The 114,080-nt window shown below is 64.4% G+C and carries 97 protein-coding genes, 1 tRNA gene, 3 pseudogenes and 1 riboswitch; of the genes and pseudogenes, 57 read left to right on the top strand and 44 right to left on the bottom strand.

What is annotated here, in order from left to right; translation table 11 throughout:
- The first annotated feature begins 240 nt into the window (after window positions 1-240).
- A complete protein-coding gene (locus NOF55_RS16665) occupies window positions 241-1,281 on the top strand; it encodes a glutamine synthetase beta-grasp domain-containing protein (RefSeq protein ID WP_306409963.1) in 1,041 nt (346 codons plus the stop codon).
- Between the two features lie 227 nt (window positions 1,282-1,508).
- Here the strand turns inward: NOF55_RS16665 and NOF55_RS16660 are convergent, their stop codons facing one another.
- Both NOF55_RS16660 and NOF55_RS16655 read right to left on the bottom strand, forming a co-directional pair.
- Window positions 1,509-3,830: a putative bifunctional diguanylate cyclase/phosphodiesterase gene (locus NOF55_RS16660; protein WP_306409964.1), complete on the bottom strand. Its 2,322-nt coding sequence runs from the start codon at window positions 3,828-3,830 to the stop codon at window positions 1,509-1,511.
- 636 nt (window positions 3,831-4,466) lie between these two features.
- Window positions 4,467-10,934 (bottom strand): type I polyketide synthase, encoded by a 6,468-nt coding sequence (locus NOF55_RS16655; protein WP_306409965.1) that lies wholly within the window; start codon window positions 10,932-10,934, stop codon window positions 4,467-4,469.
- A gap of 412 nt (window positions 10,935-11,346) precedes the next feature.
- On the opposite strand from NOF55_RS16655, the gene NOF55_RS16650 reads away from it, so the two are divergent.
- Window positions 11,347-12,546 carry a glycosyltransferase family 2 protein gene (locus NOF55_RS16650; RefSeq protein ID WP_306409966.1) on the top strand — a complete coding sequence of 400 codons (1,200 nt, stop codon included), beginning with the start codon at window positions 11,347-11,349 and terminating at the stop codon, window positions 12,544-12,546.
- Between the two features lie 9 nt (window positions 12,547-12,555).
- On the opposite strand, the gene NOF55_RS16645 is transcribed toward NOF55_RS16650, so the two are convergent.
- From NOF55_RS16645 to NOF55_RS16635, 3 genes are read right to left on the bottom strand one after another with little or no spacing between them, the layout of a single operon-like run.
- Window positions 12,556-13,542, bottom strand: coding sequence for a glycosyltransferase family 2 protein (locus NOF55_RS16645; RefSeq protein ID WP_306409967.1), 987 nt, complete (start codon window positions 13,540-13,542; stop codon window positions 12,556-12,558).
- 26 nt (window positions 13,543-13,568) lie between these two features.
- On the bottom strand, window positions 13,569-14,906 hold the full coding sequence (locus tag NOF55_RS16640; protein ID WP_306409968.1) for an oligosaccharide flippase family protein: 1,338 nt from the start codon (window positions 14,904-14,906) through the stop codon (window positions 13,569-13,571).
- Window positions 14,906-16,114: a glycosyltransferase gene (locus NOF55_RS16635; RefSeq protein ID WP_306409969.1), complete on the bottom strand. Its 1,209-nt coding sequence runs from the start codon at window positions 16,112-16,114 to the stop codon at window positions 14,906-14,908. Before NOF55_RS16635 ends, NOF55_RS16640 begins: the two co-directional genes overlap by 1 nt.
- A gap of 434 nt (window positions 16,115-16,548) precedes the next feature.
- Between NOF55_RS16635 and NOF55_RS23510 the strand changes: the two are divergent.
- The 6 genes and pseudogenes from NOF55_RS23510 to NOF55_RS16615 form a co-directional block, all read left to right on the top strand.
- Window positions 16,549-17,019: pseudogene (locus NOF55_RS23510) on the top strand (formyltransferase family protein); the annotation flags it as partial.
- 621 nt (window positions 17,020-17,640) lie between these two features.
- Window positions 17,641-18,798, top strand: a pseudogene (locus NOF55_RS23505) (AMP-binding protein); the annotation flags it as partial.
- A gap of 111 nt (window positions 18,799-18,909) precedes the next feature.
- Complete coding sequence (locus tag NOF55_RS23500; protein WP_442342033.1) at window positions 18,910-21,192, top strand: MupA/Atu3671 family FMN-dependent luciferase-like monooxygenase; 2,283 nt, start codon at window positions 18,910-18,912, stop codon at window positions 21,190-21,192.
- A 5-nt stretch (window positions 21,193-21,197) separates the two neighbouring features.
- The gene (locus NOF55_RS16625) at window positions 21,198-21,899 is read left to right on the top strand and encodes a 4'-phosphopantetheinyl transferase family protein (RefSeq protein WP_306409971.1); all 702 of its coding nucleotides are present in this window, start codon (window positions 21,198-21,200) and stop codon (window positions 21,897-21,899) included.
- Window positions 21,900-21,909: 10 nt separating this feature from the next.
- Window positions 21,910-23,181 carry a glycosyltransferase gene (locus NOF55_RS16620; protein WP_306409972.1) on the top strand — a complete coding sequence of 424 codons (1,272 nt, stop codon included), beginning with the start codon at window positions 21,910-21,912 and terminating at the stop codon, window positions 23,179-23,181.
- Window positions 23,182-24,300, top strand: a complete 1,119-nt coding sequence (locus NOF55_RS16615) for a hypothetical protein (RefSeq protein ID WP_306409973.1) — start codon at window positions 23,182-23,184, stop codon at window positions 24,298-24,300. It begins immediately after the preceding gene.
- Between the two features lie 12 nt (window positions 24,301-24,312).
- On the opposite strand, the gene NOF55_RS16610 is transcribed toward NOF55_RS16615, so the two are convergent.
- The 4 genes from NOF55_RS16610 to NOF55_RS16595 form a co-directional block, all read right to left on the bottom strand.
- Window positions 24,313-25,236 (bottom strand): glycosyltransferase family 8 protein, encoded by a 924-nt coding sequence (locus NOF55_RS16610; protein WP_306409974.1) that lies wholly within the window; start codon window positions 25,234-25,236, stop codon window positions 24,313-24,315.
- 58 nt (window positions 25,237-25,294) lie between these two features.
- The gene (locus tag NOF55_RS16605; RefSeq protein WP_306409975.1) at window positions 25,295-25,876 is read right to left on the bottom strand and encodes a class I SAM-dependent methyltransferase; all 582 of its coding nucleotides are present in this window, start codon (window positions 25,874-25,876) and stop codon (window positions 25,295-25,297) included.
- Between the two features lie 455 nt (window positions 25,877-26,331).
- On the bottom strand, window positions 26,332-26,517 hold the full coding sequence (locus NOF55_RS16600) for a hypothetical protein (protein WP_306409976.1): 186 nt from the start codon (window positions 26,515-26,517) through the stop codon (window positions 26,332-26,334).
- 79 nt (window positions 26,518-26,596) lie between these two features.
- Window positions 26,597-26,989, bottom strand: coding sequence for a hypothetical protein (locus NOF55_RS16595; protein ID WP_306409977.1), 393 nt, complete (start codon window positions 26,987-26,989; stop codon window positions 26,597-26,599).
- A gap of 661 nt (window positions 26,990-27,650) precedes the next feature.
- Between NOF55_RS16595 and NOF55_RS16590 the strand changes: the two are divergent.
- From NOF55_RS16590 to NOF55_RS16560, 6 genes and pseudogenes are all read left to right on the top strand, one after another.
- Window positions 27,651-27,905: pseudogene (locus NOF55_RS16590) on the top strand (hypothetical protein); the annotation flags it as partial.
- A gap of 300 nt (window positions 27,906-28,205) precedes the next feature.
- Window positions 28,206-28,430: a hypothetical protein gene (locus tag NOF55_RS16580; RefSeq protein ID WP_306409979.1), complete on the top strand. Its 225-nt coding sequence runs from the start codon at window positions 28,206-28,208 to the stop codon at window positions 28,428-28,430.
- A gap of 15 nt (window positions 28,431-28,445) precedes the next feature.
- Window positions 28,446-28,772: a hypothetical protein gene (locus NOF55_RS16575; RefSeq protein WP_306409980.1), complete on the top strand. Its 327-nt coding sequence runs from the start codon at window positions 28,446-28,448 to the stop codon at window positions 28,770-28,772.
- The gene (locus tag NOF55_RS16570; RefSeq protein WP_306409981.1) at window positions 28,769-29,044 is read left to right on the top strand and encodes a DUF1488 family protein; all 276 of its coding nucleotides are present in this window, start codon (window positions 28,769-28,771) and stop codon (window positions 29,042-29,044) included. The genes NOF55_RS16575 and NOF55_RS16570 overlap by 4 nt, the downstream gene beginning before the upstream one ends.
- 121 nt (window positions 29,045-29,165) lie before the next feature.
- Entirely contained in the window at window positions 29,166-29,984 is an 819-nt protein-coding gene (locus tag NOF55_RS16565; RefSeq protein WP_306409982.1) for a transglutaminase-like domain-containing protein, read from the top strand.
- A 172-nt stretch (window positions 29,985-30,156) separates the two neighbouring features.
- The gene (locus NOF55_RS16560; RefSeq protein ID WP_306409983.1) at window positions 30,157-31,014 is read left to right on the top strand and encodes a glycosyltransferase family 2 protein; all 858 of its coding nucleotides are present in this window, start codon (window positions 30,157-30,159) and stop codon (window positions 31,012-31,014) included.
- A 48-nt stretch (window positions 31,015-31,062) separates the two neighbouring features.
- On the opposite strand, the gene msrA is transcribed toward NOF55_RS16560, so the two are convergent.
- The 4 genes from msrA to NOF55_RS16540 form a co-directional block, all read right to left on the bottom strand.
- Window positions 31,063-31,788, bottom strand: a complete 726-nt coding sequence (msrA, locus tag NOF55_RS16555; protein WP_370868901.1) for a peptide-methionine (S)-S-oxide reductase MsrA — start codon at window positions 31,786-31,788, stop codon at window positions 31,063-31,065.
- Between the two features lie 10 nt (window positions 31,789-31,798).
- Window positions 31,799-33,658, bottom strand: a complete 1,860-nt coding sequence (locus tag NOF55_RS16550; RefSeq protein WP_306409984.1) for a cytochrome c biogenesis protein DipZ — start codon at window positions 33,656-33,658, stop codon at window positions 31,799-31,801.
- A 17-nt stretch (window positions 33,659-33,675) separates the two neighbouring features.
- Window positions 33,676-34,170: a peptide-methionine (R)-S-oxide reductase MsrB gene (gene msrB / locus NOF55_RS16545; RefSeq protein WP_370868902.1), complete on the bottom strand. Its 495-nt coding sequence runs from the start codon at window positions 34,168-34,170 to the stop codon at window positions 33,676-33,678.
- A gap of 420 nt (window positions 34,171-34,590) precedes the next feature.
- Entirely contained in the window at window positions 34,591-35,238 is a 648-nt protein-coding gene (locus NOF55_RS16540; RefSeq protein WP_306409985.1) for a LysE family translocator, read from the bottom strand.
- 480 nt (window positions 35,239-35,718) lie between these two features.
- Between NOF55_RS16540 and NOF55_RS16535 the strand changes: the two genes are divergently transcribed.
- The 4 genes from NOF55_RS16535 (at window position 35,719) to NOF55_RS16520 (ending at window position 39,345) form a co-directional block, all read left to right on the top strand.
- Window positions 35,719-37,059, top strand: a complete 1,341-nt coding sequence (locus NOF55_RS16535; protein WP_306409986.1) for a hypothetical protein — start codon at window positions 35,719-35,721, stop codon at window positions 37,057-37,059.
- Window positions 37,060-37,526: 467 nt separating this feature from the next.
- Window positions 37,527-37,784, top strand: coding sequence for a hypothetical protein (locus tag NOF55_RS16530; RefSeq protein ID WP_306409987.1), 258 nt, complete (start codon window positions 37,527-37,529; stop codon window positions 37,782-37,784).
- Window positions 37,784-38,056, top strand: a complete 273-nt coding sequence (locus NOF55_RS16525; protein ID WP_306409988.1) for a hypothetical protein — start codon at window positions 37,784-37,786, stop codon at window positions 38,054-38,056. The genes NOF55_RS16530 and NOF55_RS16525 overlap by 1 nt, the downstream gene beginning before the upstream one ends.
- Window positions 38,056-39,345, top strand: coding sequence for a plasmid recombination protein (locus tag NOF55_RS16520; RefSeq protein WP_306409989.1), 1,290 nt, complete (start codon window positions 38,056-38,058; stop codon window positions 39,343-39,345). Before NOF55_RS16525 ends, NOF55_RS16520 begins: the two co-directional genes overlap by 1 nt.
- A gap of 520 nt (window positions 39,346-39,865) precedes the next feature.
- On the opposite strand, the gene NOF55_RS16515 is transcribed toward NOF55_RS16520, so the two are convergent.
- Window positions 39,866-41,224, bottom strand: coding sequence for a DNA cytosine methyltransferase (locus NOF55_RS16515; RefSeq protein WP_306409990.1), 1,359 nt, complete (start codon window positions 41,222-41,224; stop codon window positions 39,866-39,868).
- Between the two features lie 176 nt (window positions 41,225-41,400).
- Between NOF55_RS16515 and NOF55_RS16510 the strand changes: the two genes are divergently transcribed.
- The gene (locus NOF55_RS16510; RefSeq protein ID WP_306409991.1) at window positions 41,401-41,985 is read left to right on the top strand and encodes a hypothetical protein; all 585 of its coding nucleotides are present in this window, start codon (window positions 41,401-41,403) and stop codon (window positions 41,983-41,985) included.
- 13 nt (window positions 41,986-41,998) lie between these two features.
- Window positions 41,999-42,325 carry a hypothetical protein gene (locus NOF55_RS16505; protein ID WP_306409992.1) on the top strand — a complete coding sequence of 109 codons (327 nt, stop codon included), beginning with the start codon at window positions 41,999-42,001 and terminating at the stop codon, window positions 42,323-42,325.
- A 24-nt stretch (window positions 42,326-42,349) separates the two neighbouring features.
- Here the strand turns inward: NOF55_RS16505 and NOF55_RS16500 are convergent, their stop codons facing one another.
- Window positions 42,350-43,159, bottom strand: coding sequence for a helix-turn-helix domain-containing protein (locus NOF55_RS16500; protein ID WP_306409993.1), 810 nt, complete (start codon window positions 43,157-43,159; stop codon window positions 42,350-42,352).
- Between the two features lie 67 nt (window positions 43,160-43,226).
- Between NOF55_RS16500 and NOF55_RS16495 the strand changes: the two genes are divergently transcribed.
- The 7 genes from NOF55_RS16495 to NOF55_RS16465 all read left to right on the top strand — a co-directional run bounded on the left by NOF55_RS16495 (window position 43,227) and on the right by NOF55_RS16465 (window position 48,569).
- The gene (locus NOF55_RS16495; protein WP_306409994.1) at window positions 43,227-43,838 is read left to right on the top strand and encodes a recombinase family protein; all 612 of its coding nucleotides are present in this window, start codon (window positions 43,227-43,229) and stop codon (window positions 43,836-43,838) included.
- 245 nt (window positions 43,839-44,083) lie between these two features.
- Window positions 44,084-45,325 (top strand): DNA (cytosine-5-)-methyltransferase, encoded by a 1,242-nt coding sequence (gene dcm / locus NOF55_RS16490; RefSeq protein ID WP_306409995.1) that lies wholly within the window; start codon window positions 44,084-44,086, stop codon window positions 45,323-45,325.
- Window positions 45,325-45,792, top strand: coding sequence for a very short patch repair endonuclease (locus NOF55_RS16485; protein ID WP_306409996.1), 468 nt, complete (start codon window positions 45,325-45,327; stop codon window positions 45,790-45,792). Before dcm ends, NOF55_RS16485 begins: the two co-directional genes overlap by 1 nt.
- Window positions 45,779-47,008 (top strand): type II restriction endonuclease, encoded by a 1,230-nt coding sequence (locus NOF55_RS16480; RefSeq protein ID WP_306409997.1) that lies wholly within the window; start codon window positions 45,779-45,781, stop codon window positions 47,006-47,008. Before NOF55_RS16485 ends, NOF55_RS16480 begins: the two co-directional genes overlap by 14 nt.
- A 378-nt stretch (window positions 47,009-47,386) precedes the next feature.
- On the top strand, window positions 47,387-47,884 hold the full coding sequence (locus tag NOF55_RS16475; protein ID WP_306409998.1) for a hypothetical protein: 498 nt from the start codon (window positions 47,387-47,389) through the stop codon (window positions 47,882-47,884).
- The gene (locus tag NOF55_RS16470) at window positions 47,881-48,165 is read left to right on the top strand and encodes a hypothetical protein (protein WP_306409999.1); all 285 of its coding nucleotides are present in this window, start codon (window positions 47,881-47,883) and stop codon (window positions 48,163-48,165) included. Before NOF55_RS16475 ends, NOF55_RS16470 begins: the two co-directional genes overlap by 4 nt.
- Window positions 48,162-48,569, top strand: a complete 408-nt coding sequence (locus NOF55_RS16465) for an Ig domain-containing protein (RefSeq protein WP_306410000.1) — start codon at window positions 48,162-48,164, stop codon at window positions 48,567-48,569. The genes NOF55_RS16470 and NOF55_RS16465 overlap by 4 nt, the downstream gene beginning before the upstream one ends.
- Window positions 48,570-48,660: 91 nt before the next feature.
- Here NOF55_RS16465 and NOF55_RS16460 read toward each other — a convergent pair whose 3' ends face one another.
- From NOF55_RS16460 to NOF55_RS16435, 6 genes are all read right to left on the bottom strand, one after another.
- Window positions 48,661-48,921 carry a hypothetical protein gene (locus tag NOF55_RS16460; RefSeq protein WP_306410001.1) on the bottom strand — a complete coding sequence of 87 codons (261 nt, stop codon included), beginning with the start codon at window positions 48,919-48,921 and terminating at the stop codon, window positions 48,661-48,663.
- Between the two features lies 1 nt (window position 48,922).
- On the bottom strand, window positions 48,923-49,213 hold the full coding sequence (locus NOF55_RS16455; RefSeq protein WP_306410002.1) for a hypothetical protein: 291 nt from the start codon (window positions 49,211-49,213) through the stop codon (window positions 48,923-48,925).
- A 55-nt stretch (window positions 49,214-49,268) separates the two neighbouring features.
- The gene (locus NOF55_RS16450; protein WP_306410003.1) at window positions 49,269-49,985 is read right to left on the bottom strand and encodes a hypothetical protein; all 717 of its coding nucleotides are present in this window, start codon (window positions 49,983-49,985) and stop codon (window positions 49,269-49,271) included.
- Window positions 49,982-50,221, bottom strand: a complete 240-nt coding sequence (locus NOF55_RS16445) for a hypothetical protein (protein ID WP_306410004.1) — start codon at window positions 50,219-50,221, stop codon at window positions 49,982-49,984. Before NOF55_RS16445 ends, NOF55_RS16450 begins: the two co-directional genes overlap by 4 nt.
- 545 nt (window positions 50,222-50,766) lie before the next feature.
- A complete protein-coding gene (locus NOF55_RS16440; protein ID WP_306410005.1) occupies window positions 50,767-52,512 on the bottom strand; it encodes a site-specific integrase in 1,746 nt (581 codons plus the stop codon).
- Window positions 52,513-52,602: 90 nt separating this feature from the next.
- A tRNA-Gln gene (locus NOF55_RS16435) sits at window positions 52,603-52,676 on the bottom strand.
- Between the two features lie 219 nt (window positions 52,677-52,895).
- Between NOF55_RS16435 and NOF55_RS16430 the strand changes: the two genes are divergently transcribed.
- Together NOF55_RS16430 and NOF55_RS16425 are read left to right on the top strand one after the other, a co-directional pair.
- Window positions 52,896-54,521 (top strand): Ppx/GppA phosphatase family protein, encoded by a 1,626-nt coding sequence (locus NOF55_RS16430; RefSeq protein ID WP_306410006.1) that lies wholly within the window; start codon window positions 52,896-52,898, stop codon window positions 54,519-54,521.
- 5 nt (window positions 54,522-54,526) lie between these two features.
- Window positions 54,527-55,252, top strand: coding sequence for an RlmE family RNA methyltransferase (locus NOF55_RS16425; protein WP_306410007.1), 726 nt, complete (start codon window positions 54,527-54,529; stop codon window positions 55,250-55,252).
- A gap of 9 nt (window positions 55,253-55,261) precedes the next feature.
- On the opposite strand, the gene NOF55_RS16420 is transcribed toward NOF55_RS16425, so the two are convergent.
- A complete protein-coding gene (locus NOF55_RS16420) occupies window positions 55,262-56,650 on the bottom strand; it encodes a DHA2 family efflux MFS transporter permease subunit (protein WP_306410008.1) in 1,389 nt (462 codons plus the stop codon).
- A gap of 217 nt (window positions 56,651-56,867) precedes the next feature.
- Between NOF55_RS16420 and NOF55_RS16415 the strand changes: the two genes are divergently transcribed.
- From NOF55_RS16415 to adhP, 4 genes are all read left to right on the top strand, one after another.
- Complete coding sequence (locus NOF55_RS16415; RefSeq protein WP_306410009.1) at window positions 56,868-57,863, top strand: MBL fold metallo-hydrolase; 996 nt, start codon at window positions 56,868-56,870, stop codon at window positions 57,861-57,863.
- Between the two features lie 254 nt (window positions 57,864-58,117).
- On the top strand, window positions 58,118-59,620 hold the full coding sequence (guaB, locus tag NOF55_RS16410) for an IMP dehydrogenase (RefSeq protein WP_306410010.1): 1,503 nt from the start codon (window positions 58,118-58,120) through the stop codon (window positions 59,618-59,620).
- Between the two features lie 17 nt (window positions 59,621-59,637).
- Window positions 59,638-60,180, top strand: a complete 543-nt coding sequence (locus NOF55_RS16405) for a hypothetical protein (RefSeq protein ID WP_306410011.1) — start codon at window positions 59,638-59,640, stop codon at window positions 60,178-60,180.
- 195 nt (window positions 60,181-60,375) lie between these two features.
- Window positions 60,376-61,404 carry an alcohol dehydrogenase AdhP gene (adhP, locus tag NOF55_RS16400; RefSeq protein WP_306410012.1) on the top strand — a complete coding sequence of 343 codons (1,029 nt, stop codon included), beginning with the start codon at window positions 60,376-60,378 and terminating at the stop codon, window positions 61,402-61,404.
- 174 nt (window positions 61,405-61,578) lie between these two features.
- Here adhP and NOF55_RS16395 read toward each other — a convergent pair whose 3' ends face one another.
- Entirely contained in the window at window positions 61,579-62,538 is a 960-nt protein-coding gene (locus NOF55_RS16395; protein ID WP_306410013.1) for a LysR substrate-binding domain-containing protein, read from the bottom strand.
- A gap of 142 nt (window positions 62,539-62,680) precedes the next feature.
- Here NOF55_RS16395 and NOF55_RS16390 point away from each other — a divergent pair, with 142 nt between their 5' ends.
- Together NOF55_RS16390 and NOF55_RS16385 are read left to right on the top strand one after the other, a co-directional pair.
- Window positions 62,681-62,992, top strand: a complete 312-nt coding sequence (locus NOF55_RS16390; RefSeq protein ID WP_306410014.1) for a YjiS-like domain-containing protein — start codon at window positions 62,681-62,683, stop codon at window positions 62,990-62,992.
- A 119-nt stretch (window positions 62,993-63,111) separates the two neighbouring features.
- Window positions 63,112-63,192, top strand: a riboswitch (ZMP/ZTP riboswitch).
- A gap of 24 nt (window positions 63,193-63,216) precedes the next feature.
- Entirely contained in the window at window positions 63,217-64,515 is a 1,299-nt protein-coding gene (locus tag NOF55_RS16385) for a bifunctional folylpolyglutamate synthase/dihydrofolate synthase (protein ID WP_306410015.1), read from the top strand.
- Between the two features lie 180 nt (window positions 64,516-64,695).
- Here the strand turns inward: NOF55_RS16385 and NOF55_RS16380 are convergent, their stop codons facing one another.
- The 5 genes from NOF55_RS16380 to NOF55_RS16360 all read right to left on the bottom strand — a co-directional run bounded on the left by NOF55_RS16380 (window position 64,696) and on the right by NOF55_RS16360 (window position 70,169).
- Complete coding sequence (locus NOF55_RS16380; protein WP_306410016.1) at window positions 64,696-66,063, bottom strand: glutamate--cysteine ligase; 1,368 nt, start codon at window positions 66,061-66,063, stop codon at window positions 64,696-64,698.
- A 184-nt stretch (window positions 66,064-66,247) separates the two neighbouring features.
- The gene (locus NOF55_RS16375) at window positions 66,248-66,985 is read right to left on the bottom strand and encodes a 16S rRNA (uracil(1498)-N(3))-methyltransferase (protein WP_306410017.1); all 738 of its coding nucleotides are present in this window, start codon (window positions 66,983-66,985) and stop codon (window positions 66,248-66,250) included.
- An 11-nt stretch (window positions 66,986-66,996) separates the two neighbouring features.
- Complete coding sequence (locus tag NOF55_RS16370; RefSeq protein ID WP_306410018.1) at window positions 66,997-68,490, bottom strand: inorganic phosphate transporter; 1,494 nt, start codon at window positions 68,488-68,490, stop codon at window positions 66,997-66,999.
- Window positions 68,491-68,656: 166 nt separating this feature from the next.
- Window positions 68,657-69,130: an NUDIX hydrolase gene (locus NOF55_RS16365; protein ID WP_306410019.1), complete on the bottom strand. Its 474-nt coding sequence runs from the start codon at window positions 69,128-69,130 to the stop codon at window positions 68,657-68,659.
- Window positions 69,131-69,272: 142 nt separating this feature from the next.
- Window positions 69,273-70,169, bottom strand: a complete 897-nt coding sequence (locus tag NOF55_RS16360; RefSeq protein ID WP_306410020.1) for a LysR family transcriptional regulator — start codon at window positions 70,167-70,169, stop codon at window positions 69,273-69,275.
- Window positions 70,170-70,428: 259 nt separating this feature from the next.
- Here NOF55_RS16360 and NOF55_RS16355 point away from each other — a divergent pair, with 259 nt between their 5' ends.
- The 3 genes from NOF55_RS16355 to glcF all read left to right on the top strand — a co-directional run bounded on the left by NOF55_RS16355 (window position 70,429) and on the right by glcF (window position 74,609).
- Complete coding sequence (locus NOF55_RS16355; protein WP_306410021.1) at window positions 70,429-71,868, top strand: FAD-linked oxidase C-terminal domain-containing protein; 1,440 nt, start codon at window positions 70,429-70,431, stop codon at window positions 71,866-71,868.
- On the top strand, window positions 71,865-73,073 hold the full coding sequence (locus NOF55_RS16350; RefSeq protein ID WP_370868906.1) for an FAD-binding protein: 1,209 nt from the start codon (window positions 71,865-71,867) through the stop codon (window positions 73,071-73,073). Before NOF55_RS16355 ends, NOF55_RS16350 begins: the two co-directional genes overlap by 4 nt.
- Before the next feature lie 207 nt (window positions 73,074-73,280).
- The gene (gene glcF, locus NOF55_RS16345) at window positions 73,281-74,609 is read left to right on the top strand and encodes a glycolate oxidase subunit GlcF (protein ID WP_306410023.1); all 1,329 of its coding nucleotides are present in this window, start codon (window positions 73,281-73,283) and stop codon (window positions 74,607-74,609) included.
- Window positions 74,610-74,839: 230 nt separating this feature from the next.
- Here the strand turns inward: glcF and NOF55_RS16340 are convergent, their stop codons facing one another.
- Together NOF55_RS16340 and NOF55_RS16335 are read right to left on the bottom strand one after the other, a co-directional pair.
- Window positions 74,840-75,532 carry a L,D-transpeptidase gene (locus tag NOF55_RS16340; RefSeq protein ID WP_370868908.1) on the bottom strand — a complete coding sequence of 231 codons (693 nt, stop codon included), beginning with the start codon at window positions 75,530-75,532 and terminating at the stop codon, window positions 74,840-74,842.
- 152 nt (window positions 75,533-75,684) lie between these two features.
- Window positions 75,685-76,503 (bottom strand): L,D-transpeptidase, encoded by an 819-nt coding sequence (locus NOF55_RS16335; protein WP_306410025.1) that lies wholly within the window; start codon window positions 76,501-76,503, stop codon window positions 75,685-75,687.
- Between the two features lie 201 nt (window positions 76,504-76,704).
- On the opposite strand from NOF55_RS16335, the gene NOF55_RS16330 reads away from it, so the two are divergent.
- Complete coding sequence (locus tag NOF55_RS16330) at window positions 76,705-77,346, top strand: DNA-3-methyladenine glycosylase I (RefSeq protein ID WP_306410026.1); 642 nt, start codon at window positions 76,705-76,707, stop codon at window positions 77,344-77,346.
- Between the two features lies 1 nt (window position 77,347).
- Here NOF55_RS16330 and NOF55_RS16325 read toward each other — a convergent pair whose 3' ends face one another.
- From NOF55_RS16325 to NOF55_RS16310, 4 genes are all read right to left on the bottom strand, one after another.
- On the bottom strand, window positions 77,348-78,082 hold the full coding sequence (locus NOF55_RS16325) for an HAD family hydrolase (protein ID WP_306410027.1): 735 nt from the start codon (window positions 78,080-78,082) through the stop codon (window positions 77,348-77,350).
- A 79-nt stretch (window positions 78,083-78,161) separates the two neighbouring features.
- The gene (gene copM, locus NOF55_RS16320) at window positions 78,162-78,518 is read right to left on the bottom strand and encodes a CopM family metallochaperone (RefSeq protein WP_306410028.1); all 357 of its coding nucleotides are present in this window, start codon (window positions 78,516-78,518) and stop codon (window positions 78,162-78,164) included.
- A 72-nt stretch (window positions 78,519-78,590) separates the two neighbouring features.
- Window positions 78,591-78,956: a hypothetical protein gene (locus NOF55_RS16315; protein ID WP_306410029.1), complete on the bottom strand. Its 366-nt coding sequence runs from the start codon at window positions 78,954-78,956 to the stop codon at window positions 78,591-78,593.
- Between the two features lie 51 nt (window positions 78,957-79,007).
- Entirely contained in the window at window positions 79,008-79,763 is a 756-nt protein-coding gene (locus NOF55_RS16310) for a hypothetical protein (RefSeq protein WP_306410030.1), read from the bottom strand.
- Between the two features lie 225 nt (window positions 79,764-79,988).
- Here NOF55_RS16310 and hisS point away from each other — a divergent pair, with 225 nt between their 5' ends.
- From hisS to hisG, 3 genes are all read left to right on the top strand, one after another.
- Window positions 79,989-81,506, top strand: a complete 1,518-nt coding sequence (gene hisS, locus NOF55_RS16305) for a histidine--tRNA ligase (protein WP_306410031.1) — start codon at window positions 79,989-79,991, stop codon at window positions 81,504-81,506.
- 178 nt (window positions 81,507-81,684) lie between these two features.
- A complete protein-coding gene (locus NOF55_RS16300) occupies window positions 81,685-82,806 on the top strand; it encodes an ATP phosphoribosyltransferase regulatory subunit (protein WP_306410032.1) in 1,122 nt (373 codons plus the stop codon).
- Complete coding sequence (hisG, locus tag NOF55_RS16295) at window positions 82,803-83,495, top strand: ATP phosphoribosyltransferase (RefSeq protein ID WP_306410033.1); 693 nt, start codon at window positions 82,803-82,805, stop codon at window positions 83,493-83,495. The genes NOF55_RS16300 and hisG overlap by 4 nt, the downstream gene beginning before the upstream one ends.
- A 237-nt stretch (window positions 83,496-83,732) precedes the next feature.
- Here the strand turns inward: hisG and NOF55_RS16290 are convergent, their stop codons facing one another.
- Window positions 83,733-84,164, bottom strand: coding sequence for a DoxX family protein (locus NOF55_RS16290; RefSeq protein WP_306410034.1), 432 nt, complete (start codon window positions 84,162-84,164; stop codon window positions 83,733-83,735).
- 411 nt (window positions 84,165-84,575) lie between these two features.
- Here NOF55_RS16290 and NOF55_RS16285 point away from each other — a divergent pair, with 411 nt between their 5' ends.
- Entirely contained in the window at window positions 84,576-85,592 is a 1,017-nt protein-coding gene (locus NOF55_RS16285) for a TIGR04086 family membrane protein (protein WP_306410035.1), read from the top strand.
- Window positions 85,593-85,677: 85 nt separating this feature from the next.
- On the opposite strand, the gene NOF55_RS16280 is transcribed toward NOF55_RS16285, so the two are convergent.
- The 3 genes from NOF55_RS16280 to groES all read right to left on the bottom strand — a co-directional run bounded on the left by NOF55_RS16280 (window position 85,678) and on the right by groES (window position 88,609).
- Window positions 85,678-86,457, bottom strand: coding sequence for an alpha/beta fold hydrolase (locus NOF55_RS16280; RefSeq protein ID WP_306410036.1), 780 nt, complete (start codon window positions 86,455-86,457; stop codon window positions 85,678-85,680).
- Window positions 86,458-86,601: 144 nt separating this feature from the next.
- Entirely contained in the window at window positions 86,602-88,236 is a 1,635-nt protein-coding gene (gene groL, locus NOF55_RS16275) for a chaperonin GroEL (RefSeq protein ID WP_306410037.1), read from the bottom strand.
- 76 nt (window positions 88,237-88,312) lie between these two features.
- Window positions 88,313-88,609 (bottom strand): co-chaperone GroES, encoded by a 297-nt coding sequence (groES, locus tag NOF55_RS16270; protein ID WP_306410038.1) that lies wholly within the window; start codon window positions 88,607-88,609, stop codon window positions 88,313-88,315.
- A 298-nt stretch (window positions 88,610-88,907) separates the two neighbouring features.
- Between groES and NOF55_RS16265 the strand changes: the two genes are divergently transcribed.
- The 5 genes from NOF55_RS16265 to NOF55_RS16245 all read left to right on the top strand — a co-directional run bounded on the left by NOF55_RS16265 (window position 88,908) and on the right by NOF55_RS16245 (window position 96,012).
- Window positions 88,908-89,756: a TIGR01459 family HAD-type hydrolase gene (locus NOF55_RS16265; RefSeq protein WP_306410039.1), complete on the top strand. Its 849-nt coding sequence runs from the start codon at window positions 88,908-88,910 to the stop codon at window positions 89,754-89,756.
- Window positions 89,757-89,766: 10 nt separating this feature from the next.
- Window positions 89,767-90,747, top strand: coding sequence for a bifunctional riboflavin kinase/FAD synthetase (locus NOF55_RS16260; protein ID WP_306410040.1), 981 nt, complete (start codon window positions 89,767-89,769; stop codon window positions 90,745-90,747).
- Window positions 90,748-90,872: 125 nt separating this feature from the next.
- Window positions 90,873-92,081 carry a GGDEF domain-containing protein gene (locus tag NOF55_RS16255; protein ID WP_306410041.1) on the top strand — a complete coding sequence of 403 codons (1,209 nt, stop codon included), beginning with the start codon at window positions 90,873-90,875 and terminating at the stop codon, window positions 92,079-92,081.
- 261 nt (window positions 92,082-92,342) lie between these two features.
- The gene (ileS, locus tag NOF55_RS16250) at window positions 92,343-95,234 is read left to right on the top strand and encodes an isoleucine--tRNA ligase (protein ID WP_306410042.1); all 2,892 of its coding nucleotides are present in this window, start codon (window positions 92,343-92,345) and stop codon (window positions 95,232-95,234) included.
- A 145-nt stretch (window positions 95,235-95,379) separates the two neighbouring features.
- Window positions 95,380-96,012 carry a hypothetical protein gene (locus tag NOF55_RS16245; RefSeq protein ID WP_306410043.1) on the top strand — a complete coding sequence of 211 codons (633 nt, stop codon included), beginning with the start codon at window positions 95,380-95,382 and terminating at the stop codon, window positions 96,010-96,012.
- Window positions 96,013-96,037: 25 nt separating this feature from the next.
- Here the strand turns inward: NOF55_RS16245 and NOF55_RS16240 are convergent, their stop codons facing one another.
- Window positions 96,038-96,487 carry a nucleoside deaminase gene (locus NOF55_RS16240; RefSeq protein WP_306410044.1) on the bottom strand — a complete coding sequence of 150 codons (450 nt, stop codon included), beginning with the start codon at window positions 96,485-96,487 and terminating at the stop codon, window positions 96,038-96,040.
- Between the two features lie 135 nt (window positions 96,488-96,622).
- On the opposite strand from NOF55_RS16240, the gene NOF55_RS16235 reads away from it, so the two are divergent.
- The 8 genes from NOF55_RS16235 to lpxK all read left to right on the top strand — a co-directional run bounded on the left by NOF55_RS16235 (window position 96,623) and on the right by lpxK (window position 104,952).
- Window positions 96,623-98,338, top strand: a complete 1,716-nt coding sequence (locus NOF55_RS16235) for a pseudouridine synthase (RefSeq protein WP_306410045.1) — start codon at window positions 96,623-96,625, stop codon at window positions 98,336-98,338.
- 6 nt (window positions 98,339-98,344) lie between these two features.
- Window positions 98,345-98,905, top strand: a complete 561-nt coding sequence (rsmD, locus tag NOF55_RS16230; RefSeq protein WP_306410047.1) for a 16S rRNA (guanine(966)-N(2))-methyltransferase RsmD — start codon at window positions 98,345-98,347, stop codon at window positions 98,903-98,905.
- A gap of 15 nt (window positions 98,906-98,920) precedes the next feature.
- The gene (locus NOF55_RS16225) at window positions 98,921-99,790 is read left to right on the top strand and encodes a patatin-like phospholipase family protein (protein ID WP_306410048.1); all 870 of its coding nucleotides are present in this window, start codon (window positions 98,921-98,923) and stop codon (window positions 99,788-99,790) included.
- Between the two features lie 110 nt (window positions 99,791-99,900).
- Entirely contained in the window at window positions 99,901-101,247 is a 1,347-nt protein-coding gene (locus tag NOF55_RS16220) for a TldD/PmbA family protein (protein WP_306410049.1), read from the top strand.
- A gap of 11 nt (window positions 101,248-101,258) precedes the next feature.
- Window positions 101,259-102,068 (top strand): 3'(2'),5'-bisphosphate nucleotidase CysQ, encoded by an 810-nt coding sequence (locus NOF55_RS16215; RefSeq protein ID WP_306410050.1) that lies wholly within the window; start codon window positions 101,259-101,261, stop codon window positions 102,066-102,068.
- A gap of 60 nt (window positions 102,069-102,128) precedes the next feature.
- A complete protein-coding gene (locus tag NOF55_RS16210) occupies window positions 102,129-102,365 on the top strand; it encodes a DUF4170 domain-containing protein (RefSeq protein ID WP_306410051.1) in 237 nt (78 codons plus the stop codon).
- Window positions 102,366-102,551: 186 nt separating this feature from the next.
- A complete protein-coding gene (waaA, locus tag NOF55_RS16205) occupies window positions 102,552-103,871 on the top strand; it encodes a lipid IV(A) 3-deoxy-D-manno-octulosonic acid transferase (protein ID WP_306410052.1) in 1,320 nt (439 codons plus the stop codon).
- 52 nt (window positions 103,872-103,923) lie between these two features.
- A complete protein-coding gene (gene lpxK / locus NOF55_RS16200; protein ID WP_306410053.1) occupies window positions 103,924-104,952 on the top strand; it encodes a tetraacyldisaccharide 4'-kinase in 1,029 nt (342 codons plus the stop codon).
- Window positions 104,953-104,983: 31 nt separating this feature from the next.
- Here the strand turns inward: lpxK and NOF55_RS16195 are convergent, their stop codons facing one another.
- Window positions 104,984-105,211: a DUF2093 domain-containing protein gene (locus tag NOF55_RS16195; RefSeq protein ID WP_306410054.1), complete on the bottom strand. Its 228-nt coding sequence runs from the start codon at window positions 105,209-105,211 to the stop codon at window positions 104,984-104,986.
- 87 nt (window positions 105,212-105,298) lie between these two features.
- Window positions 105,299-107,107, bottom strand: coding sequence for a DNA mismatch repair endonuclease MutL (gene mutL / locus NOF55_RS16190; protein ID WP_306410055.1), 1,809 nt, complete (start codon window positions 107,105-107,107; stop codon window positions 105,299-105,301).
- Between the two features lie 381 nt (window positions 107,108-107,488).
- On the opposite strand from mutL, the gene NOF55_RS16185 reads away from it, so the two are divergent.
- Window positions 107,489-109,105, top strand: a complete 1,617-nt coding sequence (locus tag NOF55_RS16185) for a response regulator (protein ID WP_306410056.1) — start codon at window positions 107,489-107,491, stop codon at window positions 109,103-109,105.
- A 27-nt stretch (window positions 109,106-109,132) separates the two neighbouring features.
- Here NOF55_RS16185 and NOF55_RS16180 read toward each other — a convergent pair whose 3' ends face one another.
- From NOF55_RS16180 to NOF55_RS16170, 3 genes are all read right to left on the bottom strand, one after another.
- Window positions 109,133-111,037 carry a potassium transporter Kup gene (locus tag NOF55_RS16180; RefSeq protein WP_306410057.1) on the bottom strand — a complete coding sequence of 635 codons (1,905 nt, stop codon included), beginning with the start codon at window positions 111,035-111,037 and terminating at the stop codon, window positions 109,133-109,135.
- Window positions 111,038-111,376: 339 nt separating this feature from the next.
- Window positions 111,377-112,510: an iron-sulfur cluster carrier protein ApbC gene (apbC, locus tag NOF55_RS16175; RefSeq protein WP_306410058.1), complete on the bottom strand. Its 1,134-nt coding sequence runs from the start codon at window positions 112,508-112,510 to the stop codon at window positions 111,377-111,379.
- Between the two features lie 419 nt (window positions 112,511-112,929).
- The gene (locus NOF55_RS16170; RefSeq protein WP_306410059.1) at window positions 112,930-113,640 is read right to left on the bottom strand and encodes a LuxR family transcriptional regulator; all 711 of its coding nucleotides are present in this window, start codon (window positions 113,638-113,640) and stop codon (window positions 112,930-112,932) included.
- Window positions 113,641-114,080 lie beyond the last annotated feature (440 nt).

Here is a 114,080-nt window from a genome sequence, read left to right as displayed (position 1 = left end):
TTTGCCTGATTATGTAAGGGCGTTGGCTACATTTTGTGCATTTATGTGCAAATGAAACGCGCGAGCCGGCATCCGGTTCCCTTGGCGCCGTTTCGAGCCCTTTGAAATAAAGGACTTGGACACTTTCTGACCGCGCGGCTCCCAGTCTGGCACGCGGCGTGCATGGTAGCGAGCGACCTTCATCCGCCGCCTTGTCGGTATAGCAAGGGCCTTGCAACGTTACGTAGTGAGAGATTCGCAATGACCAAATTTAAGCTCGAGTATATCTGGCTCGATGGCTACAAGCCTGTCCCGAACCTCCGCGGCAAGACTCAGATCAAGGAATTTGAGTCTTTCCCGACGCTGGAGCAGCTGCCGCTCTGGGGTTTCGACGGTTCCTCGACCGAGCAGGCCGAAGGCCGCAGCTCCGACTGCGTTCTGAAGCCGGTTGCCGTCTTCCCCGATCCGGCCCGCACCAACGGCGTTCTGGTCATGTGTGAAGTCATGATGCCCGATGGCAAGACGCCGCACCCGTCCAACAGCCGCGCCACCATCCTCGACGATCCCGACACCTGGTTCGGCTTCGAGCAGGAATATTTCTTCTACAAGGACGGCCGTCCGCTCGGCTTCCCGGAGCAGGGCTTCCCCGCTCCGCAGGGTCCGTACTACACGGGCGTCGGCTACAAGAACGTCGGCAGCATCGCGCGCCAGATCGTTGAAGAGCATCTGGACCTGTGCCTCGCCGCCGGCATCAACCACGAAGGCATCAACGCCGAAGTGGCCAAGGGCCAGTGGGAATTCCAGGTCTTCGGCAAGGGCTCCAAGAAGGCCGCCGACGAAATCTGGATTGCCCGCTACCTGCTGACCCGCCTGACGGAAAAGTACGGCATCGATATCGAATGGCACTGCAAGCCGCTCGGCGACACCGACTGGAACGGTTCCGGCATGCACTGCAACTTCTCGACCAAGTTCATGCGCGAAGTGGGCGGAAAGCCCTATTTCGAAGCGCTGATGGCACAGTTCGCGAAGAATATCGACGATCACATCGCCGTCTACGGCCCGGACAACCACATGCGCCTGACGGGCAAGCACGAAACGGCTCCGTGGAACAAGTTCTCCTACGGTGTGGCCGACCGTGGCGCCTCGATCCGCGTGCCGCATTCCTTCGTGAACAACGATTACAAGGGCTATCTCGAAGACCGCCGCCCGAACTCCCAGGGCGACCCCTACCAGATCGCCTCGCAGATCCTGAAGACGATCTCGGAAGTCCCGGCCGAAAACTTCGCGACGGCCGCCGCCTGATCAGGCCGGATCCTTCGGTACGAACCGATGAACCTCCCCGTCGAAAGGCGGGGAGGTTTTCTCGTTCGGTGCCCTTGAGAGCATCTTATCTTGAATCCGGTGTTCCAGCTGATCGAAAGGTGCTCTGGAGCAACTCCAGGAAAAGTGTAACGCGGTTTTCCATGCGGAAATGCATAAAAACAAATAATGGGAGCATTTCAGCGTTTCCATGAAAAAGATGAAATGCCCTAACGGGACGAGGCGCGTTCGTCCCGCAGCGCGGCGTTCAGCCTTTCGATCAGCGGCGCGTCCCGCTCGCTCGGCATCGGGCGGCTGAAGAAATAGCCCTGAACCTCGCTGCACCCTTCCTCCCGCACGCGGTCGAGATGCGCTTGCGTTTCGACACCCTCGGCGACGGTGGTGACGCCGAGCCGCTTGCCGAGTTCGGCGATGGCCCGGACGACGGCGGCGCAATCGGGCCGGTCGACGGCGTCCCTCACGAAAGAGCCGTCGATCTTGATCTTGTCGAAGGGGAAGGCCCGCAGATGGGCGAGGGAGGAATAGCCGGTGCCGAAATCGTCCAGCGCGACCCTGACGCCCATGTCGCGTATGCGCCGCAGGTCGCCGATGGCGTCCGCTTCCTCGGTGAGCAGGGCGGTTTCCGTCACCTCGATTTCCAGCCGGCCGGGCTCCAGGCCGGATTCGACCAGTGCCGCAAGCACGGCGGGCGCCAGCGTGCCCTTGCCCAGCTGTCCGGCCGAGACGTTGACGGCGACGCGGGCGCCGTCGCGCCATGTGGCGGCCTCGCGGCAGGCGCTTTGCAGCACGAATCCCCCGAGCCGGTCAATCAGGCCGCATTGCTCGGCCACGGGCACGAATTCGCCGGGCGAAATCCATCCGCGCTGCGGATGATGCCAGCGCACCAGGGCCTCGCGGGCGGTGGTCTTGCCGGTGTGGATATCGACGATGGGCTGGTAAAAGACGAACAGGCCGTCGTTTCCGTCGAGTGCGCCGCGCAGTTTCGCCTCCAGCCGCACCCGCTCGTGAATGCGGCATTCCATGTCATGCTGGAAGAGCCGCAGCGTTCCCTTGCCTGCCGCCTTGGCCGAATAGAGGGCGATATCGGCGCGCGAGAGCAGCGTTTCGGCGTCGTCTCCATGTTCCGGCGCGAGGGAGAGGCCGATGGAGACGCCGATCTGCGCCTGCCAGTCGTTTTCGAGGTGGTAGGGCGCGCTGAGCGCGCCGATGATCGCGTTGCCGAGCGTCACGGCCTGATCGGGGTCTTCATAGGGGGCCACCACGGCGAATTCGTCGCCGCCCAGCCGCGAGATGCTCATGGACGGCCCGGTGCAGATCGCCTGCAACCGTTCGGCAACCTGCTTCAGCAGCATGTCGCCGGCGCGGTGTCCCCGCGTGTCGTTGACGAGCTTGAAGCCGTCGAGATCGAGGAACAGGAGGCCGATCCGGCCTTCGGGTGCCGCAAGCCGCGCCGCCAGTTGCTCCTGGAAGGTGTTGCGGTTGGCAAGCCCGGTCAGCGTGTCGTAATGGGCGAGCTGGAGGATGCGGTTTTCCGCCTCGATTTCCTTGGTGACGAGCGCCCAGGTCAGCATCGGGCCGATATAGCTGCCGTCATTGTCGCGGACGGCGGAGACTTTCAGGTCGAGCACTTCCGGCCCGAGCTTGATCCGGGCATTGTGCGGCAGGTTGGCGGGATCGGCGAGGATGCCGCGCTGATGCTCCGGGTGCCTGTGGAAGATGTCGATGCACGTGCCGAGCAGGTCGTCCGCCTTCAGGGGCAGGAGATGCTCGATGTTCCGGATGAGCTGTTTCGAGGTCTCGTTGGCATAATTGATCTTCAGCGTGTCCGGCTCGACCGTCATGACCGCGACCGGCATGTCGTCGATCATGTGCAGCAGCCGGCTTTGCTCCCGCTCCTTGCGGAGGGATTCGGTCCGGGCATTTACCATGCGGGTGAAGTCGCGGTAATTGATCCCGAGAATGACCAGCATGCCGGCGGAGACGAGGATGATGTTGACGGCGGTCGCCATGAAGACCGCGTGGCCGGTGAGGGCGAAGAAGGTGACGAACGCGCCGTTGACGATGACGGCGACGATCATGGCGGCCGAGCGCAGGTGCATCAGGCAGAAGATGCAGGTGATGACCGTGATCGCCATGTAGAAGGCGACATGCGACTGCGCATAGGCGTTGCCATAGGGAAACAGCAGGAACGACCACAGGGTGAAGCTGATTGCGATGCCCGGCGCGAGACGATTGGTGCGCCGCAGGGCGCCGGCGGCAATTTCGGCGGTCGGCTCGATGTGTCGCGATTTCCACCAGCGTCGGATCCTCAGGGCCGAGACGAGCGTGAACAGCAGCGGAATGCCGATGGTCAGCCAGACCGGCGCGCCCTCGTCCATATGGGTGATGGCCAGCGCCCATGTGCTCAGCATGAGGATGAGATACATCATCGGCATCTGCCGCGAGAATGCGCGGTACTGGGCCTTCAGAAGTTCCGGATTGTCGGTCGGAACCGAGAAGAACCGGGCGATGGGGCGGATGATGTCTCTCATGATGCCTGTTCCTTCTCCGGCTTCATTGCGTCGGGCCCGGGGATGACGTCTGTTGCGGCGGCGGTGGGCGGCCGGTGGTTCTCGAGCCGGATGGCGGCGGGAGCAACGCGGACAGTCGGTTTCAGCCGCGCCATGCCTATGAACCGGAGACGCAAGATGGGACGGTCGGAGAAAGCCATCTATAATTGTAATTTAAAGAAGTGCCCGATATGATTGTTGTCATGTGAGGAACGCTTTGCCGAGGGAACGGGATGTGCCGGAGCGGCACGCCGCCGGACGATATCGCCCGGCCCACGGCATCATGACGTGGCGATCCGGTTGCATTCGTCAGCCGCCGCGCCATCCCCGTCGTCCGGCGGGAAATGGGGCGGCCATGCGCCCGGATCAGGATCGTATATTAGGTGGAAAAGTTAAAAAAATGCCGCTTATCGCCCGGAATCCGCCGGTTTTGCGGGAAGGCCGGTCGCAAAAACCGTTCGACGGGGCCATGAGCGGGGCATCGCCGAAGCAGGGATACCGTTTTCCGTATAATTACAACTATTGATGGAAATTCTATCCGGCAACACCGCCGGGCGCATCGTTGGGCAGGGGAGGCCGCCGCTTCCGCGCGGCGCCTCCGGTTTCGTGCGAAAACGCCTATTCGGCGGCAAGCGTCGTCGGCGGCAGCGAGAAGCTTGCTTCGGCCTCGGCCAGATGCTGGCGAATCCGCGCCGACATGACGCGCACATTCGGATTGAGCACCATAGAGTCGTGATCGCCGGGAACCTCGAGGACGGTGAGGTTCGGGACGTAGGGAGACCAGCCGTTGTCGTAGCGCACGAGGTTGCGTCCCTCCTGCAACTGCCGCCCGCCGGTGATCCTGTAGAGCACCTTCATTTTCGGACGCAGCAGCAGGACATGTCCGCCGTAGGGCTTGACCTCGTAGCGGTCCAGCGCGCGCAGGAAGGCCGCATGGATGCGCTCGTTGTGGAAATCGACCGCCTTCGGCTGTGCCTGGAGCGATTTCGATTCCTGGTAATGCGCCCACTCGCGCCGGTTCTTGAGCCACTTGGCGATGAAGGCCCCGCGGTCGCGCCTCACATCCTGGGCCTTCATCAAGAGGCGGTCCACGACCGTCAGGTGGTTGGGGCCTGGCAAGGGGGTGTCGAGCATCACCACCAGAGCCACCTCCTCGCCGGCCGCTTCGAGCTGAAGCGCCATTTCGTAGGCGACCAGGCCGCCGCCGGAAAAGCCGCCGAGGAAATAGGGTCCGTGCGGCTGGACGGCGCGAATTTCGGCAAGGTAATCCCGCGCCATCTCCGGGAACGTCTCATGCGGCTCCTGCCCGCCGTAAAGGCCGCGCGCTTGCAGGCAATAGACGGGCCGGTCGCTGCCGAGTTGCAGGGACAGGTGGCGCAGGTTCAGCACGTTGCCGAACATGCCCGCGCACAGGAAGAGGGGCGTGGCGTGGCCGCCCTGTCCCTCGTTCATCGGCACGAGGTGCGTCGGCACGGCCGTGGCGCCTGCCTGCCCGTGCTGCGCATCGGTTTCCGGCGCCGGTGCGCTTTCCGCCGAGATGAGTTCGGCGCATTGGGCAATCGTCGGCGCCCTGAACAGCACCGATATCGGCAGGTCGACCGAAAAGGTCTGGTGGATCATGCGGAACAGGCGCACGGCGATCAGCGAATGCCCGCCGATGTCGAAGAAGCTGTCGTGAACGCCGATGCGCTCGACACCCAGAAGCTCCGTCCAGTATCCCGCGAGCGTGCGCTCTATGTCGGTGCGCGGCGCGACGTAGTCGCTGTCGAGATCCGGGCGCTCGAACACCTGCGATTGCGCGGCCGTATCCTTCTCCACGCGGTTCGCCCGTTCGCGCAGCCGGTCGAGCGGCATGGTGGAAACGATCGGCTGCGGCTGGCCGGTCGCCAGCGCGCGCGACAGGGCCTCGAAGCCTTCCGACGGCAGGATGCCCTGCCGGACCTGCGCCGCCAGCTCGGCAGCGGCCGGCGATGCGGCGGCGTCCGCCCGCCGGCCCACCCGCCCGGTCTGTGCGGCCGGGCTCGCGAAACTGACATTGTCCGCCAGCCGCTTGATCGTGAAACGCTCCACCTCCAGAACGACGGTGCCGTCCGGCCGTGCGATCGTGACGTCGAAGGCCGCATAGCCGTCGTCCGCATTGCCGATTTCGGACAGCCGGACGTGGCTGAGAACCTCCGAAGGCAGCGTGTCATGGACGCGGATGCTGCCATAGGACACCGGCGCCCACAGCACGCCGGAGCGGTCGTATCCCGCGATCAGCTCCATCGCGTAGCCGGTCGCAATATCGAGAAGACCCGGATGCAGGCGCGTTCCCGCCTCGATGTCGGCGGCAAAGGCAGCCGGAAGGGCGAGTCTTGCCAGAGCGTCGCCGTTTCCGAGCGATACGGCGCGAAGCACGGACCAGCGCGGCCCGAATTTGATGTGGTTCTCCTGTGCTGACGGCAAGGCGCGGTCGGCCTCGGCGCGGCGGGTGCTTGTCCAGCGGTCGTCGTCCAGCGTGACCCGCAGCCTGCCCGGAACCGTCTCTTGCAGCCGGTGGACCGATGCTTCCGCATGGATGTGGAACGTATCGGCGTCGCCCCCTTCCGAGCCCGCCGCGACATAGGCGCGGAGGCCGCCGTCCTGCTGCTCGAGGCGGACGCGGACCGGTTTTTCCGTTCCGTCGGCGATGTCGAGCGTGCTGAGGAAAATGAGGTCCCGGATTTCGAATCCGCCGTCGATGCCGTATTCCGCCATCGCCTGGGCGATGAGTTCGATATAGCCGGTGCCCGGCAGGATGGGCAGGCCCGAGACGAGGCGGTGCTCGCTCCACATCCAGTGGCGCTCGGGGCTGGCGGTGAACTGAAGCCATTGTGTGCGGCCGGCATCCTCCACCCATTGCTCGAAAAGCGGCCCGTGCGCCGGGGCTGGCTGATGGCCGTTCGCGGCGGCGGTGCTGCCGCCGCCTGCCGCCCGCGCGGCAATCCCCACCTCGTTCCAGATGCCCCAGTGAACCGCCACGGTGCGCCGGCCCGCAATGCCGGCGCGGCTTTCCGCATAGGCGTTCAGATAGGCATTGGCGGCAACGTAGTCGACCTGTCCCGCCGGACCCGTGTCGGTGCTGGTCGAGGAAAACAGCACGAAAAGATCGAGCGGTTCCTTTTCCAGCAGACGGTCGAGCACGGCGGTCCCGTACACTTTCGGCGACAGGACATTCTCGGTTTCGGCGAAGGACTTCAACTGGATCAGATTGTCATCGACGATGCCGGCGGTGTGGAGGACCCCGTGAAGGGCGCCGAACTTCGCCTTTGCGGTTTCGATGGCCCTGGCCATCTGCTCGGGGTCCCGCACATCGGCGGTGATGTAGAGGACCTCCGCGTCCAGCGCCTCGAGTTCGCCGATGGCGGCGATGGCGCGGCAGACCGGGTGGTTGCCGGCATGCAGGCGGCGGAAGGCCGTCCACTCGGATCGTTCGGGCAGCCGTGTCCGGCCGAGAAGAACGAGCCGTGCCGCAAACCGCCCCGCCAGTTCCCGCGCCATGACGAGGGACAGGTCGCCGAGGCCGCCGGTCAGCAGATAGACGCCCTTCTGCCGGAACTGCTGTGCCGCATCGGCGGGCCGGAGCGGCAGCCGCTCGTAATGGCGGATCCAGCGGCGGCCTTTCCTGTAGGCCACCACTTCGCTGGCGGGCGTCGCGAACAGATCGTCCCAGAGCTGGTCGAGCCCGTATCCGGCCGTTGCGGCCTCCGGCGCCTTCGCCACGGTCCGCAGAAGGTTTTGCAGGGTGGAGCCGTTGCGGGCCTCCGGCTCCGCCGGGCGGTCGATGTCGATCAGGCGGATGGTGGTGTTCTCCAGTTCCTTCGCGATCACCAGCCCCGGCCCCAGCGCGGTCGCCTTGCCGGGATGCGGCAGCGCCTCGTCGCCGACCCGCTGCATGCCGTTGGTCACGACATCGATATGGCAATCCTTCAGCGAGGCGTCGCCCATCGCCTGGGCCAGATGGAACAGGCTGTAGAAGCCATGCTCCTGCAAGCGGTCGAAGAAGCTCGATCCCGGCCGGTGCGTCTCGTCACCGGTCACGAGCCAGAGATGGACGATATGGGACGGGAAGGGGCCGTCCTCGATCAGGCCGCTGACCAGCGCATCGTATCCGACCCGCCCGTCTTCCGGGCAGAGGACATAGGCGTTCTGCCCGATCTTGCCGAAGGCGTCGCCGACGGAAACCGTGGTCACGCTGTGGCCGAGCGCGGTCAGCCGGGCCGTCAGCTTTGCGCCGAGGCCCGTGTCGTCCATGAAGACCAGCCAGGAGCGCGGCTCGATTCCGGCATCGATGGGCGCATCGCTAAGAGCCTGCTTCCAGGTCGGACGATAGCCCCAGTCGGCCATGTCGGCCTGCCTCGCCAGCGGGGCATCGGTTGCCTCAGGCGACCGGGCGGCATCCTTCACCCGCTCGATGAAATAGCGCTGGTGAAGGAAGGGATAGGCCGGCAGGCTGGCGCGGCGCGGTGCATGGTCCCGCCATGACCGTTCGACGTCGACATCAAGGCCGGTGGCCCATGCCCGCCCGACGGCGGAGAGGAAATGGATGCGGTCGTCCGTGTCGTCGTCGGGATGCGGCAGCGTGTTGATGACCTCGTTGGCCTGGATGCCCGGCTGGAGCTTGGCGAGCGAGGAAAGCGTGCGCCCGGGCCCGGCCTCGATATAGATGCGCCCCGGTGTCTGCGAGAGCTTTGCCATGCCCTCCGCGAAAAGGACGGTCGAGCGCAGGTGCCGCACCCAGTAGAGCGGATCGCAGGCATCGGAATGGGTGAGCCAGTCGCCCGTCAGGTTGGACATGATCGGGATCGACGGCGCCTCGAGGCGTATGCCGCGCAGGAAGGCTTCGAATTTCGGCAAGATGCCGTCGAGCATGCGCGAATGCGCGGCGATGTCGATGGCGACGCGCGTCGCATCGATGCCCTTTTCGGCCAGCGCCGCCCGGAAGGCGTCGATGTCCTCGTCGCGGCCGGACACCACGCAGAGTTCCGGCGCATTCACCGAGGCGAGGTCGAGTTCCGGCGGCAACAGGGCCGACAGCCGGTCGGGGGACAGGGGAACGCTGAGCATGCCCCCCGGCGCGATGGTGTCGAACAGCTCGCCGCGCAGGCGCACGAGGTTCACGGCGTCGCGATAGGTCATCACGCCGGCGATGCAGGCCGCGGCGTTCTCGCCCATCGAATGGCCGATCAGGGCGGCGGGCCGGACGCCCCGGTCCATCCACAGGCGGGCGATGGCCACCTCGACGATCAGGATGGCCGGAAGCTGAAGGGAGGGGCGCAGGAACCTGTCCGCCGCCTCGCCGTCCGCGCCGAACCAGACGTCGCGGATGTCGGCCGCGACGGCCGCCGCGAGATAGGAAAGCCCCTCGTCGACCGATGCGCGAAAGGCGCCGTCCTGCGCGTAGAGGACGGCCGCCATGCCCGCATGCTGCGCGCCGCCGCCGGGCATCAGGAAAACCGAGCCCGCCGGCGCATCGAGGGCCGTGTGGCTGAACAGGCGTTTCGGCTCCGCGCCGGACAGCACGGCGATGGCGTCCCGGCGGCCGCGCACGGCGAGGACGCGGCGATGCTCGAAATGCTGGCGCCCGGCGTGCAGCGTATAGGCCGTGTCCGCCATCGAAAGCGCCGGTCGGCTGGCGATAGCTTCGCCCAGGCGCTCGGCCATCCGGTCGAGCGCCTTGCGGTGTCGGGCGCTCAGAAGCAGGATCTGCGGTTCGTCGTCGAACGCGCCGTTCGAATGCTCCTCGACCGGCGCCTGTTCCAGGATGACATGCGCATTGGTGCCGCCGACGCCCAGCGAATTGACGGCGGCGCGGCGCGGGCCGTCGACATCCGGCCACGGCATCAGCGCGTCGTTGACGGTGAACGGGCTGCTGTCGAAATCGATCGAGGAGTTCGGTTTCTCGAAGCCCAGAACGGGCGGTATCTCGCCGTTCTTCAGCGCCAGCGTCGCCTTGATCAGGCTGACGACCCCGGCGGCCGTGTCGAGATGGCCGATATTCGCCTTGACGGAGCCGACATGGCAGAAGCCGGTCCGGCTGGTCGTCTGCCGGAAGGCCTGCGTGAGCGCCTCGATCTCGATCGGGTCGCCCAGCGCCGTGCCGGTGCCGTGACATTCGACATACTGGATGGTGTCCGCGTCGATCCCGGCGAGCCCCTGCGCCTCGATGATCGCTTCGGCCTGGCCGGTGACGCTCGGCGCCAGATAGCCCGCCTTGGTCGCACCGTCGTTGTTGACGGCCGTGGCCTTGATCACGGCGTGGATGATGTCGCCGTCGGCGATCGCGTCGGAAAGGCGGCGAAGCACGACGACGCCGGCGCCGCTGCCGAACACGGTTCCGGCCGCGCGGTGGTCGAAGGGCCGGCAGCGCCCGTCGGGAGACAGGATCTCGCCTTCGTGGAAGATGTAGCCGCGCCGGTGCGGCAGCTCGATGGTCACGCCGCCCGCCAGCACCATGTCGGTTTCGCCGTTGAGCAGGCTCTGGCAGCCGTAATGCACGGCCACCAGCGATGTGGAGCAGGCCGTCTGCACGTTGACGCTCGGCCCGCGCAGGTTGAAGGCGAAGGAGGCGCGGGTGGCGAGAAAATCCTTGTCATTGCCGGTATGGCGCAGCAGGAACATGCCCGTCTGCTCGACGAGCTGCCGGTTGCTGCAAACGTTGAAATAGAAGTAGCTGCCCATGCCGCATCCCGCGAACACGCCGACCGGGCCGGGGATCGTGTTCGGCGTGCGGCCCGCATCCTCCATCGCCTCCCAGGCGCATTCAAGGAACTGCCGGTGCTGCGGGTCCATGATCGCCGCTTCCTTGGGGCTGAGCCCGAAGAAATCGGCATCGAACATTTCCATGTCCGGCATGTCGGCGGTGCGGCGGACATAATTCGGATTGAGGATGCGCGACTGGCTTTCGCCGGCTGCGATCAGCTCCTCCTCCGAAAGGGTGCGGATCGATTCCGTGCCCGAGCGCAGGTTCTGCCAGAACGCGTCCACCGTTCTCGCACCCGGCACCCTCAGCGCCATGCCTACGATTGCGATATCATTCGGCGAAGCATCGATTTGCGTTTGCATCATTTCAGTTCTTCGTTAAATCCCGCGCCTTGACAATTCTAGTATCAAAATTGATATTCAGGCATCAATAAATTTTTTATGCAGTTAACTTGACTTAAAGGTGAAAAATAATTCCGAATTATTGCATTGACACAAACATGTGAGAGCAATGAAACTGCCGTTATCGTTCGAAAAATATTCTTTCAAGGAGCGAAGCGGGAGGCGTTTGAGAACAAAACCTGCATTCGTGCCGATATGATGGGCAGGAAACATCTGCGCAGCCCATAACGGAAGCGCCCCGTTTTTGAAGGAACATATTCCCGCTATTCGAAATTCGTCCGTTAATAGTGAATTTTGTTTGGGCGACGGGAACGGGCGATAGAATTCGCGATGGTTTTCGAGGGGCCTCGTTCTCGGGGAGACGTCTTTGCCGGTCATGCAGTCCGTTTCTTTCTGGTGCCTTTTCGCCCTGAATATCGGGCTTTCGGCCATCACCTTCCTGTATGCCGCCGAGCTGTTCGCCGCACTGGTCCCCGGCCGCCGCCGTTCCGACGCCGTGAAGCAGGCGCGGCCGCATGCCGCCGTGCTGGTTCCCGCCCATGACGAGGAGGCCGTTCTTGCCGGCTCGCTCGCGGCGATCCGCGCCGCACTCGCGGACGGGGACAGGCTGGTCGTCATTGCCGACAACTGTACCGACCAGACCGCCCGGATCGCCGCCGCCGCGGGAGCGGAGGTTGTGGAGCGCAACGACCCCGTCCACAGGGGCAAGGGCTATGCCCTGGATGCCGGCATGCAATATCTGGCGTCGGCGCCGCCGTCCGTCGTCGTTCTCATCGATGCGGATTGTTTTCCAGCGCCGGATGCGGTGGAGCGGCTGGTGGAGACGGCGGTCCAGACCGGCAGGCCGGTGCAGTCGCTTTACCTGATGACGGCGCCCGCCGATGCGGCAATCCCCGTAAAGGTCGCCGAATTCACCTTCATGCTCAAGAACAAGGTGCGCCAGCGCGGCCTTCACCGGCTCGGCCTGCCGTGCCACCTCACAGGCAGCGGCATGGCTTTCCCGTGGCAGACGCTGAACGGCCTGCACCTCGCCCACGGGCATCTCGTCGAGGACATGAAGATGGGGCTGGAACTGGCGGTTGCCGGATCGGGGCCGGTCTTCTGCGAGGAGGCCGTGGTCCTCAGCCCGTTTCCGCAGACCGCGACGGGCTTGCAGTCGCAGCGCCGCCGCTGGATCGGCGGGCATCTGACGCTGATCGCCGGCGCTCTCGTCAGCGTGCCGCGGGCACTCGCCCGGGGCAATATCGCCGGCGCGTTCGCCGCGCTCGCCACGGCGATACCGCCGCTCACCGTGCTGGCGGCGCTTCTCGTCGCGTCCCTGCTGGTGACGACGGTCGCGACATGGGGTCTGCAACCGGACCTGTTGCCGTGGGGCCTGTCCGTCCTGAACATCACTCTCTTCCTCGTCGCGACCCTGTCGGCCTGGCTAGCCTTCGGCCGCGCCATCCTGCCGGCGGAGGATCTCGGCCGCGCGGTCGTTCTGGTCGCCTCGCGCATGCTGAAGGCCCCGTTCGCGTTCTTCGCAGCGCGTCGCGACGGCTGGATCAGGACCGACCGCAGAGGGTCCGGCGACTGATCTTCCCCTCTATTTGTATTCGATGAGCGTCTGGCGGCGGTTGCACAGCCTGTTCAGGTAATAGGCGCAAACGCCCTGCATTTCCGCGAACTTGCCGATCACCATGAAGAAGGAATGCCGCCAGTTGTCCGGGCGGGGCAGGTCGCTGCGGACGGCAAGCCGCGCGATTTGCAGCGGATAGGCCGCCAGCAGGGCGAGGAAGGCCGGGTGGATGGCGAGACTGCCCGAAACGGCCAGCAGTGGCAGCAGACCGCCCCACAGGACGGCGCGCCGCACGTTTTGCGACCAGATCCGTTTGGGCGATGTCCTGTGCCGCGCGGCGACCTCCGCATAGGCATGCCCGGCCCGGACGGACCGCCGCCACCATTGGAAAAAATGGGTGAGAGCGGCATCGTGCAGGGTCATTTCCGCATCGATGCGCCAGATGGACCAACCCGCCTCGCGCAGCCGCAGGCACATTTCGGGTTCCTCGCCCGCGATGAGGTCGGGGGCATAGCCGCCGACCGCGCGAAAGGCGCTGCTGCGCACGAGGCAATCGCCGCCGCAGGCGATGGCCTCGCCGACCGGCGTGTCCCATTCCCGGTCGCAGATCGCGTTGTAGATGGAGGCATCCGGGAAACGTTCCCGCCGTCGCCCGCAGACGATGGCCGCGTCGTCCCGGTTCAGAAGGAAAGCCCGGGCCTTCTCGATCCAGCCGGCGGCGATCCGGCAGTCCCCGTCGACGAACTGGACGAAGTCGAGCGCGGGTGCGGTCCGCATCAGTTCGGCAAACCCGGCGTTGCGGGCACGCGCGGCGGTGAAGGGCGTGCCGGCGTCGAGCAGCACCACCGTCAGCCCCATCCTGCGCGCCGCCTCGACGCTGCCGTCGGTGGAACCGGAATCGACATAGACGGAGCGGGACGCCAGCGGACCGAGCGATGCCATGCAGGCGGTGAGGCGGGCGCCCTCGTTGCGGCCGATCAGCACGACCCCGACATCCTCGACTGCGCTGTGCATCGGTGTCCTCCTGCGGGTTTCGCCCGTCAAAATCCGGGGATTGCGTCGAAGGGCGTGCCGAAACCCGTTTCCAGGCGCACGAACAGGAACAGGGCGAGGAACGCCACCAGGGCGGCATTGACCAGAACGTCCTGCCTGACGAAGGATATCTGCTCGCGCCATTGCCCATAGACGACGGGAAGATAGCGAAACAATTCGCACGCCGATATCGCCATGATCGCACCCGGCAGCCCCATCCACGCCGATGCAACCGGCGTGAGCGCGACGAGGCCGGCAAGCTTCAGGCTGTTTCCGATCACCGCATAGACGGGCTTGCCGAGCCCGAGCAGCATGTAGTCGTTGACGGTGCAGACGATGGAGAACCAGATTCCGACGAGCAGCATCGCCAGCATCCAGCCGGCCTCGTGATAGCGGGAATCATAGATGATCTCGGTTGCGATATCGGCGACCGAAATACCGAACGCCATGCAGAAGGCCGCGCCGAGCAGAAGCTTCAGGCGCAGCGAGCCGACATGCCGGCGCAGGGCAGCACGCGTTTCCCCGGCATGGGCGGCGATCAGCGGAAACACGAGCTGATAGCTGATGCGGCCGATCAGGGCGGAGGGAAGGTCGGCGATGGTGCGGGCGATCGCATAAACCCCGACGACGGCGAGCGGCAGCGACTGGGCGAGGAAAAGCTTGTCGAAATTCATGCACAGGAAGGACAGGATCGACGACAGGAAAATCCACTTCCCGAACGACAGCACCTCCTCAACATGCGCCCTGTTCCATTCGAACCAGTTGCGGGCCCGCGGCAGCGCGTAGCTCAATGTGGCGCGAAAGGCGGCGCCGAGCAGATTGGCCGCGATGATCGACCACACGGTCGGGTTGATCAGGGCGAGGCCGACCACGAGCACGGCGGAAACGGCGTCGACCGCCAGGTCGAACAGGTTCATCCGCATGAGCTGCATCTGCCGTTGCAGGTAATAGATCGAGGTCGACGCCGCTCCCAGGATGACCAGCGTCAGGCCGCTCAACTGGATGGCCGAGGCGGGGATCTGGTAGATCTGGCTGAGGGGATAGGCGGCCATCGTCAGCAGGCCGAAGAGAACGAGGCCACGGACGAACTGAAGCGTCCAGGCCGTGTTCTGGAACGACTTCTTGTCGCCGTCCTTGCTGCGCACGACGTTCTGGGCGATGCCGACATCCGTCAAAAGTTCGATGCCGAACTTCAGCGTGGTGATGATCATCAGCACGCCGAACACCTCGGGAACCACGATCCGCGACAGGATGATGTTGGATACGAAGCGTATCCCGACGGTCAGGACATAGGTTCCGATCGTCCACATCGCTCCCGTGACGACACGTCTCTGCGAAATGGCCATCAGCGATTCCCGCCGCCTGCGAACAGCCGGGCGAGATCGCCCGCCAGCCTGCGAATGTCGTGCATGGCCATGACCCTTGCGCGGCCCGCCCGTCCCATCCGGTCGATGTCGGCGGGCGTGGCTTCCAGCGCCGAGCGCATGGCCGCGACGAGTTGCGCGTGGTCGCCGGGCTGGACGAGCCAGCCGCAGGTCGCATCGACGAGTTCCGGTATGCCGGCGATCGTCGTCGTGATGACGGGCCGGCACAGGGCCAGCGATTCCATCAGCACGATCGGCAGCCCCTCGGCGTAGCTCGGCAGCAGGAGCGCGCGGCCGTCGCGGATCAGCCGGCGCACCTCCTCGTTTGAGGCCCAGCCATGCAGGAGGACTTGCCTTTCGACGCCGTGGCGGCGGATTTCCGCCTCGACGTCGGCCCGGCTTTCTCCGTCGCCGACGAGAATGACGCGAAGCTGGGGAAAGTCGCCCCGCAAGGCCGCCACGGCCGCGGGGATATGAACCTGCCCCTTCTGCGGGCACAGGCGCCCCACGCAGACCAGCGTGAGGTTGCCGGGCTGGATGGGAGGCGGCGGCACGAAGTCCTCCAGGCGCAGGCCGCACCGCACCACCTCGATTTTCCGGCGGCTGTCCTCGTCCCCGCCGATGCCGCTCAGGACGCGCTTGCAATAGTCCGAAATGGCGACCACGAAGGACGAATGCCGGATTTTCAGGGCGTAGCTGCGGGATTCGGCGTCGACGAATTCATCCGGCCCGTGGGCGGTGAAGCTGTAACGCGGGCCGCCCATGAGACGGGCGAGCATCACCACCGCCGCTGTATTGGTGCCGTAATGCGCATGGACGTGGGCGATGCCGGCGCGGCGCGTCTTCCGGCGCAGGCTGGCGGCCTGCATCGCATAGGCGGCATGACGGATCGGCTCGCCACCCGCGTTGCGGACGAGCGTGATCCAGGCGGGCAGCATCCGCATGACACCGGCCGGATTGAGCAGGATTTCGCGCAGGGTGGACAGCATCAGGTCCGCAACGTTTCCTTCCAGCAGATAGACGGTTTTGTCGCTTTCGGCGATGTCGCGCGGGTCCACCAGTTCTCCCGCGAAGCGCCGGACCGCGAAGCGCGATACCGTCTCGCCTTCGGCTTCGAGGGCTTCGATTTCCCGGCGGATGAAGGTGCCGCTTGGTACAGGATACGTATTCAGGAAATAACCAATCTTCATCCTGCACTTCCATCAAGGAATTCCGGCGCGGGCTACGATATTCCTTCGCCTCGCAGCGTAGTTTACAATAATTACGGGGAACGGTATATGTATTAACGCGCGTTCGGGGTAAGTTTCATTCGGGAAAACTGAAAACATGGTTAGTGACGGAAATTTTTTCTAATTATGCTTAATCGTATAAGGTCCATGTAAAATATAGACGGATTTGTGAATGGTGTAGTCAAGTTCGATTTCTGTCCGGAAATTTAAACATTGCATTTTGTATGTGTTATATGTTGATCTATTGCGAGATACATTTCAGCTTAATTCGATCCGGGTGTTCCGCCTGCATGTTTGACGGCGGGGAGATTTATAGGGAATTTTGACTGGAAAGTCGAATGTCGATCGGCTTGGCTGACACGGGTGGCGCGTAATCGTAGCGGGGTGGTGTTTATATGTTCGATTGCCTTCTCATCGGCGATGAATCGCTGCTGGTACAATGCTGTACGCTGCTGCGCGACCGCGGCCACCGGATCAACGGTGTGGTCTCGGCCAGCCCGTCCGTCAGGGACTGGGCGCGCCAGCACGACATTCCGGCGCTGGAATGGGGCGACGATCTCGCACGCTCCCTCCAATCGGTCGATTACGACTGGTTGTTCAGCATCGCCAACCTTCGCATGATCCCGCAGGCGGTCTGGCAGAAGGCCAGAAGCGGCGCCGTCAACTTTCATGATGGCCCCCTGCCACGTTTCGCCGGCCTGAATGCGCCCGCCTGGGCGCTCATCGCGGGCGAGACGTCATTCGGCGTGACCTGGCATGAAATCACCACCGGCGCCGACGAGGGCCGCATTTACGCGCAGGCCCGCTTCGACATCAGCCCCGACGATATCAGCCTGACCCTGAACACCAAATGCCTTGCTGCCGGCGCGGAGACCTTTGCGACTTTGGTCGCCGATATCGAGAACGGGACGCTGACGGGGCGCCCGCAGGACTTTTCGCAGCGCAGCTATTTCGCGAAGAACCGCCGCCCGGATGCGGCGGGAACCCTGCTGTTCGACAGGACGGCGGAGGAACTGTCGCGCCTGTACCGCGCCCTGAACTTCGGCCCCGGCTATGCCAACCGGCTGGTGCATCCGAAGGTGCGCCACGCCGGCCGCGTCTTCCTTCTCACCAAGTTCGAAATCTCCGGGCCGGGGGCGGGCGGGGTGCCGGCCGGCAGCGTTCGCGCGGCCGGCACGGATGGCGTCGTGGTCGCCACGGCGCAGGGCGACGTCGTCATCGATGGTGTCTGCCGCGATGGCGGGCGCGAAATCCGCCTCTCCGCCAGCGTTCGGCCGGGCGAGACCCTGCCCCTGCTGCCGGACGCGGAGATCGAGGCGCTGAACGGCGCCGTCGCCGAGGTGGTGCGCAACGAGGACAGGGCGGTCGCGCGGTTGCGGGCCCTGGAAGACGTCCAGTTGTTCGATGTGGCCGAGACACCGCAGCGGGATGGCGATCTCGCCGGCATCGCGCTCGACCTTCCGGCGCGCCTGACGGCGGACGGCCGCATGGCGGCGATTGCCGCGTTCCTCGCCCGGTTCTCGGGTCAGGACCGGCTCGACGTCGCCTATTCGGGCGATGCGGTCCTGCGCCATGCCGGCCGCTTCCCCGGCTATTTCGCCAGAAGCGTGCCGCTGCGCATCGAACTGCCTTCGGCCGGTTCTGTCAGCGCTTTTACCGCCGACGTGGCGGGCCGGCTCGAGGTCCTGCGCGGCGAGGGAACCTATCTGGACGACCTGACCTGGCGCGAGCCGGAGCTGAAAGACGTCCGGCTGACCGTCGGCATCGTCGAGACCGGTAATACCGCCGACGCGGCCGGCATTGCCGGATGCGCGCTGACCTTCGTGGTTGGCGCCGCCGGCGGCGCCGACCGGCTGATCTACGATCGCGCCCGGCTCTCCGATGCGGTCGCGTCGCGATATGCCCGGCAGGTCGAATGGCTCGCCTCGGCCTTCGCCACGCAGGAGGGCCTCGTCGCCGACCTGCCGCTGATGTCGCCCGAAGAGACCGACAGGGTGCTTTACGCGTGGAACGACACGGCGCGGGAATATGACGGCTCGGCCTGCGTCCACACGCTCATCGCGCGTCAGGCCGCACGCACGCCCGAGGCCGTGGCGCTGGCATGGCGCAACGAGGAGATCACCTACCGCGAACTCGACGAGCGCGCCAACAGGATCGCCCATGCGCTGGTCGGCATGGGGATCGGACCCGACACGATGGTCGGCCTCAACCTGCCGCGCTGCATCGATCTCGTTGTCGGCGCCCTGGCCATCCAGAAAGCGGGCGGCGCCTATGTGCCGCTCGATCCGCATTTCCCGGCCGACCGCCTCACCTACATGGTGGAGGACAGCGGCATTCCCGTCATCCTTTCCAGCCGCACCCTTGCCGGTGCGCTCACCGCGCCCGGCGTCAGGACCGTGTTCGTGGAGGACATTCTCGCCGGGTCGCAGCCGGCGCAGCCGCCTGCCGTCGAGGTCGGGCCGCATCATCTGGCCTATGTGATCTATACGTCCGGCTCGACGGGCCGCCCGAAGGGCGTGATGGTCGAGCACCGCAACGTCGTCAACTTCTTCGCCGGAATGGACGAGCGGATCGCGTATGACAGGGCCAGCCAGCCCGTCTGGCTCGCCGTGACCAGCCTGTCCTTCGATATTTCGGTTCTCGAACTGTTCTGGACGCTGGCGCGGGGCTTCAAGGTCGTCATTTATTCCGCCAGCGCAAAGGAGCACAAGGCCGTGCCGGTAGCTGTGCGGCGTGCGAACGGTAGCGGCGCGGCGATGGATTTCGGCCTGTTCTACTGGGGCAACGACGACGGGGCAGGGCCGGCCAAATATCGCCTGCTGCTCGAAAGCGCGAAATTTGCCGATGCCAACGGTTTTCAGTCGATCTGGACGCCGGAGCGGCATTTCCACGCCTTCGGCGGGCCCTATCCTAACCCGTCCGTCACCGGGGCCGCCATCGCGGCGCTCACGACAAACCTGTCGATCCGGGCCGGCAGTTGCGTCCTGCCGCTGCATCACCCGGTTCGCGTGGCCGAGGAATGGGCGGTTCTGGACAATCTCAGCAACGGCCGCGTCGCCGTGGCGTTCGCCTCCGGCTGGATGCCCGAGGATTTCGTCCTGCGGCCTGAAAACGCGCCGCCGAACAACAAGGCCGCGCTTCTGCGCGATATCGAAACCGTGCGGAAACTGTGGCGCGGCGAGCGCGTCGAATTCGATTTCGGCAACGGCACCGCCGGCATCGTGACGCAGCCCCGGCCCGTGCAGGCCGAACTGCCCGTCTGGCTGACCACGGCCGGCAATCCCGAGACCTATCGCGAGGCGGCGCGGATCGGCGCCCACATCCTGACCCACCTGCTCGGCCAGTCGATAGAGGAACTGGCGGACAAGCTGCGCATCTATCGCGAGACGCTGGTGGAATGCGGCCGCAATCCGGACGACTACAAGGTCACGCTGATGCTGCACACGCTGCTGGGCGAGGACCGCGAGGAGGTGCGCGACGCCGCGCGCGGGCCGATGAAGGATTACCTGCGCAGCGCCGCGGCGCTCATCAAGCAATATGCCTGGGCCTTTCCGGCCTTCAAGAAGCCGCAGGGCGCGTCGAGCGCAATGGATATCGACCTGCAATCGCTCGACCCGGACGAGATGGACGCCATCCTCGAATTCGCCTTCCTGCGCTATTTCGAGGACAGCGGCCTGTTCGGCACCGTCGAGGATGCGCTGCGGCGGATCGATCAGGTGGCCGCCATCGGCGTCAGCGAAATCGCCTGCCTCATCGATTTCGGGGTTCCCGCCGGCCTCGTTCTCGAAAGGCTCACGCCTCTCGCCCAGGCGGTTTCCCTGGCGCGGGCGCCGGCTGCTATGACCGATGCGGTCTCCGACAACAGCTTCGAGGAGGATGTTCGCCGCCACAATGTGACGCATCTTCAATGCACGCCGTCGATGGCGCGCATGTTCCTGATGAGCGAGACCGACCGTTCGGCCTTCGCCCGGATCCGCCACCTGTTCATCGGCGGCGAAGCGCTTCAGGCGTCGCTTCTCGCCGATATCCGCACGCTGACGCAGGCGAGCGTCGAGAACATGTACGGCCCGACCGAGACGACGATCTGGTCGTCGACGATGACCGCGGACATGTCGGAAAGCGTCGTTCCGCTCGGCCGGCCCATCGCCAATACGCAGCTTTACGTGCTGGACGCGGCCGGAAAGCCGGCGGCGCCCGGCCAGCCCGGCGAGCTTTACATCGGCGGCGACGGGGTGACACGCGGATACCTCCACCGCGAGGAACTGACGCGCGAACGCTTCCTGCCCAATCCCTTCGCTCCCGGCCGCATCTACCGCACCGGCGACCTCGGTTGCCGCACGGATGACGGAACCCTGCGCTTCCTCGGACGAACCGACTATCAGGTCAAGGTGCGCGGATACCGTATCGAGCTTGGCGAGATCGAGGCGCGCATCGCCACGTTCCCCGGCATTGCCGAGGCGGTGGTGATCGCCCGCGAGGACCGGGCAGACGATGTCCGCATCGTCGCCTATGTCCGGCTGAGCGGCGAGCCGGTCTCCGAGGATGCGCTGCGGCGGCATCTCGGCGAAACCCTGCCGGATTACATGATTCCGGCCCATGTCGTCACGCTCGACGCCTTCCCGCTGACGCCGAACGCGAAGGTCGACCGCAAGGCGCTGCCCAAGCCGGCGACGGCGACGGCGACCGCGCCGGCTGCGGCGCAGGCCTTCGTCAGCCCGGAAAGCACGCTCCAGAAGGATATCGCCGAGGCGTACAGGCGGACGCTGGGGCTGGAGCGTGTCGGTGTGAACGACAATTTCTTCGCCATCGGCGGTCATTCCCTTCTGGCCGTCCAGCTTCACCGCGACCTCAAGGCCGGCCTCGCGCCGGAATTGACGATCACCGACATCTTCCGCTTTCCGACGGTCGGGACGCTGGCCGGCCACCTCGCCAACCGCGAGAAGGAGGACGACCGGCTGAGTCAGGTGGCCGACCGGGCGGCCATGCGGCGCGCGGCGCTCGGGGACAGGCGGGCGGCCTTGACGCGCGCGCGGACCTGAGCGGCATGGAGGCGTTGCGGGCTCTTTTTGCCGAAGGCGTCGGGACGGCGTGCTGCGATCCGCGCGCCGCGGTCGCCCGTCCGTATCGCGAGGAGGAACGCTTCGTGGAGCGCGCCGTCGACAGCCGCAGGCGCGAGTTTCACGCCGGACGCGCCTGCGCGCGGATGGCTATGAGTGCCCTCGGGCTGGAAGGCGTCGCCATTCCCGCCGCGCCCGACCGTGCGCCCGTCTGGCCCGAGGGCGTCGTCGGCAGCATCAGCCATTGCGCCACGCTCTGCGTTGCGGCGGTGGCACTGGTCCGCGACGGCTATGGATCGATCGGCCTCGACGTGGAGCCGGCCGAACCTCTGCCGGCGGATCTGGTCGAAACGATCTGCACGCCGGAAGAGGAGGCATGGCTCGGCCGCCAGCCGCCGGAGCGCCGGATGCTGCTGGCCCGGGCGATCTTCAGCGCGAAGGAATCGCTCTACAAATGCCAGTATCCACTGACGGGCGTCCTCCTGGATTTTCAGGATATCGACATCGCTCTCCATGCGTCTTCCTATCATGCGCGGTTCCGCAGGGATGCCGCCGGCATCGCTCGCGGCACGATCCTCGAAGGCCGCCTGACCATCGAGGACGGTTACATTCTCACCGGCTTGACGATGACGGCTTCCCGGCATGCCGGGTTATTTCGCCGTCTTGAGACGGCCAACCTGACGGATTGAAGGCGGCGCCATGCTGGATGTGCAGGACACGAAAGGCCGGGAAACGCTGCCGCCTCGCGCCGATGCAAGCGTTCTGCTCGTCACGGCGGTCCGTCTGCGCCGCGGCCCGCGCGGTCTCCAGCTCGACGATCAGACCTGCGCCGGTCTCGTCCGCTATGCGGAGAATTTCCGGCAGGTGACATTCGCCGGCATCGTTCTCGATGCCGAGCGCGAGGAGGACACCTCCGTCGCCTGGGTCGACGTCGTGGATCTGCCCTGTTCCGGGCGCGTCGAATTCATGGAACTGCCGTTCGCCTACAGGATCACGGCATTCGCGCGGACCTACAGGCGGACGCGCGCGCTGCTCGGGCAGGCCATTCGCGACAGCGATCACCTCTGCTTCACGCTCGGTTATCTGTCCGGCGACTGGGGTGCGGTCGCCGCGCTGGAAGCGGATGCGCAGGGCCGCAAGTTCGCCGTCTGGTTCGATCGGGTCGAGCACGACGTCATTCTCAGGACGCTTCCGGACCACAGGTTCCGCCGGCGCATGAAGGAGCGCATGACGCTGCCGGTCATGAAGCGCTATCATCGCTATCTCATCGGCCGCAGTTCGCTCGGCCTGTTCCAGGGACGCGATACCTACAACGCCTATGCCGGCTTCTCCTCCAACCCCGTGTGCATGTATGACGTCCACACGCAGCGCGCCGACCGCATCGACGGGGAGAGGCTGGAGGCGAAGGTGGAGCGGCTTCTGTCCGGCGCGCCGCTTCGGATCGTCTATGTCGGACGGGCGGCGGCCATGAAGGGGCCGCAGGACTGGATCGACGCTCTGGCGGCCGCGGCCGGCGCCGGCGTCCCGCTCGAGGCGCGATGGCTGGGGGACGGTCCGCTCGTGGAGGCGATGCGCGGCCTGATCCGCGAGAAGGGCCTGTCCGGTCATATCCGTCTCGCCGGCCATGTCGCCGACCGGGAGGCGGTTTTGGACGCGATGCGCGACAGCGATCTGTTCGTGTTCTGCCACAAGACGCCGGAATCGCCGCGATGCCTGATCGAGGCGCTGGTCTGCGGCTGCCCCATCGTCGGCTACACCTCCCCTTATGCCGAGGATCTGGTTGCCGAACAGGGCGGCGGCGTCCTGACCCCGCTTCACGATGCCGGGGCGCTCGGCCGCCGGATCGCGGACCTCGCCACCAGCCGCCGCGATCTGGCGCAACTGGTTCGCGATGCGGCCGCGTCCGGCGCCCGCTTCGATGAGGAAACGCTCTACCGCCGCCGTGCGGACCTGCTCGTGGAGTTTGCCTGAATGATGTCGCGTGCCTTCGCACTCTCTGCCGCCGCCGTCCTTGCGGGATCGATCCTCTTCGCATTCGCCGCCGGGGCACCGCAAACCGGAAAGGATACCCCCGTGCATCTCTCGCTGCCGGACCCGGCCGGAATGGAAGCCCGGCGCCACATCTTCATCTCCGGCCACAGCCTGACAGACCGCCCCGTGCCGTACTTTCTCAGCGAGATCGCCGATGCTAGCGGCCTGCCGATCGTCTGGAACCGGCAGCATATCGGTGGATCGTCGATCAGGAGCCGGTCCTTCGGCGACGACGCGGCAAGGCCGTGGTCGGGATTTTCCGCCGGCACGGACCCTGAGGGCCGGCCGATCGACGTGCTGGCGGAGCTGCGTGCGCCCGAGGTGCCGGAGGCGGGGCCATACGACATCCTGCTGATCACCGAGCAGCACAGGCTGCTCGACACGCTTCTGTGGCAGGATACGGTGACGCATCTGGGCGCCTATCAGGACAGGTTCGTGGCGGCGAACCCGCAAGGGCAGACGTTTTTCTTCACCCCGTGGCTCGACGTATCGGACAAGAGCGACCTTGCCGACTGGATCGCCTATGAGCGGGCGGCATGGCCGGTCTGGCAATGCACGGTTGCCCGGGTGAACGACCGGATCGCGGCCGAGGGCCGGCCGGACCGCATCTTCATGATCCCCGTGTCCCTTGCGCTGGCGGACCTGATGGCGCATCTGCGCGACGACCCGGCTCTGCCCGGTTTCGCCTTCGCGGACGACAGGCAGGCGGCGGATGCGATCTTTTCGGACGACGTCCACTTGACGCCGGTCGGCAACTACTTCGTGGCGGCGCTCACCTTCCATGCGATCTACGGCAGGCTGCCCGGCCCGGGGGCGCCGTCCCCGATCCCCGCCGGACAGGCGGAAACGCTCCGGCAATTCGCCGCCGCCTTCATGGATCGATACCGCGAGACGACGCCGACCTTCGACAGCGCGGCCTGCGCCTCGGGCCCGGGCCTGCCGTTCATCCTGCATTATACGGGCTATGTGGAGCGAACCTACACGCGGGCGGAAAGGGGCTATCTGCGATCGAGGATCCAGCAGGTCCGCGATACGCTACGCTTTGCCTTCCGGCTGTGACGCCTCCCGGACCTATCCGTTTCGCGAGACCATCCGGCGCAGCTTGCCGGCGATCATGTCGCGGGTGGGGATGTTGCCCCTGAACGTTTCGGCAAGGGCGCCGAGGCCGGCGACATTCCACGGCCGGTAGCCCCTGTAGGCCGTCCTGTCGAGGATGCCGTAGAAGCCGTCGTACATGACGTTCTTCATATAGGGATCGTCCAGCTTCTTCGCATAGCGGGCATGCCACGGCTTTACGGTGCCGATCAGGTGGATGATCCTGCCCTCCAGCCGCTCGGGCCGTTCATACTGTGAGGTGTTCCAGTCGGGGTCGAGGAGCAGCGTTTTGTTTTCGAAGACGAGGTTGAGGGCATCCTGGTCCTGCGAATCCAGCCTGTCGAACGCGGCAATCGAGATGTCCACCAGCGCCTGCTCGATGTCATGCGCCCGCCAGGCGGTGAGATCGATGATCAGGAAGCCGCTGTTGAAGTAGGTGCGTTCGTCCTGAAGCCCCAGCCGCGCCCGCAACTCGGGCCAGCTCTTGCGGGTCCGCACGGACACGTCCGCGACGGCGGCGATCGGATGGCCGGCGAGATCCATTCGCGCGGCTTCGGCGAGATCCCGCATCACCAGAAGATCGGTGTCGAGATAGATGCAGCGCGTCACGTCGGCGGGGAGGAGGGCGATGAAGTAGCGGGCATAGGCCGATTTGCTCTTCAGGTACTTGGTCGAGCGGAACGGCGCGAGCTTTTCGGCCGGAACGTCGTAAAACGCGACGGTCCCGCACTTGCCGTGCGCCCACGACCGTTTGAGATCCGCGCGGTCCTTTTCCGAAAAGCCGGTTGCCAGCACATGGACGTTCACGATGTCCGACGACGATTCCAGTGCGGAGCGCACCGTGGTCGCAAGGCCGTAGAGTACGCCCCGGTCGGCGGAAAGAACGATATCGATGGTCATGGACGCCTCTGCCGCGGTTTTTCCCAGTATCGGCGCACCAAGCGCCATGAATAAAAGGTCATCGCTTCGAAGCGGCCCGGTTGTCGAAGACGATGTAGGATTTGGGCAGCCCCATGAACCGCTCGACGATCACCCTGGCCTCCGGAAACAGCCGCTCGAGCTCCTTGCGCGAGACGATATCGGTGCCGTCGATCATCTCCGTCCAGGCCGGCAGCTTGCGCCGCCAGCGCTCGACGATGAAGCGGCGCAGCGATGCGGGATAGAACCACCAGAACGGCATGCCGTTATGCGGCTCGATGGGGAAATACTTGCAGGGCGTCTGCACCCAGTAGCTCTTGCCGAGCCGCTGGACCTCGCGTGCGAAGGCCGCCCGGAAGCGCTCGTCGCCGACATGCTCGATGACGCTGTTGCTGAATACGATGTCGAAGCTCTGGTCTTCGTAGCCCGTCACATTGCAGGCATCGCCCTCGACGTAACGGATGGTGTGGTGGGAATGCGGGGCAGCCTGCGCGATCCCCGGAAGATTGAGAATGGTGATATCCAGGCTGGGATCGACCGGTTCCCAGATCATCGGCTGTCCGCCAAGGTCCAGAACAGTGACGCTGCGGTCGATATTCATGATCGAACAGAATTGTTCCATGCGCTTGCGTCGCGTGCGGGCCGAAAACGGCATCAGTAACTTGTAGAACAGATTGATACGCAAATACCGAAAGTCTACCAAGCTTCTGTCTCCCCAACGCAAATCGACTTGGCCGGGATGTTGCCCAAGGCAATAACAAAATGCAAATATTATATAAGTTGAACGGGAATTTTTTTAACTGGAGAAGGTGAAGTAAACCAGAAAGAAAGATTGGAAGCCGTGTATTGACAAAACTTTTCCTTTGTCACTCTCGGGCTCGACCTGAGGGCCCACGCCGCAAGCGGCGCGGTGGATGGTCGGGGGTCGAGCCCGACCATGACGAAGGAGAGCGAGGCGCCGTTTGTCAGCAGTTTGACGCGTCATGAAACGCCGATAGACAGTCAAACCGGACATGCGGAACGCGGGCATAGCTTGTCGCTGCGTCGAACGCTTTTACCCGGCGTGACACGTTCGGTTCAAAGAAGGCGGTCGGCGTCGACGGCTGGCCGGGCGCGTCGCTGCCTGCGGCCGGGGCCGGATGCCGGCTCCCCACTGGTCTTCGCCTCGGGAGCCAGTGCGCGGTCCTGGTCTTCGGCTTCCGGCGGCAATATGGTTTCCGGCGTCTGGGGCTGCGGGTCGGGCTTCGTTACGAAACGGATCATGGGCATGTTCCCTGTTGTGGTCGGTCGTGGAATCGCTCCGGCAGGCACCGGAGCGCAGGCGTGCCGGAGAAGGCCGGTTTCAGGCGGAGAGGGCGGCGGCACAGCCTTGTCCGCCGAGCCTGTCGGCGGTCGTCTGCCCGGGCATCGTCGCCCAGCCGCCGGTCTCCACGAACTGGCGCCTCCTGTAATTATCGGGCAGGGCCTTGAATTCCGTGAGGCGGGCCGCCGCGTCCGGCGCCGCGTTGAACCGTTCGACACAGATGGCGGTCGCCAGTTCGCCGCGCGCGACATCGCCGGCAGTGGTCGCTGCCGCGCGGGACGTGCCGCCCGTCACCCAGCCGCCCCAGTTGAACCCGATGACGATCGTGGCGACGACCGCCCCGATACATGCCCAGATCAACGCGCCCTTCGAAGGCTGATAGTTTTCCCAGCGCTGGGACAGGGATGGTTTCGTCGTGCTTTGCATGGCCATGAAATCAATCCTTTCTGATCGATATTCGGTTTGCGCCCGCTGTCGCGGGACGATTGAGGTGCGCATGCTTATGCCCGCCCCGCGCCGCTATCGGCCGCCGGAGCGGGTTTTCCTGCCGGAATGCCGGCGGTCGTTTCGCCGTCCTGCGGCTTTTGGCTGATGGGGTGGGGGTGACGATCCTGTTCCCGGGTCTGGCGCCGCCATCCACAGGCCGGAGGACGGCGCGGTCGGCGACTGGATGGGATGTCATCGGGATCTTTCTGCGGCCTGCGAATAGGGCGTCCGCAATTCATTCATAACACCTTTGCTATTTCGAGGACAGGATTTTCAAATTTAAAATCCGGTTTATGTGAAATTATTGAAATAAATAAATTGATTTCCGGATTATTATATACGTTATGACGCGATATTTATTTTTGGATAAGAGTGATTTTCATTCGGATGTTGTATTTTTTATATGAATTTAGAAATAAAAATTTCTTCACGCCTTGTTCGAAACTCATTTGGGGCGCATACATGATGCTCGTTGAGCCTGAAGAACATGGTTTCGCGGCTCCGGTTCTTGGTGGACCGCGCGCTGCGGCCCGCCATCCGATACCGAATTCTCGACAGCGAATGCACCGTGCCGGTCCGGCGCGGTCGAACTTGTGGAGACCGAGACATGGCCAGCCGCGCCACGCAGACCGTCGCCCGTTTTTCGTTCCCGTTCCGCCTGCCTGGCCTCACCGTGGCGCAACCGGCCGGACAATACCGCGTCGAGCAGGACGAGGCATTGATCGAGGCCGTCTCCCGCCATGCCTGCCGGCGTCTGGGCGCTGTCATCCACCTGCCGGCAATCGGCCGGCAAGCCTCCGCCTGGCAGATGGTGCCGGTCGATCCGGCCGATCTTCAGGCCGCACTCGAAAAGGATCAAGAACACGCGATGACCGCTATCCATTTCCGGCAATCCTATACCCGCCCTGTCCGACGCGCCGCGGCAACGCATCTTTTCGCGGTGGGGCAGCGCGTCCGGATGAAGGCCGGCTTCATCAAGTCCGCCATCCGCTCTCCCGATGTCTACCGCATCACCTGCGTGCTGCCGCCGCAGGGCACGTCTTTCCAGTATCGCATCCGCAACGACGAGGAGCGTCATGAGCGGGTGACGACGGAAGACAATCTCGAGCCGGTGGACCGGAACTGAAGGGAATGGCGCGCTCTTAGAGGGAAGAGAGGGTCGGTGAAGGTCGAGATCGAGTTCTACCGCACCCGAAACAGGGACGATGCGCACGCCGTCGTCGGCCGTGAGGTCGCGGAAGCCGCCGATCTCGCTGACGCGATCGAAATCGCCCGGCGGCTGGCGCAGACCCTCGGCATGCCGCAGCGGCCGGATGCCATGACCATAAGGGACGGGCAGGGGAACGAACTCTATTCAGGCGACCCCGGCGCCATTGAGACATTTTGACGAAAGGTCATCACCATGAATATCCTGAGAACGGAAATCGACAGTCCCCGACGGGCGTTTGCGCTCGGTGTCTGGGAAAACGAAGGCGGAGCATTGCCATCCGCAACGATGGATCATCAATACGGTCGCCGCGTCGAAGGGGACCGGTCCTGGACGATCTATCACGTCTTCACCGGCGTGCCGGCACGCATCGACGGCGAGGCGATGACCGGCCTCAGCCGGGCGGATGCCACCTGCGGCATGCTGTCCCTCAACCTCCGCAGTCTCGCTCGCCGGAAGGAGCGTGTCGCCACCCGGCCGGCCGTCGTGCGGGCTCCCACGGACGCGGGGTGCCAGTCATGACGCTGGCCTTTCCCAATCCGAGCCGCAGCTTCGACGAAACACGCAACGCCGTGCGCTTCATCGGCCATGACGGCATGTTCGAGGTGCGGTTCTTCATCGAGGCGGGCGCTTTGGCAAAATCGGATGTTGCCGCACGCCGGGCCGGGTCGCTGGAGGCGAAGTGCCTTTCGGCCTTCGATGCCCTGCGAACGTCGATCCACGATATCGCGCGCAAGGCCTATGCCCAGGGCCGCCGCCCGTCCTACACTCTGACCGCCGCCGATTTCCATTAGGGGGCATTCGATCTTTTCACGGAAACGCTGAAAGGCTTTGATTATTTGTTTTTGCGCAATTCCGAACGGAAAACCGCCTCATACTTTTCCTGAAATCGCTCCAAGAGAGGACCCCGCCCGGATGCTGATCCGCTACGGTTACGAGATCACGCTGGCCTGCCGGCAACCCACCGCTCTGGTGTGTCTTCTGTCGGTCCATGACGATCGCGCGGCCGACATCAGGGGGGCGGAAACGGTGTTCACCGATCCCGATGTCCCGACATCGACCTACCGGGATCTTTTCGGCAACCGCTGCCGGCGGCTCGTCGCGCCGGCGGGCGACCTGATGATATGGGGCGATGCCACCATCGAGGACGACGGCCGGCCGGACAGGGTGCTGCCGGACGCGCGGGAGCTTCCTGTGGCGGAACTGCCGGACGATTGCCTCAACTATCTCATGGGCAGCCGCTATTGCGAAACCGACCTTCTCAGCCAGGCCGCCTGGGACATGTTCGGCACGGTGCCGCCCGGCTGGGGCCGTGTGCAGGCGATCTGCGATTTCGTTCACGGCCACATCCGTTTCGACTACATGCAGGCCCGCTCGACGCGGACGGCCTATGAGGTGTTCCATGAGCGCGTCGGCGTCTGCCGCGATTTCGCCCATCTCGCCGTCACGCTCTGCCGCTGCCTCAACATTCCCGCCCGCTACGTCAACGGCCATCTCGGCGATATAGGCGTTCCGGTCGTCGATCCGATGGATTTCAGCGCCTGGATCGAGGTCTTCCTGGACGGCGAGTGGCACACCTTCGATCCGCGCAACAACACGCCGCGGATTGGCCGGATCGTGGTCGCGCGCGGCCGGGATGCGGCCGACATACCGCTCGTCAATTCCTTCGGCCCGCACGTTCTCAAGGCGTTCCGCGTCTGGACCTACGAAGTGCAGGACCTGCAAAGCGTCTGAGACGTCGGGATGGCGCGGCCAGACTGGAGAAGGACGCTGTTCTCCGCATCTGGAAAATGCGGCGGCGTTCGGATAGAAGATGCCTCCCGGGCGTCTTCGCAAGACATAAAGGCGAGGTACGGCGGTATGGTGTCGCTTCATGGGCGACCGGTACGATGGAAAGAGCCGTAGCATGGATTTCGCCGACAGAGTGACTGCCGTTTTCACCACGTTCAACAGCGCGCATGTCATCGGCAAGGCATTGCAATCCTTGCCGGACGGTGTCCGCGTCATCGTGGTGGATAATGCCAGCCGTGACGACACCGCCGAGCAGGCGAAACGGGCCCGTGCCTCGGTGGAGGTTATCTCACTTCCCAAAAATGTCGGTTTCGGGCGGGGATGCAATGTCGGCCTGCGTCTGGTGGAAACCGATTATGCGGTGGTGATCAACCCGGATCTTTTTGTCGGGGAGGATTGCCTTTCGGTCTGCGTCGCGGCTGCGGACGCTCATCCCGAAGTGGCCTTGTTCGGCCCCCGGGAGGAAACCGGCGGCAGGGGTGATGCCCGGATTACGGATGTGGACTATTGCGAGCAGGTGTCCGGCGCGTTCATGTTCATGCGCATGAGCGCTTTCCGGACGATCGGCTTTTTCGACGAAAACATATTCATGTATTTCGAGGATAACGACCTGTGCCTGAGAACGCGCGATTGCGGCTACAGGCTCGCCCGCGTGCTGCGCGCCGAAACGCAGCATATCGGCGCCGGCTCGACCCAGAAGAATTACGACTCGGCCTATGAAAAGTCCCGGCTCTGGGGAAGCGCCTGCGCCTATTTTGCCGACAAGTACAAGGATTCCCCCGAGGGAAAGGCCGCCGGACGCAAGCTCAGGCACTATTATATCAAGTATTACAAGAACCTGGTGCTCGACCGGCATCTGGCGAGAATATATGCCGAGCGCATCCGTGGCTGGAAAGAATATTCCTCCCTCGGGCCGGGCGCGATGTTCGACAACACGTTCGTGACGCCGGCGAATGCGAAGGCCGACGCGTAAGACGTCCGGCCACCGGGATTGCTAGGTTCCCCTGTGCTGTCCCGGCTTTCAGCCGTCGATGCCCACCTTGGCGACCAGAACCGGATCGGCCCGGAAATCGTCGGGAAACAGTCGCTTCAGGTTCTCGATCTTCGGCAGGTCGTTGTGGACGATATAGGGATAGGTCGGATTGTTGGTCAGAAAATCCTGATGGTAATCCTCCGCCGGGTAGAAAGCCTTCTCCGGCTCGATGGTGGTGACGATGGCGGCATCGTAGACCCGCGCCTTGTTGAGCTGGTCGATATAGGCCTTGGCGATACGGGCCTGTTCCTCGTTCACCGGGAAGACGGTCGAACGGTACTGCGTGCCGATATCGGGGCCTTGCCGGTTGAGCTGCGTCGGATCGTGCGCCACCGAGAAATAGATGTGCAGAAGATGACCGTAGGTGATCTTGCCCGGATCGTAGGTGATCCTGACCGCTTCCGCGTGGCCGGTCCTGCCGCTGCCGATCATCTCGTACCGCGCGGTTGCGGCCGCGCCGCCGGCATAGCCTGACACCGCGTTGGCAACGCCCTCGACGCGCTGGAACACGCCCTGAACGCCCCAGAAGCAGCCGCCGGCGAAGATGGCCGTTTCCTTCGCGGCGCTGGTCTTCGCCTCATCGACGGCCGGGGCCGGGATCGCGATCCCCTCCTGGGCGGACGCGCTTGCCGTTGTGAGCGTAAGCCCCGCGAAAACGAGGCCAGCGCTGGCGATGGCGGTGAACATGCCGGATAGTCTCGCTCTCGTTCGCATGGCGGTCTCCTCAACCGAAGGTGAAAGCATAGGCCTCCAGACCGGGGTCCAGGAAGCGGATTTCGAAGGTGCGGTCGGCAACCGGCCCGCTCTGGCGCACGAGCTGGTAAAGCCGCTGTTCCGTCACGGTGCCGTTGCCCTCGGCATCGGTATCGACGCCGTGATCCTCGCCCGGCGGCTTGCCGTCGATCGTCACCTTGAACCGCACCGGCTTGCCGTCGCTGCCGGGGCCGAGAACGAGGTGAAGGTCGCGGGCGTGGAAGCGATAATAGAGGCTGCCTTCGCCCTGCGAAAGCGCGGCCTTTTCCGGGCCGACGACCCAGCTTCCGGTCAGGCCCCATTCGTTGCGCCGCGGTGTCTCGGCCGTGTAGACATGGGCGGCATCATTGACCATGCCGTCGGCGCCGAGAAAGTTCTGCGCCCTGAGATAGCCGATATAGGTTTCCGGCGATTGCACCTCGGCTTCGTTCGAGGCGGCTTCCGCGCCCGTGGCGTTCACGGCGACGATATCTTCGGCGACATCGGGCCGGCCGGCCTCGGCCAGAAGCTGCTGGATCACCCGTTCGGACTGCTCGTATTCGCCCTCGCCGAAATGGTGGTGGCGCACGCGGCCCTCGGCATCGATGAAGTAATGCGCCGGCCAGTACTGGTTGTTGAACGTCCGCCAGATGGCATAGTCGTTGTCCACTGCCACGGGATAGTCGATGGCCAGGGTCTGCGTCGCGCGCCTGACATTGTCGATCCGCTTCTCGAAGGCGAATTCGGGCGAATGCACGCCGATGACCACGAGGCCCTGATCCCGGTACTTCTCCGCCCAGGCGCGGACATAGGGAATGGCGCGCAGGCAGTTGATGCAGGAATAGGTCCAGAAATCGACCAGCACCACCTTGCCCTTGAGCTCGCTCATGGTCAGCGACGGCGAGTTCAGCCACTCGACCGCACCGTCGAACGAAGGCACGATGGATTCAACCGGAAGCGGCGCATCGCCCGACGGCGACGGCCCGCCCTGCATCATCATCGATGGATTGCCGGACATCATCATGCTGTTGTTGTCGGCGCCCGTCATCGCATTGCCCGGAGCGGGCTGCATGGACATGGAGGGCGCCATCGCGGTGCCGTTCGCACCCGTCTGCGGCCTCGGTTGAAGGCGGTCGATCAGGGATTGTTCGAGCGCCGTGGTGCTCTCGGCCGAAATCCGCGTCAGGAAGCCTGTGTCGAGCCCGAAGGCAATCGCCACGACCGCCACCAGCACGGCGGCACCGATGCCGCGCCTGACATATTCGCCGATGCCGAGCGACCGTTTCATGGCCTGATAGACGCGCCCGCCGACCAGCAGTGCCAGCGCCAGCGAGGTCGCCGCGCCCAGCGCATAGGCCGCCAGCAGCGCCGTCGTTCCGGCGCTCGCGCCATTCAGTGCCGCGCCGGTCAGGATGAGCCCGAGGACCGGTCCGGCGCAGGGCGCCCAGAGAAGGCCGGTCGCCACGCCGATGAGCAGCGAGGTTCCGACCCCTGAAAGCCCACCGGTCCTGCCGCGGCGGTCGGCCGTTTCGCTGAGACGGGCGCCCAGCGCCACGACCGGGCGCGTGACGCGCTCGGCCAGCGCCGGAAAAAGCAGGATCACGCCGAAGGCGGCGAGGATGATCATCGCGATCAGCCGTCCATATTCGTTGGCGTCCACTGCCCAGCCGCCGCCGACCGCGGCAAGCGTCGCCACCGCGGCGAAGGTCGCGGCCATGCCCAGCAGCATCGGCAGCGTGCCGCTGAGGAAGGGTTGCCCGGCCCGCGCGAAGACGAAGGGCAGCACCGGCAGAATGCACGGGCTGACGATGGTGAGCACGCCTGCGAGATAGGCGAGGATGGCGAAGGTCATGGTTCAGCCTTTCCCGGTCACGCGGCGGCCGGCGTGAATGTCAGGGCCAGTCCGTTCAGGCAGTAGCGCAGTCCCGTCGGCCGCGGCCCGTCGTTGAAGACATGACCGAGATGGCCGCCACAACGGCTGCAATGGACCTCCACCCGCACCATGCCGTGAGACGTGTCGCGCGTCGTGCCGACCGCATTGTCGAGCGGTGCCCAGAAACTCGGCCAGCCGGTGTTGCTCTCGAACTTGGTGTCGGAGGAAAACAACGGCTGGTCGCAGCCCGCACACGAGAACGTGCCCTTGCGGTGCTCGTTGAGAAGCGGGCTCGATCCCGGATACTCCGTTCCCTGCTTGCGCAGGATGTCGAACTGCTCGGGCGTCAGGCGCTTGCGCCACTCCTCTTCGGTATGGCTGACCGCAAACGTCCCGCCGGATGCGGCAAGAAGCGAGTGGACACCCATGCCGAGATAGCCCGCAGCGACGACCGCCGTTCCCGCCGCCAGAAATTTGCGTCTGTTCATCATGCCACACCGCCTGTTCCTGACCTGGCCTTTCGGTGACGAAGAGGCAGGCGACCGCTCCGCTGTCGCATTCCACCCCCCATCACGGGGAGGAGCGGTTCGCCTGCGCCTCGTTCACATGCCGTCAGCGATCCATGCTGTATATTGGCTCTTACCGGCGCGCTGACAATCCCTCTTCTCGCCCCGCGCGTTCAGAGCTTCGTGACAGGCCCGTCGCCGGAGAGGTGGGGGAAGGCCGGCGGCCGATGGATGCGATAATCGGGATCAGGCCTGTGCCGATTCCGCTCACCTGCCGGTATGGGTTCAATGAAGCCTATCACGGCTGCTCGGAAAGACGGCTCGACCCCGGCGCGCGTCTTTCCGGCTCGGGCTCGCTTGATCTCGCCGTTTCGAAAGGCTGATCGGCAAGTTGCCGGCTTCGGTTTACTGATTGGGCCGCCCCGTCAGGGCCAGGCGAACTGCGAGGCCAATGAAGAAGATGCCGGCAATTCCGTCCAGCCAGCGGCCGACGCTCGTTCTGGAAATCCACCCGGCAGCCTTTCCGGCGGCGAGCCCGACCGCGATCAGGAAGGTCAACCCGATGGCATTGTGGATGCAGCCGAGCAGGAACACCTGCAAGCCGACCTGTCCAAGCTCGACGTTCACGAACTGGGGCAGCAGGGCGATGTAGAAGATCACCACCTTCGGATTGAGGATATTGGTGATCAATCCGCGTGAGAAGACCCGCCATACGGAAACCTCTTCGCTCTGCCCGAGCTTCGCGTCAGCGCCCGCGTTGCGGATGAAAGCCCTGAGCGCCTGAAGCCCGAGCCAGGCCAGATAGGCCGCGCCGACCATCCTCATGATGTCGAATGCGAGCGGAGATGCGGCGATGACGGCAGAAACGCCCAGCGCTGCGGCGGTTGCATGAACGAGCGAGCCAACCCCGATGCCGAGGGCGGCGGCGAAAGCCCCTCTGGCCTTGTGTCGCATGCCATTTGCGACGACGAAGACGACGTCGGGTCCGGGTGCCAGCGCGAGAGCGGCGGCCAGCACGATATAGGCGGCCGTCAGGGCGGGATCGAGTATCATTGCGACCTCTGAAGAAAAAGGGTTGGGAATCGGACGCGGGCCCAGACATTCGTAACTCTAAAGACGGCGATCGTCTCCATCCAGATTCGAATTCAGATGACGGTCCGCCGACCTCCCGGAGCAACGGGCACCAAGTCGCCAAAACGATATCCGGCACGACTGGAAAATCAAGGAATCAAGGGCTTTTGGGGAGAATTGGCTGGGGAACCTGGAGCCGGACAAACGTTCCTGAAACCCATTTACTTTCAATGCGTTGCTCGATGTCGCGCCAACAATGTGGGGGTAGTTTGTGGGGGTGTCAACAATTAGATTTTGTTTCAGATACGGAACGATTTTGTGAGGCGGTTGACCAGATCGCGCCTACGACCGAGCATGGAAAAACCGCCATCACAGGGCTCGCAACCCTCCGGCGGTTTTCACAAGGTGTTCCAGAATGCTGAACGACATTTCTGAAGTTGTAAAGCCGCCGATGGCGGTTGCGTGAGCGCGAATCCCGAAGCATTCGAGTTTCTGCGAAAGAGCGCGTACGGGCATGTGCAGAAGCATGGGAATGAAGCGCAGGCGCTCCGCCAGCATTGCCGGGACGCGCTCGATGCCTGGCTTCGAGATGAAGGGGCAGGTAGCGACCTGCATGCCAGCGAGGCCGAAGCGCTGGTTGACGATGTCTCCTTCTGGGTGAACCAGAACTATCGCAGACCGAAGCGGAAGGCAGAACGGCGACGGGAGGAACGTGCCGCATCCGCGATGGTAGCTTCTTTCTTTCTGGAAGAGGCGGCGCAAGCTGGACTCAAGCCGAGCATCAGGAACGCCGCCCGGATGGCGGGGCGCTCGAAGTCCACTATGGCGCGGCATCTGCGCTTGCAAGGCATCGCACCCGTCCGTGAGAAGAAGATCGCGGCGCTGGCGGCTCCGGCGAAGCGCCTTGCGCGTATCCTCGACAGCACCTTCCCGATCGATGGCGCATGGCTCGTCCAGGTGGATCATTGCATCGCCAAACTCTGGGACGATCTGGATGTCCTGCCCGAAGCCATGCCACGCTCCACGAAGTCCGAGCGCCGGAAGAAACTGCCGGAACTGATGGCGACGATCACGGCGGCCGGGATCGGCTTCAATGCCCTCGTCAACGGCGACGTGGTTGCCGTTCGCCGGGGCCGACGCTTCCACGGGATGAAGGATGCTGCGGCATGGATGGAGGAAGAGGAGCGCGTCAACGGTTTCCGGCTCTTGCGAGGCCCGGAGACCGATGGCCGGAAACAATGGTTCTGGGACGATCCGTGGGTTGCCGACGTGCTGGCGGTGATGTCTACGGGAGCCATCTGGCGAACGTTTCCGGATGCGGGCCATTTGAAGCCGTGGCTGCGTCTCCTGCGCCCTCTGCTCGATCCTCGCCCGCTTGTCGCCGTCATCGATACGGCGGTCCGTGGGGCGATACAGGGCGATTTCGTGCTCGATCTGCGTGGCTTGTGCGCGGGCGTGACGGACGGTGAAGTCAGGAAGGCCGGGTACAGGCTGGCAAGCGTTATCGAGACGGCCCGGCTTTGTGCGGAACGAGGATGGGAACCGTTCGACTACTTCAACGATGTCGACCACGAACTGGGATTTATGAAGTACGTGGCGGCCAACGTGCCGAAGAGCTATGCGAAGCTGATGTATTTCCGGAACGTCGTGCTTGAGGAAGTTGGCGCAAGCTACGCGGACGATCCGAATCCGATCCAGGCGACACTGGCACGATGCAGGACGCTACGGGAGGAGGAGCGGGCCGGAACGTGGACGGCTCCCAAGCCGAAGGAACTGGCGGCGTTCCTGCCTCCGAAAGGGTGACGGCATGGGCTTCCACCGCGCAGGTCGCCAAGTCGGCATGTTCGGATTTTGGAGATTAAAAATTCGATGAAAACAACGATATTTCAGATGTTTACTTCTGAAATCGTCCCGTTTTCCTATTATAGTAGGAAATCTACCTGATTGCCTACTGCCGCACGAGAAAGCGAATGACAGACGCAGGGCACAGGTCCTGCATTCGGCATTTCGGGATCGGTGTGCGGCGTGACGGCAGAGCCTGTCGTCACCACGGCAACCACCCGGTTGCCTCGTCGTCCCTCTGGACGGCGACAAGGCCCCTGCTAGGTCCGCCGGAAGGCTCTCCATGAAATGGTCCGGCGGAAGCCTCCCCGAAGGGCCGACGACTCGCCCAACGGAAGAGCCATTAGTCGGTCACTAAAGACTATTGTTTCAGGCTCCGCCGGCGGTCACGATTCTTCCACCGGGATTTCCCCGGCGAGGATCACATCATGCAGGAATATGAACTGCCTATCGTCGTCACCAACCAGGGCCCGGCTGCCCCGGCACTGCTCAAGATCATCCGGTTGCCGACTAGCTGGTACGCCGCCATCTGGGAGAGCGCCGAGCGATATGCCAGCTTCTCGCAAGAAAAGACCGAACTGAACGGTGGCTTCGCTCATATGAACGCCCGCGAGTTCCTTGACCGCGTGCAACTCGTCGCGGCCTTCACGCATGGCATCAGTTTCGAGTGGGGGGAGGATCTGTAATGGTCCTGAACATCACTGACACGTTGCGCGATCGGGTTCGTCGCATGGTCTATGCCAAGGCCCGCGCCGAAGGTCTTGGTATCGCTCTGATGACCCAGATCAAAGATGATCCGAAGTTCGGACCGCTCTATGCCGAACACAAGGCCGCATACGAGGAATCCTTGATGCTCGAAGCGAAGACTCTCGGCCTGGTCGGCGGCAACGTCGATCTTCTCGAACGGCTCATTCGAGATGTTCACGCGGAAGGCGGGGCGACCTCCCGGAAGCACTGATGTCCTTCCAGTTCGTCCATCTCGAAGCATTCTCGCGCAAGGGTGACGGCAAGGGACGTTCCACGGCCTTTGTCTTCGCGGAAGCCCGACGCGATCCAGCGGCATCCGTCCACGTTGCGAATCCATTGCCCCCCGCCGTCGTCTTCGGCATCGGCGTGGATGAGGTCGAGCGGTTGCACGATGCCACAGCCGATGCCGCGACGACGACCCCGAAGGGTGGAAAGCCACGAAAAATCCAGAAGACGCAGCACACGTTGATGACGGTGGTTGCCTCGCATCCGTATTCGATGGAGGAAGTTCGCGCCGATCTGGAAAAACAACGCGAGGCGGAGGATTGGGAAAAGCGAACAGTGACGTGGCTTCGTTCACAGTACGGCGACAAGCTTGTCTCCGTGATCCGCCACGAAGATGAAGGGTATTTCCACGTTCATGCCTACATCCTGCCGGACGATCCCGCCATGCGGGCCTCTGCCCTGCATCCCGGCCAGTGTGCGAAGGCCGCTGTCATGGCGGCCGGTCCTGCCGAAGGCGAGGATATCAAGGCGCTGAACAAGCGCGGAGATCAGGCATATAGGCAGGCGATGCGGGAATGGCAGGATTCGTATCACGAGACCGTCGCCATCGCGTGCGGCCTGACCCGCCTCGGCCCGCAGCGCCGTCGGCTGACGCGGGCCGAATGGCAAGCGGAGCAGACGCAGGCCAAATCTCTGAAGACGACGATCGAAAGAGCGAAGGCCGTGAAGGAGAAGGGCGAATCCTTCATCACTGCCACGAAGGAAGATGCAGCCGCGATCCGGGAGGAAGCGGCACAGGCGAAGGCGGAAGCCGACCGCCAGCTTGCCGCCGCCAAGGCCGCGACAGAAGCCGCCAAGGCGGCTCAAGACAAGGCCGTCTCCGAACAGCGCAAGGCCCGGTCGATGATGGCCCGCGTCCGTCAGGAAGCCGCCCGCGTCCGGGCGGCGACGGCAAGGCTCCAGCGCCTGCCGGGTGCGCTACGCAGCGTGTTCGACGGCTTCAGAAATTCAGCGGTCGCGGCCCGCATCCGGCAGGCCGTCGAATCCGAGATGGAGGCTCTTCGGCGAGCCGCCGACCATGCCGCCGACCGGGCGAGTGCCGCAGACGCGGGGCGGCGTGAAGCCGAGATACGGGCAAAGAACTTACGGGAGAACTTTGCAGAGGTCGGGCGCGAACTGGCCGTCGCCAGGCGTGAGCTTGCCGCGCTCCGTCCACCAGAGCCGGAACCGGAACGGGCTCCGTCCATTTCGATGCCCGGTCTGCGTCGGCCGTGATGTGCCGTTTCGAGACTCTGGAATTGTCAACAATTACAGAATGTTAAGTGTCAACTTTTTTGTAAAAAGTTGCGTCTGCCCCCTTGCTAAGGTCAGCGATTGGCGTCATCATTTTTCTTGTCAGCGCGATGAAAGAAACGCTGACACGGTGTCGCTCCGCACGAGGGATTAGGAAATTGCCGGGTTCCGACTTGGTGTTCCGCGTTATCGTTCCCCTTGAGGGATTACGTTGCGGTCTCTACGGGGGCCGTTAACAAAATTAAGACCAGAGCTCCGGCTCTGGTCTTCACGTCCGCCGCTGCATAAGCGGTCTGGGGTTCGGTGGCCTGTCGGCTGAGTCCCTTTACCTCCTTTTAAGGGAGGCGTGTGACAGGACTTTCCTCCCTTCACGGGAGGGTGTTCTCTGCTTCGGCAGAGATGTACCGTTCTAGATGGAGATGCCTGCATCTCTACGAGCGTCCCTCTGCATCAGCAGAGATTTTGGATCGGGAGGCTTCGGCCTCCCTTTTCTGTTGATGGATCATGCCGCCTCCGCGAATCCTTCAATCGGCTGCGCGGTAGCCTGTCGAGGCTTCTGGCGGCGCTGTTTGCCTTTGGCCTGATATTCGGCCAGCAACCGCAATGCCTGGCGAAGATCGGATTGCGTGGCTTTCCTCATCGCCTGAAACTCCGGAAGACTTTCGAGGGCGGAGATTTCCAGTGCCAGATTGTTGAATGTTCTTCCGCCAAGTAGCCGGCGCGCACGGCCAGCGGATGCCTTGACGTTGCGGGCCGATGCCTTCGATTTCCCGCGCTTGTGTAACCATTGAAGGAACCCGCCTGAAATATCAGGCGCTGTCCTGCCTGCCTCGCGATCGAGGATGACGCGACCAAGCGCGGTGGCAACCGGGGCAGGAACGGCATTTGCGATCATCTGCAAGATGTCCTGTTTGGCGCTGGCCCGCCATTCCCATGAGACCGGGAACCCCTGGATTCGGGAAATCTGGTGAACTGTCAGGACGGCGGTATCGACCGCTGCAACAGGGTCGCCGGGATGAGGTGCTGAGAGATAGCGCGGGGTCGGTCGTTCCCATGCCGTGCGTGTCACGGTAGGGAACGGTTCATCGATCGAGCGAACGCCCCGGCCAGCGCGAACAGGGCGGGAATACACGTATCCATTCCGGATCAGGGCCGCGTCGTCTGGATGCGGCTGGTAAGAGGTAGGAATGGGCCTGATGGACCGTTCGCGGATCGTCGGTGCTGGTTCATCTGGCCCCCATATCGAACGTCGGGCTTCGGAGGTCGCAGGGAAATAGATTGCCGCCGGCGTGATCGCGCCAAACAGGTCGCGCAACGTCATCGGCTGCGCGGATGCCGTCGCCGCTATCGACGACGCGAGGAAGTCGTCACGTTCTCCGATCCTTCCAATGACGAACAGACGCCGCCGCGATTGCGGAACCCCGTATCGGCTGGCGTTGATCCTGCTTTCGGTGATGCCGTAGCCCGCCCGTTTCAGGATCGCCCGCGCCTCGGCCCATGTTGATGACTTCGCGCAGCCGATGACATTCTCCATCATGAACCATCTCGGCCTGACCGTCGCTACGATCAGGGCGAAGGCCAGTGTCAGACGGGCATTGTCGGCTTCCGTGCGGTTCCCGGCACTGGAATAGTCCTGACAGGGAGGACCGCCCGCAATCATGTCGGGGGCCAGTCCAAGGATTTCCGGAATGGTCGAAAGCAGGTCCTTCAGGTCAGCGACCACGGCATGGTTGCCGACATTCCGATTGTAATTCTCGACCGCGACCGGCCACGCATCATATGCCTTTAGAATATCGAACCCCGCCCGCCGGAGCCCGAGCGATATTCCTCCGGCACCCGAAAATAACTCAACTACCCGCACGAAATCCCCGAAAAACCATCTTGTAAAATTACATGACGGAAAATGACGGCCAGAGCTTACGAAAATGCAAATGCTGGCGACTGCCTCTGGATGCAATGAGGGGGATTTCCCCCTGCCGGATTGGCATTTCTCTTAATCGGAAGATGCCAGCATCCCCGCACAACAGGGGGTATAATATGTCCATTCAAGACAATCCGAATATTATCAAGGTCACTGGAACCGTGAAGGAATTTAACGGCAGAACGTTCCTCGACCGCAATGTGCTCGATGACCTGTGGCACTATGCCTATCTGATCATCGAGGACGAGAAGGGCGAATTGCTCAAATTCGAGCGCGTCACGACCAATGAAAAAATCGATCCGGAAATAGTGATCGGGAATTCCTGCACGCTCTACTTCCGGCGAATCCGCTCGTGGAACAGGTCGGTTTTCCATTTGGTCGCCAGCGAAAGCGATGACCGTGGACTCAATTGCTTCAGTCTCTACCAGACGGCGAACAGAATCGCGCATACCGCGATGATGGTGAAGGCGGTTCCGGGGGCCTATATTTTCGGTCTGCTCATGTTCCTGATTCCCGCCCGGTTCACCATCGGTATCGGGAACGTCTTCTGGCTCGCTCTCATCCCGCCCATAGCCTTTCTCGTGATGAACCATCTGAGCGGACCTGGCCGCATCAGGAAGGATTCGATCGCTCTCCACAAGGAACTGGAACAATCGAGAATCGGCGCGAAATTCGACGGTCGCCAATTGAAGACGGTGTGATGCGATGAAAATCATGTCGGAAGAAAGCAGGCTTCGGCGCTGGCTCATCATCGCGCTGATGGGCGCGTTCATCCTGCCGCTCGGCGCAACGCTGATTATGGCATCCTACAAGCTGGTGACAACGGCAGGGCCGATGATATGGGGTTCGTGGTCGAACCATAGCTCCCGCCTGCAACGGGAAGAGGATCGTGTCGCCCGCATAGAGCAAGATGCACGGGAAAGAAGTTTCCAGATTGTCTGCCCCGATTACTTCGATGCCTCGATCCTCGACAGGTGGACCGGATATCGGAATCTTTCATGGTGCGAGGATTATCGCGACAGGATGCCCGAAACGGATTGAACGGGGTGGAATGCAGGGCGGGCATCATCCGTCCTGCCTGCCGATCCCCGCGATGCCTGCCGAAATCGCCAGCGCAACGAGATGGGGGATGTTTCTGGCCTTGAAGCGGGCCTTCAATCGGTCGATCCGGTGTTCGACCGTCCGCGGCGACAGGCGCAAGATCGCCGCGATTTCCCTTGTGCTGGCCCCTTCCGTCAATAGCTGGAGAATACCGGGATCGATGTTGTCGAAGCCGATGCCGTGCGGGGCTGCTGGCAGCAGGGCATGAATTGCGAGAAGGCCGATGCACCATGCGCTTCGGCCACGGGCATTCTTCTGCGGGAATATGGCCCTGTCGTAGATCATGGTCATGCCGAGTGCTTCCGCCGCCACGCGTCTTGTCGCGGGGCGCTGGCGTTCGGCTGCTTCAGTATAGGCCGGGATCACGGTGCTACGGAGATAGGCTTGATCCGGGAAGTCGGAAAACCGCACGGTCTGTTGAAGCGTCTGCATCGCCTCAAGCGTGGTCGGCAGCCGATAGCGACGGATGAACACGATCCCGAAATCCTCGCAGGCGGTCGGCTGCATGTCGATGACGACAAGCGCCATGTTCGGGCGCAGCACGTCGAGGAATGGCACATAGAGAGCGGTAGCACTCTCAAGGCCGCCGGGGCTGGAAATCCACGAATCCATCATCCACCGCGATATTTGCCGGAACGTCGCCGGCGGCCTCATGGGCAAAATCCGATGACGCGCAAAGAACAGACGACGGTTCGCGAGGATGGAAACCAAGGTTTTTGTCACGACGAACAAAGCCCATTTGTTCCATGCGTAAGTCCTTGTCATCGTTTCCATAATGAATTTGTCGCATTTCCAGATATTCGCCCCGCGAAAACCTTCCTTTCTGTCAAGGCATCCGGAAATGCGTATCGGCGTGGAGGATTCGACGGGAATGGCAAGGATTGGATATGCGCGGGTTTCAACGGCAGACCAGCATCTTGACCTGCAAAGGAACGCGCTTGAGGCGGCGGGATGCACGCGCATATTCGAGGACCACGGTGTTTCCGGAGCGGCGAGCAAAAGGGATGGCCTGTCTTCCGTTCTGAGAATGCTACGGCGGGGCGACGTTCTGGTGGTCTGGCGGCTGGACCGCCTCGGTCGCTCGGTCGGCCATCTGGTTCAGATTATCGGTAGGCTCCAGAAGCGACAGATCGGATTCCACTCTTTGACCGAGAACATCGAAACGGAATCCGCCGGGGGCCGGATGGTTTTTCATGTCCTCGCGGCGATGGCGGAATTCGAGCGGTCCATCATCCGTGAGAGAACGGTGGCAGGCATTGCTGCTGCGCGTGCGCGTGGGCAGCGACATGGCCGGAAACGGTCACTGACGGATGAACAGTGTGTCGAGGCGTATCGGAAGATCGACGGTGGCGAGCAGTGGGAAGATGTCGCTTCGCGTCTCCACGTCCATCCGCGCACGCTGAAACGCTGTATCACAAAGGTTTGCGGCGACCTGCCGGGCGGCATCGGCTGAGCAAGATCACTTCTTCCCTGTCGGGTGCTTGAAGCTTTTCATTCAGTTCGGATCGGTCTCGTTTTCATAGAGCAACTTCGTATTGCCATCCTACGAACTGACTGGTGATCACTCTGAGGTTGCGATGCTCGATAGAAAAGCCAAAACGGGATCCGAGAACAATCTTGTTAATGTTCTCTTTATGTTCTATGGATAGTTTTCTGCCGGGATGTCAGAAAGATTCCCAGAGCGATGCGAGGTGATTCATGTCCGATTTTTCCGTTCTCCGGCAAAAAGCCGGATTGAGCGTCCCTGAAGCAGCCAAGCTTCTAGGCTACAACGAGCGTCAGGTTTATCGGTGGGAATCGGGAGAAAACGTTCCGCGAAAGATTGTGACGGACAAGCTTGAAGCCATGCGTCAAGAGCGATGCGCTGCTTCTCCAGAGCATTCCTTCACCTTTATCGACTTGTTCGCTGGTATTGGCGGCTTGCGTCGTGGATTTGATGCCATTGGTGGCAAGTGCATTTTCACCTGCGAATGGGACAAGCATTCCAAGGAAACTTATCGTGCAAACTATCCTGACGACGAGCACGAAATCTGGAACGACATCCGGGATCTCAAGGCGGAAGACGTGCCTGATCACGACGTTCTTCTTGCAGGTTTCCCATGTCAGCCGTTCTCACTTGCCGGGGTCTCGAAAAAGAATGCTCTAGGACGAGCTCACGGGTTCGCCTGTGAGACGCAGGGGACGCTATTCTTCGACATCCAGCGGATAATCGAGGTGAAAAGACCAAAGGCGTTTCTACTCGAAAACGTCAAGAATCTCGTGAACCATGACAAGGGGCGTACGTTCGCCATCATCAAAGATGTTCTCGAAAATCAGCTTGGCTACACGATTGAATGCAAGATCCTTGATGCCAAATCCTGGCTACCGCAGCACCGAGAGCGCATCTTCATCGTCGGTTTTCGGGAAAATCAGGGATTCTCGTTTGAAGATCTTCAGATCCCGGATGTCCTGAAAGGGCCGAAGCTTAAAACGATCCTTCATCCGGAGAACGGTGAAGAGGCTCCCGAGAAGCCTTTCACTGATGGTAACATCGGGCGCGTTTCGGATAAGTACACGCTCACCGACAAGCTCTGGGCCTACCTTCAAGCTTATGCAGACAAGCACAGGGCTGCGGGTAATGGTTTCGGTTTCGGGCTATTCACGCCAGAAGGTATCGCACGGACTCTGTCGGCACGATATCACAAGGACGGTTCCGAGATCCTGATTTCCAGAGGTGACGGACGCAATCCTCGTCGGCTAACGCCGCGCGAATGTGCTCGTCTCATGGGCTTTGACGGGCCCGGCGAGAGCAACTTCAGGATTCCAGTCTCCGACACGCAGGCTTACCGCCAATTCGGCAACTCGGTTGCCGTTCCGGCCGTGAAAGCTGTAGCGGAGCTCATGAAGCCGTATATTCTTGACTACCAGGAATTCGAGGAAGTCGTCAGAAAGCGGGCCTGATGGTCGATATTGTCAGCCCTGAGAAGCGTAGCGCCATGATGGCGGGTATTCGGGGCAAGGACACCCGACCCGAAATCGCCATCCGTAAGGCCCTTTTCAGGTTAGGATGGCGCTATCGCATCCATGACAAGCGGCTTCCTGGCAAGCCTGATCTGGTATTTCCCAAGCGCAAAGCCGTGATCTTCGTCGAGGGCTGTTTCTGGCACGGGCACGACTGTCACCTTTTCAAGATGCCATCCTCTCGTCAGGATTTCTGGCAGACGAAGATCGAAGGCAATCGGCAACGCGATGCCCGCGTCCGGAGCGAGCTACAAGCGTTGGGCTGGCGATATCTTGCTGTGTGGGAATGTGCCCTCAAGGGTAGAACCCGATTGCCATTTCCCGTCCTCTTGGACACCATCATCGGATGGCTCGAATCAGCCGAGCCTACGGGGGAAATCGAAGGGGTGAAGGATGGCGCTGGCTGATCTGACAGATTGGATGAACGAATTTGGTCGGCCGGGATATGTCTGGTATGCCAAGCGCCTTTCTGGCAATGACACTCTAGCAAACAAAAGCCATCAGGCGGGGCCTTACATCCCGAAGGATTTCCTCTTCGAGATGGTGCCAAGCATCAACAAACCGCAGGTATTGAATCCCGATGCCTTCTTCGAGCTTTACGTTGATTCACATCCTGACGTTAAGACAATCCGGGCGATCTGGTACAACGGGAAGCTGCATGGAAAGACTCGTAACGAGACGCGTCTGACGGGGTTCGGCGGGGCACAATCTGCGCTGCTGGATCCTGACAGCACCGGTGCGCTTGCCGTATTCGCATTTCGTCCAGAAACAGAGACGACGGTAGCGGAGTGCCATGTGTGGGTCTGCGGCGGCGAAGGCACTGAAGCGGACCTGGTGGAAGAGCGGCTTGGCCCTGTCGAGCCAAAGATTCCTGTGATCTGGCGTCCGGGTGTGTCGGAGCCTCAAGCCGACCTGTTCACTCGGCCTCCTCCGGCAAGGGCTTCCTGCTGGCTACAGCCAGATGAGATTCCGGCTGACTGGTTGATCACATTCCCGACCGGACGTGAGATCATTGCCAAAACGATCGAGCTACGGTCAGCAACCGGGATGAATGCCGATGTTCGGCTGCTACGTCGGCGGACATGCGAATTCGAGATCTTCAAATCCATCGAAGAAGCGAGCTGGCTACCGAAGATCAAGGAAGGTTTCCATTCTATCGATGGCTTCCTCGGGCTGGCGAACACAATCCTGCAAAGCCGAAAATCCCGCGCTGGCAAGTCTTTGGAATACCACACAGCATCAATCCTGGAAGAGGAAGGCCTGACACCAGGAACAGCCTTCGTTCACAATCCGCTGATCGAGGTGAACAAGCGTCCCGATTTCCTGTTCCCGAATGTTGCCGCTTATGAGGATTCATCATTTCCCGCGCATCGGCTACGCATGCTTGCCGCAAAAACGACCTGCAAGGACAGGTGGCGTCAGATCATAAACGAAGCGGATCGAATCCAGACGAAACATCTGCTGACCCTTCAGGAGGGTGTTTCTGAACCGCAATTCCGCGAGATGACCGAAGCAGGTGTTCGTCTTGTCGTGCCTTCGGGGATCCATGATGCCTATCCGGAAGCTGTGCGCCCCCATCTGATTACGCTCGAAGAGTTCATCGGAGACGTTCGCACCGCCTGACAGGCCGCGCCATGATTTGCGCCGGTCCGCCTTCGCCCGCATCCTTTTGAGGTGCATATGGCAACGGAGGATCGGGCATGTCGGCAGTCAATCAACGGATCGAATACGTCTATCAGAGTGCAGCCTGGCTCGCGGAAGGCGTGTTGATAGCTGCCTGCGAGGGAGACTGGCCCGCCGACCAGATCGCCCAGGCTGCGCGGGAGTGGCATCGCACGCGGGGCCTTCTGGCTCTCTCGAAAAGATGGCGGGAGGAGGTCCGTCCGGGGGATGTCGATGGCTAGGAAGAAGCGCCGTCGCCGGACATGTTTGGATGAGATGCGCCGGAAACTGACGGAACGCCAGAGGCAACGCCGTGGCGGCGATCCTGCCGGAAAGCTCATGCTCCAGCTTCTCGGCATCCTATCGGGAGCGCTGGCGATGGTGCCGCCGATCCCGATGCCTGCCTTCGCGTTCTCCTTCGGTCCATCCCGGTCGTCGGTCCCGGCCATCGATGATGATCGCGGGCCTACGGCCTACGCAATGGAGCGCGGTATCGAGCCGCATTTTTACGCCACCAGCGTCATGCAGCCAGCGCCAGCGCCGTCTTTCCGGCGGCTTGTGAAGGACTTGGCGCGTAGCCGAAAGGCAGACCGCGCACGCGAACTTCTCGAAGCGCGGGTTCCGCCAGCCGCTATCGAGTGGCTGCGCGACATGATCGACACTGGCGACCTGTGGCAAATCCGGATGGCAGCCCAGCCTGGTTTCACTGAGGATGAAATCACGGCATCCATGCTGGCGGCGGCGCAAATGTGGGAAGCCGAACGGCAGCAGGCTGCGGGGCCACAGCCGGAAACTCCGGGCGACGATCCGGACACGACGAAAGGACTGCAATCATGAGCGACAACGTTTTTATCGGTGCCCCTAGCCTCTCCGGCTTCCTCGATCGCCTCGGCCTGCCTCCGGCATCTCGGGATCGTGTGATCGCCATCGACCGGGAGCTTGCTGAAAAGGTGGAGGGCGGCGATCCGGATGAGTGTGCAGAACTCATCCTCGAAGCGGTCGATCTGCTCGCGGATGTCAATCCGGCGGGATTCGAGTGGTCGGGATGGGATGATGACGATGATCCGGGCGATCCCGGCGACTTCGATCTCGACGGCATGGAACGGGGTGAAGAATGATCCGCGCCTTCCTGATGCTTCTGAGCCTCGGCGTTGCCGTGCCGGTCCATGCAGATACGATCTCGTCCGCCCTGACGTGGGGCGGAAAATCCGACGCGGCACACTGGTCGGCGTTCGTTCCTCCGCCTGCCAGCTTCACCGTGTCGATCGCCGGGGAGGCATCCGTCACGGCAGGGGCGGCGCTCGATCTCCGTCTGGTGGTTAATCCGATCGTCACCGGACGGCAACCGCCATCCGTCACCTATCTGTTGTTCGGGAGGCTACCTGATGGGGCTATCTTCGATGCCACGACGGGCAGGATCGGCGGGCGGGTGCTGGAAACAGGATCGCATCGGGTCTGGGTGTCGGCGACGGATTCGACCGGGGCGACGGTGAGTGCCGGAATCACCATCGTCGTGACCTGAAACGCGAAAACGGGGCCAATCGGCCCCGCTGTCCATTTTCTAAAGCTTCTGGAAGGCCGTAGGATGCCTTCCAGGCGCTCGGGTGGTGTCTTTACTCATCGACTTTCGCGGTCGCTTCCCAGTCTATGATTTCGTCCTGAAATTCAGCGCGTAGCTGCCTGACTAGCACGATGTCCTGATCGCGGAGATAGCGCCAGCAGCCGTCCGAATTCAAAGAGGTCAGGCCGGGAGGATGGTCAAGGATAAGAGCCAGCGCGGCAAGCTCTGTCGTGCTACCGGGCATCTTGCGCGGTGTGATCTCGCCGGAGAGAATTTCCTTCAGCTTCCGGCGCACAATGTCTTCAAAGTCCATTTCAGTTTCCTTTCACGATCTTGATCGATGCGCGGCGGGCCTCTATCTCTGCCGTCCGGCATGCCGTTTCAAAATCGTCTTCGATGCTCTTCCAGATAACAACCTGTTTTCCGTCGCGCATCGCAAGAACTTCGCAGGAGAAGGGAGGTTTGTTGCCGACCTTGCCAGTCACGACCATCTCAATGTCGCCATCTTTGCTGTCCCTGCCTTTGAGATAATTGGTCCAGATTGAATCAACGTCCGGTGCAATGTCCGGATCGATCTCCCATCCTTCGAATTTCACAGCGTTCATGTCGGTGTCCTTTCGGTTGCGTTGGTTGTCATGTAATGAGCGGCGTTCAGCCTGCTTACGTTCCGCATCTCTCGACTTGCGCCAGGGTCGGGAGCCGGGTGACCGGGATGGCATTGGAGCGGGACAGGTAGGGCGTGAGGTCACGCTGGTCGCAGAGCTGATCCTGAACGGCCATCAGGAAGCGGTGTGTCAGCGATGGCGACAGTGTCACGAAGCGAATACCGCGAAGGATATTGCTGGCCGTATCCACGAGATGGACCTCGATGCTCAATCGCTGCTGGTCGTTCTCGATATCAGGCAGCCACCGTGCGGATGCGGGTATGATCCTCGCATCGAAGGGGCAATCTAAGATGATCGTACCGAACTGGAAGACCCAGAGGATCAAAGGGCCTTCCACGATGATTCCGGCCTTCATGGGATCATTCCGGATCGACCTGGCCTCGGTTCTGACCAGGTTCGGCATGGCGATCTGAAGTACATTTCCGGAGTTGGTCAGGAAGTTGGCTGCCGCTCCTTCATAGGCTCGGACGGGAAGCGGGTATTGCTCACCCCGCGAAAGTTTAATAAAGCTCATCTGGACCTCCTGTTGAGCATTGATGACAGAGACAGGGTTGCCGCTTTCGAGGAGAAAATCGAGGAATTTCATATCCTTGGGGCGGATGTGCGGTTGCCCTGCGACCGCTTTGAATCCTTGTTGGAAAGGATTCGAGGGGGACCGAATCCTTGCATCGGCAAAACGAGTCCTTGGCGAATCCTTGGAAAAATATTTCACGCCGCTGTCAAAAAAGTTTCCAGAGCCCTGAGACCCCGCCTCTGAACATCGCGGGCAAGTGCCTGCCCGGAGTTCGGAATGCGGGTCCGCTGAACAAGGTGCTGCGCACCAGTCTTGCGGTGACGGACGTAGATCATCGCGATATAGAAGAGCGTCCCGATAGCATCCGTATGCATCGTCTCGACAACGATCACGTCAATCGCCAGACCGCGCACAATGGTCTTTTTCGTCTCCATCCGGGAGTCTCCTAAAGCATTGAAAACATGAGTTTTATATCAGATTTCGGGAGTCGAGCCCAGGGCGATCGGAAATCATTTCCGGCTTCCCGGAGAGAAGGCGTCCAAGGTGTTAACGTGCTTCAGGATGGCGCAACGGCTAGGCAGGGGTTGACGGCCAGCGTGGCGGCATAGGCTCTTCGTCCGCCTTGGCCAGAATGGGCATGGCGGTGCCCGCAGGGCATAAAGAGCCGCCGCGCTGGTCGTCACTGAGCGAGAAGGTTCCGCGACTATTTTTTTCCCGGTCCGCTTGCGGATCGGATCGAGACACGTGGCTCGATCCGAAGGACAAGGAAAAAATCGTCGTGGAAGAGAGCGAGGCTACCCCTGCCGGATTACATGGATGAGCGTATCGGAGACGTCAGCATAGCGACCCTGTACGGGAGACGGCGGGCATTCGCGCATGCCGAGACCGGATGAGAGCACAGCCGCAGGAGCGTCAACATAGTGCCGCCAACGGCGGGACGCGGGATCGACTGTGCCCGGCGAAGCATTCCGTCCGTCGGCTATACCTTCCGTCCTCGAACAACCCGTCCGTTGGAATCCAGGATGGGCGGTGTCAGTTTACGTTTCTTTACTGTAACCTTCGGAAGGGGCGGAGTAGTGGTTGCCGCTGCCGCGCCTAGGAAATCGAGTTCAAGAGGCGGATGAAAGGCTTCCACTACCTCTTTGAGTTTCGCCGTCGTGACTCGTTTGGCGTAGGTTTGTCCTTGGCCGCCTCCGCCTTCGTGGCCCATCACGGCATTGATATGAGACTCCTTGAGATCAGTCGATTCTAGTACAGTCCGGAAGCTGTGCCGGAAGGAGTGAAACGCGGTCTTCGAGCCGACACCCAGTTCAATTTTCAACTTCGAGAATTCGCGGCTGAATCCCGAACTGATCTTGCCCTTGTGAAGTGGCAATTCGGGGGAGAACAGATGTTCCGCGCCTCTTGCACGCTGCTGTGTCAAGAAGTCCATGAACCCATGCTGGATCAGCCAAGAATGCACGGGGATAAGCCGGGTTCCTGCCTCGGTTTTGGGGTCCCACCCGTCGCGCTTGGCGATGTTGAAGCATGGGATGCCGTCCTTTGTGATGATATCGATTCCAGGGCGCAGACGGCATATCTCTTCCAGTCTCATGCCGGAGTGCAGAGAGATGAGGGGCAGCCAGTGCAATGCGCTGGAATCCGGTGCATCACGGTATTCGCGGGATGTGAAAAGACGATGCAGGTCTTCGCGTGACCAGTCGTCGCGAGCGGATTTCTTCGATTTCGTTCCCGGAAACGAATGACCGGAAAACGGCTGAGCAGTCACAGAAACGTGCTTCTTGTAGATGAGCCATTTCCAGATGGAATTCATACCGGAAAAATGGCGCTTTGCGGTTTTCATGGTTACGCGTGGCAAGGTCTTGTCGGCCTTGGCGCGAGCCAGTTCCTTTTTCGGAGACCCCGTTGCACCCTTCCCGTGGGCCGCCGGCATCTGAAGGACAAGCTCTCGAAACTCGGCGGCTGTGTCGAAGGTGATCTTTCCAACGGGAAGGTCGCCCATCAAGGCGATGAACATCTCCACGGTTTTGAGATACTGATCCGTGGTCTCGTCACCGAGCCCCTTGTTGTAATTGTACCCGGCGATGATGTCGTTCTGCCATGCCTTGATGAACGTCGAAAGCTTCGTCATGTTCGCGGGCGATTCTGATGGCGCTACTGCGGCTACGGTCTGCACCGAGGCCACGGCAACGGTTTCCTGTCCGAAGACGGTCTCCATTCGACGATCGACATATTCGCGTAGCTGTTTCTGAAGCGCTGACGCTGTCCTTCGGAGACGGTCCCCGCTTCGAACGTCGAAATAGTCGGAATGATCCAGTGCAGCGTTTGCTTCCTGACTGAGATTATCACCATAGGAGACACCTTCGTCGGCGCTCATCTTGAGGAGCGTATCCGGTAAGGACTCATGGTACGCCCTGAGCCCGCCGGGCGACATCTCATCCACGATCTTGAGGCGCTGCTTCCATGCGCTCGTATCAAGCCATCTGCGCACGGCGACCCGGATGTCGTCATCCGTCAAAGGAAATTCATCGTCTTCTTCTTCCAGCATCCGGAATAGCTTCTCCGTAGCAATGAACAGGTGCGCGGCTCGCGCTCTGGCTGTTCTTCGCACGGTGGTCTTTAAGGACCGGTATATCTCGGTCTGCCCGAGGCGGGCTTGAAAAGGGGCGGGGACACGCCGCCGGAAGAAGAAGGAATCGGCTTCGCGCCGGAGGAAGTTCGACATCGCCAGAAGCGCCCTTTGTGGGGGTGCAGTGTGGGGGTATTCCCGGCACTGGCGACATGAAGCTAAGTTATTGAATTATAACAGGGAAAGTGGCTGGGGAACCTGGATTCGAACCAAGATCGACGGAGTCAGAGTCCGCTGTTCTACCATTGAACTATTCCCCAGCAGGGTCCGCACGTTTCCGTCCGGTGGCCGGGCTTATAAACAAATCGCCGTGGAATGCAAATAGGTTTTTCGAAAAAAAAGCGCGCTCCCGTCCCTGTGCGGGCGGGTCCAAAAACAGTTTGGAGAATGGCCCCGCCGCTGGTATGTTGTTGACAACGTAGCATTTGGTGCCAGCAGCATGCCGTTCACGGCCTTGCGCGGCGACATAGGACATAACAGTGAAAGACCCCGAAAACGGCTTCAAGCCGTCCGATGGCGGGGTGTTGGCCGCTCAGCGCGGGGAGGCGAAGCCTTCCCGGCGCCGCAAGGGCAAGCGTGGCGGGGGAAACCGCAACGCGAACCAGGCAGCCGATGCCAGACCGGATATGAAGGCCGGTCTGCCTGCTGATGCCGTCTTGGCGGAAGCGGGCGCTTCGCCTCCGCGCAAACGCAAGCGTCGCCGTCGGTCGAAATCGGCGGCAGCCGCTGCCGGAGGCGCCACGCAGGCCGGTGAAACACCCGTGTCCGCCGGTGGCGCGCCGGCCGTGCGTCCGCCTGTGCCCCCAGGTGCCGGGCCGCAGGCCCCCAAGGCGCGCCGGAAGCATCGTCCCGGTCATCATCATCAAAAGCGCGGACCGCAGGGTCGGCCGCTGGCGAACGGCCAGAATCCCGGTCAGAAGCAGGGCGCGGCCGTTGCCGGACCCACCGCGGATGCGCGTGCGGAACCGGAGCGTGCCGGCGGCGCGCGTCATGAGGACCACCGTCGCGGCCATGCCGCCGGTGACGGGGGTGCTGCTGCCCGGCAGGCATCGGGCGGGTTCGGCGATCTCTATGCGGCGCTCGACCTCGGCACGAACAATTGCCGCCTGCTGGTGGCCCAGCCGACGCGCCCCGGCCAGTTTCGCGTCATCGATGCCTTTTCGCGGATCGTGCGGCTGGGCGAGGGGCTGGGCGGCAGCGGCCGCCTCGCGCCCGAGGCGATGGACCGCGCCGTGGAGGCGCTGCGCATCTGCGCCGGCAAGCTCCAGAGCCGCCGCATCCGCCGCATGCGCCTGATCGCGACGGAAGCCTGCCGGGCCGCGGCCAATGGCGAGGATTTCCTGAAGCGCGTGACGCATGAGACCGGGCTCGATCTGGAAATCATCGACCGCGAGACGGAAGCGCGCCTGGCGGTATCCGGCTGCTCCTCGCTGGTGGAGGCGGAAGCGCGCTCGGTCGTGCTGTTCGACATCGGCGGCGGTTCGTCGGAGATCGCCATGATCCGGCTCGGGCGCAACCGCGCGGGAAGTCGCCTCGCCAATAACATCACGCACTGGACCTCGCTTCCGGTGGGCGTGGTGACGCTGTCCGAGCGCCACGGCGGACGCGACGTGACGCCCACCGTCTTCGATGCGATGGTGAGCGAGGTGGCGGGCATGCTGGACCGCTTCGACTGCCCGCCCGTGCCCGGCACGGAGGAGGGCGGCATTCCGGAGGATTTTCACCTGATCGGCACGTCGGGCACGGTCACGACGCTTGCGGGCGTCCATCTCGGCCTGGCGCGCTACGACCGCCGTCGCGTCGACGGCCTGTGGCTGTCGGATTCGGAAGTATCGGCCATGCAGGCCAAGCTTCTGTCCTGGGATTTCGAAGGGCGGGCCGCCAATCCCTGCATCGGGCCGGATCGCGCCGATCTGGTTCTGGCTGGCTGCGCCATTCTGGAAGCGATCCGCCGCCGCTGGCCGTCCCGGCGCATGCGCGTTGCCGATCGCGGCCTGCGGGAAGGGCTTTTGACCGACATGATGACGGAAGACGGCGTCTGGCGGCGCGCGGGCCACAAGCCGCGCCGCGCCGGACGCGGCAAGCACGGCCAGAAAGACGGGTGAACGGAATGGTCAAGACACCGACCGGCGGCAATCGTACCGGCCGAAAGATCGGCCAGAAGGTGAAGAAGGGCAAGCTGAAGGCGTCGTCGCGGCGCTGGATCGAGCGCCACATCAACGATCCCTATGTGCAGCGCGCGCGGCTTGAAGGCTATCGCGCCCGCGCCGCCTTCAAGCTGCTGGAGATCGACGAGAAGCACGCCATCCTCAAGGGTGCCCGCCGGATCATCGATCTGGGGGCGGCGCCCGGAAGCTGGTCGCAGATCGCCGCCAAGGTCACGGGCTCCACCGAGGAGGACATCCGCGTCGTGGGCATCGATTTTCTCGAAGTCGCGCCCATTCCCGGCGTTACCCTGCTTCAGATGGACTTTCTCGACGACGAGGCGCCGAAAAGGATCATGGAAGCCCTGGGTGGCACGCCGGACCTGGTGATTTCCGACATGGCGGCGCCGACGACCGGGCACCAGAAGACCGACCACCTGCGCACCATGCATCTTTGCGAGGTCGCCGCCTATTTCGCCGTGGAGGTTCTGGCGGAGGGCGGCCATTTTCTCGCCAAGACCTTCCAGGGTGGCACGGAACGCGACCTGCTCAACATGCTCAAGCAGAATTTCAGGCAGGTCATCCACGTCAAGCCCGGCTCGTCGCGGGCGGAATCGGTCGAGATGTTCCTGCTGGCCAAAGGGTTCAAGGGGCGCAAACCTGTCGAGGCGCAGACGCCCGGCGAGGCGTGACCCGCCGGGTCAGGCCCGGCTGCCCGCCTTGTGACCGGAGACCGACGCGCCCGCATTGCGCGGCAGCGCGAGAAGCGGCGGCAGCGCGGTGAGCGACAGGGCGGCGATCGCGAAGAAGGCGACGTGGAAGTCGCCGAGGGCCAGATGCGAGCCCGAAAAGACAGTCTGGATCTCGAGGATGGCCGCTGCCGCAGAGACGCCGAGCGCCAGGCTGATCTGCTGCGTGACGGATGCGATGGACGTGGCCTGGCTCGCCTGAGAATCCTCGATCTCCGAATAGGAGAGCGCGTTCGTGCTGGTGAAGAAGAACGAGCGGGCGAAGCCTGCCAGAAGCAGGAAGAAGAAGATCACCGCATAGGGCGTTTCCGGCGTGAAGAAGCCGTTGGCCGCGGTGGCGACGGCCGTGACCAGCGCGCCGGTGATCAACACGGTGCGGAAGCCGGCGAAGGCGAGAACCCGTCGCGCGATGAACTTCGTGGTGATGGCCCCGATGGCACCGACGAAGGTGATCATGCCCGACTGGAAGGGCGACAGCCCGAACCCGATTTGCAGCATGAGCGGCATCAGGAAGGGGATGGCGCCGCCGGCGATGCGAAACAGCGTGCCGGAGGTGATCGCGCTTCTGAACGTGCGGTTGGAAAAGATCGTCAGCGACAGGATGGGGTCCGGTGTGCGGCGGGCATGGATGACATAGGCCACGCCCGCGGCGATGCCGATCGCCACCGTCGCGATGCCGATGGCCGGCGGCAGCGCCGGAAGGCTGACGACGGACAGCCCGAAGATCACCCCGCCCGCCGCCGTGGCCGACAGGATGAAGCCGGGCGTGTCGAGCGGCGGCGGCCGCTGGGCCTCGATCTCAGGCAGGAATATGCCGGAAAGGATGTAGCCGATCACCCCGACCGGCACGTTGATCAGGAAGATCCAGTGCCAGGAGAAATAGGTGGTGATGAAGCCGCCGACGGGCGGGCCGGTCAGCGGTCCGACGAGTGCGGGAATGGTCAGGAGCGCCATCGCCGACACGAGTTCGCTGCGCTTGGTGGTGCGAAGCAGCACGAGGCGGCCGACCGGCGTCATCATCGCGCCGCCCATGCCTTGCAGGAAGCGTGAGACGACGAACTGCAACAGGCTGGACGACACGGCGCAGGCGATGGAGCCGACGACGAAGACGAGGATGGCCAGGCGGAAGACCTTCTTGGCGCCGAACCGGTCGGCCATCCAGCCGCTGACGGGTATGAAGATGGCCAGCGACACCATGTAGGCCGTCAGCGCCAGCTTCAGCGTGATCGGGCCGATGCCGAGATCCTCGGCGATCGTCGGCAGCGCCGTGGCGATCACGGTCGAATCCATCTGCTCCATGAAGAGGGCGACGGCGAGGATGAGGGGGACGATGCGGTTCATGAGCCGGGCAGACCATTCCAGAAAGACAGGAATGTCTGTAGCCTCAGTTTTGGTCTGTGCCAATTGCGCGTGGGAGATTAAGGTGCATTTGGGTGTCCATGCCTGCCTGCGATGGCGCGTGAAGGCAGGGTGTGGCGGGTTTCATCAAGTCTGCGTGAGCGTACTTTTCGTGTCGCAGCTTTGTTCTATGTTGTGCGAAACGGCAAAGGAGACAATCATGTCGGAGGATGCGATTTTCAACAGACGGCTTCTGCTCGGAGCGGGCGCGGCGGCGCTGGCGGCTCCCGCCCTTCTGGGGGCGACGCGGGCAGCGGCGCAGCAGGCCGGTGCGCAGGAGGCGCGGCCGTTCGTCTTTCCCCCGGATATTCACCGTTTCAAGGTCGGGGGCTTCGAAGTCACCGTGATCAAGGACGGCGCCCGCGAGGCCGGCGCGCCCAACGAGACCTTCGGCATCGACCAGGCGCCGGATGAGGTCGCCCGTCTGCTGACCGACAATTTCCTGCCGCCGAACACCTTCGTGAACGGGTTCTCGCCGGTTCTCGTCAATACGGGATCGGATGTCGTGCTGTTCGACACGGGGTTCGGCGAAAGCGGCCGCGAATGGGGCGGCGGCCGCCTGGTCGAAGGCATGGCGCTGGCCGGCTACCAGCCGGAAGACGTCACCGTCGTCGTTCTGACCCACCTGCACGGCGACCATATCGGCGGCATGACGGAGAACGGCGAGGCCACCTTCCCGAATGCGCGTTATGTCACCGGCCAGGTCGAATACGATTTCTGGGTCAACCCCGAACGGGTCGGCACGCCGGCCGAAGCCGGCCATCAGGGCGTGCTGGCCAAGGTGCAGCCCTTCGCCGAGAAGTTCACCTTCCTTGACGACGGCGGCGAGGTGGTGTCCGGCATCGGCGCGATGGCGGCGTTCGGCCACTCGCCCGGCCACATGATCTATCGCCTCGAATCGGACGGCAAGCAGCTCATCCTGACGGCCGATACAGCCAACCACTACGTCCTTTCCCTGCAACGGCCGGACTGGGAGGTGCGTTTCGACATGGACAAGGCTGCGGCCGCCGAAACCCGCAAGAAGGTGTTCGACATGATCGCCACCGACCGGCTGGCCTTCCTCGGGTACCACATGCCGTTCCCCGCCGCAGGTTACGTGGAAAAGCAGGACACGGGCTATCGCTTCATCGCCAAGTCCTACCAGTTCGACGTCTGAGCCGTTTCTCAGGCGACAGAGTACCGGCATCATCCCCGCTCTCCGGGCCGGGGATGATCATGTCGCGGCCGTCCGTGTGCGTGGTCAAACCATGACACGGCTGTGAAATTGTACCGGAGTGCAAGATTTTGCCGGCCCCGGCTGTTCCCATCTTCGCAAAAGCGTGGTAGCAGCCCTCGTCAACTTCCTATTCGCGAAGATCTCTTCCGGCCTCCCTCCGCCGGACGAATTTCTATTTACTCAAGGAACTTGGCATGGCCCGCATCCTGCAAACCGCAACCGGCGCTGAAGCGCTGACCTTCGATGACGTTCTGCTCCAGCCCGGCCACTCGGAAGTCATGCCGGGGCAGGTCAACATCGCAACGCGCATCGCCCGCGACATCGATCTCAACCTGCCGATCATCTCGTCCGCGATGGACACGGTGACGGAAAGCCGTCTTGCGATCGCGATGGCCCAGGCCGGCGGCATCGGCGTCATCCACCGCAATCTCACGCCGGCCGAGCAGGCGGAGGAAGTCCGCCAGGTCAAGAAGTTCGAAAGCGGCATGGTCGTCAATCCGGTCACGATCGGCCCGGACGCGAAGCTTTCCGAGGCCCTGGCGCTGATGAAGGCACACGGCATCTCCGGCATCCCGGTTGTCGAGAACGGCGGCTCCGGCGGCCACAAGACCGGCCGTCTCGTCGGTATCCTGACGAACCGAGACGTCCGCTTCGCCTCCGACCCGGACCAGAAGGTCTACGAACTCATGACCCGCGAGAACCTCGTGACGGTCAAGGAAAACGTCGAGCAGACGGAGGCCCGCCGCCTCCTGCACAAGCACCGCATCGAAAAGCTGCTGGTCGTCGACGGCGACGGCCATTGCGTCGGCCTCGTCACCGTCAAGGACATGGAGAAGTCGCAGCTCAACCCCAACGCTACGAAGGATGCCCAGGGCCGCCTGCGCGCCGCCGCCGCCATCTCGGTGGGCGCCGATGCCGTCGAGCGCGCCGAGCGCCTGATCGACGCGGGCGTGGATATTCTGGTGGTCGATACCGCCCACGGCCACTCGCAGCGCGTGCTCGATGCCGTCGCCCATGTGAAGAAGATGTCGAATTCCGTTCGCATCATCGCCGGCAATGTCGCGACCGCCGACGGCACGAAGGCGCTCATCGATGCCGGTGCGGATGCGGTCAAGGTCGGGATCGGCCCGGGCTCGATCTGCACCACCCGCATCGTCGCCGGCGTCGGCGTTCCGCAGCTTGCTGCCGTCATGGCCTCCGTCGAAGCCGCGGCTGAGGCCGATATTCCGGTGATCGCGGATGGCGGCATCAAGTTCTCCGGCGATCTCGCCAAGGCGATCGCCGCCGGCGCTTCCGCCGTCATGATCGGCTCGCTGCTGGCCGGAACGGACGAAAGCCCGGGCGAGGTCTTCCTCTACCAGGGCCGTTCCTTCAAGGCCTATCGCGGCATGGGCTCGGTCGGCGCGATGGCGCGCGGCTCGGCGGACCGCTATTTCCAGGCCGAGGTGCGCGATACGCTGAAGCTGGTTCCGGAGGGTATCGAGGGGCAGGTGCCCTACAAGGGCCCGGTGGCCGGCGTGCTGCACCAGCTCGGCGGCGGTCTGCGCGCGGCGATGGGCTATGTCGGCGGTGCGACGATCAAGGACTTCCAGGAGCGCGCCACCTTCGTGCGCATCTCCGGCGCGGGCCTGCGCGAAAGCCATGCCCACGACGTGACGATTACCCGCGAAAGCCCCAACTATCCGGGGGCGGTCTAAGGGTGGCTGCGGGCGGCATGCAACAGGTCGACCGCGTGATCCTGCTGACGGGGGCGGCATCCGCCGCCCTGTTCGGCTGGATGCATTTCGCCTTTCGCCGGCCGCTCGAGGCCCTTCTGCCGAATGCCGACCTGCCGGATCTCGCCGTCGGCGACCATGCCCGCGAGAGCGTGGCGGCCTTCTTCCGCGCGCTCGAGGGCAGTTCGCAGGCCGCGGCCCTGTTCCACAACATGCTGCTGGGTCCGGAACTGTATTTCCCGCTGGTTTTCGCGGCGTTCCTGTTTCTCTTCCTGCTGCGCGTGTCGGAGGGCGCACAGATGTTCAGCCGCCCCGTCACCGGGCCGCTGAAGGCCATCGTGCTCGCCCAGCCGTTGACCTATGTGCTGGCCGATTATGCTGAAAACGCTGCCTTTTTCGCGCTGCTGCAAAGCCCGGAACCGTCCGGATGGCTGCTCGATCTCGCGCCGTGGCTCACCGCCTTCAAATTCGTCGGCGTGTCGCTGGCGGCGGTCTTCCTGCTGCGCTTCACATTGCTGAAACGCTTGCAGCCAAAGGCGTAACTATATAACTTTACTTTCCGAGTCAAGTTTTTGACTCCACGCCTGTCGCGTTTTCGATACAGATCGGCATCACAAATTCCGTGGGTTTGATCCAGGCCCTTGGCCGCGCGTTGCGCGACTGTCTTCCTGTCATGTGGTTGATCCGCCGTAGGCGGAGCGTACCGCCAACTCTGGAAGTTTTACGGGAGAAAACTCATGGCAAAAACGATGAAGGCCGCCGTCGTGCGGGAATTCGGCAAGCCACTGACCATCGAGGAGGTTCCGATTCCGGATCCGGGTCCGGGTGAGATTCTGATCAACTACAAGGCGACGGGCATATGCCACACAGACCTGCACGCCGCCACCGGCGATTGGCCGGTCAAGCCCAATCCGCCCTTCATTCCGGGCCATGAGGGCGTCGGCTACGTCGCCAAGATCGGCGCCGGGGTCAAGGGCATCAAGGAAGGCGACCGCGCCGGCACGCCTTGGCTCTACACGGCTTGCGGTTGCTGCGTTCCGTGCCGCACCGGCTGGGAAACCCTGTGCCCGGACCAGAAGAACGCCGGTTACTCGGTCAACGGTTCCTTCGCCGAATACGGGCTGGCCGATCCGAAATTCGTCGGCCGCTTGCCGGACAATCTGGAGTTCGGCCCCGCCGCCCCGGTGCTGTGCGCCGGCGTGACGGTCTACAAGGGCCTGAAGGAAACGGAAGTGCGGCCCGGTGAGTGGGTGGTGATTTCCGGCGTCGGCGGTCTCGGCCACATGGCCGTGCAGTATGCCAAGGCGATGGGCATGAATGTCGTCGCTGCCGATATCTTCGACGAAAAGCTCGAACTGGCGAAGAAGCTCGGCGCCGACGTCACCGTCAACGGTCGCGACCCGGATGCCATCGAGCAGGTGCAGAAGGCGACAGGCGGCACGCATGGCGCCCTCGTCACGGCCGTGTCCCCCAAGGCGATGGAGCAGGCCTATGGCTTCCTGCGCTCCAAGGGCACGATGGTGCTGAACGGCCTCCCCCCGGGCTTCGTGGCCCTGCCGGTTTTCGAAACGGTGCTGAAGCGCATCACGGTGCGCGGCTCCATCGTCGGCACCCGGCAGGATCTGGAGGAAGCGCTCACCTTCGCCGGCGACGGCAAGGTGGCGGCCCACTTCTCCTGGGACAAGCTGGAAAACATCAACGACATCTTCCACCGCATGGAGGAAGGCAAGATCGACGGCCGTATCGTGGTCGATCTCGCCGCCTGATCGACGGTTCGTTGTTGAACGGAAAAAGGCCCGCGCGGGAAACCGCGCGGGCCTCTGTGTATCTGCAAACCCTCTCCCCGGTTGCCCTCGGGCTCGACCCGGGGACCGCCCATGCCGAAAGAGAGCGACACCTCCCTCGTCGGCAGTCTGCGGTCCGCGCAGGGTCGCCCGTCTTTACCAGCCCGGCATCAGGTGGCCGGGGCGGTGGCGCGGCGGGCGTGGCGTGAAACTGCGCACGTCGCCGTCCAGATCGTCGGGAACCGCGGCCTGGCCGATCGAGATATTGTCGAGGCAGGCGGTGATGTGGTCGGTGATCGCGTTCATCAGCGAGGCGGAGAGGCCGGGGCGCTTCATCAGGCCGATCTGCACCGGCGGCAGCGGCGGGAAGCCGTCGGCCGAAGTCAGCACCTTCATGCCGGGGCGCAGGGCCGATTCCGGCAGGACGGAAACCGCCATGCCGGCCAGAACCGCCGCGGTGACGACGGTGGACGACCAGCTCGTGAAGAGAATCTGGTAGTCGCGGCCGTCCGCGTCGAGCGCCGAGCAGGCAAGCTGCCGCCAGCAGCAATCGCGCCGGCCCACGGCCAGCGGCACCGGCGCGTTTTCGCGCAGCGGATGGTTGGCGGACGTGACCCAGCACAGGGGTTCGGTGCGCACCACGTCCGATTGCCGTTCGCGCGGATTGTGCGTTACGAGCGCGATATCGAGTTCGCCGCGCTGCATTTTCTCCGTCAGGCTCGTCGAGGGCTCGCAGACGATATAAAGCTCGACATTCGGATGCGTCTTGGCGAAACGGCCTATGATTTCAGGCATGTAGCGGTCGGCGTAATCGTCGGGCGTGCCGATGCGCAGCGTGCCCTCCAGACGGTTGTCGTCGAAGGCGGCGATGGCCTCGTTGTTCAGGCGGATGATGCGGCGGGCATAGTTCAGCAGCTTCTCGCCTTCGGCGGTCAGGCGGTTGCCGCGCCCGTCCTTGGCGAAAAGCTGTTTGCCGATGCGTTCCTCAAGCCGCCTCATCTGCATGGAAACGGCGGATTGCGTCTTGAAGATCCGGTCGGCCGCCCGGGTGAAGCTGCCCGTATCGGCGATGGCGATGAAGGTGTGCAACTGGTCGATGTCGAGGGGTGCGGCCACGGAAACCATCCATAAAAATAGTTGATGATACATATTAAAAACATTCGATGGACTGATCAATAGGTTTTGGGCAATTTATCTCGCGAGGCCGGATCGAACACGGTCGGCCCGCAAACCAGACACCAATAACGGGAAGAACCCCATGTCCAGCATCAAGGAGATCAGTTTCGCCAGCGCGGCAAGCCTTGGCCGCAAGCCCAAAGCCCGCTCGTTCGTCGGCGCACCGTCCACCGTCCGCACCGCCGTTTCCGGCCTGGTGCGCGCCGTCTTAAACCGCCTGAGCGCCAACGACCTGCGCGATCTCGACGATCGCATGCTCGACGATATCGGCCTGACGCGCGCCGATCTGGACGATGCGCTTGCCGATGCCGGCGCGTTCGGAGACCCGACGCCGGGGCTGACGCGGGCCGTCCGCGCCCGCGCATGGCGCCGCTTCGCGCCGCGCCGCGGCTGATCCTGACGATTTTCCCCGCGAAGCGGCCGCCAATCCGCTTCGCATTTGCCCGGCGCCGCACCCCGTCGCCGGGTCTTTTTATGCCTGCTTGCGTCCGTCCCTTCGGGACGCTATACCGTCCGCCGCTGCGTGACTGGCGAATTGAGATGGATACCATCGGGAAGCGCGGCCTTGGCTTGCCGCTCGCCTGGGCACCGATCGGGAATGTGACGAGGGTGCCGACCATGCGGAAGATCCACGACCAGCATTTGATTGATGTTCTGGCCGAGCTTGACGGGCTGACCAACTGGGAAAGCCGTCCGCGCGACGGCATGCGCGTCGATCTGGAGCCGATCCGCGATCTCGCCGCCCGGCTCGGTCATCCCGAACGCAGTTTCCGCTCCATCCATGTCGCCGGCACCAAGGGCAAAAGCTCGACCTGCGCGCTGCTGGAGGCTGCCCTTTCGCGAGCCGGCTTTCGTGTCGGGCGCTATTCCTCGCCGCATGTCGAATATTTCGGCGAACGCATGACCCTTGACGGGCATACTGCCCCCGAGCCGGTGATGGCGCAGGCGCTGGCCCGCGCGCTGGAGGCGCTGAAGCAGGCGCGCGCGCAACAGACGCCTGCTGCGGACGCGACATGGTTCGACGTGCTGACCATCGCGGCATTCCTCGTGTTTAGGGAAGCGGGCGTGGAATGGGCCGTGGTGGAGACCGGCCTCGGCGGCCGCCTCGATTCCACCAATGTCGTGCCGAGCGATGTCGCCATCGTCACCAATATCGAGCTCGAGCATACGGAAGTGCTGGGCGATACCCGCGCGAAGATCGCCTTCGAGAAGGCGGGCATCGTCAAGCCGGCACGCATCGCCGTGACGCCGCTGACGGCGGACGACGAGGCGGGCGCGGTGATCGCCGCCCGGGCGGATGAGCTGGGCGCGGCGCTGATCGTGCCGGTCCTTCCCGAGGACGCGACCATTGCCGAACGGAATACCCAGGTCGTCGGCGCGGCGCTGGAAGCACTCGGCGAACGCGGCGTGGCGGCGAAAGGCGGGGCTGCCGCCGGCAAGCCGCTCGGCGCCTGGCTGCTCGACCGCGCCACGCTGGAGGCGGCACGCCTTCCGGGCCGCATGGAATTCTTCGACGTTAACGTGGGCGAGGGGGCCGGGGCCCGCAGGGTGCATGTCGTTCTCGACGGCGCGCACGTTCCCTTCAACCTCGCTGCCGTCCTCGCCGACCTGCGCCGGACGCCGGAACATGCCGGTGCCTGTCTCGCCGTCGTTTCCATCGCCCGCGACAAGGATGCGGAAGGCTTGCTTGGCGTTCTGGCGAAGGCGGGCGTGACGGCGATCCTGACCCGCGCCAACGATCGCTCGCGCGATCCGGCCGAACTGGCCGCGGTTGCCGAAAAGCTGGGCCTTGCGTATTCCGTCGAGGCCGATCCGCTGGACGCTTATGCCGGGGCGTTGAGGCGGGCGGCGGCGGCTGGCCAATGGGTACTCGTCACCGGCTCGCTCTACATGACCGGCGTCGTGCCGCGCCCTTGAGGGCACGCCTTCGCGGTCCCTCTCTGGTTGCCGCCATCTCCCCCACAAGGGGGGAGAACGATAGATGCGCCGGTTTCCCGTATCACAACATTTGCGAAGGGCGAAAGGTTGCCGCGTATCTTCTCCCCTCTTGTGGGGGAGATGGCCGGCAGGCCAGAGGGGGTAAACCCGGCCAAACCTTCAATATCGGTAGGCTTCGAAAACCGGCTCCACCGAGCCGTTCCACGGGCCGTTGAAGGCGGCCAGCATGTCCTCGGCCAGCGTCGCCTTGCGGGCGATGATCGCGTCCAGCGGCGCGAGGAAGAGGCTTTCGTCCTCGCCCTGCGCGTTGCGGATGCCGCGGGCCTTGAGGCCCTTGCGCGAGATCGCCACCGCCTCGCGGGCGATGTCGAGAGCCGTGTGGCCCCTGATCGCCGTCTTCAGCCCCTGCGTCGGAACGCCGTCGCGCAGGGCGGTCACGTCCTCGAACGTCCATGCCGCGGTCAGCGCTTCCGCGTCGGCCAGCGCCGCTTCGTCATAGAGCAGGCCGACCCAGAACGCCGGCAGCGCCGTGATATGCGGCAGCGGGCCGTTGTCGGCGCCGCGCATTTCGAGAAAGCGCTTCAGGCGCACGTCGGGAAACAGGGTGGAAAGATGGTTGGTCCAGTCACCCTGCGTCGGCTGCCAGGCGTCGATCCTGCCCTTCAGCGCCCCGTCCAGGAACTGGCGGAAGGTGATGTCGGTGCAATTGATGTAGCGGCCGTCGCGGATGACGAAATACATCGGCACGTCGAGCGCCCATTCCGCATAGTCGGAAAAGCCGAATTCCGGCTTGAAGACGAAGGGCAGACAGCCGGCGCGGGTGTTGTCGGTGTCGCGCCAGATCTCGCCGCGCCAGGAATGATAGCCGTTCGGCTTGCCGTCGGTGAAGGGTGAAGCCGCAAACAGCGCGGTGGCGATGGACTGGAGCTTCATGGAAACGCGCATCTTGCGCGCCATGTCGTCCTCGCTGGAATAATCGAGGTTCACCTGAATGGTGGCGCTGCGATACATCATGTCCAGCCCGTGGCGGCCGACCTTCGGCATATAGCCGGTCATGATGTCGTAGCGCGATTTCGGCATGCGCGGGGTTTCCGCGAGCGTCCATTTCGGGCTGCCGCCGACGGCGAGGAATTCGATGCCGAGCGGCTCCGCCACGGTCTTCAGCACATCGAGATGCGTCTGCGTTTCCGTCTGCGTGTCGAACAGGCTGGCAAGAGGGGCGCCGGAAAGCTCGAACTGGCCGCCGGGCTCGATGGAGATCGCGCCGTTTCCGGCCGGCTCCGAAAGCCCGATGACATGGTCGCCGTCCACGATGGGCTCCCAGCCGAGCAGGTCGCGCATGCCTTCCAGCAGGGTCTCGATGCCGTTTCCATAGGGCACGGGGCGATTTCCGTCGACGTAGAAGGCAAACTTCTCGTGCTCCGTCCCGATCCGGAACTGCTCCTTCGGCTTGCTGCCGGCTTCCATGTAGGAGGTCAGTTCGCAATGCGCGGAGAGCGGCGTATCGTCGGTCGTGTCGCGAGCCATGAAACCTGCCTTGTCTGGGACGCTCTTTTCGGTTTTCCGGAGTGATTGGACTGGAAATTGTTCAGAGGCAAGTGAATTTCTTTGGGAGATCGTTCAAAAAAACAATCTCCTTCTGCCGGGGAAAATGAGCGGGATATTCTCTTGCTATCGTACCGGCAGTGCGAAAAAATTTCTACGGGCCGGGTCAGCGCCAGTCGCCGGCGGTCGCCTGGACCAGCGCCATCGCCGCCACGGCCGCCGTGTCGGCCCGCAGGATGCGCGGCCCGAGCGGAATGGCGGTGACGAAGGGCAGCGCGCGCAGCCAGTGCCGCTCCTCCTCAGAAAAGCCTCCCTCCGGGCCGATCAGCAGTGCCGCATGCCGTTCGGCGATCGCCTGCAAGGCGCTGAGCGGATTGTTGGTTTCCTCGCCTTCGTCGCAGAAGAGAAGGCGCCGGGCCGGGTCCCAGCCGTCCGTAAGGTCGCGCAGCTTCACGGGCGCTTCGAGCCTCGGCACGGAAATCACCCCGCATTGCTCGGCCGCCTCGACGATATTGGCCCGCAGGCGGTCCATGCTGGTGATCCTGCCCTGAACATGCTGGGTCATGACGGGCTGAAGCACGCCGGCGCCCATTTCCACGGCCTTCTGCACCATATAGTCCATGCGGCCGGTTTTCAGCGGGGCGAAGAGATAATGCAGGTCGGGCATGGGCGTCTGCGCGCGCGTCTGCTCCGCGGCCACCATGACGATCTTCTTGCGGGCCGGAAAGGTCAGGCGCGCCAGCCATTCGCCATCGCGGCCGTTGAACAGGAGAACCTCGGCGCCGTCCTCCATCCGCAGCACGTTGGCGAGATAGTTGAACTGGTCGGCATCGGCGGGGATGGCCGCTTCGGCATGAAGGGCATTTTCGACGAACAGCCGTTGCAGGCGGAAATTGGCACGCATGGCAGGCGACCTCAGAAGAACAGCGACATCAGCCCGTAAAGGGCGGCGGACATGGCGGCCGACGCCGGCACCGTCAGCACCCATGCGGCGATGATCGTCATGAAATGCGAACGGCGCACCAGATAGCGGCGGCGCACCTCGTCGGGATTGTGCTCGTGCCGGTTCGCCATGCCGGATCTGTCGTGCATGTAGGCGAGGCGGCGGCTCGAATTTCGCGTGTACCACTCGCGGAAGAAGCCGACGCCGAACACGGCGCCCACGGCGATATGCGTGGTGCTGACCGGCAGGCCGAGCCAGGAGGCGACGATCACCGTCACCCCCGTCGAAAGCGATACGCTGAAGGCGCGCATCGGGTTCAGCTTGGTGATCTGGGCGCCGACGAGGTTGATGAGGCGCGGGCCGAACAGGATGAGGCCAACGGAAATGCCGAGGCCGCCGATCAACATCACCCAGAAGGGAATGGCGACGGTCTCGCCGAAATTCGCCCGCTCCGTCGCGTTGACGATGGCCGAGAGCGGCCCGACGGCGTTCGACACGTCGTTGGCGCCGTGGCCGAAGCAGAGGATCGCCGCGGTCAGCACCAGCGGCAGGCGAAACAGCTTTCGCAGCGACTGGTTGCGGTTTTCCAGCCCGGCGGCCTGGCTGCGGATGAAGGGAATGGCGGCGAGCCAGCTCAGGATGCCCGTGGCGAAGCCGAAGAAGGTGGCGTGCGGCAGAGAGACGAAGAACAGCCGGTTCAGCCCCTTGAAGGCGAGATAGGCGGAAAAGGAGCCGGCCATGACGCCGATCAGCACAGGCACCCAGACGCGCGCCGCTGCGATCTTGTCGTCGCGGTAGACCACGGTTTCCTTGATGACGTAGAGAAAGCCGGCGGCGATGAGGCCGCCCAGAACGGGTGAGATCACCCAGCTTGCCGTGATCCCGGCCATCGACGGCCAGTTGACGGCATCCAGCCCGGCGGCGGCGATGCCGGAGCCGAGCACGCCGCCGACCACGGTGTGGGTGGTCGAGACCGGCGCATTGGCGAGGGTGGCGATGTTCACGAACAGCGCGGACGACAGCAGGGCGGCGATCATCATCCGCACCAGCGTGCCGGGGTCTGAAATGGCGGCGGGTGATATGATGCCGTCGGAAATGGTCTCGACGACATCGCCGCCGGCGATCAGGGCGCCGGCGGTCTCGAACAGCGCCGCCATCATCAGCGCCGCGCCCATGCTGAGCGCCTTGGCGCCGACGGCGGGGCCGACATTGTTGGTGACGTCGTTGGCGCCGATGTTCATGGCCATGTAGGCGGCGATCGTCGCGGCGGCGATGACGAGCAGCGAACCCGGCTGCTGGATGACCGTGGCCGTGGCGATGATCGCGGCGGCAATCAGGAACAGCAGGCCGAGGCCGGGCGCAATCAGCGGGCGGGCGACGTGGTGCGCCGCCTGCTCGTGGAGCGTCATCCGGTCCAGATCCTTGTCGAGGGTCGGCTTGCCGGCCGGCCGCGGTGCCTGTTCCATGAATTTTCCGCAGGTTGGAAATGACGAAGCGATCCCCGGCGCCGTTGCCGGCGCGGGAAACCGCGTCCGGTCGAGTGCCATGATGCCTCCGGCATTGCAATGGAAGAATGACGGCGGAGACGAAAGTCGGCCGGCCGTTCAGCCGTTCCCGGTCACTCCGTCCCGATCACTCCTTGCCAGACAGCCGTGCCGGAAAATCGCGCAGAATGCTTCGCAGCCCCGACTCGCGAACGCGCCCGGCGGCCTCCTCGAAGCTGAACCATTCGAGGCGGCGCTCATCCCTTTCCGGGAAGTCGTCCACCATGTGGTCCACCTTCAGCGCGTGAACCTGCACCCGGCAGGGAATGCGCAGGCCGTTGTCGAGAACCTTGGTATAGAGGAAGGAGCCCGCCGGGACGGGATCGGCCTCGCCGCGCACCCCGGCTTCCTCATAGGCTTCCTGCGCGGCCACGGCATGGGAGGGCTTGCCCGGCATGGGCCAGCCCTTCGGGATCACCCAGCGCCCCGTGTCGCGGCTGGTCAGAAGCAGCACCTGCGGGCCGGCTTCGCCCGCGCGATAACAGATCGCGCCATATTGCTGGCGCGGCGGCCGCTGCACCATCAGCCTGACATTCGTTGCGATCCGTTCGAGCAGGGTCAAGTCCTTACCGTCCTTTCGCGGCACTCATCGCCGCAAATCAGTTTCGTGAATCGTGCAGCACCGACCGTGGCCGCGCAAGAGCGTCCTTCGGTCGGGCACATACTTATATGGGGTTGCTGATGCGAAGCTTGAAGGCCTGACCCTATCTATCCCAGTAGGGGGTGGGGCCGTAAAGCGACGCCAGATAATCGATGAAGAGCCGCACCTTGGCCGGCAGGAACTCGCGGCTCGGATAGACGGCGGAGAGCGAAACGCCGCGCCCGCTCTCGTAAGCGGGAAGTACCTGCGTCAGCCGGCCGGACTTGAGTTCCTCGCCGATATCCCAGGTCGAGCGCAGCGCGATCCCGAGACCGGCGATCACCGCCTCGCGGATCACCTCGCTGGAATTGGTGACGAGGCTGCCCTGGGGCTTCAGTGTCACCGGTCCGCCGGGACCGACGAGCCGCCAGCTGTCGTGATTGTGGGCCGGCAGGCAGGCATGGGTCTTCAGTTCGTCCAGAGATTGCGGCATGCCGTGGCGGGCGATGTAGTCCGCCGAGGCGCACAGGATGCGCCGCACCGGCGCCAGCCGGCGCGCGACCAGCGTGGAATCGCTCAGGTCGGCGATGCGGATCGCCAGATCGTAGCCGCCGCCGACGATGTCGGTGAACTCGTCCGACAGTTCGAGCTGCACGATCAGGTCCGGATGCGCTTCCATGAAGCCGATGAGATGCGGCGCGACGTGCATGCGCCCGAACGAGGTCGGCGCCGATATCTTCAGCGTGCCCTGCACCTTGGCGGAACGGCCGGAGACGAAGGCCTCCGCCTCCTCGATGCCGGACAGGATCGACTGGACCCGGTTGAAGAAGCCCTGTCCCGCTTCCGTCAGGGCGATCTGCCGCGTCGTGCGCTGGAGAAGCCGGGTGCCCAGCCTGTCCTCCAGCCGCTTGATGCGCTTGGAGACGACGGCGGGCGACAGCCCGAGCGACCGGCCCGCCGTGGACATGGAATTGCAGGCCGCAACCCGCACGAAGACCTCGAGATCGCCGAGATTGGTCATGCACGCTCCTCTTTTGCCCGGCGGCCGGTGCCGCGTTCCGGCCTCTCCGCATCCCGATTCATGCGGACGCGCGCCCGCGACCTTCGCCGTCTCCTTCGTCATGCTCGGCCCCGACCCGAGCATGCGAGAAAAAGGCCAGAGGCCGGAAAGGCGGGTTCCGGAAACAAACCCGCCTATTCTTTCCATTTTCGTCATAGGTGATTAGCATTTGTTCGGTCCTTCGCAAACTGCTAGGAATCGCAATCGGGAGGAACGGGCGATGAGTGGATCGATCGGATTTCTGGAGCCTCGGGCCGATGTTCTGTCGCGCCGTAAGGCGATCGTCGAGGATCTGGCGGACCTCCTGCCGCCGGACGCGCTGATCGCCGAGCCGCGCCGGCTGGTGCCTTTTGAAACGGACGGTTTCATTTCCTATCGCCGCCTGCCGCTCGCCGTGGCCCTGCCGCGCACAACGGCCGAGGTGGCCGCTGTCATGAAATACTGCCATCGTTATGGCGTTCCGGTCGTTCCGCGTGGGGCGGGGACGTCCCTTTCGGGCGGCGCGATCCCGCAGGAGGATGCCGTCGTTCTCTGTCTTTCCGCCATGACCCGCATCGTCGAGCTGGATTACGCCAACCGCACCGCGACGGTGGAGGCGGGCGTGACCAACCTGGCGATTTCGGAGGCCGCCGGCCCCGAGGGCTATTTCTATGCGCCGGACCCCTCGTCGCAGCTCGCCTGCACCATCGGCGGCAATATCGGCATGAATTCCGGCGGCGCGCATTGTCTGAAATACGGCGTGACGACCAACAACCTGCTCGGCGTGAAGATGGTTCTCGTCGACGGCACGGTGATCGAGCTGGGCGGCAAGGCGCTGGACGCGCCGGGTCTCGATCTTCTCGGGCTGGTCTGCGGTTCGGAAGGCCAGCTCGGCATCGTCACCGAGGCGACCGTGCGGCTCATCGCCCGGCCGGAAGGCGCGCGCCCCGTCCTGTTCGGCTTCGACACGTCGGAGGCGGCGGGCGCCTGCGTGGCCGATATCATCGGTTCCGGCATCGTGCCGGTCGCCATCGAGTTCATGGACAAGCCGGCCATCGAGATCTGCGAGGCCTTCGCCCATGCCGGCTATCCGCTGGATGTCGGCGCGCTGCTGATCGTCGAGGTCGAGGGGTCCGAGGAGGACATGGCCGCGATGCTCGCGAGCATCGTCGGGATCGCCCGCCGTCACGGCGTGAAGGTGGTGCGCGAAAGCCAGTCGGCAATGGAGGCGGCGGCGATCTGGAAGGGCCGCAAGTCCGCCTTCGGTGCGACGGGCCGCATCGCCGACTATATCTGCATGGACGGAACCGTGCCGCTCGGCCAGCTTTCCCATGTGCTGAAACGTACCGGCGAGATCGTTGAGGGCTACGGCCTGCGCGTCGCCAACGTCTTCCACGCCGGCGACGGCAACATGCACCCGCTCATCCTCTACGATGCCAACGACCCGGAGGATGCCGCGAAGGCGGAGGCCGCCGGCATGGACATCCTCCGGCTCTGCGTTGATGCGGGCGGCTGCCTGACCGGCGAGCACGGGGTCGGCATCGAGAAGCGCGACCTGATGCGCCACCAGTATTCGCAGGCGGACCTGAACCAGCAGATGGCCGTGCGCGCCGCCTTCGATTCCGGCTGGCTGCTCAATCCCTCCAAGGTCTTCCCGCTGGAAGGACGGCCCCGGCCATGACGGAGCCACCCGTGACGAAGACGCGGTATCCCGCATCCGCCGAGGAGGCCGCGGCCCTGATCCGCGATTGTGCCGGTTCGGGCACGCCGGTCGTGCCGCGGGGCGGCGGCACCCGGCTGGATTTCGCCGTGTCCGGAACGGTGCTTTCCACCGCCGGCCTTGCCGGCATCGCGGTTTACAACCCGGCGGAAATGGTGATGACGGCCGGGGCCGGAACGCCGCTTGCCGAAGTCGAGGCGGCCCTTGCCGCCAACGGCCAGATGCTTCCCTTCGAACCGGCGGACAGCCGCCCGGTTCTCGGCACGGCCGGCGAGCCGACCATCGGCGGCGTATTCGCCGCCAATGTCTCCGGCCCGCGCCGCCTGACGGCGGGGGCAGCGCGCGACAGCCTGCTCGGCGTCACCTTCGTCAACGGTCGCGGCGAGGTGATCAGGGCCGGCGGCCGGGTGATGAAGAACGTCACCGGCCTCGATCTGGTCAAGCTGATGGCCGGCTCCCGCGGCACGCTCGGCTACATGACCGACGTCACCTTCCGAGTCCTGCCCGCGCCGCGCGCGACGGAAACCGTCGTGGTGACGGGGCTGGACGACGCCCATGCCGCAGCGGCGATGGCGACGGCCATGTCCCTGCCGGTCGAGGTGTCCGGCGCCGCGCACCTGCCCTTCACGGTCGCCGGCCGTTTCCTGTCCGGCGCCCTGCCGCAAGGGGCCGCGACCGTCTTTCGCCTGGAGGGCCTGCCGCATTCGGTGTCGGTCCGCACGGAAAAGCTCACGGCGGCGCTGTCCGCATTCGGTGTGATTACATGGCTCGACGAGCCGCAAAGCCTGACACTCTGGCGCCAGATCCGCGACGCCGCGCCCTATGCGCAGGATCGCGGCAAGGTGCTGTGGCGCGTCTCGGTCGCCCCCACGGCCGGCCACCTGCTGATGGGCGCCCTGCGCCTGCATGCCGGCGCCGACTGCTTCTACGACTGGCAGGGCGGGTTGATCTGGCTGCGGATGGAAGCCGATCCGGAGGCGGATTTCCTGCGCAAGGCGATCCGCCAGCTCGGTGGCGGCCATGCGACGCTGGTGCGCGCGCCGGACCGTTTCCGCAAGGATATTCCGGCCTTCGAGCCGGAGGCTCCGGCGGTGGCGGCGCTTTCCGCCCGGATCAGGGAGAAATTCGATCCGCGCGGCATTTTCAATCCCGGCCTGATGGGGTGAGATGGTGATGGTTCTCCTGTGGCTAAGACCCCCTCTGGCTGACGCCATCTTCCTCGCAAAGGGGGAGAGCGGTGGGCGCGCCGGTTTCCCGGTTTCCGATGTTGGGAAAGGGCGAAAGGTCGTCGTGAAACGTCGCCCCCCTTGTGGGGGAGATGGCCGGCAGGCCAAAGGGGGGCTCTTCCCCGTTGCCACCGGAGGATCGGCCTGATGCAGACTCATTTCACGCCCGGGCAACTGGCCGATCCCCGCGTGGCGGAGGCGGAGAAGATCCTGCGCAAATGCGTGCATTGCGGCTTCTGCACGGCCACCTGTCCCACCTATGTGACGCTCGGCAACGAGCTGGACAGCCCGCGCGGGCGCATCTATCTCATCAAGGACATGCTGGAGAACGGCCGTCCGGCGGACAGGGAGATCGTCACCCACATCGACCGCTGTCTTTCCTGCCTTTCCTGCATGACCACCTGTCCCTCCGGCGTCGACTACATGCACCTGGTCGACCATGCCCGTATCCACATCGAGGAAACCTACCGGCGCCCGCTGCCGGACCGGCTGACGCGCGCGCTGCTCGCCGCCGTGCTGCCTCATCGCCGGCGCTTCCGCGCCGCGCTGAAACTGGCGAACCTCGTCCGGCCGCTGGCGGGCCTCCTCGGAAAGGCGGCGGCCCTGCGGCCCTTCGCGGCCATGCTTCGGCTCGCCCCCGAAAAGGCCCATGAGCCGACGCCTTTCACCCGGGCCTGCACCCATGTCACGCTCGGCCCGCCGAAGGGGCGCGTGGCGATGCTGACCGGCTGTGCCCAGCCGGTGCTCGATCCGGGCATCAACACGGCGGCGATCCGCCTGCTGACCCGTTTCGGGATAGAGGTCGTCCTGCCGGAAGGGGAGGGATGCTGCGGCGCGCTGACCCACCATATGGGCAAGGAACAGGCGGCGCTCGCCTCCGCCCGCCGCAACGTCGACATCTGGGCGAGCGAGATCGATGCGGGCGGCCTCGACGCGATCCTCGTCACGACGTCGGGCTGCGGCACGGTCGTCAAGGATTACGGCTACATGCTGCGCCACGATCCGGCCTATGCCGAAAAGGCGGCCCGCGTTTCGGCGCTGGCGCGCGACGTGACGGAATATCTCGATACGCTCGATCTGCCGCAGCAGACCTTCCGGGGGCTGACGGTCGCCTATCATTCGGCCTGTTCACTTCAGCACGGCCAGAGGGTGACGCTTCAGCCGAAGGCGCTTCTGCGGCGAGCGGGTTTCGCCGTTCGCGATCCGGCCGAGGCGCATCTGTGCTGCGGCTCTGCCGGCACCTACAACATGCTGCAACCGGAGATTTCGCAAACGCTGAAGGCCCGCAAGGTGCGGAACATCGAGGCGACGAAGCCGGACCTGATCGCGGCGGGCAATATCGGCTGCATGACCCAGATCGGCAGCGGCACGCCGCTTCCCGTGGTCCACACGGTCGAACTGCTGGACTGGGCCTATGGCGGCGACGTGCCGGAAAAGCTGGAAAAGCTGCTGGCGCAAAAGGCCGCCGCCGTGTGAACGCCTTGAGCGGAAAGGCACGCCCCCCGGGCAGGCCGGAGGATTCTTGCTTATTGACCAACCCTCTCCTTCGTCACCCTCGGGCTAGACCCGAGGGTCCATGCCCCGGACGCCGCGTAGATGGTCGGGTCAAGCCCGACCATGACGAAAGAGAGCAATGCGTACTGTGGCAGAGGTCTAACCCCTCAGGTATGCCCGAGGGGTTCGATTTCCCGTTTTCGGCGCCTCACTCAGCCGCCAAACAGCGTCCGCAGGAGGTCGGTGCCGCGGTCCTCGAAGCTGACCTGGCCCTGCCGGTTGCCGGGGCCGATCACAACGACCTTCGAGCCTTCCGGCACGCGCTTGTAGAGATGTTCGACATCCTTGTTCATCATGCGGATGCAGCCGGAAGACAGGTTCTGCCCGATCGACCACGGCTGGTTGGTGCCGTGGATGCGGAAGCCGGTGTCGCCGCCGTTCGGCCGGTAGAGATAGAGCGCGCGCGAACCGAGCGGATTGTCCGGGCCGCCTTCCATACGCGCCGGCAGGATATGGCCGCGCTTGCGTTCGCGGGCGATCATTTCCTGCGGTGGAATCCAGGCCGGCCATTCGGCCTTGCGGCCGACGCGGGTGACGCCCGACCAGCCGAAGCCTTCCCGTCCGACGCCGATGCCGTAGCGGGTCGCCTTGTTGCCGCCTTCGACGAAATAGAGGTAGCGGTTATGGGTGTCGACGAGGATGGTGCCCGGCTTCTCGCTGGTCACGAGGCGGACGGCCCTGCGCTTGTACTTGTCGGCGACCGGCTTGTTTTCCGCCCCCCTCGGCAGGATGACCTCGCCGCGCGCATTGGTCTGGAGAGACTGCGCCGTGGCGGTCTGGGCCGCCGTAAATGTCGTCATGATTGCAATCGCCGCCGCTGCGGCAGCCATCCATGCTTTCGTCATATGGTTCGTTACCCCCGTTGAAACTGGCGGAAAGATTACGTTTGCGCGTGCCCTGCGTCAAACCGCCGCTGGTTGCATTTCAGTCGACGGAAAAGGGGAGGGCGGCCTTCGCCGTCCTCCCCCTCCCATGCTCATCGTCCGGTGTTGTGCCGTCACTGGACGATAACGCGGGTTCCCACGCCGACCCGTTGATAAAGGTCGATCACGTCTTCGTTGCGCATGCGGATGCAGCCGGAGGAGACGGCGTTGCCGATCGTCCAGGGCGCGTTGGTGCCGTGGATGCGGTAGAGCGTCGAGCCGAGATAGAGGGCGCGGGCGCCGAGCGGATTGGCCGGCCCGCCCTCCATTTTTACCGGCAGGACATGCCCCTTCTTGGCCTCGCGGGCGCGCATCTCCGCCGGCGGATGCCAGGTCGGCCATTCGGCCTTGCGGGTGACTTTGTGGACGCCGGCCCATTCGAAGCCCGGTTTGCCGACGCCGACGCCGTAGCGCTTGGCCTGCCCGCCGTCCATCACCAGATAGAGAAAGCGGTTGTTGGTGTCGATGACGATCGTTCCGGGCTTTTCCGGGGTCCGGTAGGACACCATCTGCGGCAGGAACTGCGGCTCCACGCCGCCGACGGGCGCGTTCGGCCGCACGGCGGCCTGCTGGATGACCTGCTGCCGCCCGGTATTGCGGCCGATATGGACGCCCGGCGGCGGCGCGGCCAGCTGGCGGCGCTGATAGGTCTGGCGCTGCTGGTATTGCGGCGCGGGCTGCTGCTGGAACCGGGCCTGCGGCTGCGGCTGGACGCGGCGCGGCGGCGCATAGACCTTAGGGCGGACGCCGCCGCCGAGCTGGTTGACCCAGGGCGCCGTCAGGTCGGAATTGACGATGACCGGCGGGCGGTTGCCGTAACGGTCGCTGGCCAGCGCCGGCTGGGTGATGCCGGCCAGCAGGCCGACGGCAAGAAGAAGGAAGGATCTGTTCATCGGATCGACTCGCTACATTCACCGAAGAAGGGGCGCGAACATGCCCCGGATGGCAGGATCGTCGCATTCCGCTCCACTCGGAATGGTAAACGCCCGTTCATGAAGGGGCCGGGCGCCGTCTAAACCTTCCGGCAAGGTTAGCATCCGGTTGCGAAAATAGGTGAACAAATGGTAAACACTCCCGAGAAGGAGAATCGAACCATGACGGATGCCGCCAAGACGGGGTTGATCGAGGGCGAGGACGGGCGCACGGGCTGTTTCTGGCACGGCAATCTTGAGGATTACCGCCGCTACCACGACGAGGAATGGGGGCATCCGGTGACGGACGACCGCCGGCTTTTCGAGAAGATCTGCCTCGAAGGCTTCCAGTCGGGCCTGTCCTGGCTCACCATCCTGCGCAAGCGCGAGAATTTCCGCGCTGCCTTCGCCGGTTTCGATTTCGAGAAGGTCGCCCGTTTCGACGAGCGCGACGTCGAGCGGCTGCTGGCCGACAAGGGCATCGTGCGCCACGGCGGCAAGATCACCTCCACCATCAACAACGCCGCCCGCGCGCTGGAGATGAAGGCCGAGTTCGGTTCGCTCGCCCGCTATTTCTGGCGTTTCGAGCCGACGCCGGATGAGCGCCCGGCGGTGTTCGACTACCAGACCCTGCGCGCCAACCCCACGACGCCGGCCTCCGTGCGGCTGTCGCGCGACCTGAAAAAGCGCGGCTGGAGCTTCGTCGGCCCCACCACCGTCTATGCCTTCATGCAGGCGATGGGCATGGTCAACGACCATATCGAGGGCTGCCATTGCCGGGCGAAGATCGAGCGCCTGCGGGCGGAATTCGTGCGGCCGGTATAGGTTATTCGAGCGACCGGATGAGGTCGGTCAGATCGCCGATCTCGGGCAGTTCCCGGAAGCGCGGCGCGTCCTTCGGCTTTTCGACATGTTCGAGAATCCACGTCAGGGCATGGGGAATGAACACACCCCAGGCGCCGACGGCGAGTGCCGGCACGACGTCCGATTTCAGCGAGTTGCCGACCATCATCGCCCGCTCCGGCGCTTCGGCGTGCCGGGAAAACAGGCGGCGATAGGTGGAGGCGGTCTTGTCGGAGACGATCTCCACCGCGTCGAAATAGTCGCCGAGCCCCGATTGCGCCAGCTTGCGCTCCTGGTCGAACAGGTCGCCCTTGGTGATGAGAACGAGAGCGTAGTCACCGGCGAGCGCCTCCAGCACGTCGCCGACGCCCGGCATGGTCTCCACCGGATGGCTGAGGAGGTCGCGGCCGATGGAAAGGATTTCGCCGATCACATGGCCCGGCGCGCGTCCGTCCGTCACCTCCAGCGCCGTCTCGATCATCGAAAGGGTGAAGCCCTTGATGCCGAAGCCGTAATGGGCAAGGTTGCGCTTTTCCGCGTCCAGCAGGCGGCTGGACACGTCGTCCCCGTCGGCATAGTCGGCCAGCAGCCCGCGGAAGTGGTCTTCCGTCAGCCGGTAATATTGCTCGTTCTGCCAGAGCGTGTCGTCGGCATCGAGGCCGATGGTGGTAAGCTGGCGCGTCATGCTCGTCGGGTCGTGCTGATGGCGATGCGCCATTCTAATCCAGTTTTCGCGCAAGTGTGAACGGATTTGCAAACCGGCAATGCGGCGGCGCGCAAGCGCCGCCGCATCGGGTTTATTGGCCGTGCTTTTCCAGCCATTCCCGCATGAAGGCGATCTCGCCTTCCTGGGCGGCGATGACCTCCTCGGCCAGCTTACGGATCTCGGGGTCCTTGCCGTGTTCCAGCACGATCCGGGCCATGTCGATGGCGCCCTGATGGTGCGGGATCATGCCGCGCACGAAGTCGACATCGGCATCGCCCGAAAGCTCGATTGCCATGTTCTCGTGCATCGTCTCGCTGGCTTTTTCGAATGCTTCGGTCGCGGCGTTGCGTGTCCCGCCGCCGGAAGCGTGGCTGCCGTGGTCCTGGGCGAGCGCCGGAACGGCGAAGGCGAGGACGGCGGCGATGGTGAGGGTGTTCCTGAAAGACATGATGGTCCATTCCCTTGCAAGGGGTTATGTCTGCCGGTCGCCCGGCGGTTCGACGATGGGGAAAGCGGATTTTCAGGCGCGGGGAGGCGGTTCCGCCGGCGCGGGCGCGGCATCGGCCAGTTTGCGGGTCGGCAAAGGCTCCGGCCAGGAAAAGGGCGGGTGCCCTTCGCGCCCGGCATCGACGACCGGCACGATGGCGAGGCAGGCGGCGCAGAAGGTGCCGCATCCCGGCAGCCCGGAATGCGGACAAGGATCGTTGCGGGAATGCGCCCCGCCGTGATTGCCGTGCGTTCCGGCCGTCTCCATGCCGTGATGATCCGCGTGGTCGTGATGGGCCACGGAGACCTGAACGGCCTCCATGACGACGCCCGCCCGGGCCGGCATGAAGCCATAGACGAGGCAGGCGATCAGCATGGTGACGACGACGAAGGCGCGCATAAATTCAGTCTAGTCGCATTTCACCGTGAAACAAGCCGTCCGGATGCGGCCTCACGCCGCGATGACGCGGTGGACGACCCGGTAATCGGGGCTTTCCTCGCCGAGCGGGGCGACGGGCCAGTCCCAGCTCGCGAAGGCTTCAGGATGCGCGACGCCGGCCAGCAGGTCCTGCCGCTCGTGGGTATGGCCGTTGCGGTCGATCACGGCGAAGGAAATGTCGCTCAGCAGGCAGGTCGCCGCCGGCAGGCCCGCAAGGCCGTCGAAATGGGCCGAGACCAGCCGCGTGACGGTATCGGCCGGCATCGCGCCCGGCGGCTCCTTTTCCAGAAGCCGGCCCGCGCCGATACCGATCTGCGAGATGAGATTGGCCGAGACCACGAAATCCAGATAGGGAACGTGCCGCAGGAAGGCGAAGGGTTCGGGATCGCGGCCCGCCTTGAGGTCGCCGTAGCCGGACAGGTCGCGTTCCACGAGTTGGATGTTGGGGAACTTCTTCAGCGAAAGCCCCATCCGCACCGAGGCCAGATGCACGCGGTCGACCAGAACCACGGTGTCGAAGGCGCGGGCGAGCATGTCCAGCGGCACGTCGCGCAGCAGGCCCGAGCCGAGAACCACCGCCGTGCGGCGCAGCCTGAGGTCCTTCGCCTTGAAGAGAACGGCGCGGTGGCAATTGTCCTCGTGATCGCGCCATGCGCCGGATACGCGCCGGGCGCGCGACCACAGATTGACCGAGGCGCGGACGAACGGCCGGTTTTCCGGCTTGGTGAGCGGCCATGTGGCGGCGAAATTCAGGGCTTCGGCCAGCATTTCAGGCGCAGCGCTCCGGCGCATTGGGAAGGATGGGGTTCATGAAATCGGATGACCGGGAATCGGAACGGGGAAAAGTCGCGGATTTGGATAGCAGAATCCGGCCCCGCCTGCCAATCGGCCGTGTGCTTGCGGCTTGCCGCAGGGGGCTACTTCCTCTAAGACACGGCCACGAATTCCAACTCCTGTGAGCGATTTCGGGCCGCGCCCGAATGGTTGAAGACGATGAGCGACAAGCAGAAGAAACCGCAAAAGCCGAAAGCCCGCCTGCCGCGCGGCTTCGTGGACCGCGACGCCGCCGATATCCGCGCCGTCAACGAGATGACCGCGAAGATCCGCGAGGTCTACGAACGCTACGGCTTCGATCCGGTGGAAACGCCGCTGGTGGAATATACCGACGCGCTCGGCAAGTTTCTGCCCGACGCCGACCGTCCGAACGAGGGTGTCTTTTCTATTCAGGACGACGACGAGCAATGGGTGAGCCTGCGCTATGACCTGACGGCGCCGCTCGCCCGTCATGTCGCGGAAAATTTCAACGAGATCCAGCTTCCCTACCGCACCTACCGCGCCGGCTACGTGTTCCGCAACGAGAAGCCCGGCCCCGGCCGCTTCCGCCAGTTCATGCAGTTCGATGCCGATACGGTCGGTGCGCCCGGCGTTCAGGCCGATGCCGAAATGTGCATGATGATGGCCGATACGCTGGAGGCGCTGGGCATCCGGCGCGGCGATTACGTCATTCGCGTCAACAACCGTAAGGTTCTCGACGGCGTTCTCGAAGCCATCGGCCTCGGCGGCGATGAGAACGCCGCCAGGCGCCTGACGGTGCTGCGCGCCATCGACAAGCTCGACAAGTTCGGCCCCGAGGGCGTGAAACTTCTGCTCGGTGCCGGCCGCAAGGACGAATCCGGCGACTTCACCAAGGGCGCGGGGCTGGATGCCGCGCAGATCGAAAAGGTGCTGTTCTTCGTCGGCATCGAGGACTATGCGGCAAGCGCCGCCGACCTCTCGGCGCTGGTCGCCGGCACGGCGAAGGGCGGCGAGGGTGTGGAGGAACTGAACCTCATCGGCGCGCTGGTGAAGGGTGCCGGCTATGACGACGGCCGCGTGAAGATCGATCCATCCGTCGTGCGCGGCCTCGAATATTACACCGGCCCGGTCTACGAGGCGGAACTGACCTTCGACGTGACCAACGAGAAGGGCGAGAAGGTCGTCTTCGGCTCGGTCGGCGGCGGCGGGCGTTACGATGGCCTCGTTTCCCGCTTTATGGGACAGGCGGTGCCGGCCACCGGCTTCTCCATCGGCGTCTCGCGGCTGATGACGGCGCTGAAGAACCTCGGCAAGCTCGGCCAGGACGAGGTGTTCGCCCCCGTTCTCGTCACCGTCATGGACGGCGATGCCGAAGCGATGGGCCTCTACCAGCGCTTCACGCAAGAACTTCGCGCCGAAGGCATCCGCGCCGAAATGTATCAGGGCAACTGGAAGAAGTTCGGCAACCAGCTCAAATATGCCGACCGCCGCGGCTGCCCGGTCGCCATCATCCAGGGCGGCGACGAGCGCGCTGAGGGCGTCGTCCAGATCAAGGACCTGATCGAGGGCAAGCGCCTGTCCGGCGAGATCGAGGACAATGCCGCCTGGCGCGAGGCCCGCGTCGCGCAGGTCGTCGTGCCGCAGGACGAACTGGTTGAAAAGGTGAAGGAAATTCTTGGGGCTCAGGCGGAGGACCGCAGGCGGGCCGGGAAGTGACTGCTTCGATGCGCCTGAAATTCCCCCTCTGGCCTGCCGGCCATCTCCTCCACAAGGGGGGAGAAGACGCGCGGCAAACCCTCGCCTCCCACGAACCGCAGGAGCGGGGCAGACACGCCGCTTCCCCTTGTGGACAGGGGGTGGGGAGGGGGGCTTCTTTCAATCCGGAGGCATTTCCATGCCGATGACCGATCTGCCGGGTTTTGCCGGCGAACTGCTGGATGTCTTCGCGGTTAGAAGGGCAGAGCGCATCGATACGCCGATCATCCAGCCGGCCGAGCCCTTTCTGGATATCGCCGGCGAGGACCTGCGCCGCCGCATCTTCCTCACCGAGAGCGAGCGCGGCGAGAGCCTGTGCCTGCGCCCGGAATTCACCATTCCCGTCTGCCGCCGCCATATCGAGAGCGCCACCGGCACGCCGAAGCGCTATGCCTATCTCGGCACGGTGTTCCGCCAGCGCCGCGAGGGCGAGAACGAATTCTATCAGGCCGGCATCGAGGATCTGGGCGACCGGGATTTCGCCAGTGCCGATGCGCGTGCCGTCGCCGATGCGCTGGCCTGCCTGACGACGATCCTGCCCGGCCGCGCCTTCGCGGTGACGATCGGCGATCAGGCCGTGTTCGAGGCGGTGGTCGATGCGCTCGGCCTGCCGGCCGGCTGGCAGCGGCGGCTGGTCCGCGCCTTCGGCCAGACCGAGCTTCTGGAACAGATGATCGCCCGTCTCGCCCGGCCCGAGGCCGTGTCGGGCCTCGGGCCCGAGGTCGAGGCGCTGCTGGAAAAGGGCGACGACGAGGCGCTGGCCGCCCTGATCGCCGCCCGCATGGAGGCGACCGGCTATTTCACCAATGCCAGCCGCTCGCCGGAGGATATCGTCCGCCGCCTCAAGGAAAAGCGGTTGCTCGCCGGTGCCTCGCTCGATGCCGGCAAGCTGGATACGCTGAAGGAATTTCTGTCGCTCAATGTCAGCCTGCGCTATGCGCCGGGCGTGCTGGCCGATTTCGCCCGCGCCGCGAACCTGCCGCTCAACGCCGCCATCGCCGGGTTCGACGCGCGCGTTGCGGCCTTCGCCAATGCTGGCGTGCCGCTGGCCGACATCACCTGGCGTGCCGCCTTCGGCCGGCCGCTGGATTACTATACCGGCCTCGTCTTCGAGATCACCGCGCGCGGCGACCATGCCATTCTGGCCGGCGGCGGCCGCTACGACCGCATGTTGACGCTGCTCGGCGCGAAGGACCATATTCCCGCCGTCGGCTTCTCGCTCTGGCTCGATCGCATCGTAAAGGCGAGGGGGAACCCATGATCACCATCGCGCTTCCCTCCAAGGGCCGGATGAAGGACGAAGCCTCGGCGGTCTTCGAGCGTGCCGGCATGAAGATCGTCGCCGTCGGCAACGACCGCTCCTATCGCGGCCGGGTCGAAGGCGCGGACGATATAGAGATCGCCTTTCTCTCCGCCTCCGAGATCTCGCGGGAGATCGGCGCGGGCACCGTCGATTTCGGCGTCACCGGCGAGGATCTGGTGCGTGAGGAACTGGCGGATGCCGACGCCCGCGTCGACTTCGCCGCCCGCCTCGGTTTCGGCCATGCCGATGTCGTCGTCGCCGTGCCGGAAATCTGGTACGACGTGGAGACGATGGCCGATCTCGGCGATGTCGCGGCGGATTTCCGCGCCCGCCACGGACGCCGGCTGGCGATCGCCACCAAATACTGGCGGCTGACGCAGCAGTTCTTCTCCGGCAGCCACGGCATCCAGCTCTACCGCATTGTCGAAAGCCTCGGCGCGACCGAAGGCGCGCCGGCGGCAGGCCAGGCCGATATCATCGTCGATATCACCTCCACCGGCTCGACGCTCCGCGCCAACCATTTGAAGATCCTCTCGGACGGGGTGATCCTGCGCTCCGAGGCCTGCCTGGTGCGGGCGCGCAAGGCGGAACACCACGGCAATCCGGCCGTGGAACGAATCGCTAGCGCCATCCGCACGGTGCTGTGAAGCGACCGTTTCCCTGAACGGGAAAAACCCGCCGGTGCGATCCCGGCGGGTCCGTGTATCGATCAACCCTCTCTTTAGTCACCCTCGGGCTCGAACCGAGGGTCCATGCCGCAAGCACGGCGATGGATGGTCGGGTCAAGCCCGACCATGACGAAAGAGAGCGATACGCTCGCTGTCAGAAGTCTGACCCGCCGGATCGCCCCGGCGGGTTTTGCCGTTCAGGCAGAGCGCGGTCGTTCAGGCGGCGCGTCTGGCATCGAGCGACCAGGCGCCGGCACCGAAGGCGGCGAGGATGAGAAAACCGCCGGCCAGTGCGAAGTTCTTGACGAGCATGATGCCGTTCAGCGTGTTGATCCAGCCGAGCGCGGGTGCCGGCCAGCCGTCGACGGCAACCGTGCCGGAATGGAAGGCAAGCGCGGTGAAGACCGAGAACGCGGCGAGCGCGACGGCGGCGATCTTGGTCTGGAAGCCGACCAGAATGGCAAGCCCGGTGACGGTTTCGAACAGGCCGGCCAGATAGGCGAGCAGGGTCGCGGCCGGCAGGCCGGCGCCCTCGATCATGCCCGCGGTGCCGCTCGGGTCGATGAGCTTCGGCACGCCTGCGGTAATGAAAAGATAGGCGAGGAGGATGCGTCCGGCGAGGACGAGGGCGTTCTGGGCAGTGGTCATCAGTATCTCTCCGTTTGAGCGCGTTCGGGAAGGCCGCTCTGTCGGGATGAGATATGCACCTTTTTGGTTGTTCTTAAAAGACGAACGAATAAAGACATATCGTTCACTGTTATTGACATAATCACGACGGCGCCTTTTCCGCTACCAGCCGGCGCGGCCGATCCCGGAGCCCCATCGAAAAAGCGTCGGGTGAAATCGGCCATTTGCGACTCTGGTTGTTTCCCCGGATCCAGGGACGAAAGGCCCGCAACGCGTGGGCCGGTTTCACCCGCCGGCAATACCCGATGCCTCGCAAGATGGTCCGTTTATGGAGGTCTTCGTAAGCCTGGCCCCAAGATAACGCGGCGATCTCCCCGGAACTTTTCCTCATCCTATGGGTTGTCTATACACGTTAACGTTGAGGGAAAGCCAATGACTCAAATATCCATTCACGACGATCTCCGTTCCACATCCTGGGGGGCCATCTTTGCCGGGACGGCTACGGTCATCGCCGTTTTCTTCACACTGTCGCTTCTGGCAACATCTCTGGGGCTGGGGATGGTGGATGCGCAGTCTGGCAGTCCCCTTGAAGGTGTCGGAACGACGTTTGGAATATCTGCCGCGATAACGTTGCTTCTTAGCCTCGTTGCCGGTGGATTCGTCGCAGGCAGGTTGGCCGGGACCAGCGGTTTCACACATGGCTTTCTAACCTGGGCCGTAAGCCTGATCCTCGCCGTCCTGTTCGGTATGGTGACAATCTCGGGCGCGGCGCGGACATCGGTCAGTGCGCTCGGGTCGGTCGCTTCGGGTGCGGGGGCAGTGGCCGGTGCGACAGGCAATGCGGCAGGCTCGGCCGTCAGTTCGATTGCCGGTGCCGTCGATGAAGACCTCATCGGTAACTTCGACATCAGCCAGACCCGAAACGATCTTCGGACCACGCTGCGCAATACCCAGATTGATGCGCTTCAGCCCGAGCGCCTCGAGCCGGTCATCGCCGCCGCACGCGACGACGTCGCGGCCGCGGCCCGGGAGATTGCATTTAATCCCGGCGACTTTTCCCGGATTGCCCAGGAGCTTGGAGAGCGGCTGAAAGAACGTGCCGATAGCGTCGCAGGCGATATCGACCGCAACGAGATCGTAACCGCGCTCACCAACACGGGAATGACGCAGCCGGAAGCCGAGCAGGCTGCGGACCGGGCCATTGCGACATATAGCAACGCCCGCGACGCGATAACGGAACGGATCAATAACGCGAATGAACTGATTGAAAAGGGACGCCAGCGGCTCGCCGCTCTTGAAGAGGAAGCGCGCCGTCAGGCCGATGCGGCGGCATCTGCCGCGTCCGCTGCCGCGCTTTGGGCATTTGTTGCCGCTCTGGTCGGCGCATTGGCAGCCTCGCTCGCAGGACTCGGAGGAGCCCGGTCCCGCGATCGCTACCATTTCGAATAGTCGTTCGCACAATTCGAACGGGACGGGCCGGGTTCGTTTCGGCCAAGTGCATGGGGCGCGGTAAAACCGCGCCCCATGCACTGCCTCAGTTCCGGTTCAGGAAGGTCTGCAACGCCCATAAAAGAATGGCGGGTTGGTCGTCCTGGGCGGAATGATCGGCGAACGGCAGGTTGAGGAAGACGGTGTTCGGGACGCGCTCGACCAGTTCGAGCGCATTTTCGCGCGACACCAGCCGGTCCTCGTCGCCCCTGACGGCCAGCAGCGGGCAGGCGATGGCGCGCACCGTCTCGCCGGGATAGCCGTCGGGTCCGTCATCCAGCCAGAGCGCGGTAATGGTGCGGGTCAGGCGTTCGAAATCGGGTTCCGGGTTCAGCCGCAGGTAAGCCTCGCAGCTCTCCGGGAACATGGCCTGCCAGCTTTCCGCGGTCACATCCGCATAAAGTGCGCGTGCCGGGTCGTCGGCGCCGAGCGCCCAGTGCGCGCCGATCGTGACGACCCTGCGCGGCGTCACGTCTCCATTCGCGGCCAGCCGCAGCGCGGTGATGCCGCCGTCGCTGAAGCCGACGATGCCGGCCGTTTCAACGCCGAGATGGCGGATGACGACCACGGCGTCCTTTTCGAGGCGGGCATAGGTGAGGGGCTCCCGTCCCAGCGTCGATTTCCCCTGGCCGCGGCTGTCGATGCCGATGAGGCGATACGTGTCGGCAAGCCCGGGCAGGATGGGATTGAAATCCTCGATGCTGCCGAGCCCGCCATGCAGCAGAACCAGCGGCTCTCCCGCCTCGTTGCCCCGGACTTCGTAATAGATCCGCGCGTCGCCGATATCGAGATACCGGCCGCTTTCATGGCTGAATAAAGCTGTCATCGTCAAAATCCCCGCGATTCCCTTCCATCCGACCATGCCATTGTTGCAGGGATTCCGCGCGGAAAAGTGATGGCGGCAAAGAAAGCGGCAAAGAAAAAGGGCGACCCGAAGGCCGCCCTTTCGTATTTCCGGGACGAGGACGTCTTAGAAGTCCATGCCGCCCATGCCGCCGCCCGGCATGGCCGGAAGCGGAGCGTCCTTCTTCGGCAGTTCGGCGATCATGGCTTCCGTCGTGATCAGCAGCGAGGCCACCGAAGCGGCGTTCTGGAGCGCCGTGCGGACGACCTTGACCGGGTCGACGATGCCGAGCGTGATCAGGTCGCCGTATTCGCCGGTCTGGGCGTTGTAGCCGTAGTTGTCCTCGTTCTTTTCGAGGATCTTGCCGACCACGATGGAGGCTTCGTCACCGGCATTGTCGGCGATCTGGCGAACCAGCGACTGGAGCGCCTTGCGCACGATGTTGATGCCGGCTTCCTGATCGTCGTTCTCACCCTTGACGGTGATCTTGACGGAGGAGCGCAGCAGGGCGACGCCGCCACCGGGGACGATGCCTTCCTGAACGGCGGCGCGCGTTGCGTTCAGCGCGTCGTCGATGCGGTCCTTGCGTTCCTTGACTTCGACTTCCGTGGAGCCGCCGACGCGGATCACGGCAACGCCGCCAGCGAGCTTGGCCAGACGTTCCTGAAGCTTTTCACGGTCGTAGTCCGAGGTGGTTTCCTCGATCTGGGCCTTGATCTGGGCAACGCGGCCTTCGATGTCGGACTTGGCGCCGGCGCCGTCGACGATCGTGGTGGTTTCCTTGGAGATCGAGACCTTCTTGGCCTTGCCGAGCATGTCGAGCGTGACGTTTTCGAGCTTGATGCCGAGGTCTTCGGAGATGACCGTGCCGCCCGTCAGGATGGCGATGTCTTCCAGCATGGCCTTGCGGCGGTCGCCGAAGCCCGGAGCCTTGACGGCAGCGATCTTGAGGCCGCCGCGCAGCTTGTTGACGACGAGCGTGGCAAGCGCTTCGCCTTCGACGTCTTCAGCGATGATGAGGAGCGGCTTGCCGGTCTGGACGACGGCTTCGAGAACCGGCAGGAGCGCCTGGAGGTTCGAAAGCTTCTTCTCGTGCAGGAGGATGAAGGCGTCTTCGAGGTCCGCAATCATCTTCTCGGCGTTGGTCACGAAGTAGGGCGACAGGTAGCCGCGGTCGAACTGCATGCCTTCGACGACTTCGAGTTCGGTTTCGGCGGTCTTGGCTTCTTCAACCGTGATGACGCCTTCGTTGCCGACCTTCTGCATGGCTTCGGCGATGTCGAGGCCGATCTGCTTTTCGCCGTTGGCGGAGATCGTGCCGACCTGGGCGACTTCTTCCGACGTGTTGATCTTCTTGGCCTTGGCCTGGAGATCCTTGACGACTTCGGTGACGGCGAGGTCGATGCCGCGCTTCAGGTCCATCGGGTTCATGCCGGCTGCGACGGCCTTGGCGCCTTCGCGGACGATGGCCTGGGCCAGAACCGTGGCGGTCGTGGTGCCGTCGCCGGCGATGTCGTTGGTCTTGGAAGCGACTTCACGGACGAGCTGCGCGCCCATGTTCTCGAACTTGTCTTCCAGTTCGATTTCCTTGGCGACCGAAACGCCGTCCTTGGTGATGCGCGGAGCGCCGAAGGACTTGTCGATCACGACGTTGCGACCCTTCGGGCCGAGCGTCACCTTCACGGCGTCTGCGAGGATATCGACGCCGCGCAGCATCTTTTCGCGAGCGCTGCGGCCGAATTTGACTTCTTTAGCTGCCATTTTAAAAACTCCCGGGCTTTTCGCCCTCAGTCGATCATGGAATGGTTGGAAACTTGATCTTCAGCGAAGCCGGCAATCAGCCGATGATGCCGAGAATGTCGGATTCCTTCATGATCAGAAGGTCTTCGCCGTTCACCTTGACTTCGGTGCCGGACCACTTGCCGAACAGCACGCGGTCGCCGGCCTTGACGTCGAGCGCAACGACCTTGCCGCTGTCATCACGGGCGCCGGTGCCGACGGCGACGACTTCGCCTTCCTGCGGCTTTTCCTTGGCGGTGTCCGGAATGATGATGCCGCCCTTGGTCTTTTCTTCGGACTCAACGCGACGAACGACGACGCGATCGTGAAGGGGGCGGAAGTTGGTGCTTGCCATTGTCTAATCCCTCGATCAAATGACACATGACGGCCTTGATGGCGCGTCGTGAATTTGCGTTAGCACTCTCTTTTTGTGAGTGCTAGCAGCGACGAGATAAGCAGGCCTCATCGAGGAGTCAAGGACGGGGCCTGCAAAAAATCCGCAAAATGGCGACGGCGTCTGGGGCGCCTTTGCGCAGCTCTCCGGCAGGGCCGTTTCGCCCGGGCGCTTTTTTGGCGGCGGGGCGGGGAAACTTCTTGCCACGCGCCGTTTCCTTTGCAATGTCACCCTGACGAAATGGAAGGGAACGAAGGATATGGCCGCTCTCATTGACGCTTTTCAGGATATCGTCGCGGATTATGACGTCATCCTCTGCGATGTCTGGGGCGTTCTGCACAACGGCGTCACGCCCTTCATGCCGGCCTCGCACGCGCTTGCGGCCGCCCGCAAGGCCGGCCGCACCGTGGTGCTCATCACCAATTCGCCGCGTCCGCGCCCCGGCGTCATCGCCCAGCTCGATGCGATCGGCGTTCCGGCCGCGGCCTACGACCGGATCGTCACCTCCGGCGACGTGACGCGCGATCTGATCGCTGCCGGGCCGAAAAGGATATTCCTGCTCGGTCCCGAGCGCGATCTGCCGCTGGTCGAGGGACTGGACGTCGATCTCGTGTCCGCCGGCGAGGCCGAATCGCTGGTCTGCACCGGCCTTTTCGACGACGAGACGGAAACGCCGGAAGACTATCGCGACATGCTGCTGGCCATGCGCGACCGCAATGTGCCGATGATCTGCGCCAATCCCGACCTGATCGTCGAGCGCGGCGACCGTCTCATCCCCTGCGCCGGCGCGCTGGCCGTCTATTACGAGCAGCTCGGCGGGACGACGCGCGTCGCCGGCAAGCCGCACCGGCCGATCTACGACGCCGCGCTTGCGGCGGCCCGCGAACTGCGCGGCGATGTCGATCCGGCCCGCATCCTCGCCATCGGCGACGGCCTGCCCACCGATGTGCGCGGCGCGCTCGATTACGGCCTCGATCTCCTTTATATCGGCGGCGGCATCCATGCGGCGGAATACACCGTCAACGGCGTGATGGACGACGCGCTGGTCAACGACTGGCTGAAGCGCGAAAACGCCGCGCCGAAATACTGGATGCCGAAACTGGCCTGAGACCGATCCGATGACCGTCTTCCATCGCAACGAGAAAAAGCACCCTCTGGCGGACAATCTGCGCGGCGGCGTCATTGCCGTCGGCAATTTCGACGGCGTGCATCGCGGCCACATGAGCGTGCTCGGCAGGGCGCTGGAACTGTCCGCCGCCCACCGCCGGCCGGCGCTGGTGCTGACCTTCGAGCCGCATCCGCGCACGGTCTTCAATCCCGACAGGCCGGTCTTCCGGCTGACCCCGGCGCATGTGAAGGCGCGTCTTCTCGAGGCGGCCGGCTTCCACTCGGTGGTGGAATATCCCTTCGACCGCGAATTCGCCTCCCGCTCGGCGGAGGATTTCGTTTCGTCCGTGCTGGTCGACTGGCTGGGGGCGGCGGAAGTCGTCACCGGCTTCGACTTCCATTTCGGCAAGGGCCGCGAAGGCGGCCCGGCCTTCCTGATGGAAGCCGGAAAACGCTACGGTTTCGGCGTGACGCTGGTCGACGCCTTCCGCGACGAGGGGGCCGAGGTCGTCTCGTCGAGCCGCATCCGCGCCTGCCTTTCGGAAGGCCGGGTGGAGGAGGCCGCCGGCCTGCTCGGCTATCGTTATACGGTCGAGGCGGAGGTCATCGGCGGCCAGAAGCTCGGCCGCACGCTGGGCTTTCCCACCGCCAACATGGCGCTTCCGCCGGAAACGGTGCTGAAACCCGGTATCTATGCGGTGCGCCTGCGCCGTGCCAACGGCGATCTGCACGATGGCGTGGCAAGCTTCGGCCATCGCCCGACGGTGACGGAAAACGGCGCTGCGCTGCTGGAAACCTTCGTTTTCGATTTTTCCGGCGATCTTTACGGCGAAACCTGTTCCGTCTCGTTTTTCGGGCATCTGCGCGACGAACTGAAATTCGACGGTCTGGAGCCGCTGGTGGCGCAGATGAACCGGGATTGCGAGGAAGCGCGCGCCCTGCTGGCGGGCGTCAGGCCGCTCGGCCGGCTGGACGCGCTGATCGCATTTTAACCAAACCGGATTTTTTCTGTGCTTTATTCGAAATTGACTTTGGCGCGGGCCAGGGCGTTCAATCTTTGTTGGCGCTTTTCTGATTGTTTGCCTCGCATCCGCAATATTGCAGGTGCGAGAGCTTGATGCTGGAACTGAAGACTGTCTTTCTCTATTCTGCGGCGATCAATTATTGTACCGTCGCAGCCGTCACGATCGGCTGGTTCCGCAGCGAGGGCCGCAGCGACATGAGGTTCTGGCTGCTGGCAGCCTGGCTCATGGTCGTCGGCAACGCCATCATGGCGCTCAGCAACACCCTGTCCTATCACGCCGCCGGCTATATCGGCGGTTTCGTCCACATGGCCTCGATGGGCTGCCTTCTGCTCGGCTTCAAGGCCTTCTTCGGCCTTCCCTATCACTGGTCGGAGGCGATCGCAGTTCCGTTGGCGACCAGCGGCGCCATCGTCCTGTCCATGTTCGTCACCGGCGGTGCGGCCGACGGCGTATGGCTGATCTATTTCGGTTCCGGCGCCAACCTGCTGATGACGTCGCTCGTCGTCTGGCGCGGCAAGCAGGGCGAAGTGCTGCCCTCGCGTATGCTGGCCATCGTCATCACGGCGATCTACGCGCTCGGCAACCTCTGCATTGCGCCCTTCGCCTATTTCTTCCCGCTCGGCTTCGTCGATGGCGTTCCGCAGGCCACGTGGCTGGAGGTCTGCGCGATCCCGCTGGTCATCTGCAATGTCGCGACCTACGTGGTCGTGCTCGTCCTCAAGCTGGAAAGGGCGACCGAGCGCCAGCGATACCTCGCGACCCGCGATATGCTGACCGGCGTCCTGAACCGCCGCGCCTTCTACGAGGCGGTGGCCGGTCTGGCCGATCGCGACGGCTCGATGGCCGTGATCGACCTCGATCATTTCAAGGCGATCAACGATGCGCACGGCCATCGGGGCGGCGACGATGCGCTGCGGGCCTTCGCCCGCTGCACGCAGGCCACGCTGCCGGAGACGGCGGTGTTCGGCAGAACCGGGGGCGAGGAGTTCGCGATCTGCCTGCCCGACTTCGATCCGGCCGCGACGCAGGGCCTGCTCGAGCGTCTGCGGAAAAATGTCGAGCGGATGGAGGTTGTCTCGCCGCGGGGCGGCGGCCTCATCCCCGTCACGATCTCCTGCGGCCACAGCGCCTTCAGGGCGGGCAACTGGGTCATGGACCAGACTATCGCCGAGGCCGACAGCGCGCTCTACCAGGCCAAGAACGGCGGCCGCAACCGCGTCGAGGGCTACGCGCCGGCGGCCTGGCTGCAACGCTGCATCGAGGACACGCTGGCGGCGCTCGGGGCGGCCACGCGGCGGTGAGAACCCGCCGGGCGCCGCGCAGCATTTCCTTGCCGCGCCCCCTTCCTTTTTGCGGCGAAAACACATAAACAACCGCAACCATGACCCGATACCGGTTGATGATCACGTCCCGAATTATGGGCCCGGCCTTCTGAGGCGACTTCCGCAAGGTCGTCCGAAGGTCCGGGATTTTCGCGCTGCCCGAGGCTGCGCATCGAGATTTTCACGCATTCCGTATTCCGGGCGGCTGGATGGCCAGCGCCCTATCCGATTGGCAAGACCATGACCGACGCCCCTGAAAAGAAAGACTATTCCTCCACCCTTTACCTGCCGCAGACGGATTTTCCGATGCGCGCCGGCCTGCCGCAGAAGGAGCCGCAGACGGTGGCCCGCTGGCAGGAGATCGACCTTTACAGAAAGCTGCGCGAGAACGCGCAGGGCCGCGTCAAGTTCGTGCTGCATGACGGCCCGCCCTATGCCAACGGCCACATCCATATCGGCCACGCGCTGAACAAGATCCTCAAGGACGTCATCACCCGCTCGTTCCAGATGCGCGGCCGCGACGCCAACTACGTCCCGGGCTGGGACTGCCACGGCCTGCCGATCGAATGGAAGATCGAGGAAAAATACCGCGAGAAGGGCAAGAACAAGGACGAGGTTCCGGTCAACGAATTCCGTCAGGAATGCCGCGACTTCGCCGCCCACTGGATCGGCGTGCAGGCGCAAGAGTTCAAGCGGCTCGGCATCGAGGGCGATTTCGACAATCCCTACACGACGATGGCCTTCCACGCGGAAGCGCGCATCGCCGGCGAACTGCTGAAGATCGCCAGCTCCGGCCAGCTCTATCGCGGCTCCAAGCCGGTCATGTGGTCCGTCGTCGAGCGCACGGCGCTGGCCGAGGCCGAGGTGGAATATCATGACGTCGAGAGCGACACGATCTGGGTGAAGTTCCCGGTCACGCAAGGCCCGGACGATCTCAAGGGCAACTATGTCGTCATCTGGACAACCACGCCCTGGACCATCCCCGGCAACCGCGCCATCGCCTTTTCGTCGCGCTATCCCTACGGCCTCTACGAGGTCGAGAGCGCCGTCAACGATTTCGGCCCGCAGCCGGGCGAGAAGCTGATCTTCGCCACCCGCCTTGCCGACGAATGCGCCGCCAAGGCCAAGGTGACGCTGAAATTCCTCCGTGATGTCGATCCGGCGGAACTGTCCTCGCTCGTCACCGCCCATCCGCTCGCCACCCTCGGCTACGATTTCCCCGTGCCGTTGCTCGATGGCGACCATGTGACCGACGATGCCGGCACGGGCTTCGTCCACACCGCGCCGGGCCACGGCCGCGAGGACTTCGATGCGTGGATGGATGCCGCGCCGAAGCTGCGCGCCGCCGGCATCGACACGAAGATCCCCTTCACCGTCGACGATGCCGGCTTCTACACCAAGGATGCGCCCGGCTTCGACGGCGCGCGTGTCATGGACGACAACGGCAAGAAGGGCGATGCCAACGAGCGGGTGATCAAGGCGCTGATCGCCGAGAACCACCTGTTCGCCCGCGGCCGCCTCAAGCACAGCTATCCGCATAGCTGGCGCTCGAAGAAGCCGGTCATCTTCCGCAACACGCCGCAATGGTTCGTCTACATGGACAAGGAGCTTGGCGACGGCACGACGCTGCGCTCGCGCGCTCTGAAAGCCATCGACGAAACGCGCTTCGTGCCCGCCGCCGGCCAGAACCGCCTGCGCACCATGATCGAGACGCGGCCCGACTGGGTTCTCTCGCGCCAGCGCGCCTGGGGCGTTCCGATCGCCGTCTTCGTCGACGACAACGGCGAAATCCTCGTGGACGAGGCCGTCAACGCCCGCATCCTCGACGCCTTCGAGGCCGAGGGGGCCGATGCCTGGTTCGCCGATGGCGCACGCGAGCGCTTCCTTGGAAGCCGCGCCAACGAAGACTGGAAGCAGGTTCGCGACATTCTCGACGTGTGGTTCGATTCGGGCTCCACGCATTCCTTCACGCTGGAGGACCGCCCGGACCTCAAGTGGCCGGCCGACGTCTATCTCGAAGGGTCCGACCAGCATCGCGGCTGGTTCCATTCCTCCCTGCTCGAAAGCGCGGCCACGCGCGGCCGCGCGCCCTACGATGCCGTCATCACGCACGGTTTCACGATGGACGAGAAGGGCGAGAAGATGTCGAAGTCCAAGGGCAACGTCGTGTCGCCCCAGGACGTGATGAAGGAATCGGGCGCCGACATCCTGCGCCTGTGGGTCATGACCACGGATTACTGGGAAGACCAGCGTCTGGGCAAGACGATCATCCAGACCAACATCGACGCCTATCGCAAGCTGCGCAACACGATCCGCTGGATGCTCGGCACGCTGGCGCACGACAGGGGCGAGGACATCGCCCATGCCGATCTGCCGGAACTCGAAAGGCTCATCCTGCATCGTCTGGCCGAACTGGACGTGCTGGTGCGCGAGGGCTACGACGCGTTCGACTTCAAGAGGATCGCCCGCGCGCTGATCGACTTCTCGAATGTCGAGCTGTCTGCCTTCTACTTCGATATCCGCAAGGATGCGCTTTATTGTGACGCGCCGTCGTCGCTGAAGCGGCGCTCGGCGCTGTTCGTCATCCGCAAGCTGTTCGAAAGCCTCGTCACCTGGCTTGCGCCGATGATCCCGTTCACCACGGAGGAAGCGTGGCTGTCGCGCCATCCGGATGCGGTTTCGGTCCACCTGGAGCAGTTCCCGGCCATTCCGTCCGAATGGCTGGACCCGGCGCTGGCCGAAAAGTGGGAAAAGATCCGCAAGGTCCGCTCGGTCGTCACCGGCGCGCTCGAGATCGAGCGCAAGGACAAGCGCATCGGCTCCTCGCTGGAGGCCGCGCCGGTCGTCCATGTCGCCGACAAGGCGCTTCTGGCCGCGCTGGAGGGTCAGGACTTCGCGGAAATCTGCATCACCTCGGCAATCGCCGTGACCGGCGACGAAGGCCCGGCGGACGCCTTCCGGCTTGCGGAGGTGACGGGCGTTTCCGTCGAGCCGAAGCTGGCGGAAGGCACTAAATGCGCCCGCTCGTGGAAGATCACCTCGGATGTCGGCTCCGATCCGGAGTTCCCGGATGTTTCCGCGCGCGACGCGGCGGCGCTGCGCGAACTGAAGGCGCTCGGCGTCGCGATCTGACCGGCTGTCTGGGCCGGATTGTGCCGGATGAATTGCACTTCGGTGCTTCATCCGGTACAACACCGCCTGAAATTGGCCGGAATTGCCGCGCAATGGAAAGACAAAAGGCTGTTCGGGCCGCATGACGGTCGGCGGAAGGGGTTTCATGAGCAAGACGCATATGTATCGGGTAAGCGCTTATGCGGCGGGCATCGCCTCTGCGTGCCTGGCGCTCGGCAGTTGCGCCAGCGGGCCGACCTACGGCACGGACAAGACCGCGACGGAGCAGCTTTTCTCGGATCTGGGTTCCGTCGTTGCGGTGAGCCGCAAGAGCGACGGGCCGGCGCCCAAATACACGCCGCGCCCCGGCCTCGTCACCCCGGCCCAGGGTTCTGCGCCGAATCTCGTCGCGCCGCAGACGGCCCTCAACGACCGGACCAACAATCCCGACTGGGTGGAATCGCCAGAGGAAACCCGCCGGCGTCTGGTGGCTGAGGCCGATGCCAATGCCGACAACCCGAACTACCGTTCGCCGTTGCTGGCCGGGCGCGGCCAGGCCGGCACGCTCACCGAGGAACAGCGCTGGCAGGCGTTCCGCAAGGCGAAGGCCGACGCCAGCCCTGCGGCCGGTCTCGAGCGCCGCCGCTACCTGAGCGATCCGCCCCCGACCTATCGCCAGCCCGCCGAGACGGCGAGCATCGACGATCTGGGCGTGCCCGAGACCCAGAAGGAAAAGCGCCGCCTGAAGGAAGCGCAGTCCGGCGAGAAAAGTACGAGCTGGTGGAACCCCTTCCGCTGAGTTCCCTTTCGCGGTCGGAAATGCTTTAGCGCCTGTTCCTGAAAAAATCGGTGAGGATCTGCGCCGCCGCCGTTTCGGCTATGCCGGAATAGACCTCCGGCGCGTGATGGCAGGTCGGTTGCGCATAGAAACGTCCGCCGTGATCGACCCCGCCGCCCTTCGGATCGGCGGCGCCGTAATAGAGACGGCGGATGCGGGCGAAGGAAATCGCCGCCGCGCACATCGCGCAGGGCTCCAGCGTCACATAGAGATCGGCGCCGGTCAGCCGCTCCTGTCCGAGTCGCGCCGATGCTGCGCGGATCGCCAGGATTTCGGCATGGGCGGTGATGTCGGCAAGCTCGCGGGTGCGGTTTCCGGCCCGCGCCACGATTTCGCCGTCGAGCGCGATCACGGCCCCCACCGGCACCTCGCCTCGGCGGGCGGCGGCTTCCGCCTCTTCAAGGGCGACGGCCATGTAGCGATTTTGAGCGGCCATGCGGCAATTCCTCTGATAAACCCTCTTAACCCCGGACGCCTCACCTGATAGAGCATGTTTCCAAAAAGTGCGATGCGGTTTCTGGCGTGGACGATCCTGTCCGGCCGGCCTTCGCCAGCTTCAGGCAAACGGTACATGAGCTTCAACGACAAATCTGGAAAACCCGGTGGAAAACGCCCCGGCGGCAACAAGGCGTTCAAGGGCGGCGGCAGGGCGTCCGGCGGCAAGTTCGCCGGGGGCGGCGCTGGCAGGGACGGCAAGGACCGCTTCGCGGACAAGCCCGCCCGTGACAAGGCCCCGGCCAGGGCTCAGGACAAGGCCCCGGCCAAGGCCATTGCCGCAAAGGCGGCGAAGCCGGTCCGCGAGAAGGCGGTAGAGGCCGCACCGGGCGAACCGGAGCGCATTTCCAAGCTGCTCGCCCGCGCCGGCGTCGCCTCGCGCCGCGACGTCGAGCGGATGATCATGGAAGGCCGCGTCAGCGTCAACGGCAAGGTGCTGGACACGCCGGTGGTCAACGCCACCTTCGACGACACGATCGAGGTGGACGGCAAGGCCATCCGCGGCCCCGAGCGTACCCGGCTGTGGCTCTATCACAAGCCCTCCGGTCTGGTGACGACCAATTCCGATCCCGAAGGCCGCCCGACCGTGTTCGAGAACCTGCCGCCGGAACTGCCGCGGGTGCTGTCCGTCGGCCGGCTCGACATCAATACGGAAGGCCTGCTGCTGCTGACCAATGACGGCGGTCTCGCCCGCACGCTGGAACTGCCGAAGAACGGCTGGCTTCGCCGCTATCGCGTGCGCGCCCACGGCAAGGTCGAGCAGGCCCAGCTCGACGCGCTGAAGGAAGGTGTGGCCGTCAACGGCGTGCTCTATGGCGGCATCGAGGCGACGCTCGACCGCGTGCAGGGCGGCAATGTCTGGATCACGATGGCCTTCCGCGAAGGCAAGAACCGCGAGGTCAAGAACGTGCTCGGCTCGTTCGGGCTCGAGGTGAACCGTCTCATCCGCCTGTCCTACGGTCCGTTCCAGCTCGGCGACCTGCCGGAAGGCGCGGTGGTCGAGGTGCGCGGCCGCACGCTGCGCGACCAGCTCGGCCCGCGCCTCATCGAGGAATCGGGCGCGAATTTCGATGCGCCGATCTTCACCGTTTCCATCGATGACGACGAGGATGGCGAGGCGCCGGCCGCGCCGGCCCGCCGCGCCGACAGGCCGGATGCCAAGGCCGGGCCGCGCAAGGAGGGCAGGCCCTTCGAAAAAGACCGCGGCGGCAAGGGGCGCGACGACAGGGGAGCCGACAGGCCCGCCCGCGGCTTCGACAAGCCGCGCCGCGATTTCGACGACGACGGCGAGCGCCCGAAGCGCGCGAAACCCGGTTCGAGCCGCACGGCCAACATCTGGATGGCGCCCGGCGCCCGCCCGGTCGGCCCGAAGCAGGCGGCTCGGCCCGGCAAGTCGCGCCCGGAAGCCGCACCCTATCGCCCGGTTTCCGACAAGCCGTCTGTCGCCTCGACCATCCGTCGCTCCGGCGAGGAGAATGAATGGATCAGTGCCAGCGAGGCTCCTGCCGGCCGCGGGCGCGATGACGACAGGCCGTCCGGCCGCAAGGATGCCGGCGGAAAGCGCGGCTTTGCGGGCAAGCCGGCCCGTCCGGCCGGCGAGGGCCGCCCGGAACGCGGTGAACGCGGCGAGAAGCCTTTCGCGGACAAGCCGCGCGGCGCGAAGTCCTTCGGCGGAAAACCGCGAGGAGACGGCGGCGGCAAGCCGTTTGGCGGAAAACCCCGCGGCGCCGGCGGCAGCAAGCCGTTCGCCGGCAAGGGCGGCAAGCCCGGCGGGCGAGGCAGGAAGGGGTAAGGCACAGTGCGGATCGTAGGTGGAGAATTCCGGGGGCGCACCCTGGCGACCCCGAAGTCCAGCGCCATCCGGCCGACCGTCGACCGGACGCGCGAAAGCCTGTTCAACATTCTCACCCACGCCTATCCGGAGGCCCTCGACGGCACGAGGATGATCGACGCTTTCGCCGGCACCGGCGCAGTGGGGCTGGAGGCGCTCTCGCGCGGCTGCCGCCATGCGCTGTTCGTGGAAAGCGGCGTCGAGGGCAGGGCGCTCCTGTGGGAGAATATCGATGCCTTCGGCCTGCACGGGCGCACCCGTATCCTGCGCCGCGACGCCACCCGCCTCGGCTCGCTGGGCAATCTGGAGCCGTTCCACCTGATGTTCGCCGATCCGCCCTATGGCAAGGGGCTGGGCGAGCAGGCGCTGCGCGCCGCCCATGAGGGCGGCTGGCTCGTGCCCGGCGCGCTCGCCATTCTCGAGGAGCGTGCCGATGTCGAGCCGCAGGTGTATAATGCCTTCCAGCGGCTCGAAACCCGCACCTTCGGCGATACGAAAATGCATTTCTACCGCTATCAGCCGGCATGACGTGAAAGTCCGGGCATGACGAACCAGAACCTGCCTGCTGTCGTTTCCTCCTCCACCCCGACTATCGCCGTGGCCTTCGGCGGCGGCGGCGCGCGCGGGCTGGCCCACATTCATGTCATCGAGGTGCTCGACGAACTGGGGCTGAAACCCGTCGCCGTGGCGGGCGCGTCGATCGGCGCGATCATGGGCGCAGGCCTCGCCGCCGGCATGTCGGGCCGCGAGATCCGCGACTATGCGGTGGAGACGCTCGGCAACAGCGGCCTGGTCTTCTCGAGGCTGTGGAGCATCCGGCCCGACAACATGCGCGATGCGCTGGGCGGTTTCCGGCTCGGCCAGTTCAATCTGGAACGGATTCTGAAAGCCTTCCTGCCGGAAGCGATCCCCGACGATTTCAAGGATCTCGTCCTGCCGCTGAAGATCGTCGCGACCGATTACTACGGCCAGTGCGGCACCCTGATCGAAACCGGCCCGCTGCGCCCGGCGATCGCCGCCTCGGCGGCGCTGCCGGCGCTGTTCATGCCCGTGCGCATCCACGGACGCGTGCTGATCGATGGCGGCATCTTCAACCCGATCCCCTACGAGCCGCTGATGGACGAGGCCGACATCGTCATCGGCGTCGACGTCGTCGGGGCGCCGGAGGGCGACGGCACCCATGTGCCGAACCGCATCGACAGCCTGTTCGGCGCCAGCCAGTTGATGATGCAGGCGAATGTGGCCCTGAAGCTCAGGATCGCGCCGCCGCACATCTTCCTGCGCCCGCCCGTCAATCGGTTCAAGGTGCTGGATTTCCTCAAGGTCGAGGAAGTGCTGGAAGCCACCGCCAGCGTTCGCGACGAACTGAAGCGCGAACTGGACCGGGTGATTGAGGCGCGCATCCGGGCGTGAGGCCGGCCTGTCACGTCAAAGTGTCGTGCCGTGCCGCACGATTGCCGGTTCCCCCGGCTTGATGACGCCGCCGTCCGGCAATAAATGAAAGAAAACGAAAGGCCGACGTGATGACCGATACGATCAATGCCGCAACCCTGACCGACCGTGCCGGCGCGCTCGTCGAGCTTGCCCTGAAAGCCGGTGCGGACAAGGCGGACGCCGTTATCGTGCGGTCCCGCTCGACCGGCGTCACCGTTCGCCTCGGCAAGGTCGAGGGCACGGAATCGTCGGAAAGCGACGATTTCTCGTTGCGCGTCTTCGTCGGCAACCGGGTAGCGAGCGTTTCCGCCAATCCCGGCTTCGACCTGAAGGCGCTGGCCGAACGGGCCGTCGCGATGGCCAGGGTTTCGCCGGAAGATCCGTTCGCGACGCTTGCCGACGCGGCGGCACTCGCCCGCGATATCGCCGATCTCGATCTTTTCGACCCGACGGTGGTTTCCGCCGAGGAACTGACGGCCGCGGCGCTGGAGGCGGAAGCGGCCGCCCTTGCCGTCCAGGGCGTGGCCAACAGCGGCGGCGCCTCGGCCGGCGCCGGCATGGGCGGTCTCGTCCTCGTCACCTCGCACGGCTTTTCCGGCAGCTACATGGCCACGCGCTTCAGCCGTTCCGTCAGCGCCATCGCCGGCGAGGGCACCGGCATGGAGCGCGATTACGATTTCGATTCCAGCCTCTATTTCGGCGCCCTTCGGGGTGCCGCCGATATCGGCACGGTTGCCGGCGAGCGCGCGGTAAGACGCCTGAACCCGCAGCGTCCCGATACCGCCTCGGACGTCACGGTCGTCTTCGATCCGCGCGTGGCGCGCGGCTTCGTCGGCCATATCGCCGGGGCGATCAACGGCGCGGCGGTGGCCCGCAAGACCTCGTTCCTGCGCGACAGGATGGGCCAGCAGGTGCTGAAGAGCGGTCTTTCCATCACCGACGATCCGCAGATCCGGCGGGGTTCCTCCTCGCGCCCCTTCGACGGCGAGGGCGTGAAGGGCGAGAAGCTGACGATGATCGAGGACGGTGTGCTGAAGCACTGGTTCCTGTCGACCTCCACGGCCCGCGAGCTTGGCCTGACCACCAACGGGCGCGGCGTGCGCGGCGGCAATCAGGTCTCGCCCGGCTCCACCAACCTGGCGCTGGAGCCCGGCACGGTCTCGCCGCAGGACCTGATCCGTTCGGTCGGCAACGGCATCTATGTGACCGAACTGATCGGGCATGGCGTCGACATGATCACCGGCGAATACAGCCGCGGCGCCTCGGGCTTCCTGATCGAGAACGGCGAACTGACCGTTCCGGTTTCCGAAATCACCATCGCCTCGAACCTCAAGGACATGTTCATGCGGGTGACGCCGGCCGACGATATCGACCGGTCCTTCGGCGTCGCCTCGCCGACGCTTGCCATCGAGGGCATGACGCTGGCGGGCCGCTGACGATGGCCGGGATGCGCCAGACGCCGGCGGAACCGTGGGCGGACGACCTTGAATTGCTGCGCGCGGCGGCACGCGAGGCAGGCCGCGCCGTCATGGGCTTTTTCCGCAACGACCCGCACGTCTCCTGGAAGAACGGCGGGCGCTCGCCCGTGACCGAGGCCGATTTCGCCGCCAACCGCATTCTCGCCGACCGGCTGCGGCCGGCGCGGCCGGATTACGGCTGGCTTTCCGAGGAAAGCGACGACGACGCCTCGAGGCTCTCGCACGAAACGCTGTTCGTCATCGATCCGATCGACGGAACGCGGGCCTTCATCGCCGGCGAGCCGACCTGGGTCGTCAGCGCTGCCGTCGTCCATCGCGGGCGGCCGGTCGCGGGCGTTCTCTATGCGCCGGTCATGGAGGAGGAGTTCACGGCGGTGGCCGGCGGGCCGGCCCTCAGGAACGGCGCTGCCATTTCGGTCAATGCGGTGCGGCCGGACGGGCCGCTCCGGCTGGCCTGCGGCAAGGACATGCTCGGCCTTTTCGAAAGCGGCTTCGCCGCGCGGATCGAGCGTGCCCCGCACGTGCCTTCGCTCGCCTACCGGCTGGCGATGGTGGCCGACGGGCGGCTGGACGCGACGCTCGTCAGGCCGGACGCCCAGGACTGGGATCTGGCGGCGGCGGAACTTGTGCTCGAGGCCGCCGGCGGCGCGCTTTGCGATTGCAACGGCGAGGCCATCGCCTACAATCGGCCCGACGTTTCCCACGGATTCCTCTGCGCCGCGGCAGCGCCATTGATCGGCCCTCTGCTGCGGCATTTTTCCTGGCCTCGCGAAGGTTGACGTTTGGCCCGGAATCCAGCAGATGAAAGAATGAAATCAGCCAATGGAAGAGACTGAGAGATGACGCAAGGCGATAACAAGAAGCAACTGCTCCATCTGGTGTTCGGCGGCGAGCTGGAACATCTCGAAGAGGTCGAGTTCAAGGATCTCACCGCTCTCGACATCGTCGGAATCTTCCCGGATTACGCCAGCGCCCTGACCGCCTGGAAGGCCAAGGCGCAGCAGACGGTCGACAACGCGCACATGCGCTACTTCATCGTTCACATGCACAAGTTGCTGACGCCGGAAAAGAACTGACGTCACACGTCTGCGCAGCTTGCGCGCCGCTTCAATTTCGACGTATTCCGGGGGCATCAACATATGCTTTCCCGCGCACAGTTCAGATGGAGAGGAAAGGGATATTTCGGTGATGGCAGCGGCGCCTTTCCCGGTCGGCCGGACGGCATTGGAGCAGGCGGATCGCATCCGCCCCGGGAGAGGCCTGTGATGAACGGTCTGGCTCGTGTCGCGCTGATGACCTACCGGGGACTCGGTGTCTGCGCCTATCCCGTCGTCTCGCCCTATCTTCTCTGGCGCGCCGCCAAGGGCAAGGAAGACCGCAGGCGCAAGTCCGAGCGGTTCGGCTATGCCGGCGTTGCCCGTCCGCAGGGGCCGCTGATCTGGATTCACGCCGCGAGCGTGGGCGAAATGCTGTCGGTCATCGCTCTGGTTCGCGAACTGCGTCGTCTCGATATCGCCGTGCTTCTGACGACCGGCACGATCACCTCCGCCCGGATCGCCGCCGAGCGCCTCGGAGGCGATGTGATCCATCAATATGCGCCCCTCGACCTCAAGCCGGCGGTTTCCCGTTTTCTCGATTACTGGCACCCGGATGTGGCGCTGACGGCGGAATCGGAGATCTGGCCGGCGACGATGGCCGAACTGGAAGCCCGCCATATCGCCCAGGTGCGCGTCAATGCCCGCCTGTCGGACCGCTCCTTCGCCCGCTGGAGCCGCCATCAGCCGATGGCCGAATTGCTCTTCTCGAAGCTCTCGCTGGTGGTGGCCCAGTCCGATCTGGACGGCGAGCGCTATCGCGATCTCGGGGCGTGGCCGGTCGTCGTATCCGGAAACCTGAAGGGCGACAGCGATCCCCTGCCGGTCGACGAGGGGGAACTGCAAAAGTACCGCCGCCAGATTGGCCAGCGCAAGACCTGGGCCGCGACCTCGACCTTCGAGGGCGAGGAGAAGGCGGCCGCTATGGTGCATCGCGCGCTGAAGGCCCATAACGACCAGCTCACCATCATCGTGCCGCGTCACCCGGAAAGGGCAGACGCCATCGAGGCCATGTTGGTGGAGAAGGAACTGAAGGTGGCGCGCCGCAGCCGCGGCGACGTCATCACCGCCGAAACGGATGTCTTCCTCGGCGATACGATCGGCGAAATGGGGCTCTACCTGCGCCTGACCGATCTCGTCTTCGTCGGCCGTTCGCTGATGACGGAGACCGGCGGGCAGAACCCGATGGAGCCGGCAGCCCTCGGCTGCGCGATCCTGTCCGGTCCGCATGTCGAGAATTTCCGCGAGGCCTATCAGAAGCTGGTGCGCAATGGCGGCGCGCGCATCGTCAAGGATGTCGAGGTTCTGGCCAAGGCGGTGCATTACCTCCTGACCAACGACATGGCCCGCCTGCGCATGATCGATGCCAGCCAGGCGACGGTGCAGGACATGCGCGGCGCGCTGTCGGCCACGCTTCGCGCGCTCGAACCCTATATCAATCCGCTGGCGATGAAGGCGCGGCTGGAGCCGAGGGCCGCGGCCCAGTGACGGGCTTTGCGGCGGCTTTTGCCGTGGGCGGGGCAGGCGCGAGGCACCGGCGATGATGGCCGGAACCCCGTCCTTCTGGTGGAAGCCTCCCGGCTGGCAGGCGCTGGCCCTCTGGCCACTGTCGCTCCTCTACGGTTTCGTGTCCGGACGCCGGATGCGCCGCGCCGCGGGCTTCGCGGCCTCCGTCCCGGTGCTGTGCGTCGGCAATTTCACGCTCGGCGGCGCAGGCAAGACGCCCACGGCGCTGGCGCTCGCCGAGGCGGCCAGGGCAAGAGGGCTGGTTCCCGGCTTTCTGTCGCGCGGCTATGGCGGTTCGCTGGGCGGTGGCGTTCTGGTCGATCCCGCCCGCCACACGGCGGCCCTGGTGGGGGACGAGCCGCTCCTTCTGGCGCGCAGTGCCGTCACCGCGGTGTCGCGCAAGCGTGTGGACGGTGCGCGGCTGCTCGCCGGGCAGGGCGTCGATCTCATCATCATGGACGACGGTTTCCAGAGCGCCCGCATCGCCATCGATTTCGCGCTGATCGTCGCCGATGCCCGGCGTGGCGTCGGCAACGGCCTCGGCTTTCCGGCCGGGCCGCTGCGCGCACCGCTTTCCATTCAGGCGGCGGCGGCCTCCGCGCTGCTTGCGGTCGGCGAGGGGGAGGCATGCGCGTCCCTCGCCTCGGATTTCTTGGCATGCGGCAAGCCGGTTTTTTCGGCCGCGCTCGAACCGGAGCCGGCCGAAGACCTGCGCGGCGCGCGCGTGCTTGCCTTCGCCGGCATAGCCGACCCCGCGAAGTTCCAGCGCACGCTGGAAGGCCTCGGGGCGGAGGTCGCGGAACGGCGCGATTTCGCCGATCACGCGCCATTGTCGGACGTGGAGATCGGCGCCCTGCTGCGCGATGCCGCGTCGCGGGGGCTGAAGCTCGTGACCACGGCCAAGGATGCCGCCCGGCTGGCGGGCCGCGACGGGCTGGCGGCGGAGCTTCTGGCCGCTACCCGCGTCGTTAAGGTGAAAATGGCCTTCGCGGACCCGCAGGCGCCGCAAAAGATCGTCGCGGCGGCGATGGACGCCGGAAAGGCGCGTCTTCGCGCGCCATGAAAAAAGCGGAAGTGTTTCGGCGCGGGAAGAGTCAGTTCTGGACGGGAAGCGCTCCGGCGCGTTTTTCGGCCTCGAAGGAGGCCTTGGCGTCGGCATAGGCTTCCTGCCGGGCCACGCTCCAGTAGCGCAGCTCGTCCAGCGGAATGTGTTTGCCGGTGATCGCGCAGACCACGTAGTTGCCATGCGTGACGATCTGGAAATCGCCGTCCAGATACTTCACCCTGGCTTCCCTCGGGCCTCCCACGTCGATCCGGTTCATGCGCTGTCTCCTGCGTTTACCCCTTTGCAATAACGCCGCCAGAAGCCGATTGCCAGCCATTTTTGTCCCCGCCATGCTCTCGTCGCCTCATGCGCGCCCGAACAGCCGCTCGATATCGGCGAGCTTCAGCTCGATGTAGGTGGGGCGTCCGTGATTGCACTGGCCGGAACCGGGCGTGGCTTCCATCTGGCGCAGGAGCGCGTTCATTTCCTCAGGCCGCAGCCGGCGCCCGGAGCGCACCGAGCCGTGGCAGGCCATCGTCGCGGCGACGTAATCCAGCTTTCCGCCGAGCGTCGCCGCTGCGTCCCATTCCGCGATCTCGTCGGCGAGCTGGCGCACCAGCCCCGTCGCATCCGTCTCGCCCAGCATGGCGGGCGTCTCGCGAACGGCGATGGCGCCCGGCCCGAAGCGCTCGATGGCGAGGCCCATGCGGTCGAACTCTTCGGCATGGTCCATCAGCCGGTCGCAATCCTCTTCCGGCAGGTCGACGATTTCGGGAATGAGAAGCGCCTGCGATGGCACGCGCCGGTCGGCGAGCCCCTTGCGCAGGGCCTCGAAGACGAGCCGTTCGTGGGCGGCGTGCTGGTCGACGATCACCAGCCCGTCCGCCGTCTGGGCGACGATGTAGTTTTCATGGACCTGGGCGCGGGCCGCCCCCAGCGGAAAGGCCTGCGCCTCCTCCGTCTTCGCGGCCGGTGCGGGAGCCGGTGCCTCGCCGGGTTCCATCCGGGCCGAAGGCTCCGAAAGCCCGTCGAAGCTGTTCTGGCGCAGGGGCGCCGCAGTGACGAAGTCCAGAGGGCGGGACGGCGAGGCGGCCGGCGCCCAGCGCTGCGCCGGGGCGGTGTGGCGCGGCGAGAAACCCGGCCGGAACGAGGAGAGCATGTGGCTGGCGCCGCGCGTCGAGGCGCGGTCGCCCTCGCGCTGGAGCGCCTCGCGGATCGCGCCGATGATCAGGCCGCGGATCAGGCCGGGATCGCGGAAGCGCACGTCCGACTTGGCCGGATGGACGTTAACGTCCACCAGGGCCGGATCGAGCGCCAGCGACAGCACGGCGACCGGATAGCGCCCCTGCGGGATGGTCTCGGCATAGGCCGCCCGCAGCGCCGACATGATGAGCTTGTCGGCCACCGGCCGGCCGTTGACGAAAGCGTATTGATGGGCGGAATTGCCCCGGTTGAAGGTCGGCAGCCCGGCGTGGCCGGTCAGGCTCACGCCCTCGCGTTCGGCGTCGATCTCGATGGCGTTGTCGCGGAAATCCTCGCCGAGAACCTGCGCGATCCGGGCCAGCCTGTCGGCGCCGGTGGCCGGAAATTCCAGTGTCTGCCGGTCGGTGCCGGACAGTACGAAGCGGATGGCGGGAAAGGCGATGGCCATGCGCTTGACGATTTCGGTGATCGCCCCCGCTTCGGCCCGTTCGGTCTTCAGGAATTTCAGCCGCGCCGGCGTGGCGTAGAAAAGGTCGCGCACCTCGACCACCGTGCCCGGATTGGCCGGGGCGGGGCGAACGTCCGAGACCGAACCGCCGGCGACGGTGACGGACGCGCCGGTCGCCGCGCCCGGCGGACGGCTGGTGATGGTCAGCTTGGCCACAGAGCCGATGGAGGGCAGGGCCTCGCCGCGAAAGCCGAGCGTGCGGATGTCGTCGAGGTGGGTGGCGATCTTCGAGGTGCAATGCCGCTGCACGGCCAGCGCCAGGTCGCGTTCGTCCATGCCCGCGCCGTTGTCGGTCACGCGCAGCAACGCCTTGCCGCCGCCGGCGGTGGCGATCTCGATTCGCGAGGCACCGGCGTCGATGGCGTTCTCGATCAGCTCCTTCGCGGCGCTCGCGGGGCGTTCGATGACCTCGCCGGCGGCGATCTGGTTGATGAGCGTTTCGGGAAGGAGATGGATGTTCATGGAACCATTTTCCCGGATTCGCGCGGCCATGAAAAGGCGGGCGCTCTTTTTTGACGGGGAAATGTGCAAGTCGCGCTTTATTAATGTCAATTTAAGACAAATTTTCTACGGTCGGCCGGTCTGAAATGACACGGGAATTCGGTTTTCGATCCGATGTGCGATGACGGCAGGCCGGTCCGTCACCTCCAGGCACGATCCTGTTCAGCATCTTTCCCCGGCATGATCGCGGCAATTGCGCCCTGACCCGTCCGCCACGGCCGGCGTCCGGGCCGACCCTCCGTTTGAGGGACGAGGATGTATCGACGGTCTCGCCCTCGTACATTCGAAAAAGGGGGAGCGATGGAGAATGTTGCGTCCTGCGACGCGAGCATTCAGACGGCAGTGCTTGAGACCCTCAGCGAAGGGCTCGCCGCCGCCATCCTGATCTATGACCGAAACGATCTGCTCGTATTCGCCAGCCATTCCATCCAGCAGTTCTTTCCGGTGCCGGCCAGCGCCTTTTCCGCCGGCAGGCGTCTCAGGGATTTTCTGGGCGCCGTCTACGACAGCGGCGCATGCTTCGCTAACGGCGTGCCGCCCGACCGGACCGGCGGCCGCGAGGGCTGGCTTTCCGCCCAGATCGCCCGCCACTGGAAGGAGCGGTCCGACAATGTCGAGCGCTTCGGGCAGGACCGCTGGGTCCGCAATGTCACCCGCCGCCTGCCCACGGGCTACGGCATATGCCTGATCCGCGACGTCAGCGAGGAAACGAAGCGCGAGAACCAGCAGCGCATCGATCTGGAACGGGTGCAGCTGACCGAGGACATTCTCGACAGCCTGCCGTTCCCGATCTCGGTCAAGGATCGCAACCTCACCTACGCGGCCGTCAACCGCGCCATGTGCAGGCTCTTCCGGCGCGAGCCGGAGGACATCATCGGCCGCACCGACCGGGATATCCAGCCGCCGCATGTGGCCGCGGCTTTCGAGGCCAGCGACCGGCGGGTCATGGATACCGGCGCACCGCTGCATTTCACCGAGCGCGTGAAGGACGACGCGGGCGATGATGCCCTTCTCTTCACGCAGAAATGGCGGGTCGGAAAGCCGGGCCGTTCCTTCCTCGTCACCGTCACGCAGGATATCACCGATCTGGCGGAGGCGCCCGCCAGCGAGGGGCCGGCGGTGGTGCGCAATGGCGGCCAGCCCGTCCGCGCCCTTAATTACCAAACGCTCCAGGCCCTGCCGGGACAGCGCATCCTGCTCGTGACCGCCGACGGCGGCCTCGAAGCGCGCGCCCTGCGCGTTCTCTCCCGGCTCGGCTTCGATTCCTGCTCCGTGCGCAACGGCCGGGAATTGTCGGCGTTTCTCGATGTCGCCCGCTCGTCCCATGTGCATATCGATCTCATCGTGCTGGACAGCGACATGGATGTCGCCTGCCTCGAACTGGCGGAACGTCACGGTGTTGAGACGCTGGCGCTGGATGGCTGGCAGATCGCCAACGAACTGGCCTTTTCCATCGCCCGCGTGCTGAAGCCGCGCGACGCCGAGGCGCGCAAGGCCGATCCGCAGGAGCTTGAGGCGGCGCATGTCGTTGCCGGCAAGCCGCCCGTTCCCGAGCCGCCCGCCCCCTCGCTCGACGTGCTGGTGGTGGAGGATAACGACATCAACCGCATTGTCTTCTCCCAGATCCTGGACGGGCTCGGCTATTCCCACGTCATCGCCACCAGCGGCGAGGAGGCGCTGCGCCTGTGGCAGGAGCATGCGCCGCGCATCGTCCTTCTGGACACGACCCTGCCCGACATGCCGGGCGGCGAGGTGGCGCGCCGCATCCGCCGGCAGGAGACTGTCGACGGCGGCCGCGTGCCGATCGTCGGCGTGCTGGCGCGCGCCACCGATGGCGACCGTGAGACCTGCCTGCTCGACGGCATGGACGAAGTGATGATGAAGCCCATCAGTCCAGACATGCTCGAAGGCGTCATCCGCCGCTTCTTCGTGGAAGGCATGACCGGCGTCGCGCTCTGACGGCGCCGGCCTTTCGCCGTCCTTCGATCAGACGAAGACGTGCGAGCCCATTTCCACCACGCGATTCGCCGGCAGGCGGAAATAGTCGGAAGGGTCGGCGGCATTGTTGGCCAGCACGATGAACAGGCGGTTCTGCCAGCGCGGCATGGCCGATTTCGGATCCGGCATCAGCTTGCGGCGTCCAAGGTAGAAGGACGTGGACATGATGTCGAACTTCAGCCCGCTCTTGCGCAACTGGCCGAGCGCCTGCGACACGTTCTGGGTTTCCATGTAGCCGAAGCGCAGCTCGATGCGGCTGAATCGCTCCGATATCGTCTCGATGACGAAGGGCGCTTCCGCACCGATGCGCGGAACGTTCAGCGTGCGGATCGTCAAGATGACGTTGCGGCTGTGCAGGACGTGGTTGTGCTTGAGGTTGTGCAGCAGGGCGGCGGGCGTGTATTCCGGGTCGGAGGTCAGGAAGATCGCGGTGCCGGGCACCAGCGTCGGGGCGTTCTCGCCCGGGCGCTCCAGCGTGGCGACGAAGCTTTCCAGCGGCACGTCCGTGCGGCGGGTCTTCGCCATCAGGATGGCGGTGCCGCGCCGCCAGCTCACCATCAGAACGGTGAAGCCGCCGGCGAACAGGACCGGAATATAGCCGCCGTCGTGGATCTTGAACATGTTGGCGCCGAGGAAGACCAGTTCGAGCGCCATGAACGGGGAGAGCGCCAGAAGGGCGAGAGACCGCGGCCAGCGCCAGACGGTGCGCAGGAACTGGAAGAAGAGCACGGTCGTCACCACCATCGCCCCGGTGACGGAAATGCCGTAGGCGGTGGCGAGCTTTTCCGAACTGCCGAAGCTCAGCACCAGCCCCATCACGCCGGCCATCAGCAGGGCGTTGACCGCCGGCAGGAAGATCTGCCCGGTATTGGTTTCCGAGGTGAAGAGGATGCTCATGCGCGGCAGGAAGCCGAGATGGATCGCCTGGCTGACCAGCGAGAACGCCCCGGTGATGACGGCCTGGCTGGCGATCACCGTCGCGATGGTCGCGAGGATGACGACCGGCAGGATGCTCCATTCGGGAAACATCAGGAAGAACGGATCGGAGACCGCTTCGGGATGGCGCAGCACCATCGCGCCCTGGCCGAGATAGTTCAGCGTCAGGGCGGGGAAGACCAGCACGAACCAGGCGAGCTGGATCGGCGCGCGGCCGAAGTGGCCGAGGTCGGCATAGAGCGCCTCGGCGCCGGTCACGGTCAGGAAGACGGCGCCGAGGACGACGATGCCGAGCCAGCCTTCGGTCATCATGAAGGTGATGGCGTGCAGCGGGTTGAAGGCGGCCAGGATGCCGTAGTCGTCGGAAATGTGCAGGATGCCGCCGAGCGCCATGACGATGAACCAGAGCGCCGTGATCGGGCCGAAGAAAGCGGCAAGCGCGCCGGTGCCGCGCGACTGCATCACGAACAGCCCGACGAGGATCGCAAGCGCGATCGGCACGATGTAGCTCTCCGTGGCCGGATAGACGATCTTCAGGCCCTCGACGGCGGACAGCACGGAGAGCGCCGGCGTGATCATCGCGTCGCCGAGGAAGAGGGCCGCGCCGATCAGGCCCAGCACCATCAGCAGCGTGCCGTGGGGCGCATGCTTCTTCATCAGCAGCGCCAGAAGCGACAGCGTGCCGCCTTCGCCCGCATTGTCGGCGCGAAGCAGCAGGAGAACGTATTTGACGGTGACGATGATCGTCAGCGACCAGATGATCAGCGAGGTGAGGCTGATGATCTCCTCGCGCACCAGCCCGTCGTGGGAGATGGGCTTCAGCGCCTCGCGAAAGGCGTAGAGCGGGCTCGTGCCGATGTCGCCGTAGACGATTCCGACGGAACCGAGCGCCAGCGCGAGAAACGCGCGCAGGTCGCCCTTGCCGCCGTTCTCGGAAGAAGCATTGCGTGTCTGCATGTAGGATCAGGCTCCTGGGGCTTGTCCGGCGCGCGGGCGGAACGCGGTTGTGCGTCCGGACATGCGTAAAAACGAGAAATGAGAGCGTTCGGGGCGATTCCGCGAACCGCCGGACCGCGCCGGAGCCGGCCTTTCCGGCGAAAGACGAAAAGGAAAACGGCTGCGCAGACCGGTGTCGGCGCCGGCAGGGGAGGGTGGCGGTTTCCCGCAAGGAGGCCGCATCGCGGCGTCACTCGCGCCATAGGCAATGGTCAAGCGTTTCGAAGCTCCGCGTCTGCCCGGGCAGACGGGATTCATACGGCTTTTCCGGGGGCGAGGGAAGCCCCCTGCCGGAAGGGCCTATTCGAAGACGATGGCCGGCGGCGGCGCGATCCTGCGGCCGGCAAGGGCGGCCTGAACGCGCTCGGCGATCGCCAGGTAGGTCTTTGCCTGCTCGCCCTCCGGATCGGCGACGACCACCGGTGTGCCGGCGTCGGAAAGCGCGCGGATCGACATGGTGAGCGGCACTTCGCCGAGGAAGGGCACGCCGATGCGTTCGGCTTCCGACCGCGCGCCGCCGTGGCCGAAGATATCGTAGCGGTGGCCGGTGTCCGGCGCGATGAAGTAGCTCATGTTCTCGACGATGCCGAGCACCGGGATCTGCACCTTGTTGAACATGGTGATGCCCTTGCGGGCGTCGAGCAGCGCCAGGTCCTGCGGCGTCGAGACGATGACCGCGCCGGCCAGCGGAACCTGCTGGGCCATCGTGAGCTGGACGTCGCCGGTGCCGGGCGGCATGTCCACCACCAGAATGTCGAGATCGCCCCAGGCCACCTCGCGCAGCATTTGCAGGAGGGCCGACTGCACCATCGGCCCGCGCCAGATCATCGCCGCTTCCTCGTCTACCAGGAAGCCCATCGACATGACCTTGAGGCCGTAATTCTCCATCGGCACGATGATGCGGCCGTCGATCTGGCGCGGCCGGCCCGAAATGCCCATCAGCCGGGGCAGGGAAGGGCCGTAGATGTCGGCGTCGAGAATGCCGACCTTCAGGCCGTGCGCCTTCAGGGCGAGCGCCAGATTGACCGCGGTAGTCGACTTGCCGACGCCGCCCTTGCCGGAGGCGACGGCGATGATGCTGGCGATGCCGGGAATGCCGGGCTTTGCCGGAGCGGCGGGCCGATGCGGGGCGGGCGCGGCCGGCGGCGCCGGGCGTGCGGGCGCGGCGCCGGCAGGGGCCGCCTTGCGGTCCGCCGTCAGCGCCACCACCGCGCCGCGCACGCCCGGCAGCGCCTTGACGGCGTTTTCGGCGGCGATGCGCAATGGTTCCAGTTCGCGGGCCTTTTCCGCCGGCACGGTGATCGAGAAATAGACCTTGCCGTCGGAAATGAAGATGTCCGAGACGAGCCCGCCGGTCAGGATGTCGGCCTTCGAGCCGGGAATGGCGATTCGGGAAAGCGCCGCGCGCACCTGGTCGCTGGTAATGTCAGCCATTTCGTTCTGCCTGTCTCATTCGCACTGTGCCGCCGCCAGAGGTGGGGGCCGGTCCGGGCAAGCTGTAACGGTACGGCAGGATGCGTCAATGGCAAATTTGTGCGGAAGGCGCCGCGACCGGGCCGGTATGGCTGCGGTCAAAAAACGAACCGCCGCTTCCGGCAGGCGTATCATACACCCTCGAAAGCGGCGGTTCGGTGTCCGTATCTCTAGGTGGATACGTGTTGACGTCCCCTCTGGACCTGCCGATTAACATGCAGGATGCGTGCCAGTTTCGAGGGTGTGTCAAAAAATGTTTCGAATCAATATATTATTGTCTTTCTTCTGATGAGTGTATGTCGTCGTTCCCTTGACTGCTTAGTTTTTGTGCGGTGCAAACCTTCAAATCGGGCCGATGACCAAAAAATATTCTCCGCGCATTACTTCAGGATATTGAGCCGCATGGCCTTGGCGACCGCCTGGGCACGGTTCACGGCGTCGAGCTTGCGGGTGGCGCGGTTGAGGTAGTGATTGACGGTATGTTCCGAGAGGCCGAGGATTTCGGCGATCTCCGCGCTGGTCTTGCCGGCGGAGGTCCAGACCAGGCAGGCGACCTCGCGCTCGGTCAGCAGCTCGCGGGCCGGCGTGTCCCTGCGCTCGATTTTCTGAAGCTGGTCGTAGACGGCGATGCTGATCCAGCACAATTCCACGAGGTCGAGGGGCCTCGGCGGCGTTTCGCCGGAAAAGGCGATGGCGCCGAGCGCGCCGAAGGAGCCATGCACCGGGAACCATAGCCCGTGGCGCATGCCGAAGCTTTCGAACAGCGCGCCGTGTTCGCCCGCGGTCCGCGCGTCGAAGTGGAAAGGCCGCGTGGACTGGCGCAACTGCCGGAAAACCGGGCTGTGCGGCAGCAGCTCCTTGCGATCGTACTGGTTCAGAAGGTCCGTCGGCCAGTTGGTGATGAGCGTGCAGGCCGAAAGCTCGCTCGAGAATTCCGTCGGCCGGGCCATGACCATGAATGCCTTCATCCGACGGTCTTCGGTCAGGCGCTTCAGGAAACGGAAAACGTCGAACTGGGTTTCCAGCCCGGAAATTTCCGTCGTCGCTTTCTCCAGCCGTGCTGCGATAGCGTTATCGTCAGCGAAATCCATCAGGGTCGCACTTCTATAATCGTTCGCTTGTCGATTGGCCTTCGGAAAGAAGAGGCCGGCGGCGATGTCGCTGCCCTCGGGCGACGGGAGACGGTATCCGCCGACGGGCGGGCGGCAGAGTTTGCGCTGACGGGCTGGCCGGCAAATCCGTTTTCTGCAAACGGGACGGGACGCACGGTGCCATGCGGGCGCGGCGAAGGGTGAGGCACTTGTTCGCGAATGCCAAGCAGCGACGTGTATTTTACGGTTAACTTGGGGGTTTCCGGTCTTTCTGGCCCCGCTGGCGGCCATTTGCGCCGGCCCTACCGTTCTCTCCCGCCGCCCGCCATCTGCGCCGGATGCGATGCCGGTTCCGTCTTCGGGCAGAAATTTTTTTGGGAACGATCCTCTCGGACAGCCATTTCCCCCTTGTATCCAGTCGAGACCGGAGGGTGACAAAT

The organism is Ectorhizobium quercum, from assembly GCF_026552795.1.
GTDB lineage: Bacteria > Pseudomonadota > Alphaproteobacteria > Rhizobiales > Rhizobiaceae > Ectorhizobium > Ectorhizobium quercum.
This window is presented reverse-complemented; position numbering and strand designations above follow the sequence as displayed.

What these genes read in the sequence shown, in the direction of transcription:
- NOF55_RS16330 (WP_306410026.1), top strand. Translation starts at nt 76,705, where the DNA reads ATGACGGATGCCGCCAAGACGGGGTTGATCGAGGGCGAGGACGGGCGC.
- NOF55_RS16550 (WP_306409984.1), bottom strand. Translation starts at nt 33,658, where the DNA reads ATGACCTTCGCCATCCTCGCCTATCTCGCAGGCGTGCTCACCATCGTC.
- NOF55_RS16595 (WP_306409977.1), bottom strand. Translation starts at nt 26,989, where the DNA reads ATGGCCATGCAAAGCACGACGAAACCATCCCTGTCCCAGCGCTGGGAA.
- NOF55_RS16300 (WP_306410032.1), top strand. Translation starts at nt 81,685, where the DNA reads ATGCCGATGACCGATCTGCCGGGTTTTGCCGGCGAACTGCTGGATGTC.
- NOF55_RS16285 (WP_306410035.1), top strand. Translation starts at nt 84,576, where the DNA reads ATGACTCAAATATCCATTCACGACGATCTCCGTTCCACATCCTGGGGG.
- NOF55_RS16465 (WP_306410000.1), top strand. Translation starts at nt 48,162, where the DNA reads ATGATCCGCGCCTTCCTGATGCTTCTGAGCCTCGGCGTTGCCGTGCCG.
- NOF55_RS16245 (WP_306410043.1), top strand. Translation starts at nt 95,380, where the DNA reads ATGAGCAAGACGCATATGTATCGGGTAAGCGCTTATGCGGCGGGCATC.
- NOF55_RS16640 (WP_306409968.1), bottom strand. Translation starts at nt 14,906, where the DNA reads ATGGCCATTTCGCAGAGACGTGTCGTCACGGGAGCGATGTGGACGATC.
- NOF55_RS16625 (WP_306409971.1), top strand. Translation starts at nt 21,198, where the DNA reads ATGGAGGCGTTGCGGGCTCTTTTTGCCGAAGGCGTCGGGACGGCGTGC.
- NOF55_RS16480 (WP_306409997.1), top strand. Translation starts at nt 45,779, where the DNA reads ATGGCGCTGGCTGATCTGACAGATTGGATGAACGAATTTGGTCGGCCG.
- NOF55_RS16290 (WP_306410034.1), bottom strand. Translation starts at nt 84,164, where the DNA reads ATGACCACTGCCCAGAACGCCCTCGTCCTCGCCGGACGCATCCTCCTC.
- NOF55_RS16370 (WP_306410018.1), bottom strand. Translation starts at nt 68,490, where the DNA reads ATGGAACAGGCACCGCGGCCGGCCGGCAAGCCGACCCTCGACAAGGAT.
- NOF55_RS16335 (WP_306410025.1), bottom strand. Translation starts at nt 76,503, where the DNA reads ATGAACAGATCCTTCCTTCTTCTTGCCGTCGGCCTGCTGGCCGGCATC.
- NOF55_RS16260 (WP_306410040.1), top strand. Translation starts at nt 89,767, where the DNA reads ATGACCGTCTTCCATCGCAACGAGAAAAAGCACCCTCTGGCGGACAAT.
- NOF55_RS23500 (WP_442342033.1), top strand. Translation starts at nt 18,910, where the DNA reads ATGGATTTCGGCCTGTTCTACTGGGGCAACGACGACGGGGCAGGGCCG.
- NOF55_RS16220 (WP_306410049.1), top strand. Translation starts at nt 99,901, where the DNA reads ATGACCGATACGATCAATGCCGCAACCCTGACCGACCGTGCCGGCGCG.
- msrB (WP_370868902.1), bottom strand. Translation starts at nt 34,170, where the DNA reads ATGATGAACAGACGCAAATTTCTGGCGGCGGGAACGGCGGTCGTCGCT.
- NOF55_RS16510 (WP_306409991.1), top strand. Translation starts at nt 41,401, where the DNA reads ATGTCCATTCAAGACAATCCGAATATTATCAAGGTCACTGGAACCGTG.
- NOF55_RS16415 (WP_306410009.1), top strand. Translation starts at nt 56,868, where the DNA reads ATGTCGGAGGATGCGATTTTCAACAGACGGCTTCTGCTCGGAGCGGGC.
- NOF55_RS16170 (WP_306410059.1), bottom strand. Translation starts at nt 113,640, where the DNA reads ATGGATTTCGCTGACGATAACGCTATCGCAGCACGGCTGGAGAAAGCG.
- msrA (WP_370868901.1), bottom strand. Translation starts at nt 31,788, where the DNA reads ATGCGAACGAGAGCGAGACTATCCGGCATGTTCACCGCCATCGCCAGC.
- NOF55_RS16605 (WP_306409975.1), bottom strand. Translation starts at nt 25,876, where the DNA reads ATGGAACAATTCTGTTCGATCATGAATATCGACCGCAGCGTCACTGTT.
- NOF55_RS16600 (WP_306409976.1), bottom strand. Translation starts at nt 26,517, where the DNA reads ATGATCCGTTTCGTAACGAAGCCCGACCCGCAGCCCCAGACGCCGGAA.
- NOF55_RS16340 (WP_370868908.1), bottom strand. Translation starts at nt 75,532, where the DNA reads ATGACGAAAGCATGGATGGCTGCCGCAGCGGCGGCGATTGCAATCATG.
- NOF55_RS16255 (WP_306410041.1), top strand. Translation starts at nt 90,873, where the DNA reads ATGCTGGAACTGAAGACTGTCTTTCTCTATTCTGCGGCGATCAATTAT.
- hisG (WP_306410033.1), top strand. Translation starts at nt 82,803, where the DNA reads ATGATCACCATCGCGCTTCCCTCCAAGGGCCGGATGAAGGACGAAGCC.
- NOF55_RS16280 (WP_306410036.1), bottom strand. Translation starts at nt 86,457, where the DNA reads ATGACAGCTTTATTCAGCCATGAAAGCGGCCGGTATCTCGATATCGGC.
- NOF55_RS16405 (WP_306410011.1), top strand. Translation starts at nt 59,638, where the DNA reads ATGCAACAGGTCGACCGCGTGATCCTGCTGACGGGGGCGGCATCCGCC.
- NOF55_RS16505 (WP_306409992.1), top strand. Translation starts at nt 41,999, where the DNA reads ATGTCGGAAGAAAGCAGGCTTCGGCGCTGGCTCATCATCGCGCTGATG.
- NOF55_RS16665 (WP_306409963.1), top strand. Translation starts at nt 241, where the DNA reads ATGACCAAATTTAAGCTCGAGTATATCTGGCTCGATGGCTACAAGCCT.
- NOF55_RS16575 (WP_306409980.1), top strand. Translation starts at nt 28,446, where the DNA reads ATGAATATCCTGAGAACGGAAATCGACAGTCCCCGACGGGCGTTTGCG.
- groES (WP_306410038.1), bottom strand. Translation starts at nt 88,609, where the DNA reads ATGGCAAGCACCAACTTCCGCCCCCTTCACGATCGCGTCGTCGTTCGT.
- NOF55_RS16350 (WP_370868906.1), top strand. Translation starts at nt 71,865, where the DNA reads ATGACGGAGCCACCCGTGACGAAGACGCGGTATCCCGCATCCGCCGAG.
- NOF55_RS16475 (WP_306409998.1), top strand. Translation starts at nt 47,387, where the DNA reads ATGCTCCAGCTTCTCGGCATCCTATCGGGAGCGCTGGCGATGGTGCCG.
- NOF55_RS16420 (WP_306410008.1), bottom strand. Translation starts at nt 56,650, where the DNA reads ATGAACCGCATCGTCCCCCTCATCCTCGCCGTCGCCCTCTTCATGGAG.
- NOF55_RS16540 (WP_306409985.1), bottom strand. Translation starts at nt 35,238, where the DNA reads ATGATACTCGATCCCGCCCTGACGGCCGCCTATATCGTGCTGGCCGCC.
- NOF55_RS16360 (WP_306410020.1), bottom strand. Translation starts at nt 70,169, where the DNA reads ATGACCAATCTCGGCGATCTCGAGGTCTTCGTGCGGGTTGCGGCCTGC.
- NOF55_RS16655 (WP_306409965.1), bottom strand. Translation starts at nt 10,934, where the DNA reads ATGATGCAAACGCAAATCGATGCTTCGCCGAATGATATCGCAATCGTA.
- NOF55_RS16440 (WP_306410005.1), bottom strand. Translation starts at nt 52,512, where the DNA reads ATGTCGAACTTCCTCCGGCGCGAAGCCGATTCCTTCTTCTTCCGGCGG.
- NOF55_RS16615 (WP_306409973.1), top strand. Translation starts at nt 23,182, where the DNA reads ATGATGTCGCGTGCCTTCGCACTCTCTGCCGCCGCCGTCCTTGCGGGA.
- ileS (WP_306410042.1), top strand. Translation starts at nt 92,343, where the DNA reads ATGACCGACGCCCCTGAAAAGAAAGACTATTCCTCCACCCTTTACCTG.
- NOF55_RS16240 (WP_306410044.1), bottom strand. Translation starts at nt 96,487, where the DNA reads ATGGCCGCTCAAAATCGCTACATGGCCGTCGCCCTTGAAGAGGCGGAA.
- NOF55_RS16235 (WP_306410045.1), top strand. Translation starts at nt 96,623, where the DNA reads ATGAGCTTCAACGACAAATCTGGAAAACCCGGTGGAAAACGCCCCGGC.
- hisS (WP_306410031.1), top strand. Translation starts at nt 79,989, where the DNA reads ATGAGCGACAAGCAGAAGAAACCGCAAAAGCCGAAAGCCCGCCTGCCG.
- NOF55_RS16460 (WP_306410001.1), bottom strand. Translation starts at nt 48,921, where the DNA reads ATGGACTTTGAAGACATTGTGCGCCGGAAGCTGAAGGAAATTCTCTCC.
- dcm (WP_306409995.1), top strand. Translation starts at nt 44,084, where the DNA reads ATGTCCGATTTTTCCGTTCTCCGGCAAAAAGCCGGATTGAGCGTCCCT.
- NOF55_RS16180 (WP_306410057.1), bottom strand. Translation starts at nt 111,037, where the DNA reads ATGCAGACACGCAATGCTTCTTCCGAGAACGGCGGCAAGGGCGACCTG.
- NOF55_RS16310 (WP_306410030.1), bottom strand. Translation starts at nt 79,763, where the DNA reads ATGCTGGCCGAAGCCCTGAATTTCGCCGCCACATGGCCGCTCACCAAG.
- NOF55_RS16425 (WP_306410007.1), top strand. Translation starts at nt 54,527, where the DNA reads ATGGTCAAGACACCGACCGGCGGCAATCGTACCGGCCGAAAGATCGGC.
- NOF55_RS16500 (WP_306409993.1), bottom strand. Translation starts at nt 43,159, where the DNA reads ATGGAAACGATGACAAGGACTTACGCATGGAACAAATGGGCTTTGTTC.
- NOF55_RS16385 (WP_306410015.1), top strand. Translation starts at nt 63,217, where the DNA reads ATGCGGAAGATCCACGACCAGCATTTGATTGATGTTCTGGCCGAGCTT.
- NOF55_RS16470 (WP_306409999.1), top strand. Translation starts at nt 47,881, where the DNA reads ATGAGCGACAACGTTTTTATCGGTGCCCCTAGCCTCTCCGGCTTCCTC.
- NOF55_RS16380 (WP_306410016.1), bottom strand. Translation starts at nt 66,063, where the DNA reads ATGGCTCGCGACACGACCGACGATACGCCGCTCTCCGCGCATTGCGAA.
- NOF55_RS16650 (WP_306409966.1), top strand. Translation starts at nt 11,347, where the DNA reads ATGCAGTCCGTTTCTTTCTGGTGCCTTTTCGCCCTGAATATCGGGCTT.
- NOF55_RS16645 (WP_306409967.1), bottom strand. Translation starts at nt 13,542, where the DNA reads ATGCACAGCGCAGTCGAGGATGTCGGGGTCGTGCTGATCGGCCGCAAC.
- NOF55_RS16520 (WP_306409989.1), top strand. Translation starts at nt 38,056, where the DNA reads ATGTCCTTCCAGTTCGTCCATCTCGAAGCATTCTCGCGCAAGGGTGAC.
- NOF55_RS16560 (WP_306409983.1), top strand. Translation starts at nt 30,157, where the DNA reads ATGGATTTCGCCGACAGAGTGACTGCCGTTTTCACCACGTTCAACAGC.
- glcF (WP_306410023.1), top strand. Translation starts at nt 73,281, where the DNA reads ATGCAGACTCATTTCACGCCCGGGCAACTGGCCGATCCCCGCGTGGCG.
- apbC (WP_306410058.1), bottom strand. Translation starts at nt 112,510, where the DNA reads ATGGCTGACATTACCAGCGACCAGGTGCGCGCGGCGCTTTCCCGAATC.
- NOF55_RS16530 (WP_306409987.1), top strand. Translation starts at nt 37,527, where the DNA reads ATGCAGGAATATGAACTGCCTATCGTCGTCACCAACCAGGGCCCGGCT.
- NOF55_RS16445 (WP_306410004.1), bottom strand. Translation starts at nt 50,221, where the DNA reads ATGGAGACGAAAAAGACCATTGTGCGCGGTCTGGCGATTGACGTGATC.
- NOF55_RS16495 (WP_306409994.1), top strand. Translation starts at nt 43,227, where the DNA reads ATGCGTATCGGCGTGGAGGATTCGACGGGAATGGCAAGGATTGGATAT.
- NOF55_RS16355 (WP_306410021.1), top strand. Translation starts at nt 70,429, where the DNA reads ATGAGTGGATCGATCGGATTTCTGGAGCCTCGGGCCGATGTTCTGTCG.
- mutL (WP_306410055.1), bottom strand. Translation starts at nt 107,107, where the DNA reads ATGAACATCCATCTCCTTCCCGAAACGCTCATCAACCAGATCGCCGCC.
- NOF55_RS16265 (WP_306410039.1), top strand. Translation starts at nt 88,908, where the DNA reads ATGGCCGCTCTCATTGACGCTTTTCAGGATATCGTCGCGGATTATGAC.
- NOF55_RS16660 (WP_306409964.1), bottom strand. Translation starts at nt 3,830, where the DNA reads ATGAGAGACATCATCCGCCCCATCGCCCGGTTCTTCTCGGTTCCGACC.
- groL (WP_306410037.1), bottom strand. Translation starts at nt 88,236, where the DNA reads ATGGCAGCTAAAGAAGTCAAATTCGGCCGCAGCGCTCGCGAAAAGATG.
- lpxK (WP_306410053.1), top strand. Translation starts at nt 103,924, where the DNA reads ATGATGGCCGGAACCCCGTCCTTCTGGTGGAAGCCTCCCGGCTGGCAG.
- NOF55_RS16375 (WP_306410017.1), bottom strand. Translation starts at nt 66,985, where the DNA reads ATGCGTGCCAATTTCCGCCTGCAACGGCTGTTCGTCGAAAATGCCCTT.
- NOF55_RS16525 (WP_306409988.1), top strand. Translation starts at nt 37,784, where the DNA reads ATGGTCCTGAACATCACTGACACGTTGCGCGATCGGGTTCGTCGCATG.
- NOF55_RS16610 (WP_306409974.1), bottom strand. Translation starts at nt 25,236, where the DNA reads ATGACCATCGATATCGTTCTTTCCGCCGACCGGGGCGTACTCTACGGC.
- copM (WP_306410028.1), bottom strand. Translation starts at nt 78,518, where the DNA reads ATGTCTTTCAGGAACACCCTCACCATCGCCGCCGTCCTCGCCTTCGCC.
- NOF55_RS16325 (WP_306410027.1), bottom strand. Translation starts at nt 78,082, where the DNA reads ATGGCGCATCGCCATCAGCACGACCCGACGAGCATGACGCGCCAGCTT.
- adhP (WP_306410012.1), top strand. Translation starts at nt 60,376, where the DNA reads ATGGCAAAAACGATGAAGGCCGCCGTCGTGCGGGAATTCGGCAAGCCA.
- NOF55_RS16570 (WP_306409981.1), top strand. Translation starts at nt 28,769, where the DNA reads ATGACGCTGGCCTTTCCCAATCCGAGCCGCAGCTTCGACGAAACACGC.
- NOF55_RS16485 (WP_306409996.1), top strand. Translation starts at nt 45,325, where the DNA reads ATGGTCGATATTGTCAGCCCTGAGAAGCGTAGCGCCATGATGGCGGGT.
- NOF55_RS16565 (WP_306409982.1), top strand. Translation starts at nt 29,166, where the DNA reads ATGCTGATCCGCTACGGTTACGAGATCACGCTGGCCTGCCGGCAACCC.
- NOF55_RS16315 (WP_306410029.1), bottom strand. Translation starts at nt 78,956, where the DNA reads ATGCGCGCCTTCGTCGTCGTCACCATGCTGATCGCCTGCCTCGTCTAT.
- NOF55_RS16225 (WP_306410048.1), top strand. Translation starts at nt 98,921, where the DNA reads ATGACGAACCAGAACCTGCCTGCTGTCGTTTCCTCCTCCACCCCGACT.
- NOF55_RS16210 (WP_306410051.1), top strand. Translation starts at nt 102,129, where the DNA reads ATGACGCAAGGCGATAACAAGAAGCAACTGCTCCATCTGGTGTTCGGC.
- NOF55_RS16390 (WP_306410014.1), top strand. Translation starts at nt 62,681, where the DNA reads ATGTCCAGCATCAAGGAGATCAGTTTCGCCAGCGCGGCAAGCCTTGGC.
- NOF55_RS16215 (WP_306410050.1), top strand. Translation starts at nt 101,259, where the DNA reads ATGCGCCAGACGCCGGCGGAACCGTGGGCGGACGACCTTGAATTGCTG.
- NOF55_RS16620 (WP_306409972.1), top strand. Translation starts at nt 21,910, where the DNA reads ATGCTGGATGTGCAGGACACGAAAGGCCGGGAAACGCTGCCGCCTCGC.
- NOF55_RS16635 (WP_306409969.1), bottom strand. Translation starts at nt 16,114, where the DNA reads ATGAAGATTGGTTATTTCCTGAATACGTATCCTGTACCAAGCGGCACC.
- NOF55_RS16195 (WP_306410054.1), bottom strand. Translation starts at nt 105,211, where the DNA reads ATGAACCGGATCGACGTGGGAGGCCCGAGGGAAGCCAGGGTGAAGTAT.
- NOF55_RS16455 (WP_306410002.1), bottom strand. Translation starts at nt 49,213, where the DNA reads ATGAACGCTGTGAAATTCGAAGGATGGGAGATCGATCCGGACATTGCA.
- guaB (WP_306410010.1), top strand. Translation starts at nt 58,118, where the DNA reads ATGGCCCGCATCCTGCAAACCGCAACCGGCGCTGAAGCGCTGACCTTC.